Annotated in this window: 107 protein-coding genes and 2 tRNA genes (2 of these 109 running past the window's edge); 73 read left to right on the forward strand and 36 right to left on the reverse strand. The window is 72.5% G+C overall.

The features are described 5' to 3' along the window. A protein-coding gene (locus ASG76_RS01685) for a threonine/serine ThrE exporter family protein (RefSeq protein WP_235529365.1) crosses the window boundary here: on the forward strand, positions 1-864 show its 3' portion. It extends 549 nt beyond the left edge of the window; 864 of the gene's 1,413 nt are visible here — the last part of the coding sequence; the start codon falls outside the window, past its left edge; its stop codon occupies positions 862-864. Here the strand turns inward: ASG76_RS01685 and ASG76_RS01690 are convergent. From ASG76_RS01690 to ASG76_RS01700, 3 genes are read right to left on the reverse strand one after another with little or no spacing between them, the layout of a single operon-like run. Then, positions 842-1,411 (reverse strand): DUF402 domain-containing protein, encoded by a 570-nt coding sequence (locus tag ASG76_RS01690; RefSeq protein WP_056599077.1) that lies wholly within the window; start codon positions 1,409-1,411, stop codon positions 842-844. The two genes, ASG76_RS01685 and ASG76_RS01690, sit on opposite strands and share 23 nt — an antisense overlap. A gap of 41 nt (positions 1,412-1,452) precedes the next feature. Further along, the gene (locus ASG76_RS01695; protein ID WP_056599080.1) at positions 1,453-2,880 is read right to left on the reverse strand and encodes a sensor histidine kinase; all 1,428 of its coding nucleotides are present in this window, start codon (positions 2,878-2,880) and stop codon (positions 1,453-1,455) included. Continuing rightward, positions 2,877-3,599, reverse strand: coding sequence for a response regulator transcription factor (locus ASG76_RS01700; RefSeq protein ID WP_414858309.1), 723 nt, complete (start codon positions 3,597-3,599; stop codon positions 2,877-2,879). Before ASG76_RS01700 ends, ASG76_RS01695 begins: the two co-directional genes overlap by 4 nt. A 142-nt stretch (positions 3,600-3,741) precedes the next feature. On the opposite strand from ASG76_RS01700, the gene ASG76_RS01705 reads away from it, so the two are divergent. From ASG76_RS01705 to ASG76_RS01725, 5 genes are all read left to right on the forward strand, one after another. Further along, a complete protein-coding gene (locus ASG76_RS01705; RefSeq protein ID WP_056599086.1) occupies positions 3,742-4,257 on the forward strand; it encodes a hypothetical protein in 516 nt (171 codons plus the stop codon). 154 nt (positions 4,258-4,411) lie between these two features. Continuing rightward, on the forward strand, positions 4,412-8,209 hold the full coding sequence (gene hrpA / locus ASG76_RS01710; protein ID WP_056599088.1) for an ATP-dependent RNA helicase HrpA: 3,798 nt from the start codon (positions 4,412-4,414) through the stop codon (positions 8,207-8,209). 9 nt (positions 8,210-8,218) lie between these two features. Beyond that, complete coding sequence (locus tag ASG76_RS01715) at positions 8,219-8,815, forward strand: hypothetical protein (RefSeq protein ID WP_056599090.1); 597 nt, start codon at positions 8,219-8,221, stop codon at positions 8,813-8,815. Positions 8,816-8,956: 141 nt separating this feature from the next. Then, on the forward strand, positions 8,957-9,388 hold the full coding sequence (locus tag ASG76_RS01720; RefSeq protein WP_056599093.1) for a type II toxin-antitoxin system PemK/MazF family toxin: 432 nt from the start codon (positions 8,957-8,959) through the stop codon (positions 9,386-9,388). A gap of 9 nt (positions 9,389-9,397) precedes the next feature. Continuing rightward, a complete protein-coding gene (locus ASG76_RS01725; RefSeq protein ID WP_157558885.1) occupies positions 9,398-10,840 on the forward strand; it encodes an extracellular solute-binding protein in 1,443 nt (480 codons plus the stop codon). 10 nt (positions 10,841-10,850) lie between these two features. Here ASG76_RS01725 and ASG76_RS01730 read toward each other — a convergent pair whose 3' ends face one another. Then, entirely contained in the window at positions 10,851-12,143 is a 1,293-nt protein-coding gene (locus ASG76_RS01730) for an HRDC domain-containing protein (RefSeq protein ID WP_056599099.1), read from the reverse strand. A 4-nt stretch (positions 12,144-12,147) separates the two neighbouring features. Next, on the reverse strand, positions 12,148-12,768 hold the full coding sequence (locus ASG76_RS01735; RefSeq protein WP_056599102.1) for a DUF3000 domain-containing protein: 621 nt from the start codon (positions 12,766-12,768) through the stop codon (positions 12,148-12,150). Between the two features lie 72 nt (positions 12,769-12,840). Here ASG76_RS01735 and hemE point away from each other — a divergent pair, with 72 nt between their 5' ends. Continuing rightward, positions 12,841-13,887, forward strand: a complete 1,047-nt coding sequence (gene hemE / locus ASG76_RS01740) for a uroporphyrinogen decarboxylase (protein ID WP_235529366.1) — start codon at positions 12,841-12,843, stop codon at positions 13,885-13,887. Here the strand turns inward: hemE and ASG76_RS01745 are convergent. Then, complete coding sequence (locus ASG76_RS01745; protein WP_056599108.1) at positions 13,848-14,828, reverse strand: LysR family transcriptional regulator; 981 nt, start codon at positions 14,826-14,828, stop codon at positions 13,848-13,850. The two genes, hemE and ASG76_RS01745, sit on opposite strands and share 40 nt — an antisense overlap. Before the next feature lie 122 nt (positions 14,829-14,950). Between ASG76_RS01745 and ASG76_RS01750 the strand changes: the two genes are divergently transcribed. The 5 genes from ASG76_RS01750 (at position 14,951) to ASG76_RS01770 (ending at position 20,189) form a co-directional block, all read left to right on the forward strand. Continuing rightward, positions 14,951-16,321: an acyl-CoA dehydrogenase family protein gene (locus ASG76_RS01750; RefSeq protein WP_082587166.1), complete on the forward strand. Its 1,371-nt coding sequence runs from the start codon at positions 14,951-14,953 to the stop codon at positions 16,319-16,321. 184 nt (positions 16,322-16,505) lie between these two features. Then, the gene (locus tag ASG76_RS01755; protein WP_056599110.1) at positions 16,506-17,648 is read left to right on the forward strand and encodes an LLM class flavin-dependent oxidoreductase; all 1,143 of its coding nucleotides are present in this window, start codon (positions 16,506-16,508) and stop codon (positions 17,646-17,648) included. A gap of 8 nt (positions 17,649-17,656) precedes the next feature. After that, the gene (locus tag ASG76_RS01760) at positions 17,657-18,187 is read left to right on the forward strand and encodes an NADPH-dependent FMN reductase (RefSeq protein ID WP_200948025.1); all 531 of its coding nucleotides are present in this window, start codon (positions 17,657-17,659) and stop codon (positions 18,185-18,187) included. Beyond that, positions 18,184-18,780 (forward strand): flavin reductase family protein, encoded by a 597-nt coding sequence (locus tag ASG76_RS01765; RefSeq protein ID WP_082587167.1) that lies wholly within the window; start codon positions 18,184-18,186, stop codon positions 18,778-18,780. The genes ASG76_RS01760 and ASG76_RS01765 overlap by 4 nt, the downstream gene beginning before the upstream one ends. Then, positions 18,777-20,189 (forward strand): MFS transporter, encoded by a 1,413-nt coding sequence (locus tag ASG76_RS01770; RefSeq protein WP_082587168.1) that lies wholly within the window; start codon positions 18,777-18,779, stop codon positions 20,187-20,189. Before ASG76_RS01765 ends, ASG76_RS01770 begins: the two co-directional genes overlap by 4 nt. Position 20,190: 1 nt before the next feature. Here the strand turns inward: ASG76_RS01770 and ASG76_RS01775 are convergent, their stop codons facing one another. Next, on the reverse strand, positions 20,191-20,982 hold the full coding sequence (locus ASG76_RS01775) for an NYN domain-containing protein (RefSeq protein WP_082587169.1): 792 nt from the start codon (positions 20,980-20,982) through the stop codon (positions 20,191-20,193). Between the two features lie 23 nt (positions 20,983-21,005). Between ASG76_RS01775 and hemG the strand changes: the two genes are divergently transcribed. The 3 genes from hemG (at position 21,006) to ASG76_RS01790 (ending at position 24,023) form a co-directional block, all read left to right on the forward strand. Next, positions 21,006-22,352, forward strand: a complete 1,347-nt coding sequence (gene hemG / locus ASG76_RS01780) for a protoporphyrinogen oxidase (protein WP_056599116.1) — start codon at positions 21,006-21,008, stop codon at positions 22,350-22,352. 4 nt (positions 22,353-22,356) lie between these two features. Next, positions 22,357-23,079, forward strand: a complete 723-nt coding sequence (hemQ, locus tag ASG76_RS01785) for a hydrogen peroxide-dependent heme synthase (RefSeq protein WP_056599119.1) — start codon at positions 22,357-22,359, stop codon at positions 23,077-23,079. Positions 23,080-23,156: 77 nt separating this feature from the next. Beyond that, positions 23,157-24,023 (forward strand): hypothetical protein, encoded by an 867-nt coding sequence (locus tag ASG76_RS01790; RefSeq protein WP_056599122.1) that lies wholly within the window; start codon positions 23,157-23,159, stop codon positions 24,021-24,023. A 3-nt stretch (positions 24,024-24,026) separates the two neighbouring features. Here ASG76_RS01790 and msrB read toward each other — a convergent pair whose 3' ends face one another. Then, on the reverse strand, positions 24,027-24,425 hold the full coding sequence (gene msrB, locus ASG76_RS01795; protein ID WP_056599125.1) for a peptide-methionine (R)-S-oxide reductase MsrB: 399 nt from the start codon (positions 24,423-24,425) through the stop codon (positions 24,027-24,029). A 74-nt stretch (positions 24,426-24,499) separates the two neighbouring features. Between msrB and ASG76_RS01800 the strand changes: the two genes are divergently transcribed. Both ASG76_RS01800 and ASG76_RS01805 read left to right on the forward strand, forming a co-directional pair. Beyond that, a complete protein-coding gene (locus ASG76_RS01800) occupies positions 24,500-25,516 on the forward strand; it encodes an NADP-dependent oxidoreductase (RefSeq protein ID WP_056599129.1) in 1,017 nt (338 codons plus the stop codon). A gap of 20 nt (positions 25,517-25,536) precedes the next feature. Continuing rightward, a complete protein-coding gene (locus ASG76_RS01805; protein WP_056599132.1) occupies positions 25,537-26,619 on the forward strand; it encodes a DNA polymerase domain-containing protein in 1,083 nt (360 codons plus the stop codon). A gap of 111 nt (positions 26,620-26,730) precedes the next feature. Here ASG76_RS01805 and ASG76_RS01810 read toward each other — a convergent pair whose 3' ends face one another. After that, complete coding sequence (locus tag ASG76_RS01810) at positions 26,731-29,499, reverse strand: stealth conserved region 3 domain-containing protein (protein ID WP_056599136.1); 2,769 nt, start codon at positions 29,497-29,499, stop codon at positions 26,731-26,733. A 100-nt stretch (positions 29,500-29,599) separates the two neighbouring features. Here ASG76_RS01810 and ASG76_RS01815 point away from each other — a divergent pair, with 100 nt between their 5' ends. Continuing rightward, positions 29,600-30,700 (forward strand): hypothetical protein, encoded by a 1,101-nt coding sequence (locus ASG76_RS01815; protein ID WP_056599139.1) that lies wholly within the window; start codon positions 29,600-29,602, stop codon positions 30,698-30,700. A gap of 101 nt (positions 30,701-30,801) precedes the next feature. On the opposite strand, the gene ASG76_RS01820 is transcribed toward ASG76_RS01815, so the two are convergent. From ASG76_RS01820 to ASG76_RS01845, 6 genes are read right to left on the reverse strand one after another with little or no spacing between them, the layout of a single operon-like run. After that, positions 30,802-31,407, reverse strand: coding sequence for a hypothetical protein (locus tag ASG76_RS01820; RefSeq protein WP_235529367.1), 606 nt, complete (start codon positions 31,405-31,407; stop codon positions 30,802-30,804). Further along, on the reverse strand, positions 31,404-32,525 hold the full coding sequence (locus ASG76_RS01825; protein WP_056599141.1) for an ATP-dependent DNA ligase: 1,122 nt from the start codon (positions 32,523-32,525) through the stop codon (positions 31,404-31,406). The genes ASG76_RS01820 and ASG76_RS01825 overlap by 4 nt, the downstream gene beginning before the upstream one ends. 36 nt (positions 32,526-32,561) lie before the next feature. After that, the gene (locus tag ASG76_RS01830) at positions 32,562-33,260 is read right to left on the reverse strand and encodes an ABC transporter permease (RefSeq protein ID WP_056599144.1); all 699 of its coding nucleotides are present in this window, start codon (positions 33,258-33,260) and stop codon (positions 32,562-32,564) included. Between the two features lie 16 nt (positions 33,261-33,276). Next, positions 33,277-34,188 (reverse strand): ABC transporter ATP-binding protein, encoded by a 912-nt coding sequence (locus tag ASG76_RS01835; RefSeq protein WP_056599147.1) that lies wholly within the window; start codon positions 34,186-34,188, stop codon positions 33,277-33,279. After that, entirely contained in the window at positions 34,185-35,066 is an 882-nt protein-coding gene (locus ASG76_RS01840) for a hypothetical protein (RefSeq protein WP_056599150.1), read from the reverse strand. The genes ASG76_RS01835 and ASG76_RS01840 overlap by 4 nt, the downstream gene beginning before the upstream one ends. After that, on the reverse strand, positions 35,059-36,015 hold the full coding sequence (locus tag ASG76_RS01845; protein WP_235529368.1) for an ABC transporter ATP-binding protein: 957 nt from the start codon (positions 36,013-36,015) through the stop codon (positions 35,059-35,061). The genes ASG76_RS01840 and ASG76_RS01845 overlap by 8 nt, the downstream gene beginning before the upstream one ends. A 174-nt stretch (positions 36,016-36,189) precedes the next feature. On the opposite strand from ASG76_RS01845, the gene ASG76_RS01850 reads away from it, so the two are divergent. The 6 genes from ASG76_RS01850 (at position 36,190) to ASG76_RS01875 (ending at position 39,598) form a co-directional block, all read left to right on the forward strand. After that, positions 36,190-36,271 (forward strand) — tRNA-Gln (locus tag ASG76_RS01850). A gap of 33 nt (positions 36,272-36,304) precedes the next feature. Then, complete coding sequence (locus tag ASG76_RS19220) at positions 36,305-36,682, forward strand: hypothetical protein (protein ID WP_056599155.1); 378 nt, start codon at positions 36,305-36,307, stop codon at positions 36,680-36,682. Then, on the forward strand, positions 36,679-37,143 hold the full coding sequence (locus ASG76_RS19225) for a TspO/MBR family protein (RefSeq protein WP_056599159.1): 465 nt from the start codon (positions 36,679-36,681) through the stop codon (positions 37,141-37,143). The genes ASG76_RS19220 and ASG76_RS19225 overlap by 4 nt, the downstream gene beginning before the upstream one ends. Before the next feature lie 54 nt (positions 37,144-37,197). After that, positions 37,198-37,788, forward strand: a complete 591-nt coding sequence (locus ASG76_RS01865) for a hypothetical protein (RefSeq protein ID WP_056599162.1) — start codon at positions 37,198-37,200, stop codon at positions 37,786-37,788. Positions 37,789-37,889: 101 nt separating this feature from the next. Then, positions 37,890-38,219: a hypothetical protein gene (locus tag ASG76_RS01870; protein ID WP_056599165.1), complete on the forward strand. Its 330-nt coding sequence runs from the start codon at positions 37,890-37,892 to the stop codon at positions 38,217-38,219. After that, positions 38,216-39,598, forward strand: coding sequence for a glycosyltransferase (locus tag ASG76_RS01875; protein WP_056599168.1), 1,383 nt, complete (start codon positions 38,216-38,218; stop codon positions 39,596-39,598). The genes ASG76_RS01870 and ASG76_RS01875 overlap by 4 nt, the downstream gene beginning before the upstream one ends. Positions 39,599-39,602: 4 nt before the next feature. Here the strand turns inward: ASG76_RS01875 and ASG76_RS01880 are convergent, their stop codons facing one another. The 5 genes from ASG76_RS01880 to ASG76_RS01900 are packed head-to-tail and all read right to left on the reverse strand — an operon-like array spanning position 39,603 to position 45,196. Beyond that, entirely contained in the window at positions 39,603-41,267 is a 1,665-nt protein-coding gene (locus ASG76_RS01880; protein WP_056599171.1) for a SulP family inorganic anion transporter, read from the reverse strand. Between the two features lie 38 nt (positions 41,268-41,305). Further along, positions 41,306-42,196: an alpha/beta fold hydrolase gene (locus tag ASG76_RS01885; RefSeq protein WP_056599174.1), complete on the reverse strand. Its 891-nt coding sequence runs from the start codon at positions 42,194-42,196 to the stop codon at positions 41,306-41,308. After that, a complete protein-coding gene (locus ASG76_RS01890; protein ID WP_056599177.1) occupies positions 42,193-43,032 on the reverse strand; it encodes an SDR family NAD(P)-dependent oxidoreductase in 840 nt (279 codons plus the stop codon). The genes ASG76_RS01885 and ASG76_RS01890 overlap by 4 nt, the downstream gene beginning before the upstream one ends. Next, complete coding sequence (locus tag ASG76_RS01895; protein ID WP_056599479.1) at positions 43,029-44,504, reverse strand: flavin-containing monooxygenase; 1,476 nt, start codon at positions 44,502-44,504, stop codon at positions 43,029-43,031. The genes ASG76_RS01890 and ASG76_RS01895 overlap by 4 nt, the downstream gene beginning before the upstream one ends. 53 nt (positions 44,505-44,557) lie before the next feature. Next, positions 44,558-45,196 (reverse strand): TetR/AcrR family transcriptional regulator, encoded by a 639-nt coding sequence (locus ASG76_RS01900; protein WP_056599180.1) that lies wholly within the window; start codon positions 45,194-45,196, stop codon positions 44,558-44,560. Positions 45,197-45,255: 59 nt separating this feature from the next. Between ASG76_RS01900 and glmU the strand changes: the two genes are divergently transcribed. Further along, entirely contained in the window at positions 45,256-46,701 is a 1,446-nt protein-coding gene (gene glmU, locus ASG76_RS01905; protein WP_056599183.1) for a bifunctional UDP-N-acetylglucosamine diphosphorylase/glucosamine-1-phosphate N-acetyltransferase GlmU, read from the forward strand. A 100-nt stretch (positions 46,702-46,801) separates the two neighbouring features. Then, the gene (locus tag ASG76_RS01910; protein WP_200948026.1) at positions 46,802-47,782 is read left to right on the forward strand and encodes a ribose-phosphate diphosphokinase; all 981 of its coding nucleotides are present in this window, start codon (positions 46,802-46,804) and stop codon (positions 47,780-47,782) included. Positions 47,783-47,917: 135 nt separating this feature from the next. Here ASG76_RS01910 and pepN read toward each other — a convergent pair whose 3' ends face one another. Then, positions 47,918-50,332 carry an aminopeptidase N gene (gene pepN / locus ASG76_RS01915; protein WP_235529376.1) on the reverse strand — a complete coding sequence of 805 codons (2,415 nt, stop codon included), beginning with the start codon at positions 50,330-50,332 and terminating at the stop codon, positions 47,918-47,920. 242 nt (positions 50,333-50,574) lie between these two features. Between pepN and ASG76_RS01920 the strand changes: the two genes are divergently transcribed. The 15 genes from ASG76_RS01920 to ASG76_RS01990 all read left to right on the forward strand — a co-directional run bounded on the left by ASG76_RS01920 (position 50,575) and on the right by ASG76_RS01990 (position 70,362). Then, positions 50,575-51,270, forward strand: a complete 696-nt coding sequence (locus tag ASG76_RS01920) for a 50S ribosomal protein L25/general stress protein Ctc (RefSeq protein WP_056599482.1) — start codon at positions 50,575-50,577, stop codon at positions 51,268-51,270. A 140-nt stretch (positions 51,271-51,410) separates the two neighbouring features. Then, positions 51,411-52,007, forward strand: coding sequence for an aminoacyl-tRNA hydrolase (pth, locus tag ASG76_RS01925; protein ID WP_235529369.1), 597 nt, complete (start codon positions 51,411-51,413; stop codon positions 52,005-52,007). A gap of 247 nt (positions 52,008-52,254) precedes the next feature. Continuing rightward, positions 52,255-53,472: a DegT/DnrJ/EryC1/StrS family aminotransferase gene (locus ASG76_RS01930; protein WP_056599485.1), complete on the forward strand. Its 1,218-nt coding sequence runs from the start codon at positions 52,255-52,257 to the stop codon at positions 53,470-53,472. Continuing rightward, complete coding sequence (locus tag ASG76_RS01935; RefSeq protein WP_082587172.1) at positions 53,469-55,013, forward strand: polysaccharide biosynthesis protein; 1,545 nt, start codon at positions 53,469-53,471, stop codon at positions 55,011-55,013. Before ASG76_RS01930 ends, ASG76_RS01935 begins: the two co-directional genes overlap by 4 nt. 34 nt (positions 55,014-55,047) lie before the next feature. Next, the gene (locus ASG76_RS01940; protein WP_056599195.1) at positions 55,048-56,502 is read left to right on the forward strand and encodes an RtcB family protein; all 1,455 of its coding nucleotides are present in this window, start codon (positions 55,048-55,050) and stop codon (positions 56,500-56,502) included. A gap of 28 nt (positions 56,503-56,530) precedes the next feature. Beyond that, positions 56,531-60,763 carry a right-handed parallel beta-helix repeat-containing protein gene (locus ASG76_RS01945; protein ID WP_056599198.1) on the forward strand — a complete coding sequence of 1,411 codons (4,233 nt, stop codon included), beginning with the start codon at positions 56,531-56,533 and terminating at the stop codon, positions 60,761-60,763. 13 nt (positions 60,764-60,776) lie between these two features. Next, positions 60,777-62,069 (forward strand): hypothetical protein, encoded by a 1,293-nt coding sequence (locus ASG76_RS01950; RefSeq protein ID WP_056599202.1) that lies wholly within the window; start codon positions 60,777-60,779, stop codon positions 62,067-62,069. Then, entirely contained in the window at positions 62,066-63,094 is a 1,029-nt protein-coding gene (locus ASG76_RS01955; RefSeq protein ID WP_056599204.1) for a hypothetical protein, read from the forward strand. Before ASG76_RS01950 ends, ASG76_RS01955 begins: the two co-directional genes overlap by 4 nt. After that, a complete protein-coding gene (locus ASG76_RS01960) occupies positions 63,091-64,257 on the forward strand; it encodes a glycosyltransferase (protein ID WP_056599207.1) in 1,167 nt (388 codons plus the stop codon). Before ASG76_RS01955 ends, ASG76_RS01960 begins: the two co-directional genes overlap by 4 nt. A 3-nt stretch (positions 64,258-64,260) precedes the next feature. Beyond that, positions 64,261-64,800 (forward strand): hypothetical protein, encoded by a 540-nt coding sequence (locus tag ASG76_RS01965; protein WP_056599210.1) that lies wholly within the window; start codon positions 64,261-64,263, stop codon positions 64,798-64,800. Further along, positions 64,797-65,819 carry a phosphotransferase family protein gene (locus tag ASG76_RS18935; protein WP_157558888.1) on the forward strand — a complete coding sequence of 341 codons (1,023 nt, stop codon included), beginning with the start codon at positions 64,797-64,799 and terminating at the stop codon, positions 65,817-65,819. Before ASG76_RS01965 ends, ASG76_RS18935 begins: the two co-directional genes overlap by 4 nt. A gap of 5 nt (positions 65,820-65,824) precedes the next feature. Continuing rightward, positions 65,825-67,144, forward strand: a complete 1,320-nt coding sequence (locus ASG76_RS01975; RefSeq protein ID WP_157558889.1) for an O-antigen ligase family protein — start codon at positions 65,825-65,827, stop codon at positions 67,142-67,144. Between the two features lie 68 nt (positions 67,145-67,212). Beyond that, the gene (locus ASG76_RS01980; protein WP_162254065.1) at positions 67,213-68,505 is read left to right on the forward strand and encodes a lipopolysaccharide biosynthesis protein; all 1,293 of its coding nucleotides are present in this window, start codon (positions 67,213-67,215) and stop codon (positions 68,503-68,505) included. Continuing rightward, positions 68,502-69,575, forward strand: coding sequence for a hypothetical protein (locus ASG76_RS01985; protein WP_056599224.1), 1,074 nt, complete (start codon positions 68,502-68,504; stop codon positions 69,573-69,575). Before ASG76_RS01980 ends, ASG76_RS01985 begins: the two co-directional genes overlap by 4 nt. Positions 69,576-69,639: 64 nt before the next feature. Continuing rightward, positions 69,640-70,362, forward strand: coding sequence for a sugar transferase (locus ASG76_RS01990; RefSeq protein ID WP_056599227.1), 723 nt, complete (start codon positions 69,640-69,642; stop codon positions 70,360-70,362). On the opposite strand, the gene ASG76_RS01995 is transcribed toward ASG76_RS01990, so the two are convergent. The 4 genes from ASG76_RS01995 to ASG76_RS02010 form a co-directional block, all read right to left on the reverse strand. Further along, entirely contained in the window at positions 70,335-71,954 is a 1,620-nt protein-coding gene (locus ASG76_RS01995; protein ID WP_056599490.1) for an MBL fold metallo-hydrolase, read from the reverse strand. The two genes, ASG76_RS01990 and ASG76_RS01995, sit on opposite strands and share 28 nt — an antisense overlap. 70 nt (positions 71,955-72,024) lie before the next feature. After that, on the reverse strand, positions 72,025-72,822 hold the full coding sequence (locus ASG76_RS02000; RefSeq protein WP_157558890.1) for a hypothetical protein: 798 nt from the start codon (positions 72,820-72,822) through the stop codon (positions 72,025-72,027). Between the two features lie 377 nt (positions 72,823-73,199). Continuing rightward, entirely contained in the window at positions 73,200-73,886 is a 687-nt protein-coding gene (locus ASG76_RS02005) for a LuxR C-terminal-related transcriptional regulator (protein WP_056599233.1), read from the reverse strand. Next, the gene (locus ASG76_RS02010) at positions 73,861-74,814 is read right to left on the reverse strand and encodes a sensor histidine kinase (RefSeq protein WP_157558891.1); all 954 of its coding nucleotides are present in this window, start codon (positions 74,812-74,814) and stop codon (positions 73,861-73,863) included. The genes ASG76_RS02005 and ASG76_RS02010 overlap by 26 nt, the downstream gene beginning before the upstream one ends. Before the next feature lie 434 nt (positions 74,815-75,248). Between ASG76_RS02010 and ASG76_RS02015 the strand changes: the two genes are divergently transcribed. The 3 genes from ASG76_RS02015 to ASG76_RS02025 are packed head-to-tail and all read left to right on the forward strand — an operon-like array spanning position 75,249 to position 77,218. After that, positions 75,249-76,025, forward strand: a complete 777-nt coding sequence (locus ASG76_RS02015) for a helix-turn-helix transcriptional regulator (RefSeq protein ID WP_082587175.1) — start codon at positions 75,249-75,251, stop codon at positions 76,023-76,025. A 10-nt stretch (positions 76,026-76,035) separates the two neighbouring features. Further along, positions 76,036-76,806 (forward strand): 3'(2'),5'-bisphosphate nucleotidase CysQ, encoded by a 771-nt coding sequence (locus tag ASG76_RS02020; RefSeq protein ID WP_200948027.1) that lies wholly within the window; start codon positions 76,036-76,038, stop codon positions 76,804-76,806. Between the two features lie 13 nt (positions 76,807-76,819). Beyond that, positions 76,820-77,218 (forward strand): VOC family protein, encoded by a 399-nt coding sequence (locus tag ASG76_RS02025; protein WP_056599243.1) that lies wholly within the window; start codon positions 76,820-76,822, stop codon positions 77,216-77,218. 31 nt (positions 77,219-77,249) lie between these two features. Here the strand turns inward: ASG76_RS02025 and ASG76_RS02030 are convergent, their stop codons facing one another. Beyond that, positions 77,250-77,930, reverse strand: coding sequence for a hypothetical protein (locus tag ASG76_RS02030; RefSeq protein ID WP_056599246.1), 681 nt, complete (start codon positions 77,928-77,930; stop codon positions 77,250-77,252). Positions 77,931-78,022: 92 nt separating this feature from the next. Beyond that, positions 78,023-78,742: a hypothetical protein gene (locus ASG76_RS02035; RefSeq protein ID WP_056599249.1), complete on the reverse strand. Its 720-nt coding sequence runs from the start codon at positions 78,740-78,742 to the stop codon at positions 78,023-78,025. 202 nt (positions 78,743-78,944) lie between these two features. Here ASG76_RS02035 and mfd point away from each other — a divergent pair, with 202 nt between their 5' ends. The 12 genes from mfd to ASG76_RS02095 all read left to right on the forward strand — a co-directional run bounded on the left by mfd (position 78,945) and on the right by ASG76_RS02095 (position 90,196). Continuing rightward, entirely contained in the window at positions 78,945-82,514 is a 3,570-nt protein-coding gene (gene mfd, locus ASG76_RS02040; RefSeq protein ID WP_235529370.1) for a transcription-repair coupling factor, read from the forward strand. Between the two features lie 2 nt (positions 82,515-82,516). Next, positions 82,517-83,197 (forward strand): hypothetical protein, encoded by a 681-nt coding sequence (locus ASG76_RS02045; protein ID WP_056599252.1) that lies wholly within the window; start codon positions 82,517-82,519, stop codon positions 83,195-83,197. After that, positions 83,197-83,601: a MazG nucleotide pyrophosphohydrolase domain-containing protein gene (locus ASG76_RS02050; RefSeq protein WP_056599255.1), complete on the forward strand. Its 405-nt coding sequence runs from the start codon at positions 83,197-83,199 to the stop codon at positions 83,599-83,601. The genes ASG76_RS02045 and ASG76_RS02050 overlap by 1 nt, the downstream gene beginning before the upstream one ends. Positions 83,602-83,755: 154 nt before the next feature. After that, positions 83,756-85,033 (forward strand): phosphopyruvate hydratase, encoded by a 1,278-nt coding sequence (eno, locus tag ASG76_RS02055; protein ID WP_056599259.1) that lies wholly within the window; start codon positions 83,756-83,758, stop codon positions 85,031-85,033. 18 nt (positions 85,034-85,051) lie between these two features. Next, positions 85,052-85,681 (forward strand): FtsB family cell division protein, encoded by a 630-nt coding sequence (locus ASG76_RS02060; RefSeq protein ID WP_056599262.1) that lies wholly within the window; start codon positions 85,052-85,054, stop codon positions 85,679-85,681. Continuing rightward, positions 85,678-86,205 (forward strand): DUF501 domain-containing protein, encoded by a 528-nt coding sequence (locus ASG76_RS02065; RefSeq protein WP_056599265.1) that lies wholly within the window; start codon positions 85,678-85,680, stop codon positions 86,203-86,205. The genes ASG76_RS02060 and ASG76_RS02065 overlap by 4 nt, the downstream gene beginning before the upstream one ends. Positions 86,206-86,210: 5 nt before the next feature. Further along, a complete protein-coding gene (locus ASG76_RS02070) occupies positions 86,211-87,143 on the forward strand; it encodes a Ppx/GppA phosphatase family protein (RefSeq protein ID WP_235529371.1) in 933 nt (310 codons plus the stop codon). Further along, on the forward strand, positions 87,140-87,970 hold the full coding sequence (locus tag ASG76_RS02075; RefSeq protein ID WP_056599268.1) for a uracil-DNA glycosylase: 831 nt from the start codon (positions 87,140-87,142) through the stop codon (positions 87,968-87,970). Before ASG76_RS02070 ends, ASG76_RS02075 begins: the two co-directional genes overlap by 4 nt. Before the next feature lie 4 nt (positions 87,971-87,974). Further along, on the forward strand, positions 87,975-88,493 hold the full coding sequence (locus ASG76_RS02080) for a glycine cleavage system protein R (RefSeq protein ID WP_056599271.1): 519 nt from the start codon (positions 87,975-87,977) through the stop codon (positions 88,491-88,493). Between the two features lie 8 nt (positions 88,494-88,501). Beyond that, positions 88,502-89,059: a peptide deformylase gene (gene def, locus ASG76_RS02085; protein WP_056599274.1), complete on the forward strand. Its 558-nt coding sequence runs from the start codon at positions 88,502-88,504 to the stop codon at positions 89,057-89,059. Positions 89,060-89,078: 19 nt separating this feature from the next. Beyond that, positions 89,079-89,152 (forward strand) — tRNA-Leu (locus tag ASG76_RS02090). Between the two features lie 192 nt (positions 89,153-89,344). Then, positions 89,345-90,196, forward strand: a complete 852-nt coding sequence (locus ASG76_RS02095; protein ID WP_056599277.1) for a Bax inhibitor-1/YccA family membrane protein — start codon at positions 89,345-89,347, stop codon at positions 90,194-90,196. A 111-nt stretch (positions 90,197-90,307) separates the two neighbouring features. On the opposite strand, the gene ASG76_RS02100 is transcribed toward ASG76_RS02095, so the two are convergent. Beyond that, positions 90,308-91,348, reverse strand: a complete 1,041-nt coding sequence (locus ASG76_RS02100; protein WP_056599280.1) for an SGNH/GDSL hydrolase family protein — start codon at positions 91,346-91,348, stop codon at positions 90,308-90,310. Between the two features lie 40 nt (positions 91,349-91,388). On the opposite strand from ASG76_RS02100, the gene ASG76_RS02105 reads away from it, so the two are divergent. The 5 genes from ASG76_RS02105 to ASG76_RS02125 are packed head-to-tail and all read left to right on the forward strand — an operon-like array spanning position 91,389 to position 95,708. After that, a complete protein-coding gene (locus ASG76_RS02105) occupies positions 91,389-92,783 on the forward strand; it encodes a cystathionine beta-synthase (RefSeq protein ID WP_056599283.1) in 1,395 nt (464 codons plus the stop codon). Continuing rightward, positions 92,780-93,202 carry a hypothetical protein gene (locus ASG76_RS02110; protein ID WP_056599286.1) on the forward strand — a complete coding sequence of 141 codons (423 nt, stop codon included), beginning with the start codon at positions 92,780-92,782 and terminating at the stop codon, positions 93,200-93,202. Before ASG76_RS02105 ends, ASG76_RS02110 begins: the two co-directional genes overlap by 4 nt. A gap of 1 nt (position 93,203) precedes the next feature. Next, entirely contained in the window at positions 93,204-93,983 is a 780-nt protein-coding gene (locus ASG76_RS02115; protein WP_056599289.1) for a TSUP family transporter, read from the forward strand. 34 nt (positions 93,984-94,017) lie between these two features. After that, positions 94,018-95,082 carry a YihY/virulence factor BrkB family protein gene (locus tag ASG76_RS02120; protein ID WP_056599292.1) on the forward strand — a complete coding sequence of 355 codons (1,065 nt, stop codon included), beginning with the start codon at positions 94,018-94,020 and terminating at the stop codon, positions 95,080-95,082. Then, on the forward strand, positions 95,079-95,708 hold the full coding sequence (locus ASG76_RS02125; protein WP_056599295.1) for a YigZ family protein: 630 nt from the start codon (positions 95,079-95,081) through the stop codon (positions 95,706-95,708). The genes ASG76_RS02120 and ASG76_RS02125 overlap by 4 nt, the downstream gene beginning before the upstream one ends. Before the next feature lie 4 nt (positions 95,709-95,712). Here ASG76_RS02125 and ASG76_RS02130 read toward each other — a convergent pair whose 3' ends face one another. Continuing rightward, positions 95,713-96,060 carry a YchJ family protein gene (locus ASG76_RS02130; protein ID WP_056599502.1) on the reverse strand — a complete coding sequence of 116 codons (348 nt, stop codon included), beginning with the start codon at positions 96,058-96,060 and terminating at the stop codon, positions 95,713-95,715. A gap of 99 nt (positions 96,061-96,159) precedes the next feature. Between ASG76_RS02130 and ASG76_RS02135 the strand changes: the two genes are divergently transcribed. Then, positions 96,160-96,768 (forward strand): hypothetical protein, encoded by a 609-nt coding sequence (locus ASG76_RS02135; RefSeq protein ID WP_321164071.1) that lies wholly within the window; start codon positions 96,160-96,162, stop codon positions 96,766-96,768. Between the two features lie 114 nt (positions 96,769-96,882). Next, a complete protein-coding gene (locus tag ASG76_RS02140) occupies positions 96,883-97,419 on the forward strand; it encodes a DinB family protein (protein WP_056599297.1) in 537 nt (178 codons plus the stop codon). Positions 97,420-97,429: 10 nt separating this feature from the next. Here ASG76_RS02140 and ASG76_RS02145 read toward each other — a convergent pair whose 3' ends face one another. Further along, on the reverse strand, positions 97,430-97,813 hold the full coding sequence (locus ASG76_RS02145; protein WP_056599300.1) for a VOC family protein: 384 nt from the start codon (positions 97,811-97,813) through the stop codon (positions 97,430-97,432). Positions 97,814-97,924: 111 nt separating this feature from the next. Between ASG76_RS02145 and ASG76_RS02150 the strand changes: the two genes are divergently transcribed. Together ASG76_RS02150 and ASG76_RS02155 are read left to right on the forward strand one after the other, a co-directional pair. Next, entirely contained in the window at positions 97,925-98,578 is a 654-nt protein-coding gene (locus ASG76_RS02150) for a response regulator (protein WP_056599303.1), read from the forward strand. A 110-nt stretch (positions 98,579-98,688) separates the two neighbouring features. After that, on the forward strand, positions 98,689-99,291 hold the full coding sequence (locus tag ASG76_RS02155) for a hypothetical protein (protein ID WP_157558892.1): 603 nt from the start codon (positions 98,689-98,691) through the stop codon (positions 99,289-99,291). 89 nt (positions 99,292-99,380) lie between these two features. Here the strand turns inward: ASG76_RS02155 and ASG76_RS02160 are convergent, their stop codons facing one another. Together ASG76_RS02160 and ASG76_RS02165 are read right to left on the reverse strand one after the other, a co-directional pair. After that, a complete protein-coding gene (locus ASG76_RS02160) occupies positions 99,381-100,952 on the reverse strand; it encodes a GAF domain-containing sensor histidine kinase (RefSeq protein ID WP_056599309.1) in 1,572 nt (523 codons plus the stop codon). A 58-nt stretch (positions 100,953-101,010) separates the two neighbouring features. Then, entirely contained in the window at positions 101,011-101,466 is a 456-nt protein-coding gene (locus ASG76_RS02165; RefSeq protein WP_056599313.1) for a pyridoxamine 5'-phosphate oxidase family protein, read from the reverse strand. Positions 101,467-101,626: 160 nt separating this feature from the next. Between ASG76_RS02165 and ASG76_RS02170 the strand changes: the two genes are divergently transcribed. From ASG76_RS02170 to ASG76_RS02180, 3 genes are read left to right on the forward strand one after another with little or no spacing between them, the layout of a single operon-like run. Next, on the forward strand, positions 101,627-103,036 hold the full coding sequence (locus tag ASG76_RS02170; RefSeq protein ID WP_056599507.1) for a sigma 54-interacting transcriptional regulator: 1,410 nt from the start codon (positions 101,627-101,629) through the stop codon (positions 103,034-103,036). Continuing rightward, on the forward strand, positions 103,029-103,562 hold the full coding sequence (locus ASG76_RS02175; RefSeq protein ID WP_056599315.1) for a GNAT family N-acetyltransferase: 534 nt from the start codon (positions 103,029-103,031) through the stop codon (positions 103,560-103,562). The genes ASG76_RS02170 and ASG76_RS02175 overlap by 8 nt, the downstream gene beginning before the upstream one ends. Continuing rightward, entirely contained in the window at positions 103,562-105,556 is a 1,995-nt protein-coding gene (locus ASG76_RS02180; RefSeq protein ID WP_056599511.1) for a VWA domain-containing protein, read from the forward strand. Before ASG76_RS02175 ends, ASG76_RS02180 begins: the two co-directional genes overlap by 1 nt. A 24-nt stretch (positions 105,557-105,580) precedes the next feature. Here ASG76_RS02180 and ASG76_RS02185 read toward each other — a convergent pair whose 3' ends face one another. Continuing rightward, positions 105,581-105,988 (reverse strand): nuclear transport factor 2 family protein, encoded by a 408-nt coding sequence (locus ASG76_RS02185; protein WP_056599318.1) that lies wholly within the window; start codon positions 105,986-105,988, stop codon positions 105,581-105,583. A gap of 54 nt (positions 105,989-106,042) precedes the next feature. Here ASG76_RS02185 and ASG76_RS02190 point away from each other — a divergent pair, with 54 nt between their 5' ends. Continuing rightward, positions 106,043-107,266: an MFS transporter gene (locus ASG76_RS02190; RefSeq protein ID WP_200948028.1), complete on the forward strand. Its 1,224-nt coding sequence runs from the start codon at positions 106,043-106,045 to the stop codon at positions 107,264-107,266. On the opposite strand, the gene ASG76_RS02195 is transcribed toward ASG76_RS02190, so the two are convergent. Beyond that, positions 107,193-108,548 (reverse strand): ABC1 kinase family protein, encoded by a 1,356-nt coding sequence (locus tag ASG76_RS02195; RefSeq protein ID WP_056599322.1) that lies wholly within the window; start codon positions 108,546-108,548, stop codon positions 107,193-107,195. The two genes, ASG76_RS02190 and ASG76_RS02195, sit on opposite strands and share 74 nt — an antisense overlap. 106 nt (positions 108,549-108,654) lie before the next feature. Between ASG76_RS02195 and ASG76_RS02200 the strand changes: the two genes are divergently transcribed. The 3 genes from ASG76_RS02200 (at position 108,655) to ASG76_RS02210 (ending at position 111,196) form a co-directional block, all read left to right on the forward strand. Further along, on the forward strand, positions 108,655-110,148 hold the full coding sequence (locus tag ASG76_RS02200) for a S8 family serine peptidase (protein WP_235529372.1): 1,494 nt from the start codon (positions 108,655-108,657) through the stop codon (positions 110,146-110,148). A gap of 105 nt (positions 110,149-110,253) precedes the next feature. Then, entirely contained in the window at positions 110,254-110,541 is a 288-nt protein-coding gene (locus tag ASG76_RS02205; protein ID WP_056599325.1) for a DUF1905 domain-containing protein, read from the forward strand. A gap of 109 nt (positions 110,542-110,650) precedes the next feature. Continuing rightward, entirely contained in the window at positions 110,651-111,196 is a 546-nt protein-coding gene (locus ASG76_RS02210; RefSeq protein WP_056599328.1) for a hypothetical protein, read from the forward strand. Between the two features lie 30 nt (positions 111,197-111,226). On the opposite strand, the gene ASG76_RS02215 is transcribed toward ASG76_RS02210, so the two are convergent. Together ASG76_RS02215 and ASG76_RS02220 are read right to left on the reverse strand one after the other, a co-directional pair. Next, complete coding sequence (locus tag ASG76_RS02215; RefSeq protein ID WP_056599331.1) at positions 111,227-111,568, reverse strand: YciI family protein; 342 nt, start codon at positions 111,566-111,568, stop codon at positions 111,227-111,229. Between the two features lie 46 nt (positions 111,569-111,614). Then, the gene (locus tag ASG76_RS02220) at positions 111,615-111,965 is read right to left on the reverse strand and encodes a hypothetical protein (RefSeq protein WP_200948029.1); all 351 of its coding nucleotides are present in this window, start codon (positions 111,963-111,965) and stop codon (positions 111,615-111,617) included. A gap of 138 nt (positions 111,966-112,103) precedes the next feature. On the opposite strand from ASG76_RS02220, the gene ASG76_RS02225 reads away from it, so the two are divergent. Further along, positions 112,104-113,096 carry the 5' portion of a recombinase family protein gene (locus tag ASG76_RS02225; RefSeq protein ID WP_056599337.1) on the forward strand. 519 nt of this gene lie beyond the right edge of the window, so 993 of the gene's 1,512 nt are visible here — the first part of the coding sequence; its start codon is at positions 112,104-112,106; the stop codon falls past the right edge of the window.

Genomic DNA, 113,096 nt, shown 5'->3' on the forward strand with positions numbered 1-113,096 from the left:
GCGCTGGCCCGGCGCCGGCTGCCGTTCTTCTACCTCCAGGTCGCGGGCGGAGCGATCGCCACCCTGCTCGCGGCCGCGGTGGCCGCCAGCCCGGTCGAGGTCGACCCGTCGCTCGTCGTGACCGCCAACATCATCATGCTGCTCGCCGGCATCGGGCTGATGGGTGCCGTGCAGGACGCGCTCACCGGCTTCTACCTCACCGCCAGCGCCCGCCTCATCGAGGCGATGATGGCGACGGCGGGCATCATCGCCGGGGTCGGCCTGGGCATCTCGGTCGCCGACGGGCTGGGCCTCGAGCTCGGCCAGCTGGTGCCCGGCCAGCTCGGCTACTCCGCGCTGCCCACCGTCATCGCGGGGGCGGCGCTCTCGGCGGCCGCCTTCAGCGTCGCGTCGTACGCCCCGCGCCGCGCCGTCGTGCCGGTCGCCGCGATCACGGCCGTCGCCGCGCTGGTCTCGCAGCTGGTCACCGTGGGCGGCTTCGGCCGGGCCGCGGCGGCGGGTGCGGCCGCCTTCTTCATCGGCCTCGTGGCCTACGCCGTGGCCGGGCGGGTGCGGGTGCCGCCGCTGGTGGTGGCGGTCCCGGCGATCGTGCCGTTCCTGCCGGGCCTGTCGATCTATCGCGGCCTGACCTTCCTGGCCGACGGGGGCTACTTCGTGTCCCAGGGGATCTTGGCGCTGATGACCGCGATCTCGACCGCGATCGCGCTGGCCTCCGGGGTGATCCTGGGGGAGTACGTCGCCCAGCCGCTCAAGCGCGAGGCCCGCAGGCTGGAGGGCCGGCTCGCCGGGCCGCGGCTGGTGGGACCGTTCCGGGCGTTGACGCGCGCGGAGCGGCGGGCGCTCAGGAAGCAGACAGACGGCTGAGCTCGGCGAGCCAGCGCGCGTGCGCACCGTCGTACGGCGCCGCGCCGGCGCGCACCGCGGCGAGCACCTCGTCGCAGCTGGCCCGCGCGGTCTCGACGACGTCGGCGGGGTAGCGGTAGGCCACCTGGTGCTCGGCGAACTCGTCCTCGTCGTCGACGAAGACCTCGCCGGGGCCGGCGGGCGCGACCTCCCACGGCGCCGACGCGGCAGGCGGGAGCTCGTCGGGGAGCCGGATCACGTCGAGGTCGAGGTCGACCGCGCGGAGCACGTGCCCGTCCCAGGTGGCGGGCGTGGTGACGTCGACGTAGAGGTCGCACCAGATGCCGGGCGCCTGGAACGTCGGCAGGTGCCACCTGCCGGGCTGGACGAGGGTGACGCAGTCGACCGCGGAGTGGAACTCGTGCCCCGGGCGGTGGTTGTGCGTCCCTCGCGGGTAGCCGAGCCACTCGCCGTGCTCGTCCTCGCCGAGGTAGAGCCCGACGGACTGCCAGTGCGGGCGGTCGCCCCACTTCGTCATCTCGCAGCGGATCAGGGTCCCGGGCTCCATGCCCGACAACCTAGGCGACGAAGTGCCCTCTCACGTGCAGCTCAGCGGGGGAGGGTGACGGTGACCGTGGTGTCGCCCGGCGCGCTGGCCAGGTCGACCCGGCCGCCGTGCGCGGCCACGATCGCCTCGACGAGCGAGAGCCCGAGACCGGCGCCGCCGGCGCGGGTGCGGGCGGTGTCGCCGCGCACGAAGCGCTCGAAGGCGCGCGGGGCGAGGTCGGGCGGGAAGCCGGGGCCGTCGTCGTGGACGCTGAAGCCCACCGGTGTCCCGGTGACGGTGACGGTGCTCCCGGCGGGGGTGTACTTCCGGGCGTTGGTGAGCAGGTTGGTGAGCACCTGGTGCAGCCGCGCGGCGTCGCCGGTCACGGTCAGCGGGGCGTCGGGCAGCGAGAGCCGCCACTGGTGGTCGGCACCGGTGACGCGGGCGTCGTTGACGGCCTCGAGCAGGAGGCGCGACAGGTCGACCGGCTCGCGCTCGAGCGGCCGGCCCGCGTCGAGGCGGGCCAGCAGGAGCAGGTCCTCGACGAGCGCGGTCATCCGCGCCGACTCGGTCTCCACCTTGTCCAGCGCGGTGCCGGTCGTCTCGGGCCGGCGACGGGCGAGCTCGGTGTAGCCGGCGATGGTGGCCAGCGGCGTGCGCAGCTCGTGCGAGGCGTCGGCGACGAACTGGCGCACCTGCTGCTCGCTGCGGTGGCGCTGCTCGAGGGAGCCCTCGACGTGGTCGAGCATGGTGTTGAGCGCCGAGCCGACCTGCCCGATCTCGGTGCGCTCGTCGGTGAGCCGCGCCGGCACCCGCTCGCTGATGTCGATGGCGCCCGAGGCGAGCGGCAGCTCGGCGACGTGGTGGGCCGTGGCCGCGACGTCGCGCAGCGGCGCGAGCTGGCGGCGTACGACCCAGGTGCCCGCACCCGCGGCGGCGAGCACGCCGAGCAGCGTGGCGAGCAGCTCGAGGCGGATGAGGTCCTCGAGGGTCCGGTCGAGCTCGTCGGTGGGGAGCGCGGCGAGGTCGTAGCCCCCGCGCGTGCTGGGCTGGGACAGCACCCGGTAGCTGCCGAGGTCGGCGAGCGTGACGGTGCGCGGCTCGGCCTCGCCGGCCACGTCGATCAGCGGGCGCACCTGGGCGGCGTCGAGGCTGCGCGGGCCGACGTCACCCTCGTCGCCGGCGACCACGCCTGCGTAGCCGGTGCCGTCGGCGGCCACGTGCCCGAGCACCGCGCCGTAGCCCTGGCCGAGGAAGGGACGGTCGTCGCCGTCGTCGTCGAAGTGCTCCGGCGGCAGCTCGCCGCGACGCGGGCCGCCGAAGCCGCGCCCGATGCTGGCCCGCAGCTCGTCGTCGAGCTGCTGGGTCAGCTGCGAGCGCATCGCGAGCGTGGTGGCCGTGCCGATGAGCAGCCCCGCGAGCGCGACCAGGAGCACCGAGACGGCGACGAGCCGAGCGGTCAGGGTGCGCGGGAGCCGGAGAGTGGTCATCCGGCCGGCTTCAGGACGTAGCCCGCGCCGCGCATCGTGTGGATCATCGGCTCGCGGCCGGCGTCGACCTTCTTGCGGAGGTAGGAGATGTAGAGCTCGACGACGTTGGCCTGCCCGCCGAAGTCGTACTGCCAGACGCGGTCGAGGATCTGCGCCTTGCTCAGCACGCGGCGCGGGTTGCGCATCAGGAAGCGCAGCAGCTCGAACTCGGTGGCGGTCAGGGCGATCTCGTCGCCGCCGCGGTGCACCTCGTGGCTGTCCTCGTCGAGGGTCAGGTCGCCGACGACGAGCACGTTGCCGGCGTCGGCCTGCGCCGCGGTGCCGCCGCGCCGGATCAGCCCGCGCAGCCGCGCCACGACCTCCTCGAGCGAGAAGGGCTTGGTGACGTAGTCGTCGCCGCCCGCGGTCAGCCCGGCGATGCGGTCCTCGACCGCGTCCCTGGCGGTGAGGAACAGCACCGGCACGTCGCTGCCGTCGGCGCGCATGCGGCGCAGCACCTCGAGGCCGTCGAAGTCGGGCAGCATGATGTCGAGCACGACCGCGTCGGGGCGGAAGTCGCGGGCGGTGGCGACGGCGTCGGTCCCGGTGTGCGCCACCTGGAGGTCCCAGCCCTCGTAGCGCAGCGCCATGGCCAGCAGCTCGGCGATGTTGACCTCGTCGTCGACGACGAGCACGCGCACGGGGGAGCCGTCGGGGCGGGTGAGCTGCATGGGAGGCATCCTGCCCCGGATTGCTGTGTGGTGGCTGTGCGGATCCTGTCCGCTGCTCCTCAGCCAGGCCCGGCACGGCGCCCCCACGAGTCTGGGCGAGCTCAGGGGTCGCGCACAGGTCGCTCACAGGCCGGGGTCGGAGGCTCGGGCCATGAGCGACGACAAGCCCCGTGACCTCCCCAACGACCACCCCCACGACCACCCCCACGACCACCCTGCCGACCAGACCCAGCCGGTGCGACCCGGCGCCGCACTGCCGCCCGCGCCGGGCGCCGCCCCCGACCCGGCACCTGCAGCGGCGGCATCGGCGTACGAGCCGGGTGTGGCGCATCAGGCTGCGCGCCGTGGCTTCTGCGACCGGTTCCGCTCGCTGCGCAGCACCGACGGGAGCCGTACGTTCGGGCTGGCCGCGCTGGTCGCCTCTGCGCTCGCGGGGGTGATCGTGGGCGGCCTCGGGGGCGCCGTGGTGCACGCGGTCACCGACGGCCACGACCGGGGCGGGTGGATGGAGCAGCGCGGACCGGGCGGGCGGTTCGAGGGGGACCGCGACGGCGACCGGGGTCCCGGGCCGATGTTCGGCGGTCCCGGCGGCCCCGGCGGCCCCGGCGGCCCCGGGCAGGTCCAGCCGACGACGCCGCCGGACGACGACGACAGTTCCGAGGGCTGAGGGGCTCGGTCCGGGGCCCCGGCGGCCGGGTTGTCGGGCCCTCCCTGACGTTGTCAGGCGTTGCAAGGGCCGACAACGTCAGGGATCCCCGGCCGACCGGGGATCCCGCGTTCCGGGACCGCAGGTGCGAAAGCGGTTGTGGCAGTGGGCGAGAATGTCGATCGTTGTGAAGATCACCTACCCGCCGGAGCTCCCGGTCTCCGCGCGCCGCGACGACATCGCCGCGGCCATCCGCGACCACCAGGTCGTGATCGTCGCCGGCGAGACCGGGTCGGGCAAGACCACCCAGCTGCCGAAGATCTGCCTCGAGCTGGGCCGCGGGCAGGGCGCGGCCGACGGCGGCAAGCTGATCGGCCACACCCAGCCCCGGCGGATCGCGGCCCGCTCGGTGGCCGAGCGCATCGCCGAGGAGCTGGACACCGAGCTCGGCGACGTCGTGGGCTACCAGGTGCGCTTCACCGACCGCACCAGCCGCGCGAGCCGGGTCAAGCTGATGACCGACGGCATCCTGCTCGCCGAGCTGCAGCGCGACCGCGACCTGCGCAAGTACGACACGATCATCATCGACGAGGCCCACGAGCGCAGCCTCAACATCGACTTCCTGCTCGGCTACCTGAGGCGGCTCCTGCCGCGCCGCCCCGACCTCAAGGTGATCATCACCAGCGCCACGATCGACGTCGACCGCTTCGCCGCCCACTTCCAGGCGCCCGTCGTCGAGGTGTCGGGGCGCACGTATCCCGTCGAGGTCCGCTACCGCCCGCTCCTCGAGCTGCCGGAGGACGACGAGGAGGGCGAGCCGGTCCAGCGCGACCAGACCGAGGCGATCGTCGACGCGGTGCGCGAGCTGTCGGCCGAGGGGCCGGGCGACGTGCTGGTCTTCCTGCCCGGCGAGCGCGAGATCCGCGACACCGCCGACGCCTTCGAGGCGCTGAAGAGTGACCGCCTCGAGATCGTCCCGCTCTACTCGCGCCTCAGCGCCGCCGACCAGCACAAGGTCTTCTCCTCGCACTCCTCGCTGGTGCGCCGCGTCGTGCTGGCCACCAACGTCGCCGAGACGTCGCTGACCGTGCCCGGCATCAGGTACGTCGTCGACACCGGCGTCGCGCGCATCAGCCGCTACTCGGTGCGCACCAAGGTGCAGCGCCTGCCCATCGAGCCGATCAGCCAGGCCTCCGCCAACCAGCGCTCCGGGCGCTGCGGGCGCGTGTCGGAGGGCATCGCGATCCGGCTCTACTCGCAAGAAGACTTCGAGGGCCGCCCGGAGTTCACCGACCCCGAGATCCTGCGCACCAACCTCGCCAGCGTCATCCTGCAGATGGCCTCGCTGCGCCTCGGCGACATCGCCCGCTTCCCCTTCGTCGAGCCGCCCGACCGGCGCAACGTCAAGGCCGGCACCGACCTGCTCGAGGAGCTCGGCGCGCTCGCGGCGGCGAACGACCGGCCCGGCGTACGCCTCACCGCCGTCGGCAAGCGGCTGGCCCGCCTGCCGATCGACCCGCGCCTGGGCCGGATGATCCTCGAGGCCGAGCGCCTGGGCTGCGTGCGCGACGTGCTCGTCATCGCCGCGGCCCTCTCGATCCAGGACCCGCGCGAGCGCCCCGAGGAGCAGCGCGCGCAGGCCGACCAGCTGCACGCCCGCTTCACCCACGAGACCAGCGACTTCCTCACCTGGCTCAACCTGTGGCGCCACCTCAAGCAGCAGCAGAAGGAGCTGTCGTCGAGCGCGTTCCGCCGCATGTGCAAGCGCGAGCACCTCAACTACCTCCGCATCCGCGAGTGGCAGGACTACGAGTCCCAGCTGCGCCAGGTCGCCAAGGAGATGAAGCTGGAGGTCGGGCACCCCTCCGACACCCCCGACGAGGACGGCATCCACCAGGCGCTGCTGTCCGGCCTGCTGAGCCACATCGGCGCGCTCGAGGAGCGCGAGAAGCCCAGGGCGGGGGAGCGACGCCCGATGCGGGAGTACGTCGGCGCCCGCAACGCGCGCTTCGCGATCTTCCCCGGCAGCGTGCTCAAGCGTCGCAACCCGGCCTTCCTGATGAGCGCCGAGCTCGTCGAGACCTCGCGTCTGTGGGCCCGCCAGAACGCCGCGATCGACCCCGAGTGGGCCGAGCGGCTGGGCGCCCACCTGGTCAAGCGCACCTACTCCGAGCCGCACTGGTCGCGCAAGCGCGCCGCGGTCATGGCCCGCGAGCGGGTCACGCTCTACGGCGTGCCGCTGGTGGCCGACCGGCTCGTGCAGTACGGCAGGATCGACGCGCCCCTGGCTCGCGAGCTGTTCATCCGCCACGCGCTCGTGCAGCGCGAGTGGGACTCCCGCCACAGGTTCCTCGCCGAGAACACCCGCCTGCTCGAGGAGGCCGAGGAGCTCGAGCACCGGGCCCGGCGCCGCGACATCGTGGTCGACGAGGAGACGCTCTTCGAGTTCTACGACCGGCGCGTGGGTGCCGACGTCGTCAGCGGGCAGCACTTCGACCAGTGGTGGAAGCGGGCGCGGCAGAAGAAGCCCGACCTGCTCACCTTCGACCCGGCGATGCTCACCCACGACACCGCGGGGGAGGTGCGGGCCAACGACTTCCCGACCCAGTGGCACGACAGCGACGAGGCCGGGCTCACCTTCCCGATCAGCTATCACTTCGAGCCCGGCGCGGCCGACGACGGCCTCACCATCGACGTACCGGTCGCGACCCTCAACCGCATCGAGGCCGACGACTTCTCCTGGCTGGTCCCGGGCCTGCGCGAGGAGCTCGTCACCGAGCTGATCCGCTCCCTGCCCAAGAACCTGCGGGTCGCGATGGTGCCGGCGCCCAACACCGCACGCGAGTTCCTCGCCGCGACCCCGCCCGGAGCCGAGCCGCTGCTCGACGCGCTCGAGCGCTTCGCGCGCAGCACCCGCAGCCTGGTCATCGACCGCGACGCGTGGGACTGGTCGAAGGTCCCCGCCCACCTGCGCCCGACCTACCGCGTCGTCACCGAGGAGGGCGCGGTCGCCGGTCACGGCAAGGACCTCGACGCCCTCAAGGAGCCGCTGCGGCCCACCTTCGAGCAGGCGATGGCCGACGTCGCCGCCGACTCGGGCGTGACCGCGACGGGGCAGACGACGTGGACCTTCGGCGCCATCGAGGAGTCGTTCGTCCAGCGCCGCGCCGGCCACGAGGTGCGCGGCTTCCCGGCGCTCGTCGACGAGGGCGCCACGGTGGGCCTGCGCGTGCTCGCCACCGCGGACGAGGCCGCGGCCCAGCACCGGCTCGGCGTACGCCGCCTGGTGCTGCTCGCGCTCGGGCCCGCGCGGTCGGCCGACGACGTGCTCGCGACCGCCGGCCTCGACCAGCGGGCCAAGCTCGCGCTCGTCGGCTCGCCCTACGCCTCGGTGGGCGAGCTGCTCGACGACCTGCGCGCAGGCATCGTCGGCGAGGTCGTCGACGCGCGACCGGCCGTCCGTGACGAGGCGGCGTACGACGCAGTGGTCACGGCGGCCCGCCGGGCCGTCGCCGAGCGGACGCCCAGCGCGGTGCACGAGGTGATGCGCGTGCTGGAGGCGTGGCGCGCGTGCGACAAGGCGATCTCCGGCCGCGCCGACCTCGTCACGTTGCCGGCCCTCACCGACATGCGCGCGCAGGTCGGCAGGCTCATGGCGCCGGGCTTCATCGGGGAGGCGGGAGTCGCGCGGCTGCGCGACTACCCGCGCTACCTCGCCGCCGTCGCGCACCGCCGCGAGCGTCTCGACGGACAGGTCGCCCGCGACCGCCAGCTCATGGACCAGCTCGCCGGCCTGCAGGAGGCGTGGCTGCACGCGGTGGCCGCGCTGCCCGACGGCCAGCCCCAGCCGGCGCACCTGCGCGAGGCCAGGTGGCTGCTCGAGGAGTACCGCGTCTCGCTCTTCGCCCAGCAGCTCGGCACCGCGACCAAGGTCAGCGACCAGCGCATCCGCAAGGTCATGGGCACGACCTAGGCTGGGTCGGTGAGCGATCGCACCCACCACCGTCCGATGACCCCCGGCGACGGGTTCTTCGCCGAGATCGCGGGTGGCACCGACCCGGCGATGCTGCGCGAGGCCGGCGACCTGGCCGCGACCGTGCTGGTCCGCGGGGCGCGGGAGTCCGAGGACCCCGCGCTGGCCGAGCGCGTCGTGCACCTCGCCGAGAGCGAGGGCCTCGAGACGCTCGCCGAGGTCTGGTCGGGCGCGCCCGCCGACACCCTCGCCGGCAGCCTGTGGCGGCTGTTCCTGCTGCGCTCGTGGGTGCACGCCGACCCCGAGCGAGTCGCGCGCGAGTACGACGCCGGCCAGCGCCGCGTCGACGTGGCGCGCGTGGTCGCTGGAGTCGCCGACCCGCCAGGCCCCGACGAGCTGCGCCGGATGGTCGACGAGGTGCTGCGCGGGATCGCGCGGGGCGACTTCGCGGTCACCCTGTTCCGCGCCGCGGCCTTCGCCCGGATCGTCGCCGCCGGGCGCGCGGCGCTCGGCCGGTCGTCGCACGACGAGATCACCCGGATGCTCGCGCTGTCGGAGCAGCTGGAGGCGGCCGGTCTGGGGGAAATGCGCGACGCGCTGGGATGAGCCGTTAAAATGGGCCCTGCGAGTGCGTCGGGCTGTGGCAGCCCCGGGTCCCAAAATAAGCCGCTACGAGCGGCCACGCGCCGTGAGGCGCTCCCGGTCCGGCGCACTCGCACATCTCTCCGGGGCCTCTAGGCTCGGGAGATGACGTTGCGCCGCCGGATCGCCGGTCTGTTCTCGGGCTCCACCGCCGGTGAGGTCTCCTCGACCTATGCCCCGGAGGTCGACGGCGAGCCCGACCCGGGCGAGGTCGTGTGGGCCTGGGTGCCCTACGAGGACGACCCGAGCCAGGGCAAGGACCGGCCCGTGCTGGTGCTCGACACCGAGGACGAGGGCTGGACCGGGCTGATGCTGAGCAGCCAGGACCACGACCGAGACGCCGCCGACGAGGCCCGCCACGGACGCCACTGGATGGACGTCGGCTCCGGTGGCTGGGACCCGCAGGGCCGGCCGAGCGAGGTGCGCCTCGACCGGCTGCTCCACCTGCGGCGCGACGGCGTACGCCGTGAGGGTGCGGCGCTGGACCCCCGGATCTTCGAGGAGGTCGTCGCCGCGGTGCGCGGGCTCTCCCGTTAGGGTTTCGGCGTGTCCGGACCCCGTGCTGCCCGCTCCGCCCCCCGCGCGAACCCTCGCGCGACGCTGCGACGCAGCGCTCTCGTCGGCTGCGCGCTGACGATCGGCATGGGGCTCGCGGCGTGCACCGTCGACGGCGAGCCGGAGCCCGGCCCGACCTCGTCGCCGACCCAGGGCCAGACCGGCGGCGCCTCCGACAAGCCGCGCCGGATCACCTTCGGCGCCTACGGCAGCGAGGAGGAGGTCGCGGCCTTCCAGCGCGTCGTCGACTCCTTCAACGCCTCCTCGACGACCCGCCAGGTCACCTTGAAGTCGTGGCCCGACCACGAGTCGGCGCTCGAGGACGTGCTCGCGGGCAACGCGCCCGACGCCTTCCTCACCTCGCGCATCGACCTGGGCCAGCTGGTCGGCGCCGACGCGCTCCAGCCGGTCAGCCTGCTGCTCGACGAGCGCGGCGTCGACTTCGGTGACCGCTTCTCGCGCGACGCCGTCGACGCCTTCGCGATGGACGACGAGCTGCAGTGCATGGCGTACTCGGTGTCGCCGATGGTCGTCTACTACAACACCGACATCGTCGACTTCGACAAGATGGAGCGGCGCGGGCTCGACGTGCCGACGGCCAACGACGAGGGCGTGCGCGAGCGGTGGACGCTCGCCCAGTTCGAGGCGGCGGCGCGGTTCGCGTCGCGGCGCGGCGACCCACGAGGTGTGTGGATCGACCCGACGCTGCAGGGCCTCGCGCCCTTCATCTACTCCGGCGGCGGCCAGGTCTTCGACGACGACCGCGACCCCACGTCGCTGGCCTTCTCCGACGACTCCACCCGCGAGGCGCTCAACCAGACGCTGGCGATCCTGCGCGACCCGACCCTGACGCCGACCAACGCCCAGCTCGCGCGGGCCACGCCCCTGCAGCTCTTCAAGCGCGGCGAGCTGGCGATGATCGCCGGGTTCCGCAACCTCGTCCCCGAGCTGCGCGCCACCGAGGGCCTGGACTTCGACGTGCTCCCGATGCCGGTCATCGAGGACCGTGCCACCGTGGGCGACATCAACGGCCTCTGCATCTCCGCCGACTCCGACTACTCCGGTGACGCAGCGGACTTCATCGCCTACGCCGTCTCCGACGCGGCGATCGCGACCGTCTCCTCCACCGGCTACATCGTGCCGGCCAACACGGAGGTCGCCGCCTCCGACGACTTCCTCGCACCCGGGGAGGAGCCGGCCAACGCGGCGGCGTTCAGCCAGGGCATCCGCTACATGGTCGTGCCGCCGTTCATCGACCAGCGCGTGGAGCTCAACGACGCGGTCACCCCGCTCCTCGAGCGCCTCGTCACCGCGCCGGGCGTGCTGGACCTCGAGCAGGTCACCGACGAGATCGACCAGGTCTCGCGCACGATCCTCTCGCCGGAGGAGACCGAGTCGCCCTCGGAGTCGCCGAGCGAGAGTCCCTCGGAGTAGGGCTCTTCCCCTACCCCGCGTCGGCCGCCAGGATCGCGCCGACGAGCGCGCCGGTGACGAGCTCGGCCTGCCACTGCCGCGCGCCGTAGGACGCGAGCTGGGCGCGTACGGCGTCGGCGAGCTCGGCCGGCTCCCGGGTCTCCGGCGGCGCCCACATCAGGCGGCGGAGGTAGTCGGGGGTGAGGAGGTTCTCCACCGGCAGGTGGTGGACCTCGGCGAGGTTGAGCATCGACTCGCGGGCGGCCTTGAAGCGCCGGTCGGCCACCGGGTCGCGCTCGGCCCAGGTGCGCGGGTGCGGGGGGCCGTCGCCGCGGGGGGCGCGGGAGGGCAGCTCGTCCTCGGACATCTCGCGCACCCGCTGGAGCGCCTCGACCCAGGCGGCGGAGTAGCGGCTGGCGCCGCGGCCGTGGAAGCCCTGCGTCGCGAGCAGGGCGCGGCGGTCGGAGGGCATCGTGGTGGCGGCGACGACGATGGCCGAGTCGGGCAGGATCCGGCCCGGGGTCACGTCGCGCTCGGCGGCGATCGCGTCGCGCGCCTCCCACAGCGCCTTCGCGGCGCCCAGGGACCGGCGTCCGCGTAACCGGTGCACGCCCGACGTACGTCGCCAGGCGTCGACGCGGACGGCGGGCTCGAAGCCCAGCAGGTGCTCGAACTCCTGGCGGGCCCACTCGGCCTTGCCGGCCTTCTCGAGCTCGGTGGCCATGTGCTCGCGCAGCTCGAGGAGCACCTCGACGTCGAGGGCGGCGTAGTCGAGCCAGGCCTCGGGGAGCGGCCGGGTGGACCAGTCGGCCGCGGAGTGCTCCTTGCGCATGCGCTGGCCCAGCACGGTCTCGACGAGGGTGGCGAGACCGACGCGCGGGTAGCCGAGCAGGCGGCCGGCGAGCTCGGTGTCGAAGAGGCTGGTCGGGGTGAGGCCGATCTCGCGCAGGCAGGGGAGGTCCTGCGTGGCGGCGTGCAGGATCCACTCCGAGCCGACCAGGGCGTCCTGCAACGGGGCGAGCGTGGTCAGCGGGATCGGGTCGATCAGCCAGGTGCCGGCGCCCTCGCGACGCAGCTGGATGAGGTAGGCGCGGTTGGAGTAGCGGTAGCCCGACGCCCGTTCGGCGTCGATGGCCACCGGACCGGTCGCGGCGGCCAGCGCGGCGCACGCCTCGAGGAGCCCGGCGTCGGTGTCGACGATCTCGGGCAGGCCGTCGCGCAGCTCGAGCAGCGGCGCCGGGGGAGCCTCGGGCTCCGCCACGGGCTCCTTCACGGGCTCTGCCGGCTCGGCGGGGACCTGTTCGGTCTCGGGGGTGTCGGTCATCAGGTCAGGGGCCGCGCTGTCCGCGTCGGCTCGGGATGGCGATGACGCCCTCGGGCACCGGGGGCAGCCCCACGGCGGTGCACATCAGCTCGCCCCACGCCTCGACGTGGGGGGTCATGTCGAGGCCGTCGGCGTCGTCGACGTCGGGGGTCCACGAGGCGCGGATCTCGACCTGGGCGGTGCCCTCCTCGTCGGCCATGCCGCCGAAGCTCTCGGTGGTCACGCACGTCACGGTGCCGGACGCGGCGTGGAAGGCGGCGCCGTGGGCCTCGAGCGCCTCGGTGAGCCACGACCAGCCGACGGCGGCCAGCATCGGGTCGGCGCCGAGCTCGGGGTCGATGTCGGCGCGGGCGTAGGCCACGCAGCGGTAGGTGCCGTCCCACGCGTCGTTGCCGGCCGGGTCGTGCAGCAGGATCAGCCGGCCGGTGCCGAGGTCGTCGTCGTCGACGGTGACGTCGGCGCTGAGCGCGGACGACCACGGCGCGATGCGCTGCGGCGCCGGCATCTCCTCGCAGAAGACCTCCGGGCGCAGCGAGGCCCGACGCATCGTCTCCACGGCCGCGCGGAACTCCGCGGGTCCAGCCGCGGCAGCACTGCCCGGGTGGGTCTCGTGACGGGCCACCATGGGGCCAGAGTAGGCCAGTGCCGGCATCCGGCGATGTGCCGCCACGCCGCCTGACCTGCGAAGATTCGGGGCGTGACCGACGCCTCCGCCGCCCCGCACCCCGGACTGTCCCGGAGCCCGTTCCTCCGGGCCGCCCGCGGCGAGCAGCCGTCGCACACGCCGGTGTGGTTCATGCGGCAGGCCGGGCGCTCCCTCCCGGAGTACCTCGAGGTGCGCGAGGGCATCGGCATGCTCGAGTCCTGCATGGACGCCGACCTCGTCACCGAGATCACCCTCCAGCCCGTACGCCGCTACGGCGTGGACGCTGCGATCTTCTTCTCCGACATCGTGCTGCCGCTGAAGGCCGTCGGCGTCGACCTCGACATCTTGCCCGGTGTCGGGCCGGTCGTGGCCTCCCCGGTGCGCACCCTCGCCGACGTCGAGGCGATCCCCGACCTCACCGCCGAGCACGTGCCCTACATCAGCCGGGCGGTGCGCCAGCTGGTCACCGAGCTCGGCGCGACCCCGCTCATCGGCTTCGCCGGGGCGCCGTTCACGGTCGCCTCCTACCTCGTCGAGGGCGGTCCCTCCAAGGAGCACGCGAAGACCAAGGCGATGATGTTCGGCGCCCCCGACGTGTGGGACGCGCTGATGCGCAAGATCGCCGGCATCGCCGCGACGTACCTCCGCATCCAGGTCGAGGCCGGCGCCTCCGCCGTCCAGCTCTTCGACTCCTGGGCCGGCGCGCTCACCCCGGCCGACTACCGCGCGTCCGTCATGCCCCACTCCCAGCGGGTGCTCGCCGCGGCCGGCGAGCTCGGCGTGCCGCGGATCCACTTCGGGGTCGGCACCACCAACCTGCTCGGCCTGATGGGCGAGGCCGGCGCCGACGTGGTCGGCGTCGACTGGCGTACGCCGCTGGAGCTGGCGATCCCGCTCGTGGGCGACCGCGCGGTGCAGGGCAACCTCGACCCCACGCTGGTCTTCGCCCCCACCGAGGTGATGACCGCCCGTGCGGCCGAGGTCATCGAGGCCGGTCGCGCCGCCAGGGGCCACATCTTCAACCTCGGTCACGGGGTCATCCCCTCGACCGACCCCGGTCAGCTGAAGGCGCTCACGGAGTTCGTGCAGGCGTACTGACCAGCGCCCAGCGCGGTGACCACAGGCTCTGCTGAGGCGAGGTAGGACCGTGCCTGGCGCACCAGCGCGGTCTGCAGGTCGCGCAGCGGCTCGGGCACGCGCTCGGCGTGGCGGCGCACCATCAGCAGCGTGACCGTCGTCAGCCCCTGGCCGGTCAGGATCGGCCGGGTGGTGAGCACCCCGGCGCGCACCAGCGGGTCGGCGGCGATGGAGAAGTCGGGCAGGATCGAGATCCCCAGCCCGGCCGCCACCATGGCCTTGCCCATCTCGGCGCCGTCGGTGGCGTACGTCGTCGGCGGCAGCGCGCCGCCGAAGACCCGGTGGGCGTAGCGGTGCATCACGAATCCCGGGCGCATCAGCACGTGGGGCTCCGCGCGGAGGTCGTCGACGCTGAGCCGCACCTTGGCCGCCAGCGGGTGGTCGGCACGCAGGCAGGCGACCGGCGTGCCCTCGATGAGCCGGTCGGCGACCAGCGTGGACGGCACCTCGTCGCCCGGGAGCACGTTGACCAGCCCCAGGTCGAGCGAGCCCTCGCCGAGCCCCTGCTGGATGTCGGCCTGCCGACCCGTGACGACCTCGACGCCGCCGGACCCGTGCCGGGCGTGCAGGTCGCGCAGCGCCGGGGCCAGCAGGCTGGAGGAGGCGGTGCTGACCGTGCCGATGCGCAGGACGCGACGGCGTACGGACTGCTGGCCCGCCGCGCGGCGCAGCCGGTCGACGGCCTCGAGCACCTCGGTCATGTTCTGCAGCAGGTCGAGCCCCTGCCGGCTGATGCGCGATCCCGTGCGGCGCCGGTCGAGCAGGGTCGCGCCGAGCTCCTTCTCGAGCTTGGTCACCGCCTCGCTCAGGGCGGGTTGCGAGATGTGCATGGCCTCGCTCGCCCGTCGCAGCGAGCCGTGCTCGGTCACCGCCGCGAGGTACTCCAGCTGTTCGATCCGCACCCGTTGCTCCTGGTCTCGTGTCGCGGGGTGGTCGGCAAAACCTGCTGCCGCCCTGTCGTGGTCCGGCGCCCCGACTGCTTAAAGTCTACTAAGTAACTATACAAAACGGGAGGAACCCACCCATGACCACCCTGCGTGTCCGACCCACCCCCAGTCGCACCAGCCGCAGCGGCCGCACTCCCGACCGCCACGCCGCCACCCCCGGCGGGACCGGGGCGCACGCCCACCGCCCCGGGGCCGACGACCTCCTGGCCGAGTGGGCGCCCGTCCTGGCCGCCGTCGGCGAGGGGGCGCTCGAGCGCGAGCTCGCCGGCGAGCTGCCGGTCGAGGCGGTCCGCCTGCTCAAGGCCGAGGGGTTCGGTGCGCTGCGCGTGCCCGCGGCCCTCGGCGGCGGTGGTGTCGACGTCGTCGGGCTCACGCGGCTGTGGGTCGAGCTCGCCGCGGTGGACGCCAACCTGCCGCAGGTGTTCCGGGGCCACTTCGCCCTCGTCGAGGACCGGCTCTGGCACCACGCGCGCTCGAGCGACCAGCGGGTGTGGTTCGACCGGTTCGTCGCCGGGGAGATCGCCGGCAACGCGTGGTCGGAGGTGGGCTCCGACATCGACCTGCCCCGCACCGTCCTGCGCCCGCGCGCCGACGGGTCCTACCGCCTCGACGGCACGAAGTACTACACGACCGGCACCATCTTCGCCGAGTGGGCCGACGTCCACGCCCGCGTCGCCCGTCCCGGTCACCCCGACGAGGTGGAGGAGCCGACCGCGATCGCGCTCGTCGACACCCGGGACGCCGGCGTGCGGGTCACCGACGACTGGAACGGCTTCGGGCAGAGGGGCACCGGCAGCGGCACCACGACCTTCGACAACGTCGGCGTGCCCGCCGACCACGTGCTGGCCTTCGAGGACCGCTTCCCCCACCAGACGGCGTTCTACCAGCTCAACCTCCTCGCCACCCTGACCGGCATCGCGAGGGCGGCCCTCGCCGACGTGGTCGAGGCGGCGCGGAAGCGCACCCGCAACTTCTCCCACGCCAACGCGCCACGGGTCCGCGACGACGCCCAGGTGCTGGCCCGCGTCGGCGAGATCGCTGCCGCGGTCTACGCCGCGGAGGCCGCCACCCTGCGCGCCGCCGCCAGCGTGCAGGCGGTCGCAGACGCCGCCACCGCGACGCCCGACGTGGTGGCCGCGCTGGTCGAGGCCGCCGAGGTGGAGGCGTCGACCGCGCAGGTGGTCGTCTCCGAGCTCGTCCTGCGTGCCACCTCCGACCTCTTCGACGTGCTCGGCGCCTCGGCGACCGCGCGACCGCTCGCCCTCGACCGCCACTGGCGCAACGCGCGCACGGTCGCCTCGCACAACCCGCGGATGCTCAAGGCGCGCGTCGTGGGGGCGTACGCCGTCAACGGCACGCCGCCGCCCTATGCCTGGTCGATCGGCGGCACCCGCCGTCGCCAGGAGTGGGTCGACCCCCGGGCGCCGCACGAGGGTGCCACCAGCTGACCGGTCACGCACCGGCTCCGGGAAGGGGGTGGCGGGCAGTGCCCCGCCCTGCCTGCAAGGCACTGCCTGCCACCCCCTCGACATCCCCGCGTCACGTCGTGCCCGGGTCGGGCGCCAGGCGCTGCTAGGTTTGTCTACAAGATCGATAGAGATTAAGAACCTTGGGAAAGGACTCACCACCGACATGAAGTTCCACTGGTTCCTGCCCACCAACGGCGGCGACGGCCGCCAGGTCGTCAGCGGAGGCCACGGCGTCTCGCACGGCGCCGGCGGCCGGCCGGCGAGCGTCCCCTACCTCGGCCAGGTCGCGCGCAGCGCCGAGCAGCTCGGCTTCGAGGCTGCGCTGACCCCCACGGGGGCCTGGTGCGAGGACGCCTGGCTGACGACCGCGATGCTCGCCCCGCTGTCGGAGCGGCTCAAGTTCCTGGTGGCGTTCCGTCCCGGCATGACCTCGCCGACCCTCGCCGCGCAGATGGCCGCCACCTTCCAGAACCTCTCGGGCGGGCGGCTCCTGCTCAACGTCGTGACCGGAGGGGAGTCGCACGAGCAGCGGGCCTACGGCGACTTCCTCGACAAGGACGCGCGCTACCAGCGCTGCGACGAGTTCCTCGACATCGTGCGCCGGCTCTGGGCGGGGGAGCAGGTCACCCACGCCGGGCGCCACCTGCGCGTCGAGCAGGCCCAGCTCCAGCAGCTGCCCGACCCGGTGCCGGAGATCTACTTCGGCGGCTCCTCGCCCGCAGCAGGGGAGGTGGCGGCCAGGCACGCCGACGTCTACCTCACCTGGGGCGAGCCACCGGCGGCCGTCGCGCGCAAGATCGCGTGGATCCGCGAGCTCGCCGAGACCCAGGGCCGCGAGGTCCGCTTCGGCATCCGCATGCACACCATCAACCGGGACACCTCCGAGGAGGCCTGGCGTGAGGCGGACCGCCTGTTGGAGGGCATCGACGACGCCGAGATCCGGCGCGTGCAGGAGGGCCTGCGGCGCTCGGAGTCGGTGGGCCAGCAGAACATGCTCGCCCTCAACAACGGCTCGCGCGAGGGCCTGGAGATCCACCCCAACGTCTGGGCCGGCGTCGGCCTCGTGCGCGGCGGGGCCGGCACCGCGCTGGTCGGCAGCCACGAGGAGGTCGCCGACCGCGTCGAGGAGTACGCCGCGCTCGGCATCGAGGAGTTCGTGCTCTCGGCCTACCCCCACCTCGAGGGTGCCTACCACTTCGGCGAGGGCGTGCTGCCGCTGCTGGAGAAGCGCGGGCTGTGGACCAACCCGGCTCCCGTCGGCGCCCGCGCGTCGGTGCCCTTCGGCGGCCAGCGGGCCGCCTCATGAACACCCCCGTGAGTGCCCGTGTCGCCGTGGTGGTCGGCAACCCCAAGCCCCGCTCCCGGACGTACGACTCCGCGCTGGCGCTCGCCGACCGGCTCGGCGGGGCCGACCTGGTGGTCGACCTGGCCGACCACGCCGCCGACCTCTTCGACCACGAGGCCGCGAGCGTCGACGACCTCGTCGAGCAGGTCTGCGGCAGCCTCGTCGTGATCGTCGCCAGCCCGACCTACAAGGCGACCTACACGGGCCTGCTCAAGGCGTTCCTCGACCGCTTCCCGCACCAGGGCCTGGGCGGGGTGACCGCCGTGCCGCTGATGCTCGGCGGCGCCGAGACCCACGCGCTCGCGGTGGAGCACGCGCTGCGCCCGCTGCTCGTCGAGCTCGGCGCCTCGGTGCCGACCCCAGGGCTGTTCGTCCTCGACTCCGCACACGCCGACCCGGCGCCGTACGACGCGTGGTTCACCACCGCGCAGCAGCTCCTGCCCGCGCTCCCGGCCCCGGCCGCGAGCACCCCCGAGACCCCCCAGGCGGTGTCCGCATGACCTCCCACCCCGTCCTCCAGCAGCCCGCGCTCGACCAGCGCACGCTGCGCGACGCCTTCGGTGCCTTCCCGTCCGGCGTCGTCGCCGTGGCCGCGTCGGTCAAGGGCCAGCTCACCGGCATCGCTGCGTCGTCGTTCACCTCGGTGAGCATCGACCCGCCGCTGGTGTCGTTCTCCGTCGCGACCACGAGCTCGACGTGGCCCCTGCTGCGCGAGGCCGACCGCCTCGGCCTCAGCGTGCTCGCCGACCACCACGACGTGGTGTGCCGCCAGCTCGCCGGCCCGCGCGAGGAGCGTTTCGCCGGCCTGCCCTTCAAGGTCACCGGCAACGGAGCGGTCCTGCTCGACGAGGCGGTCGCGACCTATGACTGCTCGATCCACGAGGAGGTCGTCGCCGGCGACCACGTCATCGTGCTGCTGGAGGTGCACGAGGTCGGCAGCGGCGACGGCGAGCACCCGCTGGTCTTCCACCGCTCCGCCTTCGCCAAGCTGCACCGCGACGACCTCGACCCGGCCCGCCTCGACGGGCGGATCAACGGCGCCGACGTGGACCGCGGCAGCGACCACTCCGAGAGCAAGGAGGACGCAGCATGAACCTCACCCCACGACGTTCTTCGACTCCCCCGCTTCGCTCCTCCGCCGAACAACGCCGCGGGGACCCCGAGAACAGCGAGCACCTCACCCAGGCCGCACCCTCCCCGCGCCGGGTCGCCCTGGCCTCGGCGGTCGGCGCCACCATCGAGTGGTACGACTTCTTCCTCTACGGCACGGCCGCGGCCGTCGTCTTCGACAAGCTCTACTTCAACGGCCTCGACGGCCCCGCCGCGCAGTTCGCGGCCTTCGCCACCTTCGCCGTCGGCTTCTTCGCCCGCCCCGTCGGTGGCCTCATCTTCGGTCACTTCGGCGACCGCATCGGGCGCAAGCAGATGCTGTTGCTGACGCTGGTCATCATGGGCGTCGGCACGGCCCTGATCGGCCTGCTCCCGACCTACGACTCGATCGGTGTCTGGGCGCCCATCGCCCTGGTGGTGCTGCGGGTGCTGCAGGGCATCGGCGTCGGAGGGGAGTACGGCGGCGCCGTGCTGCTGGCCGTCGAGTACGCCCCGCCCGGGCGCCGCGGCTTCTACGGCAGCTTCGCGCACATCGGCGTGCCCGGTGGGCTCGTGCTGGCCGCCGGCGCGTTCTCGCTCGCCGGGCTGCTGCCGGAGGAGGCGTTCCTGGCGTGGGGATGGCGCGCGTGCTTCCTGGTGAGCATCATCCTGCTCGGCATCGGCGCCTACATCCGCCTCTCGGTGATGGAGACGCCCGAGTTCGCCAAGGTGCAGGAGCGCAAGGAGATCTCGCGGCTGCCGCTGCGCGACCTGCTCCGCGAGCAGAGGCGTCCGCTCCTGCTCGGGATGGGCACCCGCTTCATCGAGGGCTTCACCTTCAACCTGTTCTCGGTCTACCTGCTGGCCTACGTCGCGACCAACCTCGAGCTGCCGCGCGCCTGGGCGCTCGACGCGATCATCGTCGGCGCGGCGCTCGGTGTCGTGCTGGTGCCGGTCGCGGGTGCGTTGTCGGACAAGGTCGGCCGCAAGCCGGTCTACCGCGTCGGCGCCTGGGTCGGCCTGCTGTTCGCCTTCCCTGCGGCCTGGCTGGTGCAGACGGAGAGCAGGTGGGCGATCTCGCTCGTCTTCGTGGTGGGCCTGGGCGTCGTCTACGGCACGGTCTACGGACCCCTGGCCGCGTTCTGGTCCGAGCTGTTCGACACCCGCTACCGCTACACCGCGCTCAGCACGCTCTACCAGGTGTCCGGGATCCTCGCCTCCGGCCTGACGCCGCTGATCGCGGCGTGGCTGGTCACGAAGGGGGACGGCACCCTGTGGTGGGTCGCGGGATACAACGTGCTGGTCGCGGCGATCTCGCTGGTGAGCGCCCGCTTCCTGCCCGAGACCCGGGGCCGCGGGCTCGACCGCGTGGACGCGGCCGCCCGCGCGGACCGGGAGCCCGTCACGGTCTGATCTACGTGGTCTTCTTGGCGGCCCGCTTGCGCGTCGTCGTCTTGACGGCCGGCTTGCTCGCCCCCTGGCCCTTCACCCGGAACCGCATCAGCCCGTCGTCGGTGCTGGTCTCGAGGTAGGGCTGGGCGGCGAGCAGGCCCTGGAGGCCGCGGTGCTCGTAGTTGCGGGGGTCGAGCGAGGGGTGCGTGCGGCTGAGGTGCTGGCCGATCGCCCCCGGCGCAGCCCAGCCGTCGTCGCCGGCCACCGCGTTGACCGCCTTGGTCAGCGCGCTCGGCAGGTTGATCTCCGGCACGGGGTCGGCCTCGGCCGAGGCCGTCTCGGCGTCGGGGTCGTCGCTGCCGGTCGCGGGGTCACCGAGCGACTCGAGGCGGATGAACTTGTCGCACGCGTTCTGCAGCGACGCCGGCGTCTTCTTCTCGCCGAGGCCGTAGACGACCTTGCCCGACTCGCGCAGCCGCAGCGCCAGGCTGGTGAAGTCGCTGTCGCTCGTGACGAGCGCGAAGGCCTCGACGTTGCCGGCGTAGAGCAGGTCCATCGCGTCGATGATCATCGCGGAGTCGGTGGAGTTCTTGCCGCGGGTGAAGGCGCCCTGGTGCATGCCGCGGATGGCGCGGACGTTGAGCTCGTTGCTCCAGCCCTTGAGCCGGTCCGACGACCAGTCGCCGTAGGCGCGCTTGATGGTCGGGTTGCCGAACTTGGCGACCTCGTCGAGCAGCGCCTCGGCGTAGGAGTAGGAGGTGTTGTCGGCGTCGATCAGCACGGCGATGCGGTCAGAGCTCACGTTGGCGTCCACACCCAGCAGCCTAGGGTGGTGGCGTGCGGGACGTGGTGGTGATCGGTGGTGGCGTGGCCGGCCTGGTCGCCGCCCGCGACCTCGCCGCAGCCGGACGCGACGTGCTGCTGCTCGAGGCGTCGCCGGAGGTCGGTGGCAAGCTGCGCCGCGACGAGGTCGCCGGGCTCACCGTCGACGTCGGCGCCGAGGCGATGCTGGCGCGACGGCCCGAGGGCGTCGACCTGGCCGCCGAGCTCGGCGCCGAGCTGGTGCACCCGACCTCCGCCGCCTCCGCGGTGTGGTCGCGCGGCGCGCTCCGCACGATGCCGCGCTCGCTGATGGGCGTGCCCTTCGACCTCGACCAGCTCGCCGCGAGCGGGGTGCTCAGCGCCCAGGGCCTCGACCGTGCGCGGCACGAGAGCGTGACCGACGTCGGTGACGACGTCTCGGTGGGCGACCTCGTGGCCGCCCGGCTCGGCGACGAGCTCGTCGACCGGCTCGTCGAGCCGCTGCTCGGCGGGGTGTACGCCGGCCACGCCCGGCGCCTCTCCGCGGCCGCGGCCGTGCCCCAGCTGCTCGCGATGGCGCGCCGCGGGAGCCTGCTCGAGCAGGCCGCCGCCGTCCCCGTCTCCTCCACCCCGGTGTTCGCCTCCCTGCCCGGCGGGATGGGGCGCCTGCCCGGCCTGCTCCGCGACGGCGGCGGCTTCGAGGTGCGCACCTCGGCGACCGTCCGCGCGCTGCGGCGTACGGCGTCGGGCTGGTCGCTCACCGTCGGCCCCACCACCCACCCCGAGACCATCGAGGCGGCCGCGGTCGTGCTGGCCACGCCGGCCGCGCCGGCCGCCCGCCTGCTGGCGGACGTCGCGCCGGAGGCAGCCTCCGACCTCGCCACCATCGAGACCGCCAGCGTCGCCGTCGTGACGCTGGCCTTCCGGGCCCAGGACGTGCCCGACGCGCTGTTCGAGCGCTCGGGCTTCCTCGTGCCGCCGGTGGAGCAGCGCGCGATCAAGGCCTCGACCTTCTCCTTCGCCAAGTGGGCGTGGGTGCGCGACCTCGACCCCGACGTCATCGTCCTGCGCACCTCGCTCGGCCGCCAGGGCGAGGAGGCGACGCTGCAGGCCGCCGACGAGGGCCTGGTGCGGGTCTCGCTCGCCGACCTGTCGTCGCTGGCCGGCATCACCGCCCGGCCCCTCGACTCGCACGTGCAGCGGTGGGGCGGCGGGCTCCCGCAGTACGCCGTGGGCCACGTCGACCGGGTCGCGCGCATCCGTGCCGCCGTCGACCGGCACCCGGGGCTCGCGGTCTGCGGGGCGGCGTACGACGGCGTGGGCATCCCCGCGGTCATCGGCTCGGCCCGCCGCGCTGTGGCCTCGGTCACCCGGGCAGAATGAGGTCATGAGCACGGACTCCGACCAGGCGACGAAGACCAACGCCGCGCGCACGCGCGAGCTCAACGACACGATCCGCTACACCATGTGGTCGGTCTTCCGGCTGCGCGACGTCCTCGGCGACGCCGACCGCGACGCCGAGGCCGCCGACCTCGAAGCGCTCCTCGAGGTGCTCGCCGAGCAGGACGTCAAGGTCCGCGGGATCTACGACGTCAGCGGCCTGCGCGCCGACGCCGACCTGATGGTGTGGTGGCACGCCGCCGACTCCGAGCAGCTCCAGGGCGCCTACAACGCGCTGCGCCGCACCGCCTTCGGCCGACGGCTCGAGCCGGTCTGGTCGCAGATGGCGCTGCACCGCCCCGCCGAGTTCAACAAGTCGCACATCCCGGCCTTCCTCGCCGACGAGGAGCCGCGCGCCCACGTGTGCGTCTACCCGTTCGTGCGGTCCTACGAGTGGTACCTCCTCGAGGACGCCGAGCGCCGCGCGATGCTCGCCGAGCACGGCAAGATGGCCCGCGGCTACGCCGACGTGCGCGCCAACACCGTGGCGTCGTTCGCCCTCGGTGACTACGAGTGGATGCTGGCCTTCGAGGCCGACGAGCTGCACCGCATCGTCGACCTCATGCGCGACCTGCGCGCCTCGACCGCGCGCCGCCACGTGCGCGAGGAGGTGCCGTTCTACACCGGCTCCCGCGTGACGCCGGCCGAGCTCCTGGCCCGCCTGCCCTGACCCGGCAGCCCTGACCCGCCTGCCCTGACCCGCAAGGGTCGGGGGAACGCGGCACCGGCCCACGGCGTCCCACCACCATGAGCACCGCCACGAGACTGCGACCCCTCCGCGCCGCCCTCGCCGCCCTTGCCCTGACCCTGCCTCTCGCCGCCTGCTCCACCGAGGCCGAGATGCGTGCCGTGGACCCCGCGGCCGCCGGCGACCCGGCGGCGGCTGTGTCGAGCGACGCCGCGCCCCGGCCGGTCCCGGAGGGCAGGGTCACGACCAACGGGCTGGTGACCTTGCTCGACGACGGCGGCGGCCCGGAGCTCTGCCTCGGCCCCGTCGCGGAGTCCTACCCGCCCCAGTGCGGCGGCCCGGCGGTCGACGGCTTCGACTTCGGCGACGTCGGCGCCGAGCGCGCCTCGGGGGTCACGTGGGGCTCGTACGCCCTCATCGGGACCTACGACGGCACCACCTTCACCGTCACCGACTCGACCCCCGCCGCGCTCTACGACCCCATGGCCGCGCCGCCGGTCGACGGGCTGGACGCCGCCTGCTCCACCCCGGGCGGCTCGGGGGCCGGCCGGACCTCGCCCGAGGACCTCGACGCCACCCTGGCCGCCGCCTCCGCGCTGCCAGGCTACGCCACGTCCTGGCTGAGCGGCGACACCATCAACGTCGCCGTCACGGAGGACGCCGCGGGCGCCGAGGCCACGCTGCGCCAGACCTGGGACGGCGGGTTGTGCGTCACCACGGTCGAGCGGACCGACGCCGACCTCACCGCCATCAACACCGAGCTGCAGGCCGCGCTCGGCGACCAGCTGCTGACCAGCGGGTCGACCGCGCCGGACACCCTCGACGCCCATGTCGTGTTCGACGACGGATCGATCCAGGACTGGGCCGACGCGACGTACGGCGCCGGGCTGGTGCGCGTCACCTCGGCGCTCGTCCCCGCCGGGTGAGGGCTACTTCTTCTCGCTGAGCGTGATGCTGATCGAGTTGATGCAGTAGCGGTCGCCGGTGGGCGTGCCGAAGCCGTCGGGGAAGACGTGCCCGAGGTGGGAGCCGCACTTCGCGCAGCGCACCTCAACGCGCTTCATGCCGTGCGAGGTGTCCTCGATGTACTCCACCGTGTCGGTCATCGGCTGGTAGAAGCTCGGCCAGCCGCAGCCCGAGTGGAACTTGGTGTCGCTGGTGAACAGCTCCGAGCCGCACGCCTTGCACGAGTAGGTGCCCTCGGTCTCGGTGTCGGTGTACTCACCGGTGAACGCGCGCTCGGTGCCGGCCTGGCGGAGCACGGCGTACTCCTCGGGGCTCAGCTCCTCGCGCCACTGCTCGTCGGTCTTCTGCACGTCGTAGGCCATGGGCCCGAGTTTAGTGGGGCGGTGGCTGCCGCCCGGCGTCCGGTGGGCACCGGGCGGCTGGCACTGTGGTCGGCATGGAGACCACCCAGATCCGCCTCGCCCGCCGGCCCGAGGGCGAGCCCGACGACACGACGTTCACGACCGCCACCGAGACGCTGCCCGAGCTGCAGGACGGCCAGGTCGCGCTCGCGATCCGCTACCTCTCCCTCGACCCCTACATGCGCGGTCGCCTCAGCACCGCCAAGTCCTACGCCGACCCGGTGGAGATCGGCGACGTCATGGTCGGCGGCACTGTCGGCGAGGTCGTCGAGTCGCGCTTCGAGGGCCTGGCTCCCGGCGACTTCGTGCTCTCCTACTCCGGCTGGCAGAGCGCCGCGGTCGTCGACGGGCGGCAGGTCCGCAAGCTCGACCCGTCGCTCGCCCCGGTGACCACCGCGCTCGGCCTGCTGGGCATGCCCGGCTTCACGGCGTACGCCGGCCTGCTCGAGATCGGGCGCCCCCAGGAGGGCGAGACCGTGGTCGTCGCCGCCGCCACCGGTCCGGTCGGCAGCGCGGTCGGGCAGATCGCGCAGATCAAGGGCGCCCGCGCCGTCGGCATCGCGGGCGGGCCCGACAAGGTGCGCGCGCTCACCGAGGAGTTCGGCTTCGACGCCGCCCTCGACCACCGTGCGCCGGACTTCGCCGAGCAGCTCGCCGCGGCCACGCCGGACGGCGTCGACGTCTACTTCGAGAACGTCGGCGGCAAGGTCTTCGACGCCGTGCGCCGGCGCTTCAACACCTACGCCCGCATCCCCGTGTGCGGTCTGGTCGCCAACTACAACCTCACGGGCCAGCCTGAGGGCCCCGACCGGATGCCGGGGCTGATGGGCCAGGTGCTCACCCAGAGCCTCACCGTGCGCGGCTTCATCCAGAGCGAGTTCACGCAGAGCCACGGTCGCGACTTCGTGCGCGACATGGGGGAGTGGGTCGCCAGCGGCCGCGTGCGCTACCGCGAGGACGTCGTCGACGGGCTGGAGAACGCGCCCGCCGCCTTCGCCGGGATGCTGCGCGGGGAGAACTTCGGCAAGCTCGTCGTCCGCGTCAGCGGCTGACCCCCGGCTAGGGTCGCGTCATGGCGAAGGCGTCGGAGGCGTACGTCCGCGCGGGGGAGCGCGAGGTCAGGATCTCCTCCCCCGAGCGGGTCATCTACGAGGCGACCGAGCGGACCCCCGAGGTCACCAAGCTCATGGTCGCGGAGTACTTCACGAGCGTCGAGGAGGGCCTGATGCGTGCGCTGCGCGACCGGCCCACGGCGCTCGAGCGGTGGACCTCCGGCGTACGGCCGGGGATGAAGCTCGCGACCGGACCGCAGGACCGCAACGCCGACGCGTTCTACCAGAAGCGCGTGCCGAAGGGCGCTCCCGACTACCTCGAGTCCGTCGAGATCACCTTCCCGTCGGGACGCACGGCCGAGGAGATCTGCCCCACCGAGATCGCAGTGCCGGTGTGGTGCGCGCAGATGGGCGCGCTGACGTTCCACCCCTGGCCGGTGCGGCGCGACGATGTCGACCACCCCGACGAGCTGCGCATCGACCTCGACCCGCAGCCGGGCACGTCGTTCGCCGACGCGGTGCGGGTCGCGGGCGTGGCGCGCGAGCTGCTGGCGGACCTCGGCATGACCGGTTTCGCCAAGACCTCGGGCAACCGTGGCATCCACGTCTACGTCCGCATCGAGCCGCGGTGGGACTTCGGCGACGTACGCCACGCGGCGATCGCGTTCGGCCGCGAGCTGGAGAAGCGCGACGACGGCGTGACGACCGCGTGGTGGAAGGAGGAGCGCGGGGAGCGGATCTTCGTCGACTTCAACCAGAACACCCGCGACCGCACGATCGCCTCGGCGTACTCCCTGCGCCCCATCCCCGGCGCCCCGGTGTCCACGCCGGTGACCTGGGACGAGCTGGCCACGCTCGAGTCGCCCACGGACCTCAACCTCTTCGCCGTGCCGTCCCGGCTTGCCGTCGACGGCGACCCCTGGGCGACGATCGACGACGTGCACCACTCGCTCCAGCCCCTGATCGACCTGTGGGAGGAGCACCCCGTCGAGCTCAACTACCCGCCCGACCACCCCAAGATGCCCGGCGAGCCGCCGCGCGTGCAGCCGAGCAAGAAGGTCGAGGCGCACTGGGACGCCGAGGGCAACCGGATCCCCGACTGAGCGGCGCGTGAGGCGGGTTTCGCCGGCTCGGAAGTCGCCTCACGCACCGCTCGATCGGGCAGCGGTGCGTGAGGCGGGTTTCGCCGGCTCGGAACTCGCCTCACGCACCGCTCAGCCGAGCTCCCAGGGCGCGGCGACCGGGTAGTACTCCTGCAGGAAGTCCATCAGCAGGGCGTCCGCGCTCTCGGAGTCGAAGGCCGAGACCAGGTTGTCGGCGACGCAGAAGAAGTCGCGGTCGCGCTTGAGCATCTGCCGCAGCTGGACGGGCAGCTGCTGGTGGCCGAGGTCGACGTAGCCGTGGTGGGCGCCCGCGCGGAACGCCTGGCCGGTGACGAGGCCATAGCTCTGCGCGAACGACGACAGCAGCGACAGGTCGGTCGACGACCGGAACGGTGCGTGGGTGGTGCGCTCGACCTCGGCGGGGAACCGGGCCGCGATCTCCTCCAGGGTCGTACGCCGCTGCGGGTGCGGGCTGTGCATCATCGTGTGGGTCAGCGTCACGCCGAACGCCTCGGCCAGCGCGCGGCGGTTGTTGTGCGCCGCGGTGAGGTAGGGGCGGTCGTCGGTGCCGGGCAGGCCCACGGCGCGGTGGTCGGCGACGAACGCGGCGAACTGACCGCCCGGGGCGAAGAAGTGCTCCGGGCGACGCGGCCGGCCGAGGAAGACGTCGTCGTTGACGTAGACGAAGTGCTCGGCCAGGTCGGGCACGACGTGGAGCCGGGTCTCGATGGCGTGCGAGCTGAAGGTCGGCAGCGCCGAGGCCGGGAGGATGTCGCGGTGGTCGACGACGCGCACCCGGTCGTGGGTGGTGTCGAGCCACGACGGCACCTGGCCGGCGGTGACGAGGTGGATGCGGCGCACCCACGGCGCGAAGAGGTGGATGCTGCGCATGGAGTAGCGGAGCTCGTCGCGGCTGCGGTAGCGCGAGGCACCCCCGGCGCGGGCGCTGGGCGTGCCGCCGAGGTCGGTGGTGCGGGCGTCGCGAGCGGCGAGCCAGTCCTCGTCGTCGCCGTCTACCCAGGTGTAGACGACGTCGACGTCGAAGCGGACGTCGTCGACCGTCGGCAGCGCCATCGCCTCGAGGGTGGGGACGGAGACGCCCTCGACGTCGATCGTGGTGCGCGGCGAGCCGGCCGGCACCCGGTCGCCGAAGCGGTTGTGCGACGGCGCGAGCAGGTCGCCGTCGGGCGACTCCTCCCAGAACTGCACACCGATCTCACAGCCCTCGGTGAGGAGGCCGCCGTGCCCGCCGCGCATCGGCCAGGGCTCGAGGAAGAGCGAGGCGGTGCGGGTGCGGGCGAGGTCGTCGGTCATCGCCGCGACCGTGCCGCGCCGCTCGTGCCAGCCGCGCTCGGCCGGGTCGCGCACCGAGAGCCAGTCGGGCACCGGGGCCGCGGCCAGCGCGGCGAGGAATTCGCCGCGGCGTGAGGACGGCACGACCACGACCGGGTGCGGGTCGCGGCCGCGGGCGGGCATGACGAACCACCCGTCCCCGGTCGCCGCCGCGGCGGTGGTCAGCACCTCGAGCGCGGTCGTACGCGCCTGGGCGGGCGTGGTGCCGGCGGCACCGTCGGTCTCGGGCAGGTCGCCGAGCGGCCCGGGGCGCAGCCCGTGCAGCACGCGGCGCGGCGCCAGCGGGTCGGCGCGGCGGGCCACGGCGTCGCGGAAGACCGAGACCCACTGGCGAGCCAGCGCAGCGCCGTCCCACCGCCGCGAGCGCTCGAGCGCGGCCGCACCGAGGCGGGCGCGCAGCTCGTCGTCGGTCGCCACGCGCAGCATCGCGGCGGCCAGCGCGGCCTTCGAGGCCGGCGGCACGAGGAGGCCGTCGACGTCGTGGGTGATGATCTCGCGCGGCCCCGACGGGCAGTCGTACGACACCGGCGGGACGCCGGCCGACATCGCCTCCTGGAGCACGAGGGGGTAGCCCTCGCCGCGCGAGGCCAGCACGGCGACGCTCGTGCGCGCCCACTCGGCGGCCAGGTCGTCGGTCGAGCCGGGCAGCCGCACGCGGTCCTCGAGGCCGAGCTTGCGCACCTGCGCGGCGAGGTTGTCGGCGCGCGGGCCGTCGCCCCAGATCGTGAGCGTCCAGCCCGGCAGCTGCTCGTGGATGCGCCAGAAGGCGTCGACGACGTGCTCGAACTGCTTCTCCGGCGCGAGCCGGCCGGCGGTGACGAAGGTCTTCTGGTCGAGCGGCGAGCGCTCCTGCGGGTGCGAGGGCAGCGGGTTGGGGATGACGAGCAGCTCGGGCGCGGCGCCGCCGAGCCGCCCGGCCAGCCAGCGCGACATCGACTCGGTCAGCGACACCACGATGTCGGCGCGTGGCGCGAACTCCAGCAGCGCGCCCATGTCGTTGACCCGGCTCGAGGAGGCGCGGTGCTCCTGGTGGACCAGCGCGACGTCGGCGGGCGCGAGCTGGGCCACCACGGCGAGCAGCTCGGGGGTGGTGGTGACGAGCACGTCGGCGTCGACGCGCGGCAGCGCCTCGCGCAGGGCCGCGTCGGTGAGCCCGTTGTAGAGCGCGTCCCAGCTGCGCGGCACGATGACCGACTCGCGCTCGGCGAGCTCGGCCGGGTGCGTGCCGCCGATCGCGGCGGGTCGCTCACCGCGTACGTCGACGAGGTAGTCGACCTCGATCCCGTCGGCCAGCGGGTAGTGGGTCGTGGCGCCGCTGCGCGTCACGCTCAGGATGCGGACCCGGTGGCCCTCGCCGAGCCCGACCAGCGCGTTGGCCTGCTCGATCCCCGACCGCGCGGTGCCGCCCATGCCGTCGGCGTTGAAGAGGACGAAGACGATGTCGAGCGGGCCGTCGAGCGGGCCGTCGCGGCGGGTGCGGCGCACGGCCGCGCGCACCTTCCCCCCGAGCTTGTCGGTGAGTGCCACGTGTCGAGGGTCCTGTCCGGTGGAGGTCGCGGGAGCTGGTGTCTGGAGATGGGGTCGGCACGATCCTAGGGCCCGGCGCGTGGCCGATAGGGTGACCCGCATGCCGACGCCCCCCACCCCGCTGGTCCTGGTCTCCGGTTCCGGACGCAGTGGCACCAGCTCGCTGGCGGGCACGCTCAAGCGGCTCGGCCTGCACGTGCCGCAGCCGGAGGTCGAGGCGTCGGAGACCAACCCGCGCGGGTTCTACGAGCCGCAGTGGGTCATCGACTTCCACAAGCGCCACCTCAAGGAGCTCGCGCTGTTCAACATCGACAGCCGCCCGGCGGCCGTCGACCTGGTCGCTCACTACGTCGAGTCAGGCGTCCCCACGGTCGAGCTGCACGAGTGGCTGTCGGACCAGCTCACGGCGCAGCGGCTCGCCGGGGAGCAGGTCGTGATCAAGGACCCGCACGCGTTCTGGTTCGCGCAGGTCTGGGAGCAGGTGACCGCCGAGCTCGACGTCGACCTGCGCTGGCTCACCGCGCTGCGCCACCCCGCCGAGGTGGTCGGCTCGCGCGACATCGCCTACCTCTCCAGCCAGTCCGACGACCTGCGCCTGACCAAGGAGACCTCCAACGTCGCCGGCTGGGTGCACGCCGCGCTGCTGACCGAGCGGGCCGGCCGGGGTGGCAAGCGCTCCTTCGTGAAGTACGTCGACCTGCTCGCCGACTGGCGCTCCGCGCTGGTGCCGGTCCAGCAGCAGCTCGGGCTCGACTTCAACACTGATCTCACGTCGCGCGACCACCACGACGTCGACGACTTCATCGAGCCCTCGATGCGCAAGTCGCAGCTCACCTGGGACGACGTGCGCACCCCCGCCTGGCTGCAGGAGGTGGCCGAGGAGGTCTGGCAGCTGCTCGGTGTGCTCACCACCTCCCCGCACGACGAGGCCACGCAGGCGCGCCTCGACGCCATCCACGACGACTACACCGCGCGCTACGCCGACGCGGTGGCGCTCACCTTCGACCACACCCGCGCCGAGTCGGTGCTCGCCGCCCGCGAGGCGCGCGACGCCCAGCGCGCCACCGTCCAGCAGCTGCGCCGCGACCTCGAGGAGGCCCGCCGTGCCCGCTCGGGCGACGCCCCCGCCGTCGGCGGCCGCGAGGCGGCCCGCATCCTGCAGCGCGCTGTCGTACGCCGCGTGCGTCACCCGCGCGGCTGAGCACTCGTTGGTCGAGGAAGGCGCCCCGGCGCCTGTCACGAGACCTGGATCCGGTTTCGTGACGGTCGCTGCGCGACCTCCTCAACCAGCGGTGGTGGCGCTCAGAGGCCGGTGACGCCCTCGCCGCCGGAGCCGGCCTGCTCGTCGAAGTTCTCGTGCTCGATCAGGTGCAGCACCGGTACGCCGATCTTGCGCCGCGCGCGGGAGGTCCAGTCGACGTGGAAGAACTCGGCCACCACGTGGGGCCGGGTGAGGATGATCGCCTCGCGGGCATCGACGGCGGCGACGAGCGCGGCTAGCGCGTCGACGGGCGGCTCGGAGGTCACCTTGCCCGTCGCGGTGCCACCGGCGGCGCGGATGGCGGCCAGGGTCTGCTGGAGCTCCGACGACGAGCTCTCCTCGCACTCGCGGCGCAGCGCCTCGATGTCGACGTCGTTCATCGCCAGCGCGGGCGCGGCCATCAGGTCGCCCGCGCCGAGGGTGCCGAGCGAGGCCTCGACCCGGGCCGCGGCGTCCTCGAGCGGCAGCAGGACGTGGTAGACGACCGGGTCCTCGATCTCGGCGTGCAGCGAGCGCACCTGGGCCGCGTCGGCGGCGGTGAGGGCCTGCTCGACGAGCAGCACGACGTCGTAGGTGCCCTGGCCGTCGTGGATGGTCTCGTCGCCGTCGGGATCAGGGACGGACGCGTGGGGGGTGTTGTCGGTCATCGGGTGCCTCCGGTGTCGGTGCTGAGGATGTGGGCGAGGTCGTAGCCCGCGGGCTCGTCGAGCTGGTCGTAGCCGCAGCTCTGCGGGTCGCGGTCGGTGCGCCATCTCTTGAAGTGCGCAGTGTGCCGGAAGCGCCGGCCCTCCATGTGGTCGTACTTCACCTCCAGCACCCGCTCGGGGCGCAGCGCGGTGAAGCCGAGGTCCTTCCCGGCGCTCCAGCGGCTCTGGGTGCCGGGCACGCGGTCGGGGTTGGCGGTGAGGAACTCCTGCCAGCGCCCCCACGGGTGCTCCGCGACGTCGCAGACCAGCGGCTGCAGCTCCTGCCACAGCGACGCCCGCTTGGCGGCGGTGAAGCTGGCCGAGACCCCGATGTGCTGCAGCTCGCCGGCGTCGTCGTAGAGCCCGAGGAGCAGCGAGCCGATCAACGGCTCGTCGGGGGTGGAGGTCTTGTGCTCGCGGTAGCCGGCGAGCACGACGTCGGCGGTGCGCTCGTGCTTGATCTTGAGCATGGTGCGCTTGTTGGGCTCGTAGGGCGCACCCAGCGGCTTCGCGACCACCCCGTCGAGCCCGGCGCCCTCGAACTCCTCGAACCACCGCTCGGCCTCGGCCGGGTCCTCGGTGGTGCGGGTGAGGAAGCACGGCCCGGTGCCGTCGAGGTGCCCCAGCGCGTCGACGAGGGCGGCACGGCGCTCGGACAGCGGGCGGTCCATGAAGGACTCCTCGCCCAGCGCCAGCAGGTCGAAGGCGACGAAGCCGGCGGGCGTCTCGGCGGCGAGCTTGTCGACGCGGCTCGCGGCGGGGTGGATGCGCTCCTGCAGCGTCTCGAACTCCAGCCGCCACCCGTCGGGCCCCTGCAGGCCGACGAAGATCTCGCCGTCGAGCACGACGCGGTCGGGCAGCTGTGCGCGACAGGCCTCGACGACCTCGGGGAAGTAGCGGGTGAGCGGCTTGGTGTTGCGGCTGGCGAGCTCGACCTCGTCGCCGTCCTTGAAGACCAGGCAGCGGAAGCCGTCCCACTTCGGCTCGAAGCTCAGACCACCGTGCTTGCCCGGGTCCGGCACGCCGCTGACGCTCTTGGCGAGCATCGGCTGCACGGGCGGCATCACGGGGAGGTCCACGAGATCGAGCCTAGTGCGCCGTCGCCGGTCGGGCGCTCAGTCCTCGCCGCGGAGGGTGAACGACCGCAGCCGGTCACCGGCGAACCACACGCCGACCACCGTCACCACGAGGCTGGCGCCGATCGCCCACGGCAGGCTGGCCGGGTCGGGGAGCTGGTCGGAGAGCTCGTGGCCGACCCGCAGGCCCCACTGGCCGATGCTCAGCCAGGCGATGCCGGTGAAGAGGTTGCCGAGCAGGCTCTCCCAGATCAGCACGAACATCAGCGAGGCGATGACCGCGTGGCGGGTGACCGCCGAGATGGCCAGGAACAGCGCGGAGTACGCCGTCCCGGCCACGACCGCGCCCACGAAGAGCGCCCACGCCCGGCCGGCGTCCCCGGTGAGGAGGGCGGCCAGGAGGATCGGCAGCGACCCCGCAGCCAGCGTGGCGGCCAGCGCGACCAGCCACTTGCTGAACGCCACCGCGTAGCGGTTCACCGGCTTGGCGAGCAGGTAGACGATCGAGCCGTCGTCGACCTCGGGGCCGAGCACGGACGAGGCGGCGAGGATGGCGACCAGCGGCAGCACGAGCGGGTAGCCGAGGCCGGGCAGGAGCTCGAAGGCCGCCTCGCCGTCGGTGAGCGCGGTGACCAGCGCGACCAGCCCGACCAGGAGCACCGGGAAGGCGAGCAGCAGGAAGAAGCGCCGGCGTCCCAGCAGGGCCTGGAGGGCGAGCTTGGCAATGGTCGCGTTCATCAGGAGGCTCCCGTGGTCATCGGGCCACCAGGTAGGCGAACACGCTCTCCAGCGACTCGTCGCTGGGGGAGAGCTCGAAGATGGTCAGGTCGTGACGTCGGGCCAGCTCGGGCAGCCCGACGGCGAAGCTGCCCAGGTCGTCGACCTGGACGTCGAGGTGGTCGCCGCGCAGGGCCACCGCGCGCACCGACACCTGCTCCATGAGCAGCGCGGCCAGGGTGCGGTTGTCGCTGGACTGCACGGCGTACTGCACCGGGCGGTCGGTCATCAGCTGCCGGATCGCGCCGAAGTCGCCCGAGGCCGCGTGGCGCCCGGAGACGACCACCTCGATGTGGCGGGCCAGGCGCTCGACCTCCTCGAGGATGTGCGAGCTGAAGAGCACCGTGCGGCCCTCGTCGCCGAGGCGGCGGAGCAGGTCCATCAGGTGCATGCGCTGGCGCGGGTCGACGCCGTTGAAGGGCTCGTCGAGCAGCAGCACCGACGGGTCGTGGACCAGCGCGGCGGCGATCTTGACCCGCTGCCGCATGCCCTTGGAGTAGGTGTCGAGGCGCCGCCCGGCGGGCTCGACCATGTCGACGACGCCGAGGATGCGCTCGGTCGCGGCGGCCGCGTCGGGCAGGCGGTGCAGGTCGGCGTTGGCGCGGACGAACTGTCGACCGGTGAGGTAGCCGAAGCTGAGCTCGCGCTCGGGCACCAGCCCGATCCGGCGGTAGATCTCGGTGTTGCGCCACACCGGGCGGCCGTCGAGCGTGACGTGTCCCGACGACGGGGCGAGGAAGCCCGACATCATCGCCAGCAGCGTGGTCTTGCCCGCGCCGTTCGGGCCGAGCAGGCCGGTGACGCCGGGGCCGATCGTCAGCGAGACGTCGTTGACCGCGACGACGTTGCCGAACCAGCGCGACGCGGAGTCGAGGACCAGGGTGCTCATCGCGTGCCCACCTTCCGGAAGCGGGCCACCAGCCCGAGCAGGCAGCCGCCGATGAGCAGCAGCGCCACCAGGACGTACGCCGGCACCCACGCGCCGTCGACCGGGGCCGGGGTGTCGAGGCCTGCGCCCCACGCGTTGGCGAGCCCGTTGTGCAGCGACCAGGGGGAGACCAGGCCGACGCCGACGGACGCCGGGTCCTCGCCCTCGGCGGACGCGATGTTCTGGACCGCCGTGACCACCCCGGAGAGCACGATCAGCGCCATCACCGAGCCGACGACCGCGAAGCCGCGGCGCAGGGAGACCGACGAGATCAGCCCGGTCACGCCGGCGATCAGTGCGGCCAGGCCGGCCTGCAGGACCAGGGCCTTGAGCGCGTCGGTGGTCTGGTCGCTCTTGTCGAGCCCTGCCAGCATCGCGCCGAGGTAGAGCAGCACCGTGGGAAGCGCCGTGAACAGCCACATCGCGACGGCCAGCGAGGCCCAGCGCACCAGCGCGAAGACGGTCGCGGGGAGCGGGCGGGCCAGGTAGAGCACGATCGAGCGGTGGCGCAGGTCGCGCGAGAACAGCACCGGGGCCTGCGAGGCCGCGAAGAGGCTGACCAGGAGCTGGGTCTGGTTGGTGTAGGCGGCGTACGACACCGGCAGCGAGCGCAGGCCGGTGAGGACGACGAAGCCCACCACGACCGCGGCCGGCAGCAGCGACATGCCGAGCAGGAGGAACGGCATGACCTTCGACCTGCCCGAGCGGCCCAGGCCGTAGGCGTGGCGCAGGCCGGTGACGAAGAGCGTGCGGGCGATCGTCGCGGTGCCGTCGCGCGGGCCGTCGTAGCGGCGGTAGCCGAGGTCGTGGATGACCCCGGAGCGGGGAGCCTCAGGCACGGGCGCCTCCTTCCAGGAAGACGTCCTCGAGGTGGCGGCGGTCGGGCTGCAGGCGCATCAGCCCCAGGCCGAGCTCGGCGGCGACGTCGCGGATGAGGTCGTGCGCGACCCCCTCGGCGGCGAGCTCGGGCGGGGGCGGGTCGATGGCGACCATCGCCCCGCGCGGGCGGCAGGTGAGCCCGCGGCGGGCGAGCGCCTCGCCGAGCAGGTCGCGCTCGGTCTCGGTGCCGACGACCTCGACCAGCAGGCTGCCGGTGCGCTGGAGGAAGTCGCCGGTCGCGCTCGAGCGCAGCAGGTGGCCGCCGTCCAGGACGATCACGTGGTCGCTGACCTGCTCGAGCTCGCCGAGCAGGTGCGAGGTGACGAGGACGGCGATGCCGAAGTCGCTGCCGATGCGCTGCACCAGCCGCAGCATGTCGGTGCGCGCGGCCGGGTCGAGGCCGTTGGTGGGCTCGTCGAGGAAGACCAGCTGCGGGTCGTGGGCCAGCGCCTGGGCGAGCTTGGCGCGCTGCTTCATGCCGGTGGAGTAGCCACCCATCGGCCGGTAGCGCTCCTCGTCGAGCCCCACGTGGCGCAGCACGTCGGCCGAGCGCTCACGAGCGGCGCTGGCGCCGAGGCCCGACATCCGCGCCATGTGCACCACGAAGTCGCTGGCGCTGACGTCGGGCGGCAGGCAGTCGTGCTCGGGCATGTAGCCCACGACGCGCCGGATCTCCTGCCCTCCGTGGTCGATGTCGTGGCCGAGCACCGTGGCGTGGCCGGCAGTCGGCTCGAGCAGCCCGAGCAGGATCTTGATCAGGGTCGACTTGCCGGCGCCGTTGGCGCCCACGAGGCCCGTGACGCCCGCGCCGACGTCGACCGTGAGGTCGGTCAGCGCATGGACCGTCCCGTAGTGCTTGGTGAGGCCCGCGGTCGCGATGACCGGCGGGCCGGTGTGTTCCCCCGTCACGGTCGTCACGCTAGCGGTCGCGGCCATGCCAGGGCATCAGGGATCGCCCGGACCTGCGTGGAGGTCCTGTGGAGGTCCGTCCGTCACACCTGAGGGGGATCCGTCATCCGGTGCCGACGTCATGGGTGCGCGTTCGTATGACGGATCGCGCAGACCCTAGGCTGTTCCGCACATTCCCCGGTTGGTCTGCCGGCAGGGCCCGCCTGACTTTGAATCAGGACTAGCGACGTAGGTTCGACTCCTACCCGGGGAGCCAGTCCGTCGAGGTGTGTCCCGATAGCGTCGCGGTATGCCCGTCATCGAGATCGTCGGCGTCTACGACGCGGACGCCGGCCTGCTCGGGGAGGCGGCGTACGTCTGGGGGAAGCTGCGCGGCACCCACCACTGCGGGCTCTGCGACATCACGCACGGGACCGTACGGCGCAAGCCGGCGTGGGACGCGATGGCGGCGAGCCTGCCGGTGCCGGTGCGGCTGCTCCACCTCAACGAGCTCGACGACGAGCTGCGGTCGGTCGTCGCGGTCGCCGGGGCACCGGTCGTGCTCGCACGCGACGACGAGGGGTGGCGTGCGCTGGTCGGAGGGGGCGAGCTCGACGCGATGGCGGGCTCGGTCGATGCCCTCGAGGCCGTCCTCGTCCGGCACCTCGGCGAGGTCGGCACCCCGTGACGACGTGGGCCCCGACGCTCGCCTGGTGCGCGCTGGTGGTCGTCTTCGCCGCGCTCGCCAACGTGTGGAACGGCCACGACCCGGGCTGGTACGACGCGCTGCGCCGCCCGTCGTTCCAGCCGCCCGACGTGGTCTTCGGCCTGATGTGGCCGCTCAGCTTCGCGCTGCTGCTGGTCGTCGGCCTGACGGCCGTCCGCACCGCGCCCACCGACGCGGCGTGGACCGCGACCGGCGTGCTCGCGGCCTCGGTCGTGCTGGCGCTCGGCTGGGCGTGGCTGTTCTACGTGCCCCACCACCTGGCCGGCGCCGCGGCCTGCCTGGCCGGAGCGGCGGCGCTGACGTGGGCGCTGCTCGTCGTGGTGGCGCGGCTCGAGCCGTGGGCCGGCCTCGCGCTCGCGCCGTACGCGCTGTGGTTGACCGTGGCGACCGCGCTGTCGGTGTCCTACGCGAAGCTCGGCTGACGTCAGCCCAATTCGCTGGCGCACCTCCCCTGCCGACCACCACGATGGCGCGTGATGGCCACCACGACGACGAACGACGACCTGCTGTCGCGCGTGCGCACCCTCGCCACGACCGGTGACCGGGTGCCGGTCGTCGGCATCAGCGGGCACGGAGGGGCCGGCAAGTCGACGCTGGCGGAGAGGCTCGCACAGGACCTGGGGCTCACGCCGGAGCAGGTCGTCGGCACCGACTCCTGCTACGCCACGACCTGCGGCCCCGGCGCCGGGATGTGGGAGCAGCACGACTGGGCGCTCGTCGAGGCCGTCGTCGCTCGGGCGAGGGCCGGTGCGGACCGGCTGTCCTACGACTACCGCTGGTGGCTCGGCGAGACCGGCGTGAGCGACGAGCCGATGCCGTCGGTGCTGATCGTGGAGGGGATCCGGCTGTTCCACGAGCGCAGCGACGGGTGGTTCGACCTGTCGGTGTGGATCGACCTGGACGCCGGCGCGGCCGGCGCCCGGGCCAAGGCGCGCAACGTGCTGCAGGGCGACGACCGGTCCGAGCTCGACCTCTGGGACACCAAGTGGATCCCCGAGGGCCACCTCTACGAGCAGCTCGCCCGTCCGCGCGAGCGCGCCGACCTCGTGCTCGCCGCCGAGGGCTGAGCCCCGCAGGGGTGGTCCCGGCTCGGGGCCGGGACCAACGACCCTGTGCGGACGGGCGGGTCGCGATGAGACTCGACGGTGAGACCTCGAGGAGATCACCGATGCACCCTGGCCCCACCCACGCCTCCACCTCTTCTGCCCGTGCCTCCGCCCAGCACTCTGCCGCCCGCCCGAGCGACCCCGTCCGGGTCCTGGTCGACGACGTGCCCGAGCTCGGCGAGCGCGTGCGGGAGGCCGCGCGACGCGCCCGCGAGACCGACCGCGCCGTCGAGCTCGTCGAGCCCGACCTGGCCGTGGACGACCACGAGGGGCGGGCGCGGCGGTGCCGGCGGATGGACGAGGCGCTCGCGGCGGTGCGGGACGCGGCGCCCGGCGTCGAGGTGAGGGTGGCGGTCGCGGTCGACCTGCCCCGACCGCGGAGCCCGCGATGACCCGGCAGACGACCGAGCTGGCGCCAGGGGTGTTCGACGTCGACGTCGTGCCGGTGGCGCTGGAGCGCCTCGCGCCCCTGCTCAGCCCCGAGCGCGTCGCCCGCATGCGGGCCTACGCCGCGGCCGGCAACGAGCTGCTGGGCGGCCGGACGGTGTGGTGCGTGAACTCGACGGCGCGCGGCGGCGGGGTCGCGGAGATGCTGCACACCCTGGTCGCCTACGCCGCGGGGACCGGCGTCGACATCCGGTGGCTGGTGCTGGGCGGCGACCCGGAGTTCTTCGCGGTGACCAAGCGCCTGCACAACCGGCTGCACGGCGTCGCCGGCGACGCGGGGCCGCTCGACGCCGGCGCGCGGGCGACGTACGACGCCACACTGGCGCGGCACCGCGACGAGGTGGCCGCGCGGGTGCGGGCCGGCGACATCGTGCTGCTGCACGACCCGCAGACCGCCGGGCTCGTCGAGTGCCTGCGCGAGCGCGGCGCCCTCGTGGTGTGGCGCTGCCACATCGGCCTCGACGAGCGCAACGCCCACACCTCGGAGGGCTGGGCGTTCCTGCGACCGATGCTCGAGCCGGCAGCCGCGTTCATCTTCTCGCGGACGCAGTTCGCCCCCGAGTGGGTCGGCCGCGACCGGTTGTGGATCATCCCGCCGTCGCTGGACCCCTTCAGCCAGAAGAACGTCGACCTGTCCGCGCACGACGTCGACGACCTCGTGCACCGCGACGGCCTCGTGGTCGAGGGCGGCCCGCTGCCGCGCGAGGGCCGCGCGGTGCTGCAGGTGAGCCGGTGGGACCGCCTCAAGGACATGGCCGGCGTGCAGGCGGCGTTCGCCGAGCACCTGGGCGAGCTGCCCGCCGACGTCCACCTGGTCCTCGCCGGCCCGGAGGCCGACGGCGTGGCCGACGACCCGGAGGCTGCGGAGGTGCTCGGCGAGTGCCGCCGGCAGTGGGCGTCGCTGCCTGCGCCCGCCCGCGACCGGATCCACCTCGTGTCGGTGCCGATGGACGACCTCGACCACAACGCCCGCACCGTCAACGCCCTGCAGCGCTGGGCGACCATCGTGGTGCAGAAGAGCCTGGCGGAGGGCTTCGGCCTCACCGTCACCGAGCCGATGTGGAAGTCGCGACCCGTGGTCGCCTCCGCGGTGGGCGGGATCCGCGACCAGGTCGAGCACGGCGTCAGCGGGTTGCTGCTCGACGACCCGCACGACGGGGCGAAGCTCGTCGAAGCGCTCGCCTGGCTGCTGGCCGACCCCGGGCGCTGCGCGGAGATGGGCCGGCAGGCCCATCTGCGGGTGCAGGACCGCTACCTCGCCGACCGCCACCTCATCCAGTACGTCGACCTCTTCGCGCAGCTCATCGCGAAGGGGGACGCGTAGCGGCTCAGGCGCCGCCGGTGGCGGCGCGGTAGCCCTCGAGCGCGGTCGGCAGGGTCGGGAAGACGTGCTCGTCGCCGATGCGCTCCAGCAGCCCGCTCGGCTGGAGCACCTCGCGCGGCTCCTGCTTGAGCCGGGCGAGCGCCAGCACGACGCCGCGGTCGGCGAGCTCGGCGCGCAGCGTCTCGAGCGCGTCGGCGCCAGTGAGGTCGACCTCGCCGATCGCCTCGGCGTTGAGCAGCACCCACACCGGGTCGTAGCGCTCGACCGCCTCGCGCACGCGGGAGAGGAAGTTGTCGGCGTTGGCGAAGAACAGCGGCGCGTCGTAGCGGTAGACGAGCAGGCCGGGCACGACCACGGCGGCGTCGTAGTCGTCGACGTCGTGCATGCCGGCGAGGTCGGGCACGAGGCCCTCGATCGCGTCGTGCGGGCGCGCCACCCGGCGGATCACGTCGACCAGGGACAGGCTGATCGCGACCAGCACGCCCTCGAGCACCCCGAGCACGAGCACGCCGGTGGTGGTGGCGAGCGCGATGAGCAGCTCGGTGCGCCGGTAGCGCGCGATGCGCACGAACTCGCCGACGTCGACCAGCCGCAGCCCGGCGTAGACGACGACGGCGGCGAGCGCCGGGTCGGGGAACCGCGCGAGCACCGGTCGCAGCGCCACCACCAGCACCAGCGCCGCCCCGAGCGTGGCCAGGCCCGACCAGCGTGACCGGCCGCCGACCGCGTCGACGATGGCCGTGCGGCTTCCGGAGCTGCTGACGGGGAAGCCGTGGACCACCCCGGCGGCGACGTTGGCGGCGCCGAGGGCCAGCAGCTCGCGCCGCGCGTCGACGCGGTGCCCGTGGCGGTCACCGAAGGCCCGCGCGGTCAGCACGTTGTCGGTGAAGCCGACCACGGCGATCGCGAGCGCCGTGGTAAGCAGCGCGCCCGTCCCCAGCGACGACACGGCCGAGGCGAAGGAGGGCAGGCCGAACGACGGCAGCGCGAAGGGCAGCTCGCCGACGACGGCGACCCCGTCGTCGGGCAGTCGCGCCAGGGCCACGGCGACCGTCGCGACGAGGATGCCGAGCAGCGGCACCGGGCCGGTGGGCCACAGCCGGGCACCCACCAGCAGCAGGGCGAGCGTGCCGAGGCACACCGCCAGCGTCGGCACGTGCACCGCCGACGGGTGCTGCGCCAGCCACCACGCCTCGCCCAGCACGCTGCCGTCGGGGATGTCGGCGCCACTGCCGCGGGCCGCCTGGGAGACGACCATGAGCCCGGCGATCCCTGCCATGTAGCCCACCAGCACCGGCTTGGACAGCAGGTCGGCGAGGAACCCGAGCCCGCCGGCCCACGCGAGCAGGCACACGGCGCCGACCGCGAGGGCCAGCGCCGCCGCAGCGTCCTCGGCGGGTCCGCCGGTGACGGCGGTGGCCAGCGCGGCGCCGGTCATCAGGGCCGTGGTCGACTCGGGCCCCACCGAGAGCTGGGGCGACGACCCCAGCAGGAAGTAGACCGCCAGCGAGACGAAGGCGGCCCACAGGCCGGCCTCCGGTGGCATCCGCGCCAGGCCGGAGTAGGCCAGCACCTGCGGCACCAGGTAGGCAGCGACCGTGACACCGGCGACCACGTCGCGCCGCAGGGCCGGTCGCGCCGGCGGTCGCAGGGTGCCGGACCACGTCATCCCCGCAAGTTAGCCGCGATCCGGCGCGGGGGAGAGGGTCATTGGTCCTGACGGCCGACGCGGGCGAGGAAGGCGCGGTAGTCCGCCGCGGTGCGGGCGGGCGCCTCCAGCATCGGCATGTGCCCGAGGTCGGGATAGCTCACGGTGCGGGCCCCGTCGACGCCCTGCGCCCACACCCCGGCGGTGCTGGGGTGGACCAGCCGGTCCTGCTCGCCCCACATGACGAGGGTGGGGGCGCCCACCTCGTGGAGCCGGTCGTCCAGGGTGGCCACGCCGTGGAAGTCGGTGAAGATCTCCGCGAGCTGCTCGCGCCGTGCGACGTAGTCGTGGGCGACGGCCGCGCGCAGGAAGCCGGGCAGGAACGGCGGACGCGCCATCGTCATGGCGTAGAACGCCGGGAAGTCGGCGACGCTGTCGAGCAGGAACGGGTTGCGGCCCTCGCGGATCAGCACCTCGGCCTCGCTCGGCTCGGGCGAGGCCACGCCGACCGCGTCGCTGAGCATCAGCGACCGCACGCGGTGGGGGTGCTCGACGGCCAGGGTGGCGGCGACGAAGCCGCCCATCGAGTTGCCGGCGACGTGGGCCTCGTCGATGCCGAGCCCATCGAGGAGGGCGGCCACGCGGGCAGCCTGCTCCGGGGCGGAGTGGCCCGCACCGCTGGTGAAGCCCGACGCCCCGTGCCCCGCGAGCTCCGGCACCACGACCCGGTGGTCGCGCAGCAGGTGGCGCGCGAAGCGCACCCACACCACCCGGTCGGCGGAGTAGCCGTGCAGCAGCACGACGGCCGGCGCGTCGTCGGGACCGCCCTCGAGGAGTGCCAGTGAGCCGTCGCCGACGTCGACGCGGCGCTCGCGCAGGCCGTACGCCTTCGCCTCGGCAGCGGTCGCCCTCGCGTAGAGCCGCCCCGCCAGGGCCGTACGCCGCTTCACTTGCCGCCCCGCGACCGCACGACGCCGGTGATGAGGCGCTGGTAGCCGGTGGGGGCCACGCGGACCATCGCGTCGAAGACCCGGGCGTCGGGGCCTACCAGGACCCGCCGCTTGTTCTTCTGCACCGCACCCACGATGACCTCGGCCGCCTTGGCGGGGGAGGTGATGAACGACTTCTCGAACTCCCTCGACGACACCTCCGCCGACTTGCCGGTGGCGTCGGCGACGCTGGCGTCGACCCGCGCGGCCCGGGCGATGTTGGTCTTGATGCCGCCGGGGTGCACGCAGGTGGCGCTCACGCAGGAGCGGGTCAGCTCGAGGTCCTGGCGCAGCGACTCGGTGAACCCGCGCACGGCGTACTTGCTGGCGTTGTAGCCGCTCATCAGCGGCTGGGCGGTGAGGCCGAAGACGCTGGAGATGTTGACGACGTGCCCCTCGCCGGACGCCTCGAGGTGGGGCAGGAACGCCTTGGTGCCGTGGACGACGCCCCAGAAGTTCACGCCCATGATCCAGCGGTAGTCGTCGGTCGACAGCGCAGCGACGGTGCCCGACAGGGCGACGCCGGCGTTGTTGATGACGAGGTTGGCGCGCCCGTGGTCGGCGACGACCTGGTCGGCCCACGCGAGCACCGCTGCCTCGTCGGCGACGTCGACGGTCGCCGTGGTCACCGCCCGGGCCCGGCCGGCGAGCAGGCGCTCGGTCTCGGCGAGGCCGGCGGCGTCGACGTCGGACAGCGCCAGGCGGCAGCCGCGGTCGGCGAGGTGGAGGGCGAGGGCCCGGCCGATGCCGGACCCCGCTCCGGTGACGGCGGCGACCTTGTCGTCGAGGTGCTTCATGCGGGGATCCTCTCGCGGGCGGGCGTGATCACGTGGTGCTCGGGACGGAAGCGGCGCGCGAGGCGCCGGAAGGAGAAGGAGAAGCCGGGGAACATCGCGACGACCTTGCCCGAGCGCGACTGGTACCACGACGTGCAGCCTCCGTCGTGCCACACGGTCCGCTCCATCTCGCGGTGGATCATCGAGGTGTAGGCCTCCTCGGCCTCGGGGGTGACCTCGATGCTGGCCGCCCCGGCGTCGAGCACGGTCCCGATCGCGCGGAGCAGGTAGTGCATCTGCGACTCGATGACGAAGATCGCGCTGGTGTGCCCGATCCCGGTGTTGGGGCCGGTGACGACGAAGAAGTTGGGGAAGCCCGGCACGCTCGTGCCGAGGTAGGCGCGGGGGAAGTCGTGCCACACGTCGGCCAGCCGGGCGCCGTCACGTCCGCGCACGTCGTGGGAGATCAGGCCGTCGGTGGCGTCGTAGCCGGTGGAGAAGACGACCACGTCGAGGTCGAGGTGCTCGCCCGAGGCGGTGACGACGCCGGTCGCGTCGAAGCGCTCGATGCCGTCGTGGCGGTCGTGCAGCGTGCTGTTGGGCGCGGAGAGCGCGGGGTAGAGCGTGTCGGACAGGATGATCCGCTTGCAGCCGATCGTGTAGTCCGGCGTGACCTTCGCACGCAGCTGCGGGTCGGGCACCTGGGCCTCGATGTGACGCAGCGCCTCGCGCTGGGCGAGCACCTTCAGCAGCCGTCGGCTGTGCTTGAAGCCGACGACGCGGGTCTCGAGCTTCCAGTAGATCGCGGTGCGCAGCGCCCTCTGCGCCGGGCGCAGCCGCAGCACGCGCCGTTGGAGGGGGGAGAAGACCCGGTCGGGGCGGGGGAGCACCCAGTGGCGGCTGCGCTGGAAGACATGGAGGTGCGCGACCTCGGGCTGGATCGCCGGGATCACCTGCGCGGCGCTGGCGCCCGAGCCGACCACCGCGACGCGTTTGCCGGCGAGGTCGACGTCGTGGTCCCAGCCGTTGGTGTGGAAGCGGGCTCCCGTGAAGTCGTCGAGCCCGGGGAAGTCCGGCACGACCGGGGTGCTGAGCGGGCCGGTGGCGTTGACGAGGAACCGGCCCCGGTGGAGCGTCCCGTCGGCGGTGCGCACGCACCACGCCTCGCCGTCCCAGTCCGCGCCCACGACCTCCGCGCCGAGGACGGTGCGCTCGCGCAGGCGGTGCTTGTCGACGACGTGGTCGGTGTAGGCGCGCAGCTCGGCCTGCTCGGCGTACATCCGGGTCCAGGGGTAGGGCTCGGAGGCGATCGAGTAGAGCGGCGACGGCACGTCGACCGCGGCACCGGGGTAGGAGTTCTGGCACCACGTGCCGCCCATGAAGTCGCGCCGCTCGAGGATGCGGAAGTCGGTGATGCCGCGGCGCAGCAGGTTGATCGCCGTCACCTGGCCGCCGAAGCCGCTGCCGATGATCAGCACGGTCGTGGTCTCCACGTGCGTCACACTAAAGTGAGGACGCTCGATTCCGCATCAGCGGGTGACGCAGGTCACGTCGTCCGTGGGTCGGCCAGCATCGCCGTCGCGGCGCCGGCCAGGAAGTCCGACAGCGACGAGGTGACGACCTCGCGGTCGGTCGCGAAGCCGGTGCTGGCCCACGTCACCACGGCGTGGCTCACCGCACCCACCGCGGCGCTCGCCATCAGCTCGTGGGCCTGCTCCGGCAGGGCCGCGGCACCGTCGCGCTCGCTCAGCACGCCGATCATCAGGTGCCCGAAGGCCTGCATGCGGGCGAGGTACGTCGACTCGACGCGCGTGCTGATGCCCAGCACCTCGAACCACACCACCCGCGCCACCCGCGGGTCGTCCTCGACGAGGGCGAGGAAGGCGTCGAGCCCGCGCCGGGCCAGGGCGCCGACCTCGTCGTCACGGTCACCCAGGGCGGCGAGCGCGGCCTGCTCGAGCCGGGCGGTGCACTCGTCGTAGACCGCGAGCAGCAGGTCCTCGGTGGAGTCGAACTGCTCGTAGAAGTAGCGGTCGCTCACCTTCGCCTCGCGGCACAGCCGGCGCACGGTGGTGGCGCGGTAGCCCGCCGTGCCGAAGAGCTCGAGCCCGGCGTCCAGCAGCTGGCGCCGCCGGCGCTCGTCGCGGTCGCTGGCCGACTCCCCGGCATAGGTCCGCCCGCTCACGGGGTCATTCGACCACAGCCCCGGCAGCCCGTCCCCGGGCGCGGTGACAGACTGCGGCCATGGAGAACCTCACCGTCATCGTCCTGGCCGCAGGTGGCGGCACCCGCATGAAGTCCAAGACGATGAAGGTGCTGCACCCCGTCGCCGGACGCTCCATGATCGGCCACGTCCTGCGCGCCGTGCAGGCCGTCGAGCCGACCCGGGTGGTGGCGGTCGTGGGCCACCAGCGCGAGCAGGTGGGCCCGCACATCACCGAGCTCCTGCCCAGCGCGGTGCTGGCGGTCCAGGAGACGCAGCAGGGCACCGGGCACGCCGTACGCGTCGCCATGGAGGCCGCCGGCACGACGACCGGCACGGTGATCGTCGCCGCCGGTGACACCCCGCTGCTGGAGGGCGAGTCGTTGCGCGTGTTCGCCGAGGAGCACGAGGCCGCGCAGCGCGCGGTGAGCATCCTCAGCGGCCGCGTGCCGCGCCCCTTCGGCTACGGCCGGGTCGTGCGCAACGCCGAGGGCGACGTCGAGGCGGTCGTGGAGGAGAAGGACGCCACCCCCGAGCAGCGTGAGATCGACGAGATCAACTCCGGGATCCTCGCCTTTGACGCCGAGTTCCTCGTCGGAGCGCTGCCGCGCATCACCAACGACAACGCCAAGGGCGAGTACTACCTCACCGACGCCGTCGGCCTGGCCCGCGAGGACGGCCTGACCGTCGGCGCGCACCTCATCGACGACGTCGCCCAGACCGAGGGCGCCAACGACCGCGCCCAGCTCGCCGAGCTCGGCAAGGAGCTCAACCGGCGCATCGTGACCCGCTGGATGAAGGACGGCGTCACGGTCATGGACCCCGCCACGACCTGGATCGAGGCCGACGTGGTCATCGAGCCCGACGTGACGATCCTCCCCGGCACCCAGCTCCTCGGCGCGACCGTCGTGCGCGAGGACGCGGTGGTCGGCCCCGACACCACGCTCAAGGACTGCGAGATCGGCGCCGGCGCCCGCGTCGTACGCACCCACGGCGAGCTCGCCGTCATCGGCGACCGCGCCAACGTCGGCCCCTTCGCCTACCTCCGTCCCGGCACCCGGCTCGGCGTCGGCGGCAAGATCGGCACCTTCGTGGAGACCAAGAACTCCACGATCGGCGACGGCGCCAAGGTGCCGCACCTGTCCTACGTCGGCGACGCCGAGATCGGCGAGGGCGCCAACATCGGCGCCGGCACGATCTTCGCCAACTACGACGGGGTGGCCAAGCACCGCACGGTCATCGGGCGCCATGCCAAGACCGGGTCCAACAACACGTTCGTCGCGCCGGTCACGGTCGGCGACGGCGCGGGCACCGCGGGCGGGTCCGTCGTACGCCGCAACGTGCCGGCCGGCGCGCTCGCCGTCAGCAGTGCGCCCCAGCGCAACCTCGAGGGCTGGACCGAGTCCAGGCGGGCCGGGACGGCGCAGGCCGAGGCAGCGGCGGCGGCGCGAACGGCCGGTGAACGTGAGGCATCCCACGAGGACTGACCCGGGGTTGGTCGCGCGGCCCGCCGTGGTGAAGAATCCAAGGCAGCACCTCCGTACCTAGCCACCCCCGAGGCTGACCACACAGCGAGGAGTCGCCGGCGTGACCGGAATGAAGCGGACCACCGAGAAGAACCTGATGGTCTTCAGTGGCCGGGCACACCCCGACCTCTCCCACGAGGTCGTCGACCTCCTCGAGTGCGGGCTCGTTCCGCAGAGCGCCTACGAGTTCGCCAACGGCGAGCTCTACGTCCGCTACGAGGAGTCCGTGCGCGGCTGTGACGCCTTCGTGATCCAGAGCCACACGGCTCCGATCAACGAGTGGATCATGGAGCACCTGATCATGGTCGACGCCCTCAAGCGGGCCTCGGCCAAGCGGATCACCGTGGTCATGCCGTTCTACGGCTACGCCCGCCAGGACAAGAAGCACCGCGGCCGCGAGCCGATCTCGGCCCGCCTGATGGCCGACCTGTTCAAGACCGCCGGTGCCGACCGGCTGATCACCGTCGACCTGCACGCCGACCAGATCCAGGGCTTCTTCGACGGCCCCGTCGACCACCTGATGGCGCTGCCGATCCTCACCGACTACGTCAAGGCCAAGTACGGCGACCAGCAGCTCGCCGTGGTCTCGCCCGACGCCGGCCGGATCAAGGTCGCCGAGCGCTGGTCGGCCCGCCTCGACGGCGCGCCGCTGGCCTTCATCCACAAGAGCCGTCGCACCGACGTCGCCAACGAGGTCGTCGCCAACCGCGTCGTCGGCGAGGTCGCCGGCAAGATCTGCATCCTCACCGACGACATGATCGACACCGGCGGCACGATCGTGAAGGCCGCCGAGGCGTGCATGAACGACGGCGCGGCCGGCGTGGTCATCGCCGCGACCCACCCGATCCTCTCCGACCCCGCGGTCGACCGCCTCAAGAACTCCTCCGCCATCGAGGTCGTGGTCACCAACACGCTCCCGATCGCGCCGGAGAACCACTTCGACAAGCTCACGGTGCTCTCGATCGCCCCGCTGATCGCCCGCGCGATCCGCGAGGTGTTCGAGGACGGGTCCGTCACCTCGATGTTCGACGGCCACGCCTGATCAGAGCCGCCCGAGACGCACGCTGGCTGCGTTGTCGTCGGTCGACGGCCCGCTTCGCTCAAAGGCCGCCTTCCCTCCTCCGCCTTGCCATCGCACGCCCCGGACGACTCTGATACGGCGTGATCCAGGCGGGGGTCAGAGCGTCTGGTCGAGGTCGTCGAGCGCGTCGTTCCACGCCCTGGCCAGGACCGTGGGCACCTCGCCGGCCGCGAGGGCGGAGGCGACAGCGGCGCGCAGCTCGCGGCGTACGTCGGGGGTGAGCGGCAGTCGCGGGAAGGCGTCGCCGATGCTGTCGGCCATGGCCTGGCCCGAGCGCAGGGCGAGCGCGAGCCCGTCGGTGACGTAGCGAGTGAGGTAGGGGCGGACCAGGTCGGCCTGCTCCCAGCCCCAGAAGCCCGCGCCCACGGCGTCGAACTCGTGGCTCCCGAGGTCGCCGCCCATGAGCTGCGACCAGGCCTCCGCCTTGGCCTCCGCCGTCGGCACGAGCGCCCGCGCGGTGAGGGCGGCGTGGTGCCCGGAGACCGACTTGTCGCGCTCGGCCTCGGGCTCGACGTGCGAGGCGTCGCCGAGCTCGGCGAGCCGCTGGACCGCCGCCCACCGCACGCTCTGGTCGACGTCGTCGCGGCCCAGCCACCCGACGAGCAGGTCGTGGTCGGCGCTGAGCCGGGCCAGCACCCGCGAGGCGCCGGGCACCAGTGCGGGGGTGGGGCCCCCGACCGCGCCGCGGGCGATGTCGGCCACGCTCCCGAGCAGCGCCGCCACCTGGTCGGGCTCGGCGTAGCGGCGCACGACGAGCTGCAGCGAGCGCAGCACGCCCTCGAGGACGAGCGGGTGGGTCTCCGGGCGCAGGTGGCGATCGGCCAGGGCGACGAGCTCGCCCACCGTGATGACCTGCGACTCGGCGAGGTCGACCGCGGTCCACCAGAGCATCGCGCGCGTCAGCTGCGACTCGACCGACGACAGGTGCTCGGTGATCGCCGCCCACGACTGCTCGTCGGGCCGGATCACGGCGAAGGTCTCGTCGCCGGAGTTGGGCACCACGACCCGTCCGGCGAACTCGTCCAGGCGCACCGGCTCGTCGCCGAGGTGCACGTCGCGGGAGTCCACCAGCCGCATCGTGTCGTCGTACGCCGACACGGTGAGGCGGTGCGGCCGGGAGCCCTCACGGGTCAGCACTGGCACGCCGGAGTCGTCGCGCGTGACGACCAGGGTGTCGAAGCCGGTGGTGCGCAGCCACGCCGCGGCCCACGCGCGGACGTCCTTGTCGCTGGCGGCGTCGAGGGAGTCGAGGAAGTCGGCGAGGTCGGCGTTGCCGAAGGCGTGGGTGGTCAGGTGCTTGTTCACCCCGGCGAGGAAGTCGTCGTCGCCGAGCCAGTGCCCGAGCTGGGCGAGGGTGGCGTTGCCCTTGGCGTAGGTGATCATGTCGAAGTTGGCGAACGCGGTGTCGACGTCGACGATCTTGTCGGTGTCCTCGGCGATCGGGTGCGTCGAGCGGCGCCGGTCGGCGCGGTAGCCAGTGGGCTTGCGGGTGATCGCGGCCGACGTCCACGCGTCGGTGTAGCCCGCCGCGACGCCCGCGACCTCGAAGCCCATGAAGTCGGCGAACGACTCGTTGAGCCACGAGTCCTCCCACCACCGCATCGTCACCAGGTCGCCGAACCACATGTGCGCCATCTCGTGCGCGATCGTGGACGCGACCCACTCCCGCTCGAGCTCGGTCGGGGTGCCCTGGGTGAGGTAGGAGTCGCGGAAGACCACGCAGCCGGGGAACTCCATCGCGCCCCAGTTGAGCCCGGGCGCGAAGACCTGCTGGTAGTCGGCGTAGGGGTAGTCGGGCTCGAAGACGCTCGTGTAGTGCTGGAAGCACGTGCTCGTGATGCGGCGCAGCTCGTCGGCGTCGCGGCGCAGCTCGCGCTCCTGCGAGGCGCGCGCGTGCCAGCCGAACGGAAGCGTGCCGCCCGGCGCCTTGGCGTAGGGCTCGTCCCACGTCACCGAGACCCACGGGCCACCGACGAGGGTGAAGAGGTAGGAGGAGAACGGCGGGGTCTGCTCGAAGGTCCAGGTGTCGCCGTCCTGGCCGGACTCGCGAGACCTCAGCGCGCCGTTGGCCAGCACGGTCCAGTGCGACGGTGCGGTGACGGTCAGCGCGAAGGTCGACTTGAGGTCGGGCTGGTCGAAGCAGGGGATCACCTTCTGGGTGATGTCCATCGAGGTGTGCGCGCAGACGTAGCGCTCGCCGTCGGCGGGGTCGATGGTGACCGTCATCCCGTCGCCGTCGGTGACGTAGGGCATCCGCGCGGTGACGCGGACCGTGTTGGTCTCGGCGAGGTCGTCGAGCGCGATCCGCCCGTCGGCGTACGGCGCCGGGCGGCCGTCGAGGGTCACGTCGGTGGCACCGGTGAGCTCGAGGAACGACGAGGCTCCCGGCTTGGTGCAGCCGAAGGTGATCGTCGCCTCGACGTCGAAGGCCTCGGTGGAGGTCAGGTCGAGGTGGAGCTCGGTGTGGACGTCGGTCAGCAGCAGGGCGCGCTCGCGCGCCTCGGGGAGCATCAGGGGCACCGGGCCACCCTAGTGGCGCGGATTCGACCCACCCCCGGGGGCGGGACTAGAGTTCCCGGGTTGCCTCGGCGAGGGAGCCCGTTCGAACGACTGGGACTCCGTGATCGACTGGGCCGGCCCGCACCGCTGCGCCGCGCTCACGATCCGGAGCGCGGCGTTCGTCGTCTCCGGCCCGCCGAGCCCCACGAGCCAGGGCCCTCCCGGGCCCGACCACCCGACTGATGGAGAACGCCATGTCTGCCCCCGAGAAGATCACCACCGAGGCCCGCACCGAGTTCGGCAAGGGTGCCGCGCGCCGCATCCGTCGCGAGGACAAGATCCCCGCCGTCATCTACGGCCACGGCAACGACCCGGTCCACGTGATCCTGCCCGGCCACCAGACGATGATGGCCCTCAAGCACGGTGGCGCCAACGCGCTGCTCGCCCTCGACATCGACGGCAAGGAGCAGCTCGCGCTGACCAAGGACGTGCAGGTCGACCCGATCCGCCGCGTCATCGAGCACCTCGACTTCGTCGCCGTGACCCGCGGCGAGAAGGTCACCGTCGACGTCCCGATCCACGTCGTGGGCGAGGCCGGTCCCGACACGCTGGTCGTCACCGAGAACGCCGTCGTCTCCGTCGAGGCCGAGGCCACCCACATCCCCGAGGCCTTCGAGGTCTCCGTGGAGGGCGCCCCCGCCGGCACCCAGATCCTGGCCAAGGACCTCAACCTCCCGTCGGGCACGACGCTGCTCGCCGACGAGGAGCTCCTCATCGTCAACGTGACCGAGCAGATCTCCGCCGAGGCCCTCGAGGCCGAGCTGGCCGAGGCCGAGGCCGAGGCCGGCATCGAGCACGAGCCCTCCACCGAGGAGATCGCCGAGGCGCAGGAGGAGGCCCAGGCCGAGGACGCCGCGCAGGAGTCCGGCGAGGCCACCGACTCCGAGTGACCCGAGCGGGTACTTCGTGCCCGTCCTGACCGCCGACCGGGCGGTTCGTGCCCACACACGGGCACGAACCGCCCGGTCGATGCACGTGACGGGCACGAAGTGCCCGGTCACCGATGGAACCCGATGGAAGGATGTACGACGTGAGCGACCCCGCCCCTGCCTCCGACGTGTGGCTCGTGGTGGGCCTCGGCAACCCCGGGCCGGCCTACGCCGGGCACCGCCACAACATCGGCTACATGGTCACCGACGAGCTGGCCTCGCGGATGGGCTCGCCGTTCCGTTCCCACAAGTCGGGTCGCGCCGACGTCGTCGAGGGCCGGCTGTCGATCGGCGGCCCGCGGGTCGTGCTCGCCCGCCCCCGCGGCTACATGAACGAGTGCGGCGGCTCGGTGAAGGCGCTCGCGACGTTCTACAAGGTCGCGCCCGACCACGTCGTGGCGATCCACGACGAGCTCGACATCGCCTTCGGCACGCTGCGCACCAAGCTCGGCGGCGGCGACAACGGCCACAACGGGCTCAAGTCGATGCGCTCCTCGCTCGGCACCGGCGACTTCTACCGCGTGCGCGCCGGCATCGGGCGCCCGCCAGGTCGCCAGGACGTCGCCGACTTCGTGCTGTCCAACTACTCCACGGTCGAGCGCAAGGAGCTGCCGTTCCAGGTCTCCGACGCCGCCGACGCGGTCGAGTCGCTGATCACCGAGGGCCTCGAGAAGACCCAGCAGCGCTTCAACTCCTGAGCGTCGGCCACGGCGTGGACGGGCCTCGCGCGCGTCTGCCCGAGGCGCTGACGCCGGGAGGTACGCCGGTTGCTCCGGGACGCCTCTCGGTGGCTCGTGCCCTCGGTCGAGTCGGCTGCTCCCTCTGCTCACCACTAATGGGGAAAGTCGGGCCTCCCGGCGCGTGCAGGTGTGCCTTCTCATCAGGCTCCACCCAGAGGTGACGTGGGCCGACGGGGGCCGCGCGCGTGGCAGAGAGAGGTACCCGATGACGACGATCGTGTCGCCCCCAGTGATCACTCGCACCGACGGCGTACCCGTGCCGTTCGCGCACTGCGAGATCGTCGTCGAGGCCCGCGAGGCGGCCGCCAAGGTGCTGCAGTCGGGCTGGTTGACCACGGGGCCGGAGGTGCTGGCCTTCGAGTCGGACTTCGCAGCCCACGTGAATGCCTCGCACGCGATCGCAGTCTCGTCCTGCACGGCAGCGATCGAGCTGGCGCTCCGGTCCCTGGGGCTGCCGCCGGGTGCCCCGGTGTTGACGTCCGCCAACACGTTCTGTGGCGCTGTGCACGCCATCCTCCATGCCGGACTGCGCCCTGTGCTCGTCGACGTGGACCACCTGACCGGCATGCCGACGGAGGCCACCACCCGGGATGCCGCCAGCTCGTGCGGAGGCCCGGCAGCCATGGTCGTCACGCACTGGGCCGGCGACCCGGCCGACGTGGCGATGCTCGCCCGGGCGGCGGGGCTTCCCCTCGACAGCGTGGTCGAGGACGCCGCGCACGCCATCGGGAGCCAGCACGGCGGCCTGGCGGTGGGCCAGGGCACGACGGTCTGCTTCAGCTTCTACGCCACCAAGAACCTTCCGCTCGGGGAAGGGGGGATGGTGACCACCAGCAACGATGCGCGTGCGGACTGGATCCGACGCGCTCGACTGCACGGCATGTCGTCTGACGCCTGGCGTCGCTACCTGCCGGGTGGGCGGTGGCGCTACGACGTCGCCCAGGAAGGCTTCAAGGCGAACATGACCGACCTGCAGGCAGCGATGGGCCGCGCGCAGCTCAGGTACCTCGACGGATGGCAGCGCCGGCGCTCGGAGCTGGCTTCCCGATACGACGAACGGCTCGGGTTGCTCGAGGGCGTCGTCCTCCCACACCGCCCGAGTGCACCGGGCAGCAAGCACGCCTGGCACCTGTACGCGATCCAGCTGCTCCCCGGCGCGACACCCGGCCGTGACGCGGTCGCCGACGCCCTTGCGGACCGATGCATCGGCACGTCCGTCCACTTCATTCCCATCCATCACCTGAGCTGGCTGAGCACCTCGGTCGACATCTCGCCGGGCGGACTCCCCGGAGCAGACCGGATGTTCTCCCGCGTGCTCTCGCTCCCCCTCTACCCGCAGCTCAGCGACCAGCAGGTCGACGCCGTCTGCGACGCCATCAGCACATGTCTCACCCGCAGCACCACGACAGGATCGACACAATGACCGAGCTCATCTCCCCACTCCAGACCATCACGCCGCTGGTCGCGCAGGAGCGGCCCTCCGCGACGTCGATACCCAGGCAGCGCAGGGCGAATCCGTCGTTGCGTGCCCTGATCATCGGCGCGGGGTCCGCCGGACTCGCGCTCGCCCGGGACCTCCAACGAGTCGACTCCTTCGGGCTCGCGCCCATCGGATTCCTCGACGACGACGAACGCAAGTTGGGCACGTGCCTGCGGGGACAACCGGTCCTCGGCCGCCTCGACGACCTCGAGACCGTGCTCGACCAGACCAAGGCGGATGCCGTGGTCGTCGCCATTCCTTCGATGTCGCACGCCGACATCCAGCGACTCGGCCTGCGTGCTGCGGCGTACGGGGTGACAGTCAGGCACCTTCCGCCCTTCTTGGCCGCTCTCCAGCGTGACATCGCCGGCACCGACATGCGGAGCCTGCAGGTCGGCTCGCTCATCGGACGCCAGGAGATGCACGTGGTGAGCCGCGGTGCCTCGGAGGTCATCACGGGCAAGCGGGTCCTGGTGACGGGTGCCGGTGGATCGATCGGCAGCGAGCTCTGCCGCCAGGTGCGGGGCTTCGAGCCGGCCGAGCTGATCATGCTCGACCACGACGAGTCGAACCTCCACCGGCTCCAGCTCGACCTCTGGGGAGAGGCGCTCCTCGACACGGACAGCATCGTGGTCGCGGACATCCGGGACACCAAGCGGATCCGCCAGGTCTTCCGCGACCACCAGCCCGACGTCGTGTTCCACGCAGCAGCGCTCAAGCACCTCCCCGTGCTCGAACGTCACCCCTGCGAGGGCGTGAAGTCGAACGTCAAGGGCACCCAGAACCTCGTCGAGGCCGCCATCGCACACGGCGTCGAGCGGTTCGTCCTGATCTCCACCGACAAGGCGGCCAACCCTGCCTCCGTCCTGGGCGCCACCAAGCGGCTCGCGGAGCTGGTGCTCGAGGGCTACCAGTCCACCCCGACCAAGTTGTGCGCCGTCCGGTTCGGCAACGTCCTGGGCAGTCGCGGGTCCCTCCTCCACGTGATCCGGGAGCAGCTCGCGTCCGGGTCGGACGTCACCGTGACCCATCCCGACGTGACCCGCTTCTTCATGACGATCGAGGAGGCGGTCGGCCTCGTCCTCGAGGCGGCCCGGATGGTGGATGACTCCGCCACCTACATCCTCGACATGGGCGAGCCGGTCAGGATCGTCGACCTCGTGCAGAACTTCGCGGACCTGCTCAACGTCCGGGACGTCACGTTCCGGTTCACCGGCCTCAGGCCGGGCGAGAAGCTGGACGAGGAGCTCTTCGGGATCGGCGAGGAGGAGCTGCCCACCGATCACCCGAGGATCTCGAAGGTGAACGCCTTGATGCCGCTCCACGGGTTCCGCGCGCAGCTCCACGAGCTCTACGAGGCGGCCTCGCACAACCGGCCGGACGAGGTGCTGGACCACCTGCGCCGGCTGGTGCCCGAGTACCACCCCACTCCGCGCCTCGTCCCTCCGCTGGTCTCGACCGCTCCCTACCCGGACGACTACTGAGCCGACCTCTCCCGACTGCCGACAGGAACCAGACATGACCGCTGAATTCGTGCCCCCAGACGTCCGCGTCTTCGCCAGCACCGCGTCCTCTGCCACGGTGTTCGACGACTCCAGCCTGCTGCCGGCAGACCGTGCCTCGTTGACGGAGCTGGAGCGGCTGGTCGCAGGCGCCGACCTCGCGGCGCCTCCGGTCGTCCTCCCTGACTTCCACCACAAGTCGAAGATGGAGCTGCCTTCGAGCGTCACCGTGGCCACCCATCGCTCGGTGCGTCCCGACCTGACCGGGTCCTCGGTGAACTGCGGGATGGCGCTGATCGCCCTCGAGTCGGAGGTGCCGGACGACCGGGCCGTGGACACGTTCATGCGCTCCGTCCGCGAGCGCTACCCCTATCCGACGCGCGGCCAGAAGGAGCTGACCGCTCGCGAGGTGGTTCGTGCCGCGGACGAGGGCGCGGAGTTCGCGGTGGAGCGATGGGGTGCACCCCCGGACGACCTCGAGCGGGTCGAGGAAGGTGGACGCCTGGACCTGGACCGCTACGGCGGCATCGACCGCCTGACCCGGGAGCTGCCGGGTTTCGCGATCCAGCTGGCCAGGTTCAGGTTCGGGACCGTCGGGCCCTCCAACCACTTCGTCGAGCTGCAGCGCGTGGAGGAGGTGTACGACGAGGAGCGCGCGGCACTCCTCGGCGTCCGAGAGGGGCAGCTGACCATCCAGTACCACGGCGGTGGCGGCGTCCTGGCCGGGGAGCTCGGCCGGCTGTTCTTCCGCAGGAAGGACTACCCGCGCCAGATCAAGGCCGTCAACGCGGCCCTCAAGCCGTGGTTCCACCTCCGCTCGGCGCGGTCCATGCAGCAGCTGCGTGAGCGGCTCAACCTCTACTTCGCAGACGGCTGCACGCCGGTGCCGATCGACAGCGCGGAAGGGCAGCGCCTCATGCTCGCCAACGCGGCGGCCATGAACTACGGCTTCGCGTTCCGGACCTCCACCTACGCGTCGCTGCGCCGGCTGGCGGCTGAGGCGTTCGGTGGGGCCACCGGGCGGCTGGTCGTGGACTCGCCACACAACAGCATCTACGAGGAGCCCGTCGGTGACACGACGGGCGTGGTGCACCGCCACAATTCCTGCCGGGCCTTCTCGGCCGACATGATGACGCCGGGAACGACGTTCGCGCAGACGGGTCAGGCGGTCCTCGTCCCCGGCACGCACCGAACGTCGAGCTACCTCGGAGTCGCAGGCGACGACGCGGCCGACAGCCTCTACTCAGCCTGCCACGGCTCCGGGAGCGTCGTGTCCGACCTCGTGGGCCGCGGGCTGTCGGCCGAGCACGCCGACCGTCACTCGACCCGTCGCTTCCGCTACTCCGACGCCGAACCCACCGACGTGGCGCACTACGACGACAACGGCGTCAACGCAGCCATGGACGTCCTGGTCCGCAACAGGCTCGTGCGCCCAGTCGCGCGCATGCGCCCCATCGCAGTCCTGCATTAGCAGCCCAACACCCTTCAGGAAGCTCGACATGAAGACACTCCCGCGCACCTCGCTGGGCCTGGCCCTGCTGCTCGTCAGCTCCGTGCTGCTCGCCCTCAACGCGGCCCCCGCGTCGGCGGCTGGGACGACGTACTGGGTCGACGCCGCCTCGGCACAGTGCACGGACGCGGGAACAGGACTCGAGACTGCCCCGTTCTGCACGATCTCGGCTGCCGCGAAGAAGGCCCTGGTCCCCGGGGACACCGTGCGGATCCGACCGGGGACCTACCGCGAGCAGGTCACGCTGGCGGGTTCCGGGACGACGGGCGCCCCCATCAGCATCCTGGGGGACGGACCGGGCGTCGTCGTGCTGGGAACCCGTGCCCTCGGGACAGCGGGACTGTGGTCATCCACGGGCACCACGGCGTGGAGCACGCCGTACGCACCGCCCTCCAACCCCCGTCAGGTCCTCCTGGACGGTCAGCGGCTCAGCCAGGCGGCCTCCGCCAGCACCACCACGGCCGGGAGCTGGTTCTACGACACCACGGCTCGGGTGCTCTACGTGGACATCGGCGGCGCGAACCCGGGAGACGGGCACGCCGTCGAAGCCGGTGCACAGTCCTACGGCGTCCACGTGAGCGGCCGCCACGACGTGGTCGTGAGCGGGCTCCTCACCCGCGACCAGAACTTCGCAGGCGTCCGCCTGCTCTCCTCCTCCGCGGTGACCGTCGAGCAGGTCAGGGCCACGGGGTCGGCCGCCAACGGCGTCCTCGTCGAGTCCAGTCCCGGCTCCGGCGTGATGGTGCGCGACGTGGACGTCTCCGACTCCCTCGCTGTGGGCATCCGACTGACAGGGTCCTCCGGCGTCACCGTCCGGGCATCCCGCAGCCACGGCAACCAGCTCCACGGGATCGCCCTGGCCACGTCGAGCAACAACGTGATCTCGGGCAACCAGACGTTCGACAACGCCTCGCTCCGGGCGGACGTGACCGCTGCCGGGATCGACGTGAACTCCAGCTCGACGGACAACGTCGTGGCTAACAACGTGACCCATGGGAACCAGGACTCCGGCATCCAGGTCTACAACGGTTCCCACCGCGCCCTCCTCCTGCGCAACGTCTCCTACGGCAACGGGGACCACGGGCTCGACACGCTCGGCTCCACGCAGGTGCGTCTGGTCAACAACACCGTCCACGGCAACCGGCACGATGGCATCTCGGTCGAGGGCTCGGCGACCGGCGCGACGCTGACGAACAACATCATGGTCGACAACGGCCGGGTGGACAGGGGGAGTGACGTCCCGCACTTCGACCTCTTCGTGGACTCCGCGTCCACGGTTGGTTTCTCCTCCGACTACAGCATCGCCTACAAGGGATCGGCCGCTGCGGTGGTGATGTTCGGCGGAACCCAGTACAAGAAGCTCAACCTGTTCGCGTCAGCCACGGGCAACGAGGCGCACGGGCTCGCACTGGACCCGGACCTCGTCGACGTCGCAGCCGGCGACTTCAGGCCCACACCCGGCTCTCCCGCCGTCGACTCGGCGAATGCAGGCGCCAACGGATTCAGCGCCACGGACGCCGCAGGGAACGCCCTCGCGGACGACTCCATCGTCCCGGACACCGGCGTCGGCTCACCGTCGTACGCCGACCGCGGCGCCCTGGAGATGCAGCCCGGTCAAGGCGCCGGAAACTACGCGCCGCACGCCGCACTCTTCCTCAGCCCGTCGTCGGTCAGCCGCCCGCCGTCGACGCCGGTGACGGCAGACGCGACCGGCTCCTCCGACGGCGACGTCTCCGGCATCGCCGGCTACACCTTCGACTTCGGCGACGGCACGGTCGTCGGCCCGCAGCCCGAGCCGACGGCGGCGCACTCCTACGGGCGAGCCGGGACCTTCACCGTCACGGTCACCGTGACCGACAACGCCGGCCTCGACGATGTCGCCACGGCGCTGGAGTCGGTGACCGACCGTCCCTTGCAGACCTACCGGGTCGCGGGCTCCGACCCGACGTGCAGCGATGCTGCGAGCGGCACGGCCGCGGCACCACTGTGCACGATCTCGGCGGCCACGACGCGTGCGCTCGCCGGGGACACCATCCTGGTCGGCGACGGGACCTACCGAGAGCAAGTCAGGGTGCCGAACAGCGGCGAGGCGGGTGCGCCCCTGACCGTGCGTGCGACGAGCGGCAACGCCGTCATCCTGGGCTCGAACGACGTCACGGACCCCGCCGCCTGGACCGGTACGGCGACCTCCGCGTGGAAGCGTCAGTACCTGCCGACCGCCCCTCCCACCCAGGTCTGGCTGGACGGCACCCGGCTGGCGCGCGCCTCGAGCGCGACGACGACCACCGCCGGTAGCTGGTTCTACGACAGCGCGACCGGCCTGCTGTTCGTCGACATCGGCGGCGGCAATCCCGGCCTCGGCCACGCAGTGGCCGCAGGTGCGCGCAACTTCGGGATGCTGCTGCGGGCGGTCGACCACATCGACGTCGACGGGTTCACGATCCTCCAGACGAACCTCGCCGGCCTGTTCCTCGATACCGTCCGCGACGTCGACGTGAGCAACCTGCGCGTGGAGGAAGCCGGGACCCACGGCGTCACGGCCGACGGATCGACGCGCGTCCAGCTCAGCAACCTGGTATCCAGGAAGAACCTGTCCATGGGGGTGCGCTTCTTCCAGTCATCTGACAGCGTCCTGCGCAGTGCCACCACCGACCACAACCAGTTCCACGGCGTGAGCGTGCAGGGGAGCCGAGGCGTGCGCGTGGCCGACGTGACGTCGTTCAGCAACGACCGCCCTGATGCGCGGGTCGCCGCAGGGATCGATGTCAGCTCCTCCTCCGTGGACACGATCATCGAGCGGACGACGACCTACGGCAACGACGACTCCGGGATCGAGGCCTACACGGGGTCCACCGGCACCGTGATCCGCCGGAACCTCAGCTACGACAACGGCGACCACGGCATCGACAACTCCGGTGCACCGGGCTCCGTCGTCGTCTCGAACACCGTGGTCGGCAACGAGACGGCCGGTATCAACTTCGAAGGAGGGTCGCGCGACGCGTTCGTCCGCGACAACGTGACCGCCGACAACGCCGTGGGCAGCACCCGCACGATCGGCGAGATCCGGGTCGACGAGTCGTCGGCGCCGGGAACCAGCCTCAACCGTGACCTCGTGTTCCAGTCGTCGGGCGGACCCCTCTTCGAGTGGGCCTCGCAGGCCCACACCACGCTGACGAGCTTCCAGGCGGCCAGTGGGCAGGAGCAGGACGGACTGGCTGGTGACCCGAGGTTCCTCGACCTCGCGGGGCGTGACCTCCGCCTGACGGGATCGTCGCCCGGAGTCGACGCGGCATTCACCGAGTTCGCCGCCTGGCTCCCGGTCGACCTCGCCGGGAAGCCGGTGGTGGACGACCCGGCCGTGCGCGACACGGGCAACGGGACGCAGCCGTTCGGTGACCTCGGCGCCTACGAGTTCTCCGGCCCGGTCGCCATCGGCACGGTGTCCCCCACGAGCGGTGCCACACCTCTGGCCGTCTCGGTGGACGCCAGCGCGAGCCGCGGGCTCGGCTCCCCGATCGTCACCTGGCGGTGGGACTGCGGGAACGGCACCTCGGTGGACCAGGCCGTCGGAACCTGCACGTACACGGTCGCGGGGAGCTACACGCTCACTCTCGTCGTCACCGATGGCACCGGCCTGTCGGACACCTGGCGCGGTGGCGTGTCAGCGTCCAACGAGTTCGCGCCGGTGGCCTCCCTCACCGCCTCGCCGGGCTCGGCCTACACCCCTCAGGCCGTCGTGCTGGACGCCTCCGGCTCGCGGGACTCCGGGGACACCTCGCCGATAGCGGACTACCGGTTCGACTGCGGCAACGGCACGGTCACGGCGTGGCAGACCTCCTCGAGGACCACGTGCACCTACACGAAGGCGCAGAGCTACACACCGTCGGTGGAGGTCCGCGACACCGGCGGTCGCATCGGATCGGCACGCACGACCGTCACCATCCTGGCCGACGTCCCGCCCACGGCCTCGCTCACGCTGCCCGCCAAGGGCGTGGTCGGCAAGGCCGTCACCGCCGACGCGTCCAAGTCCAGCAGTGGCGTCGACAAGAGCCCGATCGCCACCTACCGCTTCGACTGCGGCAACGGCCAGGTGACCGTCGAGCAGACCGCGCCGACGACGAGCTGCACCTACCGGAGCAGGGGCACATTCACCGTGACAGTGAGGGTGACCGACACCGTTGGGCTCTTCGCCGTCGCATCGAAGAAGATCAAGATCGGATAGGGACGAGCAGCAGATGACCATCGAGGAGATCTTCCGGCGCATCGTCAGGGGACACGTCGTCCTGATCCTGCTCTGCTGCGTGCTGCCCGTGGGCGCCGCGCTCGTCGTGAACGCCACCCGGCCCACGGAGTACGTCGCTCGCGTGCGGCTCCAGGTCACCTCGTCCGCCCCGGCATCCACCACTGAGGCGGAGGCGCTCAGCTCCCGCGTCCTGGCCCTGGCCAGCACCCCGAGCCTGGTCCGCCAGGCCCTCAAGTCCGAGGGCCTGGACGGGGATGCGGAGAAGATCGCCGCGGAGGACGTCACCGCGGAGCGCCTGGGGGAGTCGCCCGTGGTGCAGCTCGCCGTGAGGCAGCCGACATCGGCGAGCGCAGCTGACCTCGTCGGCGCACTCGCCACCCAGGTGACCGAGTTCATGAACCAGGCCACCCGCAGCAGGTACGACGCACTGCTGACCGACACCGAGCGTCGGCTCACGGCAGCCGGATTCCGCAGGGACACGCTCACCGGACAGCTGCAGGAGACGACCGGCCCACAGGCGCGCGAGCTCCTCCGGATCGAGCTCGCGTCGAACCAGCAGACCGTCGAGCAGCTCTCCCAGCAGCGTCTCTCCCTCCTGCTCGCGGACGCCGAGCGCGACGACGTCGTCCTCATCGACGCGGACGCTCCCGACGTCGACGTCGTGGCGTCAGGACTCGTGCCACGCGCCGCTCTCGCGCTGCTGTTCGGGCTGGTCCTGGGGCTCAGCCTGGCTGTGCTGGTGGAGACACTGCGTCCGCGTATCGCCGGCGTTCGCGCGCTGGCCCGTTCGCTCGACGCTCCTGTCCTGGGCACGGTGACCGACGGGAGCGCACCGCTCTCCGCCGCGATGACCGTTGCCGCACGGCGGCAGGGCGTCGAGACCCTCGTCCTGGTCGGGATGGACGATCGGGACGACAAGGCCGTGCGCGAGCTCCTCGAGGAGATGCCGAAGGGACGGCTCTCCCACTCGTCCGCATCCGCGGCGCTCAGCCGCGAGCTCGCCACCATGGAGCAGGAGGGCGGAGGCGGACGGGCCGGCAAGGCGGGCCCTGCGCCGCGCCCGCCGTCCCAGTCGGCCCCCGTGCTGTCCCACCAGGTGCGCTTCACGGACGTGCACGGCCTCACCGACAGCGAGGAGCCCACGGCGGGCGTCGTCGTCGTGACCCACGGCACGGCCCTCCAGCGCGAGATGGACTCCCTCGACGACCTCCGCCAGGCGCGGCGGTGGCCCGTCGTCGGGATCGTCGAGGTCCCCCGACGACCCATCCGAGGGGACCGGCAATGAGCACCGACGGCATCCTCCTGGAGAGCGCAGGGCAGCGGCTGGTCGTGTGCGACCCCCGGGGCAGGCTCGCGGCCGCCATGACGTCTGCGGCAGGAACGACGTTCGCGGAGGCGCACCCGAGGACAGGCCTCCCCGACATCGTCGAGCACGTCGAGACGGGCCGACGTGGCTTCTCCACCGCCGAGATGAGCCCCGTGACTCGGGGAGTGTGGGCCGACGACGCCGGCGACACGGTCGTCGAGAGTGTCGGCGGGTCGGGTTTCACCCAGCACTGGTCGGTGGACGACGACCGTCTCCGGATCCGCACGCGATGGGCGCCGTCCCCCGCGGAGTCTGCGGCCGCCTCGCTCCTCCGTCCGCGGTTCGACGCCCTCCGGGCCCAGGTGCTGCTCCACTACCCGGTGCTGTGGTGGGCCGTCGTGAAGGGCATGGCGCCGCTCCACGTCTCGCTCCTCGAGGTGGACGGCATCAACGTCCTGATGGCCGGACCCGGCGGGGTGGGCAAGTCGAGCCTCGTCGCCCGAGAGCTCGCTGCGGGCGCCAGCGCCGTGTGCGACAACCTGGCCGCCTCCGACGGGTGGACCGTCCACGGCGTGAGGGAGTCCCTCCGGTTGCCGGCCGAAATGGCGTCTGGCGCCGGCGGCAGGAGGACCACCCACGGACGCCGGGAAGAGCGATGGCACGGACGGGTGGACTCCCTGCGCCCTGACGTCGTCGTGGTGGTCAGTCGCGGGCAGGCGCCGTCGGCGACGGTCCGGCCGATCGCCCCGGAGGAGGCCCGTCACGCGCTCGTCGCCGGCACGTTCGGCGCTGGGGAGCTGCGTCGGTTCTGGTCGCTGGCAGCGATGCTGTCGCTCGGCACGCGACGCGGCCCGGCGGTCGCGCCGGTCGAGGCGGTCGCAGGGACGTTGACGCAGCGCCTCCCGTGCTTCCGCCTCGACCTGGGCGCCCGCCCCGGACCCCCGCTGCGCGTCCTGCTCGCCGACCAGCTCCTCCAGCTCGGCAGCGAAGGGGTCGGCCGATGACCACGGACACGCGTATCCACGTCGCCCAGGTCGTGACCCGGTTCATCGCAGGAGCGGGCGGAGTGGCGTTGCGGGGCGCCATGCACCTCGATCCCGACCGATACCGCGTCACGATCGTCACGGGAGAGGGCGGGCGCCTGACTGAGATGGCCGCGCTCGCGGGGATGAAGGTGATCATCGAGCCGTCCATGGTGGCACCCATCAATCCCCGGGAGGACGCGACCGCCCTGCGCAGGCTCGTCCGGATCTGCCGTGACGAGCAGTTCGACGTCGTTCACACGCACAGCGCCAAGGCCGGTGCCCTCGGGCGGCTGGCAGCGCACCGGGCGGGCGTGCCGGTGATCGTGCACACCTATCACGGTTTCCCGTTCCATGACTTCCAGGACGCGGTCCATCACGCTGTCTACGTCGGCATCGAGCGTCGGCTCGCCCGGATAACGGACGTCGTCCTGGCCATCGGCACGGGTGTCGCGACCGAGGCCTTGCGGCGGGGCCTGGCCCGTCCGTCAGCCCTGCGGACCGTGCCGCCCGTCGTGGACGGCCGTACGGTCCTGAAGGACGCGACGACCACCGCGGCCGCCCGTGTCGCGCTCGGGTTGTCGCCCGATGCCACGGTGGTCGGCACGGTGGGCCGCGTCGACTACCAGAAGGCCCCCGAGCACTTCGTCGCCGCCATCAAGTCGATGCAGCACCGCGAGGCGGTCGGGCTGTGGATCGGCTCGGGGCCCGAGGTGGACGGGATGCGTCGACTCGTCGGCGAGCTGGGGCTGCGCGAGCGCATGCTTTTCGTCGGCGAACGGGACGACGTGGCGGCGCTCCTGCCAGCGTTCGACGTCTTCGCCATGGCGAGTCGCTACGAGGGACTGCCCTGCGCCATGGTCGAGGCCATGCGCTGCGGCCTCCCGGTGGTGGCCACGGCCGTCAACTCGGTCCCCGACCTGGTGGTCCCCGGAGAGAGTGGCGTGCTGGTGCCAGCGGGGCGCCCGCATGCGCTCGCGCGAGCACTGGACGACCTCCTCGACCACCGGCCGACGGCCGATCGGCTGGCGTTGGAGGGCCAGGTGCGCGCCGGTGCGCCCTTCGACGCACAGCGGCTCTCAGACGTGCTCGACGAGGTCTACTCCGAGGCCCTTGCCGCAAGCCTCCTCGCGGCGGTGGGATGACCGATGAACCGCCGTCAGCTCGACCGAGTGACCAGGACCGTCCGCGTCGTGCGACGGGCGGGCGCCCAGGAGCAGCCTGAGGGCCCCTTCACAGGCGAGCCGGCGCGGGCGGTGGGACCCCGGGGTCGTGCCACCCGGGCTCGGTGGGCGGGGGCGCCCTGGCTGGCGCTGTGCGACGAGGACGCTGTCGAGATCCGCGACCCGAGGGTCGAAGACATTCGGAGGGTCGCCCCCGGCACCACCGTGGTGCTGGTCTGCGACGAGCCGTTGAGCCGGTGGCGCCTGCGTCGGCTCGCGGCTCGAGCCGGCATGGCGATCGAGCGCGAGCTGATCGCCGTGCCCCACACCCGCAGTCCTGTCGTGCTGCTCGACGAGACGGAGTCCGCTGTCACCCACTTCTGGAGCGACGTGATCACAGTGCCGCCCGGCCTCACGCTCGCCCTGGTTCCCGCATCGGTGGTGCTGCGACTGGCCCGGATGCTGCCGTGGCGTTGGACGGGAGCGCTGGCCCCGGGGCGCGTCGTGATCGGGAGGCGTTCATGACCGCGTGGCCAGATCCAGCCGCGCGTGGCGGACGCCGACTCGAGGACCTGCTCGCGCGGCCGGACATGTGCGGCGTGCTGATGACCGCCTCGAAGGACCCCGACGCCAAGCTCACCTACATCACGACCACGAACACGGGAGCCGAGAGGGTCGCCGTGAAGATCCCGACCACCTCGCGGGCGGGGCTCGCCGTCGAACGCGAGGGTCGGATGCTCGTGGACCTGAGACGTCTGGGACTCGGCCGGATCAGCAGCACCGTGCCGAGGTACGTGAGTTCGCTGCACGTCCAGGGACGACCCGTGCTCGTGTCCTCCGCCGTGGCAGGCACGCCGATGAGCGTGGCGTACCACCGTGGGCTGCACACCGCACGACCCGGCCTCGTCCGTGCGGACCTCGATCTCGCGCTGGGCTGGCTGCGAGAGCTCTGGGACGTCTCGCAACGCGGCGACGCCGCGCTCACCTGGGCGCGGGACACGGCCGCCGGGCTCTGCGGGAGGTGGGACGGCCATCCCTCCCTGGAAGCGGCGCTCAGCCGGCTGGAGATGGTCGAAGGGAGGATGTCCGGCCTGCACTGCACCCAGACCGCCGTGCACGGCGACTTCTGGTTCGGCAACGTCCTCGTCGACCACGGCACGGTGACCGGAGTCGTCGACTGGGAGGCCGGATCGACGGTGGGGTGCCCGCTGCGCGACCTGGCTCGGTTCGCCATCAGCTACAGCCTGTACCTCGACCGCCACACGCGCCCCGGCGCCAGGGTCCTCGGGCATCGCGGGTTGCGGCGTGACGGTGCAGCCCCCGGCGTGACCTACGCGCTCGAGGGCGACGGATGGTTCTCCGGCGCCGTCCGGTCCTTCCTCGCCGACGGGCTCACCGCCCTCCGGCTGCCCCGTTCGCTGTGGTACGACGTCGCGTTGGTCGGTGTCGCCGAGGTGGCCGCGTCGGCGAACGACGACGGCTTCGGAGAACGGCACCTCGAGCTGCTCTCCGGGCTCGCCCTCCGGCCGCGTCGGCGCCGGTGAGCGACATGACCTCCCCCCTGCACGAGACGGTTGCGCGGCCGGCGGCTCTCGGCCCCGGTGGCCGTCCGGCGCGGCAGGCGCAGGACGTGCTGCCCGCCCTGGTGGGAGGAACGGTGTGCCTCCTGCCGATCCTGACCCCGGCGGGACCCGGGAACACGGCACTGGCCGACGTCGGCATGGCCGCATCCGTGGTCGTGGCCCTCATGTGGGCGACCCGGGAGCGGTTCCAGCTCAAGTTCCCCTACATCCTGGGCACCCTCCTCCTCGTGCTCGGTGGTGGGCTGGCGGCCCTGACGGCCTCTGCGCCACCCTCGGTGGCGCTCGTCCTGGTCCAGGACGCCGTCCTGTTCCTCTGGGCGGCCACCCTCGCGCTGGGACGGCACAACGTCGCGATCATCACCGCGGCCACCCACGCGTGGTGCCGGACCGCCCCGGTGTTCGCCGGGGTGATGGTCGTCGCCTACCTGATCGGTCTCGACGCGCTGACCGGCGTCTCGGCGCGTGACGGGGTTCGAGCCTCCTACACCCTGGGCGACCCGAACCTGGCCGCCAACTACCTGGTCGTCTCGCTGGTCCTGATGGCTGCCTGCCGACGTCCGCGGTCTGCAGGGGTGCGTCACACCGGATACGCGCTGGTCCTCCTCGCCATCGTGTTCACCGGCTCCAACGGAGCGATGTTCACGCTGCTGATCGCGGTCGTGCTCTGCCTCGCGCTCAGCCAGCTTCGTCGGCGTGGCGCGCTCGCTGGAGCTCTCGTCCTGATGGTCACTGCGCTGTTCGCAGCGGTCCTGGTCCTCGTGGTCATGCCTCGCGTGGACATGCAGTCGCTCCGGGAGCAAGCTGCAGGCAGCATCCCGCTCCTGCGCGACTCCTTCGGCCGGAGCGCGGGGTCGACGAGCCAGCGGGCCACGATCCTGTCCGAGGGAACGCAGCTCTTCCTCGACGGCAACGCCACGGGTGTCGGTCCGGCCCGTGTCAAGGCCACGCTCGAAGCGACCCAGGCTCCCTACACGAAGGAGGCCCACAACGACTACCTCGCGACTCTCCTCGAGCGAGGGGTGATCGGGGCGATCGGCCTGATCGCGCTCGTGGCCGCCATAGGTGTCCGTTGCGTGCGACTGGTCATCGGGACGGTGCCAGCGCCGTACTCGGACGCGGTGCCACGCGCGTGGCTGCTGGCGGTCCTGGCTCCGGTGATGGCCACGGCGGCCACGTTCTACGAGGTGCTGCACTTCCGGCACATGTGGACCTGGCTGGGCATCGTGGCGGCGCTGGTGCTCGCGCTGCAGGACCAGCACCGGGCGGGCGGGGAGGACGTGCCATGACCGCGCGGACGACAGGTCTGGTGACACGCGCGCGCTCTGTCCTCAAGGGGGACCTCGCGGGCAGTGTCGTGAGAAACACCTCCGCCCGGGGCATCGCCATCGTCGGACTCACCCTCGCGACGGTCGTCGTCGCCCGTGTCGGAGGGCCTGACGACGTGGGGGCATACGCCCTGCTCCGCATGCTGCCCGGTCTCGTCGGCGTGATGGCCGTCGCCGGTCTCCCCGGCGCCATGGCGTTCTTCCTGGCCGAACCGCGTCGGCACCGCACCGCGTTGTGGCCCAGCGTGTTCGTGGTGCTGGCGGCCGGTGCTGCGCTCGGCACCCTCGCCTGGGTGCTGATCAGTCCGCTCCTCAAGCACGCCTTGTTCCCGCACGACTCGTTGCTCGTGGTGGCCGCGGCGGGGCTCACTGTCGCCACGCAGCTGGTGCTCACCGTGGGCAAGACGTCCTTGCAGGGGCTGCAGGACCGGCGTGGCGGCGACATCGTGATCGCCGCCGAGGAGATCGCCTTCCTGCCCTGCTACCTCCTACCGCTGCTGCTGGGGGTGCAGGGCACGACCGCCATCATCGTCGGCCTGCTCCTGGCCGACGTGGTCGTCGCCGTCGAGGCCTGGCGCCGCGTCGCCCACCGGCTCGGATGGCGGCGGCTTCGCGCCGCGCGTTCGGCCCGTCGGAGGGCGGGGCCGGACCGGCAGTTGGTGGGTCAGCTGGTGGTGTACGGCTTGCGGGGCCAGGTCGGGGGCATCATCACCCTGCTGAACCTACGGGTCGACTTCGTCATCCTCGGCGCGGTGGCGGGGCCGGCCGTGCTCGGCATCTACGCTGTCGCCTCCAAGTACGCCGAGCTGCTCCGCATGCCCGGGACCGCCCTCACGTGGGTCTGCTACCCCAGGCTCGCCGCCACCGACGAGGAGACGGCCGCCAGGATCGCTCGCCGCCTGGTGGCCCCGACGCTCGCGACCATCGGGCTGGCCGCGGTTCCCCTGTGGCTGGTCGCCGGACCCGTCACGCGGCTGCTGTACGGCACGGAGTTCGACTCCGCCGTGGCGCCGGCCAGGGTCCTGCTCGCCGGGATGCTGCTCGCAGGCACGGCAGGCGTCGCCAGCGGATACCTCTACGGCCGCGGCCGTCCCGGCCTCAACTCCGTGGCGATGGCCTTCGGGCTGGTGACGACCGTCGGTCTCGACCTCGTCCTCATCCCGAGGTTCCAGGCCATGGGCGCCGCTGTCGCGTCCACGGCTTCCTACCTGCTCGTCGACGCGATCCTGGTGCTCCTGCTGCTGCGGCTGACCTCGCGCCGTGCGCGCCGCGACGTCCACGCCGACGACGCCCCCCGTGCCGCAGTGGGGGCCTCGCCGTGAGCCGCGTGGTCCACGTCCTGGTCCTGGCCTGCATGCTGTCGGGTTGCTCGACGCTGGCCTCCTCCTCGTCCTCCTCCCCGTCCGCGGGGGACGGAGCGACCCGGGAGCCCACCGTTGCGGCGACGCCGACCGACACCCGGTCGCGCGACCCGCACCCCGCGTCGGCGCCCCCGTCCGGCGACCCGTACGTCGACCTGGCGCGGCTGCTCCACTCGCGCGGGGTCGAGGTGTGGTTCGAGGCCGACCTCGTCCGGAGCTGGCTCGAGGGCCCGAAGGCCTTCGCCGAGACGGTGGACCGACTGGCCGTCCTCGCTCGCGTGGAGGGGGTCGCGGGGTTCAAGGTCGCCGACGAGCTGGGTTACGGCGACGGGCTCGAGACGAGCGCGCAGGTCCGCCGGTTCCTGCAGGCGGCCGACGCCGCGCTGCACCGGGTGGCTCCAGGCAAGGAGCTCCTGGTGGACGTGGTGGTGCCTGACCTGGGCTGCCTCCCCTGGCAGGGTGAGTCGGGGCGGGCGTGCGCGGCCGAGGCGCGGGCGCAGTACCCGGCAGCCACCATGGTCGCCGTGTCCGGCTACCTCCGGTCAGGCACCATCGACCGCCTGGACCTGAGCACCGGGTTGTTGGATCCCGGCGCGTACCGGAGCCGGGACCTCACGCCGACGGAGGCGCAGCAGGCGGCGTGGGCCCATGTCGAGGCCCTGGGGTGGGAGGACGACACCGTCCTGCAGTCGCGCAAGGCGCTCGCTGATCGCGGCGGCTACCGAGGGTCCCCGGACGACGCCGCCGCCGACGTGGCGACGTACGTCGACACACCGGTAGCGGGCGGTGCCGGGGCCGTCGACATCTGGACGTGGAGACAGCCTTACGACGGCGCCACCGTCAGCCTGCTCGACGAGCGGCTGCGTCCGAACCCGCTGTGGGACTTGCTCCGGGACCGCGCGGCGACGGTCGGCCTGATCACCCACATGACACCCAGCGCGATGCCGACCGACGCCACGGCCCTCGAGGGCGAGGTCGACCTGGCCAGCACGGTGTTCGACGCGGTATTCGTGGCGGCGGGCACCGGCTGATGAGGACCGAGGACGTGGAGGGACCATGACTGCACCAGCGCACCGCCTGCCGACGACACGCTCGATGACCAGGCGCCGCGACGTCGCGCCGCGCGAGGCCGCGTCCCCCGACATCGTGGTGCGCGTCTCCACCGCGCGGCGGGTCCTCGACCTGCTCGTCGCCAGCGCGATGCTGGTGCTGAGCCTGCCGGTCCTGGCACTGGCCGCGCTGCTGATCCTCCTCGAGGACGGAGGCCCGGTCATCTTCAGGCAGATCCGGCTCGGCGAGGGAGCCCGGCCGTTCACGGTGTACAAGCTCCGGACGATGCGCTCGTCCGAGCGTGGGCCCGCGGTGACCGCCACCGACGACCCCAGGATCACGCGGGTGGGCACCTGGCTGCGGCGTCTGTCGATCGACGAGCTGCCGCAGCTGTGGCAGGTGCTGCGCGGCCAGATGACCCTGGTGGGGCCACGCCCCGAGAGCCAGGAGCTCGCTTCTCGATACGTGCAGCCGTTCCGGACCGTGCTGCTGGCACGTCCTGGCCTGACCGGACCGGCGCAGCTGTTCTACCGCGAGGCATCAGCCGTCCCGCCGCCCGGCTGGACCGACACCGACGCGTGGTACCTCTCGGTGCTGGTGCCGCTGCGCAGTCAGGCCGACCTCGACTACCTGGCCGACCCGACGCTGGCTCGCACCCTGCGATACCTGGCCCTCACGGGCCTCTTCGTGACGGGCCTCGCTGATCTGCAACGATCCGTGGACGCTCCCGGGGCCACCGCTCAGGGACAGGCGGGCTCGGGCACCTGAGCGTCGGCGCGCGCGGCGTGCGGGTGGACCTCGATCGGGTCGCAACGAGCATTGACGCAGGCACCGGTCGCGAGGTCGAACTCGAAGTTGTGGCCGAGGCAGCGCAGGACGCCGCCGTCGATCACGCCCGTCTCGGCGAGGTCCTCGCCGGCGTGGGGGCAGTACCTGCTGACCTGGAGTCCCGTGCCCTCGACCTCGATGCTGAAGGTCTCCTGCGGGTCACGGGCTGCCTCGAAGGCTTCCACGGCTCGGAGCGCGGCAAGGTCGGCATGCTTGAGCAGGCCGACCAGGTAGTCGTTGTAGTGGTCAGGCTCGCGACGAGCGCTGAACCTCAGCGACAGCAGGAGCTCCTCCCAGCGAGTCCTGCCCGTCACGACGCCCTCGAGCCAGCGGGCATCCACGGTGATGTGGTAGTTCGCAGACACGTCGCCACCGTCGAGGTCCACCTCGATGGTGTGGGGGCCGATGTGGGCATCCCAGGTCCCGCCGGCGGGACCGAGCACCTCGAAGCGCAGGACCAGCCCGATCCGGGCGAGGAAGTATTCCGACAACGTGGCGAGCGACTCGAAGTGCTGCTTGAACCGCTCTGCGAGGCGCGAGTCGGCGCCCGGTTCGGGGTTGTCGTCCCAGATCTTGCCGACGTGCTGCCGTCGACGGGCGGAGTACGCCTCGAGGTAGTGGCGCCGGTCCTCGGTCGAGCCGTCGAGGGAGAACCCCCGCCAGTGCGCGTCCCGAACGATCGACAGGTCCTCGAGCACGACCCGGTCGCCGGGAAGCAGGTAGTCCGCCGTCTGGGCCGGCAACCGCTCGCGCAGCCACCTCAGCGCCTCGGCCTGGTCGGGGAAGATCCCCGGTCCGTGGAGCCGGCCGTTGTGCTCGAACAGCTCCGGGTCGAGGAAGCACGGGGGACCGGCGTACGGCACCGCCATCCGCGGCTGGGCGGCGCGCAGGAGACGCGTGACGGCCTTGAACTTGCCCACCCGCTTCAAGGTGCTGATCCGGTCGAGCTCCTCCCGGTCGTACTCGTAGCAGACAGGGTGCCAGCTCGCTCCGGACATCTGCACACCCATCAGGTCCATCGGACGTCCCGCCTCCGCGACAGCCCTCCGGACCTGGGCCAGCGAGACCCGGGCGTCGTTGGTGTGCATCACGGCACGGCCGTCCACGTAGATCAGGACGGCTGCGTCATGGCTCATCGGGCACTGCTCGGGGATCACGGTCAACCAGTCCCTGCCGGAGTCCCCCAGGGGGTGCCGAACCCACGGATCCAGGACCACCACACGCCTCCTCCCCGCCTCGCGGAGCCGGCGCTGGATGATCGTCGACGGGTAGCGGGGAACGACGATCGTCACGTCGGCGGGCAGTCCGGCCAGGAACGCCAGGTCCAGGTGGTCCAGGTGCTCGTGGGACACGACCACGGTGTCCACGTCGGAGAGCTCCGGGGTGAGGAGGTGGGAGTTGTCGGGGAAGGGGAACCACGAGCCGAGGAAGGCGCCCGACGGCGAGACCCAGGGGTCGGCCAGCAGCCTCACCCCCGGCGAGTCGATGCGCAGGCCGGCATGGCCCAGGGCGGTGACGGTCGCGCTGCTCATGGTGTTCACCATGATGTGCTGGCAGAGCCCGGGGGACGTGGGCGTCCTGGTTTCCCCAAGAGGGGTGACGTCAGCCTGCGAAGAACCGGGCGAGAACTTCCTGCAGGCGCGGGGAGTCCACGAGGGTCGGGTTCGCCGAGCCCTGGTGCCCCCACCCGTAGGTGTAGTCCATCGGGGGATCGGGCACCAGCGTGGCCCACCGACGCAGCATGCGCTGCAGCTGACGCGGGCTGGGCAGCTGGTAGTAGCGGGAGTCGGTGCGGGACTGGCCGAACGCTTGGTAGACGGGCACGATCTTGTGGGCTGGAATGCCGCGCCGGCGCGCAGCGCCGACGGCCTGGTCGATCTTCGCCAGGTCGCAGCGGGGGTGTGCCACGGAGCAGGGGTAGGGGTCGAGGCCCACCATGCTCACTCCCGTGACTGCCGGACGGAACGCTCGGTAGTCCTCGCGATCGGAGAGCACGATGAACGAGAGCTGCCGATCGCTGCTGGCTTCCCGGATGTAGCGGGCGCGGCTGGCGAGGGCTTGCGGACCTCCCGGACAGTCCGCGAGGTGGGGCTCGTCGGAGAGGTAGTACCCGAAGACGTCCCGACGGCCGGCGAGGCGGTCCACCGTGCGTCGGAAGGCCGCGTCCAGCGGCGTCGGACACTTCTCGCCCAGCCAGACGAGGGCATCGACCCCCGCGGGGATGCGCCGGATCTCGGCCGTGCTGGACCCGGTGTCGAAGACGTTGAACCCGAGGCGTTGAGGTGCGCTCGAACCGTCGCGGTTGGTGATGAAGTGGTGCTTGGTCGTGGCGGCCGGAGCGGGCGCAGGACCTCCCGCCAACACCAGGACGGTCGCCATGGCGACTAGCAGTGGAGTCATGCACAACCTCTTCTGGCCTGGACGAGCGGAGCGGGGCGAGAAGAGTCTCTGGCCGGGCACGAACCTGCGGCTCGCGTCGATGGTACCCGAGGATGGACACTTCTCCCGGCCCTGGTGGCGGCAGATTGGACGGCGCGAATCCCCGGCTCGGGGAGTTACCCAGTCCGAGGGATGGGCGACCAGCAGGAGTGGTTCTACCGTGAAGAGCGCGCACCCACCGCTGGTTTCGCCACTTCCGTCCTTGTTGCCGGTGCCCCCACCATGCGAGGACCCCCACGCCTCGTTGGCCGAGGGCGGGGCGACCAGTGGGCGGCGACCGAGGTCCCCCCACCTCGGTCGCCGCAAGCGCGGCCTGGTCCGGCGACGGCCGACCTGGCTCACGCGCCCTGTCGCCAACCGATCTGGTTGGCCATGCCGACTGCCGCCAGCTGCGACGACACCTCGAGCTTGTTGAGGATCGACTTCACCTGCGTGCGCACGGTGGCCTCGGAGACCACGCTGTCCTGGGAGATGTCGCGCACCGTGTGACCCTCGATGAGCGAGCCCAGCACCTGGCGCTCTCGGGGCGTCAGCCGGTCGAGGCGGCGACGGATGTCGTCGTCGACCCGGCTCTGGTTCGACCAGGCGTCGAGCAGGGCCTCCAGCTCCTCGCGGGTCACCACCGGGAGTCCCTGGTGCAGCCGCCGGACCGTCGACAGCGCCTGCTGGAGGGCGCCGCTCTTGGTGAGCACCTTGCGCGCCCCGAGCCGCATGCACTCGCCCCAGCGCCCGATGTCCTGGGACGCGGTCACCACCACGACGTTGATCCGCGCCCGCGCGAGCGGGGCGATGAGGTTGACGCCGTCGCCGAAGCGCCCGAGGTCGAGGTCGAGGATGACGGTGCGCGGGTTGGCCCGCAGCGCCATGGACCGCAGCGTCGCCATCGAGCCGCCCTCCTGCGGCAGCTCGAGACGGCGTACGTCGTAGCCCTCGAGGGAGAGGGCGAGCTCGAGGGCCTCGGCGAAGAGCACGTGGTCGTCGAGGATCAGGACCCGGTGCTCAGCTCGAGAGGCGCCATGCGACATGGGAGTCCTCGCCGGTGGTGTCGTCCTCGGGGGAGCAGCGGGGGGCAGGCAGCGAGATGACGAACGAGGAGCCCGGACCGCGGGCCTCGGCCAGCCTCAGCGACCCGCCGTCCTCGGTCATCAGGCGCCGGGCCACGTGCAGGCCGATGCCCTGGCCGGGGGAGTCCGCACCCCGGTGCCCCCACTCGAAGATCCGCTCGCGCTGCTCCTCGGCGATGCCGCGTCCGTCGTCGGAGACCGTGATGTCCACCGTGCCGCCGTCGCGGTGGACGACGTCGACGCGGCTCGTGCGGCAGCCCCCGTGGGTGACCGCGTTGTCCATGAGGATGTTGACCGCCTCGGCGAGCGCGTCGTAGCGCGCCCGCACGGTCCCGCCGTCGGTGTGCAGCTCGACGTGGCGTCCCTTGAGGCGCTGCAGCTCGAGGACCATCTGCAGCGCCTGGTCCACGTCGATGTCGGCGGTGGTCTGGTGCTCGCCGGTCAGCAGGCGCTGCATGCGCTCCAGCTCGCGGTGCACCGACTCGCACAGGTGCCGGCGGATGTCGTCGCCCAGCGCCGGGTTGTCGAGCAGCGCCGCGCCGTTGACCAGCCCGGCGATCGTGCTGCGCAGCTCGTGCAGGCGCTCGCGCTCCTCGCGCCTGGACGCCTCGAGGACCAGGTCGACCTCGGCCCTCACCTGGGCGTCGCCGTCGACGAGGTCGTGCTCGCGGGTCGCCCCGGCGGTGGCCAGCCAGGCGGCTCCGACGACGCTCTGGGCGACGACGACCAGGGCCAGTGCGGCCGCGTCTGTCCACCCGAGGGCGTGCGCCAGCTCGCCCGTGCCGAGGACGGCCGCGGTGGTGGCCAGCAACCAGACGGCAGGCTGCGAGCGGGCCGGCGACCCTGGCCAGCGACCCGGCGGCGCCCACCCTCCAGCGACCTGTGCCACGAACCGATGATGTGTGTCTCCCCCGAACGGCCTCATGGCCATCCCCCCTGATGCTGACGTGCGGTGTCTTCCCCTGACATGGACCGGTGCTCTCCCGTGCGACCGGTCAGGACCCCGCTGTGCGAGCAGGTACCCGAGATCAGTGAAGCCACGTCCCCCCGGGCCTGCAACGAGTCTGCGACCCATACCGCAAATGGGGCAAAGCCGGTCTGGTCCGCCCTGTTCAGGCCTCACTCATTCTTGGTCAAGCAGCACCTGAGGCTCCTGCCACGCAGCCGCCACCGACGCACAAGAGCGTGCCGCAAGACGTACGACGGCGCCCGGGCGCCGACGGGGCCGCCGCGTCCCCAATTCGGTGCACCTTGGGCCGTGTCGGCACCGGACGGCCTCCTCGGCGGCAATGGTCTGTCGCATCTCGGACCGGAGGAGGAGGGATGGGTGGTGCAGCAGTTCTTGGTGGTGCCCCGGCAGCGGTGAGGCCGCCCGGGGCCGTCACTGCGTGGATCGTCTCCCCCCACCTGCTGGTCGCGCAGGCGGTGGCCGCAGCGCTCGCCTCGGCGGGCAGGGACGTGGAGGTGCACGCCTGGGAGACGGTCGCGCAGGAGGCGCGCGCGAGCCGCGACGCCGGCGGCACGACCTTCGTGGTGGCCATCTTCGACGGCGAGGACAGCTTCACCGTGGTCGAGGAGGTCAGCAGGCTGGTGGAGGCCGGCGACGTGCGGGTCGCCGTCGTGGCACCGGGCTCGACCGCCGTGTGGTGGGGCGGGCTCCTGGAGGGCAGCGCCGTCGACGTGGTCACGAGCACCACCTCGATCAGCCAGCTCCTCGAGGTGGTCGACCGCCTCCTGACGGGCAGCACCCTGATGGACCCCGACCGCCGGCTCGCCGTCAGGGCGGCCTGGGTGCAGGCCCTTGACAGCCGCCGACAGCTGATCGCGCTGATGCGGACGCTGTCACCCCAGCAGATGCGGGTCCTCGAGCTCCTCGCATCAGGGCACCGGGTCGTTGCGGTGGCCGACGCGATGGGGGTCACGGTCGGGACGGTCCGCAGCCACGTCAAGGCGCTGCGCGCCAAGCTCGGTGCCCGCACCCAGCTCGAGGCCGTGGCGATGCTGCGCCGGGTCTACCAGTCCGGCGACCCCGCCGACGACCTGGTGCCCCGTCCGCGTGCGGCACCGGTGGGCGAGTCGCGGAGGCAGTGGCGTCGATAGGGTGACGCCCATGATGGATCCCACCACGCTCGACGACCACGCCTTCGCCGTCTGGGCGGCCGAACGTGCCGGCAGCGTGCTCCTCGACGTACGCGCCGGCGCCGAGGCCGAGCGGCTGGAGGGCAAGGCCCTCAAGGACGCCGGGGACGCCGCCGCCCAGGCCGAGCTCGTCCGGGTCCTGGCCGAGCACCGCCCCGGCGACGCGGTGCTGTCGGAGGAGGCGGCCGACGACAAGTCCCGTCTGACGGCGGACCGGGTGTGGATCATCGACCCGCTCGACGGCACCCGCGAGTTCTCCGAGCCGCCGCGCGACGACTGGGCCGTCCACGTCGCGCTCTGGCAGGACGGCGACCTGGTGGCCGGTGCGGTCGCGCAGCCGGCGCTGGGGGAGACCTTCAGCACCGGTCGCCCGAGCGTGGTGCCGCCGCGCACCTCGTCCCGCCCGCGCATCGCCGTCTCCCGCAGCCGCCCGCCGGCCTTCGTCGAGGCGCTGGCCGCCGAGCTCGACGCCGAGCTCGTGCCGATGGGCAGCGCGGGCGTGAAGGTGATGAGCGTGGTCCGCGACGTCGCGGACGCCTACGTCCACGCCGGTGGCCAGTACCAGTGGGACAACGCCGCGCCCGTCGCGGTCGCCCGGGCCGCGGGCCTGCACTGCAGCCGCGTCGACGGCTCACCCCTGGTCTACAACGAGGACGACACCTCCCTGCCCGACCTCATCGTGTGCCGTCCGGAGCTGGCCGAGGCGATCGTCGACTTCGTACGCCGCCACGGCACCGACTGAGCAGGGGTTGGCCATGACCTCCTTCGTCTCGCACACGACCGTCGACTGCCGCAACGCCTTCGAGCTCTCGGAGTGGTGGAAGGCGCTGCTCGGCTACGTCGACGTGGAGGGTGACCCCAACGAGCCCGGTCACGAGGAGTGCATGATCCTCGACCCCGGGTCCGGGCACGCCATCTTGTTCATCGAGGTGCCCGACGTCGAGCTCCCGGCCAAGCGGATCCACTTCGACCTGCGTCCGCGCGAGGGCAGCCGCGACGAGGAGGTCGAGCGCGTGCTCGCGCTGGGCGCGACGCAGGTCGCCGACCAGCGCGGCCAGTACGGCCCCGGCACCGGCTGGGTGGTCTTCGCCGACCCCGAGGGCAACCAGTTCTGCGTCCTGCGCTCGCAGGCCGAGGTCGACGCGGGCCCGTGAGGCCCGGGCGCTCGCCCGAGGTCGGGGCGCCTCAGAAGACGTTGGTCTGGTAGGCGAAGGCGTTGCCGCGATAGCTGGCGTCGCCCTTGACCCGGAGGATCCAGTACCACGTGCCGCGCTGCTTGGGCAGCACGTAGGAGTAGCGGCCGCGGCCGTCGGTGCGGACCGTCCTCACCACGGTGTAACCCCGTGCCTTGTCCCGGCTCGCGCGCACCACGACGACCTTGCGGCCGTAGCGGGGGGTGACCCGCCCGCCCAGGTCGAAACCGGTGGTGGGGTGCACGATGCGGCGCTTGACCCCGATGGTGAACGGCTCGGACTCGCTGGCGGCCCAGGTGTCGCCGTTGCCGGTGTCGGACGACCCGGAGTAGGCCACCTTGTAGGTCGTGTTCATCCACGGTCGGACGTCGAGGAAGTCGGCGCCCGGGGAGGTGCTGGTGGCCACCTCGACCCACTCGGTGCTGCCGGACTCCAGGGCCAGGAGCGTGGAGGTGCCGGCGGTGGGGGCGAGGCCGCTCGGGCTGTCGACGCTCACCTCGACGTCGACGGTGCCGCCGAACACGACGACGCCCGCCCCTGGCGAGGCGAGCGTCGTGGTCGTGCGTGTGTCCGACGCGGTCGAGCCGGGTGCCGAGACGAGGGAGACCGCGCCGACCGCGACGGCGCAGGCCACCGCGACGAACGTGCGCGCGGCCGGTCGGCTGCTGGTCATCGTGGCGGTTCCTCCCGACGCGTCATAGACGCTGCGACCGGCCCCGCCAGCAGTGCTGGCGGAGCCGGTCGGGAGGTGCGTGACCGGTGTCGTCAGCCCAGCGCGGCGACGCGCGGAGAAGCGGTGGTGCGGTAGCTGTAGGTGTACCAGACCTCGCTGTACTGGACGAACTGCGCGTTGCCCGGGACGGTGATCTTGAAGTAGAGCTTGCCGCCGCGACGGGGCGCGGGCAGGCGCACCTGGAAGGTGCTGCGACTGGTCGTCTTCACCGTCTTGAACTTGACGTAGCGCTTGCCCTTCTTGATCTGGACCTTGACCTTCTTGCGCTTGTAGTCAGGCTTGATCTTGCCCTTGATGGTGAGGCGGGCCTTGGCGTTGTCGATCTTCACGTTGCGCTGCACGGCGACGGTGAACGGGAGCGACTCGCTCGGCGTGTAGTTGTCGCTGTAGGCGGTCTGGACGGGCTCGGTCCAGCCGTTGAAGACGACCTTGTAGGTGGTCGTCATGCGCGGCTTGACCGGGTAGAAGTCGGAGCCCGGGTAGGCGCCGGTGGCCACCGGGACCCAGGCCGAGGAGCCGGCCTCCATCGCGTAGAGCGTCGAGGTGCCCGAGCTCGGGCCGAGGCCGTCGGAGCCGGCGACGTCGACGTTGACGTAGAGCTCGTCGCCGTAGGTCACGACGGCGTCGTCGGGCGTGGCGGTGGTGGTGGTGGACCAGGTGTCGGCGGCCTGGCTGGGCGCGGCGACGGCGATCGGCGTGAGGCCGAGCAGGCCGGCAGTGACGGTGCCGGCCACGAGACGAGTGATGTGCATTCCCCGTGTGTTCCTTTTCTGTGGACGTGCTGCGTCGGCCCGTGCGTGGACGCGAGCCGTTGAGGTGGTTGCTACCCCTGCGACGCGTGGGACAAACCCCTCGTCCCCCGCGTGCCCGTGTCGGGCAGCGCCCGTAGACTTTCACCCTCCCCCCACCTCCGTCGTCGTGGGGGCTCGTCCGCGTGCTCTCGAAGGGATCCCGGTGCCGTCCACGCCCCTGCTTGCCGTCGCCCGGCGCATCGTCTCCGCGCCCACCCTGGGCACCGCGCTCGCCGACGCCGCGGTGATGTCGGCGCTCGACCTCACCGGCCCGGCCGCCATGCGACCGTTCGTCGTCCACGGCCTGGTCGAGCGTGGCCGCACCGTGCTGGCCGTGACCGCCACCTCCCGCGAGGCCGAGGACCTGGTCGAGGAGCTCGGCGACCTGGTGGACCCCGACACCGTGGCCTACTACCCGAGCTGGGAGACCCTGCCGCACGAGCGGCTCAGCCCCCGCAGCGACACGGTCGGTCGGCGCCTCGCCGTGCTGCGCCGGCTGCGCCACCCCGGCACTGACGCCGCCAACGGGCCGCTCAAGGTGGTGGTGGCGCCCATCCGCAGCCTGCTCCAGCCGCAGGTCCCCGGTCTGGCCGACATCGACCCCGTCGAGCTGGTGCCCGGCGACGCGCGCGCCATGGAGGACGTCGTGCGCGGCCTCGCCGAGGCGGCGTACACGCGGGTCGACATGGTCGAGCGTCGCGGCGAGTTCGCCGTGCGCGGTGGCATCGTCGACGTCTTCCCGCCCACCGAGGAGCACCCGCTGCGCGTGGAGTTCTGGGGCGACGACGTCGAGGAGATCCGCGCGTTCTCCGTCGCCGACCAGCGCACGCTCGAGACCGTGCCGCGCCTGTGGGCGCCCCCGTGCCGCGAGCTGCTGCTCACCGACGACGTACGCCGTCGCGCCGCCGACCTCGGCCGCACCCACCCCCAGCTGCTCGAGCTCACCGACAAGATGGCCGCCGGCATCGCGGTGGAGGGCATGGAGTCACTGGCCCCGGTGCTCGTCGACGGCATGGAGCTGCTGGTCGACCTGATGCCGACCGACACGACCGTGCTGGTGCTCGACCCCGAGCGCGCCCGCGCCCGCGCGCACGACCTGGTCGCGACGAGCGAGGAGTTCCTCGGCGCGTCGTGGGCGGCCGCGGCGGGCGGCGGCACGTCGCCGATCGACCTGGGCGCGGCGTCCTACCGCGAGATGGCCGAGGTGCGCGAGCACGCGATCGGCCTGGGCCACGCGTGGTGGTCGGTCAGCCCGTTCGGCATCGACACCGACGACGTCCCCGACGCCGAGACGGCCGGGGTCCCGAGCCGGACGCTGCCCACGCACCCGGCCGAGGCCTACCGCGGCGACCTCGAGCAGGCGATCACCGACATCCGCGCCTGGCTCGACGAGAGCATGGAGGTCGTCGTGGTCCACGCCGGCCACGGACCGGCCCAGCGCTTCGTCGAGCTGCTGGGCGAGCACGAGGTCGCGGCCCGTCTGGTCGAGGAGGGCGAGGCCGCCGGCCCGGGCGTCGTCACGGTCACGTGCGGCCACGTCGTGCACGGGCTCGTCGACGACGAGGCCAAGGTCGCGGTCGTCACCGGTGACGACCTGTCGGGCCAGAAGGCCTCGACCCGCGACATGCGGAAGATGCCGGCGCGCCGCAAGAAGCAGATCGACCCGCTCGAGCTCAAGGCCGGCGACTACGTCGTCCACGAGCAGCACGGCGTCGGCCGCTTCGTGGAGATGAAGCAGCGCGAGATCGGCGGCGCGGTGAGGGAGTACCTCGTCCTGGAGTACGGGCCCAGCAAGCGCGGCGGCCCCCACGACATGCTCTACGTGCCGGCCGACACCCTCGACCAGGTCACCCGCTACGTCGGCGGCGAGAACCCCAGCCTCGACCGCCTCGGTGGCGGCGACTGGACCAAGCGCAAGAACAAGGCGCGCCGCGCCGTGCGCGAGATCGCGGCCGAGCTCATCAAGCTCTACGCCGCGCGCCAGGCGACCAAGGGCTACGCCTACGGCCCCGACACCCCGTGGCAGCGCGAGCTCGAGGACGCCTTCCCGTTCACCGAGACCGTCGACCAGTTGACCACGGTCGACGAGGTCAAGGCCGACATGCGCCAGGTCGTCCCGATGGACCGCCTCGTGTGCGGCGACGTCGGCTACGGCAAGACCGAGATCGCGGTGCGGGCGGCGTTCAAGGCCGTGCAGGACGGCAAGCAGGTCGCGGTGCTGGTGCCGACGACGCTGCTGGTCACCCAGCACATGTCCACCTTCTCCGAGCGGATGTCGGGCTTCCCGGTCGTCATCAAGGGCCTCTCGCGCTTCCAGACCGACAAGGAGGCCAAGGAGGTCATCGCCGGCCTCACCGACGGCTCGGTCGACATCGTGGTCGGCACCCACCGCCTGCTCAACCCCGAGATCAAGATGAAGGACCTCGGCCTGATCATCGTCGACGAGGAGCAGCGCTTCGGGGTCGAGCACAAGGAGCAGATGAAGCGGATGCGCACGTCGGTCGACGTGCTGTCGATGAGCGCCACACCGATCCCGCGCACCCTCGAGATGGCGGTCACCGGCATCCGCGAGATGTCGACGATCACCACGCCGCCCGAGGAGCGCCACCCGGTGCTGACCTACGTCGGCGCCTACGAGGACCGCCAGGTCGTCGCGGCCGTGCGCCGCGAGCTGCTGCGCGAGGGCCAGGTCTTCTACATCCACAACCGGGTGCAGTCGATCGAGAAGGCCGCGGCCCGCATCAAGGAGCTCGTGCCAGAGGCGCGGGTGGCCACCGCCCACGGCCAGATGGGCGAGCACGCGCTCGAGCAGGTCATGCTCGACTTCTGGGAGAAGCGCTTCGACGTGCTGGTCTGCACGACGATCGTCGAGAGCGGCCTCGACGTGTCCAACGCCAACACGATGATCATCGAGCGGTCCGACACCCTGGGCCTCTCGCAGCTGCACCAGCTGCGCGGTCGTGTCGGGCGCTCGCGCGAGCGGGCCTACGCCTACTTCCTCTACCCGGCCGAGAAGCCGCTGACCGAGACCGCCCACGAGCGGCTCGCCACGCTGGCCCAGCACTCCGACCTCGGCGGCGGCATGGCGATCGCGATGAAGGACCTCGAGATCCGCGGCGCCGGCAACCTGCTCGGTGGCGAGCAGTCGGGCCACATCGCCGACGTGGGCTTCGACCTCTACGTCCGCCTCGTCGGGGAGGCCGTCGCCGACTTCAAGGGCGGCGGTGAGGAGGAGGCGGCCGAGGTGCGCATCGAGCTGCCGGTCGACGCCCACCTCCCGCACGACTACATCCCCAGCGAGCGCCTGCGCCTGGAGATCTACAAGCGCCTCGCCGAGGTGCGCACCGACGCCGACGTCGACGAGGTCAACGCCGAGCTGCTCGACCGCTACGGCAACCCGCCCCAGGTCGTGCAGTCCCTGCTGGCCGTGGCGCGGTTCCGCGCCCGGTGCCGCCAGACGGGGGTGGGAGAGGTGACGGTGGCCGGCAAGTACGTCCGGTTCGCGCCGGTCGACCTGCCGGAGTCGCGCGTCGTACGCCTCCAGCGGCTGCACCCGCGCAGCATCGTCAAGGCACCGGTCAGCACCATCCTGGTGCCGCGGCCGCAGTCGTCCGGGTTCCCCGTGCAGCCGCTGGCGGGAGTCGCCCTGCTTGAATGGGCCCGCAGCGTGATCGACGACATCATCGACGTGCCGGCCCCGGCCGCAGCGCCCGCCACCTCGACCAAGGAGTGACCGTGAGCAAGACCCGCCTGATGACAGCCGCGACGACGGGTCTGTGCGCCCTGCTGCTGTCGAGCTGCGGCAGCGCGGCGCCGGGTGTCGCGGTGAAGGTCGGCGACCAGGAGCTGACGGTGCGCGACGTCGACGCGGCCGCGAGCCGGATGTGCACGGCCCTCGGCGACCAGTTCGCGTCGCAGAACACGGTGCTGCCGATGAGCTTCGTGCGCCAGGGCACCGTGCAGCTGATGACGCTGCGTGCCCAGGCGATGGAGATCGCCGACGACTACGGCATCGAGCCGGGCTCGAGCTATCGCAACGACGTGGCGCAGCGTCGTCGTACGGCCGCCACCATGCCGGCCGAGGTGCAGGACACCTATGTCGAGCTCACCTCCGCCAACGCGCTGGCCACCGACATCGTCAACCAGATCGGCAAGATCGTCCTCGACGAGCGCGGCGTCACCGACCCCTCGACCGAGCAGGTCACGCAGGCCGGCGTCGACGTCTTCAACCAGTGGCCCGACGCCAACGGCATCGACATCGACCCGCGCTACGGGCTCGAGAGCGTCGACGGCGTGCTGAAGCCCATCGACACCAACACCTCGGTGGCCGTCGGCGAGACCGCGAAGGCGGGCCTCGCGACCGAGCCAGACTCCGCCTTCGCGCGCTCCCTGCCGCTCACCCACCGCTGCGGCTGATGCCCGAGGGCTCGCCGCTGGAGGCCTTCGCGGAGCAGATGCGCCTGCTGCGCCGCGAGTGCGCCTGGAAGCGCGAGCAGACCCACACCTCGCTGATCCCCTTCGTGCGCGAGGAGGCCGAGGAGGTCGTCGAGGCCATCGAGTCGGGCGACCCCGCGGCGCTGTGCGACGAGCTCGGCGACCTGCTGCTCCAGGTCGTCATCCACGCGGTCATCGCCGAGGAGGCCGGCGACTTCACGCTCGACGACGTCGCGCGCGGGGTGATCGCGAAGATGGAGCGGCGCAACCCCCACGTCTTCGGCGACGCCGTCGCGCACGACGCCGCCGAGGTGCTCACGCTCTGGAACGCCGCCAAGGCCGCCGAGAAGGCTGAGGCGACAGGCGATCGCTCCGCGCGGGGATAGTCCGCATCAATCGACTTGTGCCTGCCTCTTCGGAGAAGCCATTTGATGCGGACTACCGGGCAGGGTGTGGAAGAGCGCCGGACACCCGGCGACGCCGGGGTCGTACGTCGCTAGGCTGGCGGCTGTCCCACGTCGCCTGCACCAGGAGCCTTCCATGTCGATCATCGCCGCAGTCGGCGCCCGCGAGATCCTCGACTCGCGCGGCAACCCCACCGTCGAGGTGGAGGTACTTCTCGAGGACGGGGCGTTCGGTCGCGCGGCGGTGCCCAGCGGGGCGTCCACCGGCGCGTTCGAGGCCGTCGAGCTGCGCGACGGCGGCAAGCGCTACCTCGGCAAGGGCGTGCAGAAGGCCGTCGCCGGCGTCATCGACACGATCTCGGGTGCGGTGATCGGCCTCGACGCCGACGACCAGCGCCTCGTCGACCAGGTGATGCTCGACCTCGACGGCACCGACAACAAGGCCAAGCTCGGCGCCAACGCCATCCTCGGCGTCTCGCTGGCCACCGCGAAGGCCGCGGCGGAGTCGGCCGGCCTGCCGCTGTTCCGCTACGTCGGGGGCCCCAACGCCCACCTGCTGCCCGTGCCGATGATGAACATCCTCAACGGCGGGTCCCACGCCGACTCCAACGTCGACGTGCAGGAGTTCATGATCGCGCCGATCGGCGCGCCGACCTTCCGTGAGGCGCTCCAGCAGGGCGCCGAGGTCTACCACGCGCTCAAGTCGGTGCTGAAGAAGAAGGGCCTGTCCACCGGCCTGGGCGACGAGGGCGGCTTCGCCCCCGACCTCGAGAGCAACCGTGCGGCGCTCGACCTGATCGCCGAGGCGGTCAAGGCCGCCGGCCTCACGCTGGGCAAGGACATCGCGCTCGCGATGGACGTCGCGGCCAGTGAGTTCTTCGACAAGAAGAAGTACACCTTCGAGGGCAAGAAGCAGGGCACCGACGAGATGGTCGCCTACTACGCCGACCTCGTCTCGTCCTACCCGATCGTCTCCATCGAGGACCCGCTCGACGAGGAGGACTGGGCCGGCTGGAAGGCGATCACCGACGAGCTCGGCGACAAGACCCAGATCGTCGGCGACGACCTGTTCGTCACCAACGTCCAGCGCCTGCAGCGCGGCATCGACGGCGGCCAGGCCAACGCGATGCTGGTCAAGGTCAACCAGATCGGCTCGCTGTCGGAGACGCTCGACGCCGTCGAGCTCGCCCACCGCAACGGCTTCCGCAACATGATGAGCCACCGCTCCGGCGAGACCGAGGACACCACGATCGCCGACCTCGCCGTGGCCACCAACTGCGGCCAGATCAAGACCGGCGCACCCGCCCGCTCCGACCGCGTCGCGAAGTACAACCAGCTGCTGCGCATCGAGGACGAGCTCGGTGACGCGGCTCGCTACGCCGGCCGGGGTGCCTTCCCGCGATTCGGCGGCTGAGCAGGCAGACTGGGCCGCATGGGTTCCCAGCGACGTACGCCTCGCAGCGGGCCCGGCGGCAGCGGGCCTCGCGGCCCCCGGCAGAGCAGCTCGACGCACCCCGGCAGCCGTGGTCCACGACCGCGCGCGGCCGGGGCGCGTACGCCGTCGCCCCGCCCCGGTGACACCTCGACCGGGGAGCGTCCGGTCGCACGCGCGACCGCGCGCCGACCGAGGTTCACCGGCCGCGCGGCCGTGCTCGTGCTCGTGCTCGCGGTGCTGACGGTGTCCTACGCCTCGTCGCTGCGCGCCTACCTCCAGCAGCGCTCGCACATCGGCGACCTCAAGGCCCAGATCGCCGAGCGCGAGTCCAGCATCGACGCCCTCGAGCGCGAGAAGCGACGCTGGGACGACCCGGCCTTCGTGAAGGCGCAGGCCCGGGCCCGCTTCGGCTACCTGATGCCCGGCGAGTCCGGCTTCGAGGTGATCGGCCCCGACGGCAAGCCGCTCGAGGCGCAGGCCTCGCTCAACGACCCCGACGAGGTGATCAGGACCGTGCCCAAGGCATGGTGGAGCGCCGCGTGGGAGTCGATGGAGCTCGCCGGCAACCCACCCCCGCCGGAGCAGCAGCCGGCCGACCTCATCGACGGGACGAAGACCCAGCAGTGACCGACACCCCCTCCCGGATCGACCCGGCCGACGAGGCCGCGATCCGTGCCCAGCTCAAGCGCCGCCCGCGCGGCATCGACTCGGTCGGCCATCGCTGCCCGTGCGGCAACCCCGACGTCGTGACGACCGAGCCGCGCCTGCCCGACGGCACGCCGTTCCCCACGACCTTCTACCTCACCTGCCCGCGTGCTGCCTCGCGCATCGGCACGCTCGAGGGCACCCACGTGATGAAGCAGATGCAGGAGCGCCTCGGCACCGACGAGGAGCTGGCCGCGGCGTACCGCGCGGCGCACGAGCGCTACCTCGAGCACCGCGCCGAGGTCGGCGCGCGGGCCGGCCTCGAGGTCCCCGAGATCGAGGGCATCTCCGCCGGCGGCATGCCCGACCGCGTCAAGTGCCTGCACGTCCTGGCCGGGCAGTCGCTGGCCATGGGGCGGGGCGTCAACCCGCTCGGCGACGAGGTCCTCGACCTGATCGGCGAGTGGTGGGCCTCCGGCCCGTGCGTCACCGTCGAGCAGGAGTGATCCCGGTGGACGCCTCCTCCGCGCTCGTCGCGGCCGTCGACTGCGGCACCAACTCGATCAAGGTGCTCGTCGGCCGCGTCCGTGACGACGGCACGCTCGACGTCGTGCTGCGCGACTCCGAGGTCGTCCGGCTCGGGCAGGGCGTCGACGCGACCGGCGTGCTCGCCGAGGAGGCCCTCGAGCGCACCTTCGCCGCAGTCGACGACATCGCGAGCACGATCCGCGAGCACGGCGTGCCGCCGGAGCGGGTGAGGTTCTGCGCCACGTCGGCCACCCGCGACGCCGGCAACGCCGCGGTGTTCCGCGAGGGCGTACGACGACGCCTCGGCGTGGAGCCCGAGGTGCTGTCGGGCGAGGAGGAGGCGGCGCTCGTCTTCGCCGGCGCGATCGCCGCGCAGCACCCCGCGCCGCCCGAGCCCGTGCTGGTCGTCGACATCGGCGGCGGCTCGACCGAGCTGGTGCTGGGGGAGGGCGCCGACCGGCGCGCCACGTCGATGGACATCGGCTCGGTGCGCCTGCACGAGCGCCACCTCCTCGGCGACCCGCCCACCCGCGCCGAGGTCGCGGCGTGCGTCGCCGACATCGACCGGCACCTCGACGACTCCCGGATCCCGCTCGACCGCACCCGCACGGTGATCGGCACCTCGGGCACCATCAAGACGCTCGCCTGCGGGGTGCTCGCGCTGGGCTCCTACGACCGCGAGGCCTTCGACCACGCGGTGCTGTCCAACGACCGCACGATGTCCTTCGTCGACCGCCTGCTGGCGATGACGGCCGAGCAGCGCCGGGCGTTGCCCTACATGCACCCGGGCCGGGCCGACGTGATCGGCGCCGGTGGCCTCATCTGGAGCCGCATCCTGGCGCGGGTGCCGGTGCCCGACCACGTCGTCTCCGAGGCCGACATCCTCCACGGCATCGCCGGCGCCATCGGGCGATGACGGCCGAGGAGCGTGGGGCGCTGCCGCACCCGGTGACGGGCCGGGAGTTCCCGAGCCCGGTGCCCGCCGGGACCGGCTGGCCCGACGACCCCGCGAGGGCCGAGACGCCCGTCGCGCGCGACCCCGACGACGTACGCCGTCTCGCCGCCGACGTCGGCCTGGCCGAGCTGGACGCCCGGGTGAGCGTGTGCTCGGCGTGCCCGCGGCTGGTGGCGTGGCGCGAGGGCGTGGCGGTCGAGAAGCGCGCGTCGTTCGCCGACCAGCCCTACTGGGGGCGCCCGATCCCCGGCTGGGGCGACCCCGACCCGTCGCTGCTCATCGTCGGCCTCGCGCCCGCCGCCAACGGCGGCAACCGGACGGGCCGGATCTTCACCGGCGACCCGAGCGCCGACTGGCTGTTCGCGAGCCTGCACCGCACCGGGTGGGCCGCGCAGGCCGCCAGCCACCACGCGGGCGACGGCCAGCGGCTGCTCGACGCGCGGATGGTCGCCACGGTGCGGTGCGCACCGCCCGACAACAAGCCGACCCCGGCGGAGCGCGACACGTGCGCCCCCTGGATCGCCGCCGAGCTCGCGCTGCTGCCGAGCGTGCGTGCGGTGGTCGCGCTGGGGTCCTTCGGCTGGGACGGCGCGGTGCGCTCCCTGGTGGCGGCCGGCGCCGAGGCGCCGTCGCGCAAGCCGAAGTTCGCCCACGGCGTCGAGCTCTCGCTCGGCGCGGTCACCCTCATCGGGTGCTACCACCCCTCGCCGCACAACACCTACACCCGGCGGCTCACCGCCGAGATGACGGACGAGGTCTTCGCCCGCGCCCGCGCGCTGACACAATGAGGCCGTGACCCTCCACGCCATCACCGTCCTCGGCCACGACCGTCCCGGCATCATCGCCGAGACCACCGACCGGCTCGCGGGCCTGGGCCTCAACCTCGAGGACTCCACGATGACGCTGCTGCGCGGTCACTTCGCGATGACGCTGATCTGCGCGGGCACCGCGAGCGACGACGAGATCGAGACGGCGCTCGCGCCCCTCGCCGCCGACGGCACGCTGACCGTGACGGTGCGCGAGGTGCCCGCCGAGGAGGCCCCGGCGCCCGCCGGCACGTCGTGGATCCTGTCGGTCCACGGCGGCGACCGTCCCGGCATCGTGTCGGCCGTCGTCAAGGTCATCGCCGGGGTGGGCGGCAACATCACCGACCTCACCACCCGCCTGGCCGGCGAGCTCTACCTGCTCGTCGCCGAGGTGGACCTGCCGGCGGGCGCGGACTCGTCCGCGGTGGAGCGCGACCTGGCCGCGGTCGCCGCCGACCTGGGCGTCGGCGTGACGCTGCGCGCGGCCGAGACCGACGAGCTCTGAGCCGCGCGATGACGACGAACCCCCGGGTCCGCGACTGGACCGAGGCCGAGCTCGGCGTGCCCGGCGCGCTGCGCGAGGTCGTACGCGCTCCCGCCCCCGTGCTGTCGGCCCGCGGCTCCGACGTCGACCCGACCGACCCCGCGGTCGTCGCGCTCGCCGCCGACCTCGTCGCCACGATGCGCGTCTCGCCCGGCTGCGTCGGGCTCGCCGCGCCGCAGGTCGGTGTGGGCGTGAAGGTCTTCTGCGTCGACGTCTCCGAGCACCCCAAGACCCGCGAGCACCACGGCACGTTCGTGCTCTGCAACGCCGAGGTCGTGTCGGGCAGCCGCAACGAGAAGGCCCGCGAGGGCTGCATGTCGGTGCCCGACTTCACCGGTGACGTCAAGCGCCCCAGCCGTGTCGTCGTACGCGGTCAGCTGCCCGGCACCGGCGAGGAGGTCGAGCTCGAGGCGGAGGCATTCGAGGCGCGGGCGCTCCAGCACGAGATCGACCACTGCGACGGCCTGCTCTTCCTGGACCGCGCCGCCGGCGCGCACGCCGTCTACGCTCGCAAGACCTACCTCTGACCTGCTCCGCAGGTCGCCCGCCCCGGTATCCCAATCGGTAGAGGAAGCGGTCTTAAAAACCGCGCAGTCTGGGTTCGAGCCCCAGCCGGGGCACTCCTGTCCGCCAGCGCGCGTCTCCACCTTTGGTAGCAACCAACCTGAGAAGTTGCTGTGACGGGAACAGGCCCCTCTCCGCGCACGTTTGAACAGGTGTCACCCCGGCTAGAGTGGTGTGACGCGACAGGCGCCGTCACCGCGACGGCGTCGGAGCCCCGGAGACCCCGGGGCGGCCTCCAAGGAGAGACCATGAAGAGCAACAACCCCGTGTTCACCCGTTCCGAGGAGTTCAACCGCGCCTCGTCGAACGCCTACGGCAACCAGACCTACTCCGGTGGCGGCGCTGCCTACCCCGGCTACGGCGACACCGGCTCCGACCCCGCCACCTGGGGCACCGGCACGCCCGGCCAGCTCGACCAGGGCCGGATGACGGTCGACTCGGTCGTCCAGAAGACGGCCGTCTCGATCCTCCTCGTCTTCGCCGCCGCCTTCGTCACCTGGTGGTACGTCGGCGACGTCACCGAGACCGCCGACCTGGGCCGGATCGGCGCACTGGCGACGGTCGGTGCGGGCGGTGCGTTCATCCTCTCGCTCGTCAACTCGTTCAAGCGCGTCATCAGCCCTGCCCTGGTGATGGCGTTCGCGGTCGCCGAGGGTGTCGCGCTCGGCGCGATCAGCGCGCTGTTCGAGGCGCAGTACCCCGGCATCGTGATGAGCGCCGTCCTCGGCACGTTCGCGGCCTTCGCGGGCACGCTGGCCGCCTACAAGTTCCTCGACATCAAGGTGGGTGACAAGTTCCGCCGCGGCGTCATCGCGGGCATGTTCGGCATGGTGGGCCTGGGACTGCTGTCGCTGGTGCTGAGCCTCTTCGGCGTCCAGTCGCCGCTCTACGGCAACGGCCCGATCGGCTTCCTCTTCGCCGTCGCCGGCCTCGTCCTCGGCATCTTCATGCTGATCCTCGACTTCGACTTCGTGGAGCAGGGCGTCGCCGCCGGCCTCCCCGAGCGTGAGTCGTGGCGCGCGGCCTTCGCCCTGACCGTCAGCCTGGTCTGGATCTACACCAACCTGCTGCGCATCCTCGCCATCATCCGTGGCGACTGACCAGCACGCCTGAACGCCTCCGCCGGCCCGCTCGAGCTCAGCTCGGGCGGGCCGGCGTCATGTCCGGGACCGGCGGTGCGTGAGGCGGGTTTTCCGCCGGTAGAACTCGCCTCACGCACCGCTCGCGGCGGGGTCGGCCCCCGCCTCGGAGTCCTCGTGCTCGTCGGGCGACTCGGCCTCGGTCGAGGGACGGCGGCGACGGTGGCGCAGCTCGACCCAGCGCCCGCGCAGGCCGCGCTGGTTGCCGCCGACCTCGGTGCCGTCGACCTCGGTGCCCGGCACGCGCGCGGCGCGCACCGCCGCAGCGGCCACGGGGAGGATGCCCTCGCGCCGCAGCGGCTCGGGGCGCGCCTCGTCCTCGGGGAGCAGGTCGAGCGCGGCCAGGCACGACGGGATCAGCACCGACGCGAGCTGGCGGTAGCCGTCGGCCGAGGGATGGAAGCGGTCGGGGCCGAAGAGGAGCGCGGGTGCCGCGTCGAACTCGGGGCCGAGGATGTCGCCCAGCGAGACCGACCGCCCGCCGTTCTCCACCACCGTGATCGTCTGCGCGGCGGCGAGCCGACGCGACCACTCGCGCGCCACCTGCTTGAGCGGCGGCGGGATGGGCCGGATGGTGCCGAGGTCGGGGCACGTGCCGACGACGACGGCGATGCCGGCCTCGCGCAGGCGGCGTACGCCCTCGGCCAGGTGACGCACCGACGCCGAGGGCAGGACGGTGTGGGTGACGTCGTTGGCACCGATGAGCACGACGGCGAGGTCGGGGTGGGTGCCGATGACGGCGTCGACCTGGTCGGCGAGCTGGCTGGACTGGGCACCGACGACGGCGAAGGAGCGCAGGTGCACCCGCCGGTCGGCCTGGGCGGCCATGCCCGTCGCGAGGTGGGCGCCGGTGGTGTCCTCGACGCGCTGCACGCCGTAGCCGGCGGCGCTGGAGTCGCCGAGCAGGGCGATGCGGATGGCCGGGCCCGGACGACCGCGGCCGTACCACCCGGTGGCGTCGGGGGGTGAGTCGGTGGCGTTGCCGATGACGCGCCGCGCGATCCGCGCCTCGGCGACCAGCACGCCGTAGAGCCCGGCGCCGAGCACGGAGAGTCCGCCGCCGCCCAGCGCTGCGGCCGATGCCAGCTTGCGTGCTGCTCCAGTTGCCCCCACAACTTCATGTTACGGACTGGTAGACAGCTAGATTGACCGGGTGCAGTACGTGAACTCCGTCCTCGACCTCATCGGCAACACCCCGCTCGTCCGGCTCGGCCGGACCCTGGACCTCCCGGAGACCGCAGCCGACGGTCCGCTGGTCCTGGCGAAGGTGGAGTACCTCAACCCCGGCGGGTCGGTGAAGGACCGCATCGCCACGCGCATGATCGAGGCCGCCGAGGCCTCCGGCGAGCTCCAGCCGGGCGGCACGATCGTGGAGCCCACGTCGGGCAACACCGGCGTCGGCCTGGCGATGGTGGCGCAGGAGAAGGGCTACAAGTGCGTCTTCGTGTGCCCTGACAAGGTCAGCGTGGACAAGCGCAACGTGCTCAAGGCCTACGGCGCCGAGGTCGTGGTCTGCCCGACCGCCGTCGCGCCGGAGCACCCCGACTCCTACTACAACGTCAGCGACCGTCTCGCCGCGCAGCCCGGCGCGTGGAAGCCCGACCAGTACTCCAACCCGCACAACCCGCGCTCGCACTACGAGACCACCGGTCCGGAGATCTGGGAGCAGACCGAGGGCAGGATCACTCACTTCGTGTGCGGCATGGGCACCGGCGGCACGATCAGCGGCGTCGGTCGCTACCTCAAGGAGCAGAACCCCGACATCCAGGTCATCGGCGCCGACCCGGCCGGCTCGGTCTACTCCGGCGGCACCGGCCGCCCCTACCTCGTCGAGGGCGTCGGTGAGGACTTCTGGCCCGAGACCTACGACCGCTCGGTCGCCGACCGCGTCATCGAGGTCTCCGACGCCGACTCCTTCGCCTTCACCCGCCGCCTGGCCCGCGAGGAGGCGCTGCTCGTCGGCGGGTCCTGCGGCATGGCCGCCTGGGCTGCCCGGCAGGTGGCCCAGGAGCTGGTCGCCGAGGGCCGCACCGACGCCGTCGTGGTGGTGCTGCTGCCCGACTCCGGCCGTGGCTACCTCACCAAGATCTTCAACGACGAGTGGCTCGCCCAGTACGGCTTCGCCACCGGTTCGCAGGCCGACCACCGCACCGTCGGCGAGGTGCTGCGCGCCAAGACCGGCGGACTGCCGGACCTGGTCCACACCCACCCCGGCGAAACCATCGCCGAAGCGGTGCACATCCTGCAGGAGTACGGCGTCAGCCAGATGCCGGTCGTGCGTGCCGAGCCGCCGATCGTCGCGGCGGAGGTCGCGGGGTCGGTGTCGGAGCGCACGCTGCTCGACGCGCTGTTCACCGGCACCGCCAAGCTCACCGACCGGGTGGAGGACCACATGTCCGCCGCCCTTCCGACAGTGGGCTCGACCGAGGCTGCCGCCGACGCGGTGAGCCTGCTCGAGAAGGCCGACGCCGTGCTGGTGCACGAGGACGGCAAGCCCGTCGGCGTGCTCACCCGACAGGACCTGCTGACCTTCGTGGCCGCGTCGTGAGGCGGCCGGCCCGGGGCCTGGTCGCCCTCGCCTGCCTCCCCGTCCTCCTCGGGGCGCTCGCTGCGTGCGGCGACGAGGCCGCGAGCACCGATCCCGTCGAGGTGGAGGTCGGCAAGGCCTTCGAGTGGAACGGCTTCTCCGTCGACAAGGGCTGGACGCTCACCGGCGTCAAGCGCTCCGCCGGCGCCGAGGAGGTGACGACCCCCGACGTCAGGGGGACGATCACCAACGACCTCGACGAGGAGCGCGCAGCGCTGTTCCAGATGGTGTTCTCCTCCGACGGCGACCCGGTCGCGACGGTCAACTGCTCGGCCGGGAAGATGCAGCGCGACAAGTCCGAGCAGTTCGAGTGCCCCGGTCTCGGCGCGGTCATGCCGACCGACTACGACGCCGTCGTCGTGCAGGAGTTCGTCCGCTGACGTGGGGGACCTCTCGCTCGAGGTCGTCCTCTTCCTCGTCGGCGCGGCCATGGTGGCCGGGTTCGTCGACGCGGTGGTCGGGGGCGGGGGACTGGTGCAGCTGCCCGCCCTCCTCGTCGGCCTGCCCGGCGCGTCGGTCGTGCAGATCGCGGCGACCAACAAGCTCGCCTCCTTCTGCGGCACGTCCATCAGCGCGGCGACGTACGTCCGTCGCATCCGGCCCGACCCCCGGACGTTCCTGCCGCTGATGGCGGCGGCGTTCACCGGCTCGGTCGGTGGCGCCCTGGTCGCATCCCTGCTGCCGCGCAGCGCGTTCGACCCGATCATCCTGATGGTGCTGGTGGTGGTCGGCGGCTACGTCTGGGCCCGGCCCAGCGTCGGCGAGCTGACCCGGCTGCGCTTCCAGGGCGGGCAGCACCTGACCGCGGTGGTGCTCACGGGCGTGACGATCGGCTTCTACGACGGCGCGATCGGGCCCGGCACCGGCTCGTTCCTGGTCTTCGCCCTCGTCGGGCTGCTGGGCTACAACTTCCTCGAGGCCTCCGCCAAGGCCAAGCTGGCCAACTGGGCCACCAACCTCGCCGCGCTGGTCGTCTTCGTCCCGCAGGGCGCGGTGCTGTGGCACCTGGCCCTGCCGATGGCGGCGGCCAACATCACGGGGGGCTACCTCGGCGCCCGGCTGGCCATGGCACGCGGCGCGCGGTTCGTCCGGATCTTCTTCCTCGTGGTGGTCGCCGGCTTCGTCGTACGACTCGGTGGGCAGCTGCTCGGCTGGTGGTGAGCCGGGCGAGGGGCGGGGCGGTAGCCTCCACCCCGTGGGAGCGGTGTCGAGGGTCGATGAGTTCCAGCGACGTCACTCCGTCCTGGGCTTCCCCCTCGCCGTCGTCTACAAGTACTTCGACGACCAAGGCCCCTACCTCGCCTCGGCGATGACCTACTACGCCTTCATCGCGATCTTCCCCCTGATGCTGCTCGGCACCTCGATCCTGGGCCTGTTCCTGCGGGGCGAGCCGCACTGGCAGGAGCAGATCCTCAACTCCGCGCTCTCGCAGTTCCCGATCATCGGCGACGAGCTCGGTCGCCCCCAGGGCCTCCAGGGCTCGGTCACCGGTGTGGTCGTCGGTGCGCTCGCCGCCCTCTACGGCGCGATGGGCCTGGGGCAGGCGCTCCAGAACACCCAGCACGTGGCGTGGTCCGTGCCGCGCAACAGCCGCCCCAACCCGTTCTACGCGCGCGTCAAGACCCTGCTGCTCCTCCTCACCGCCGGGCTCTCGCTCCTGGCCGTGACCGTCGTGTCCACCATCGCCAGCACCACCGACGTGTTCGTCGGGGTGATCGGCAGCGGCGTCAAGGGGGTGCTGCCCGCGGTGACGGTGCTGGTGGTCGGCACCGGCCTGACCTACCTCTTCCGCTTCGCCGCCACCGGGCGGCACTCGTTCTGGCAGGCCGCGCCGGGCGGCTTCGTGCTCGCGGTGATGTGGCAGCTGCTGCAGATCGGCGGCGCGGCCTACGTCGACCGCACCCTGGTCAACACCTCGTCGATGACCAAGACCTTCGGGCTGGTCCTCGGCCTCATCGGCTTCCTGTGGATCGGCGCGGTGATGGCGGTGCTCGCCACCGAGGTCAACGTGGTGCTCGCCCGCCACCTCTGGCCGCGCGCGCTGCTCACCCCCTTCACCGACAACGTCCGGCTGACCGACGCCGACCGCGAGGCCTACGCGCTCTACGCCGGGATGCAGCGGCACAAGGGCTTCGAGAAGGTCCAGGTGCTGTGGGACCCCGGCCCGGCCGAGCGCCCCGCCGGTGAGGGCGACCCGGAGCCGGAGCCGGAGCCGGAGCCGGACCCCGCACCCGAGCGGTCGTCGAGCCCGTCGACGTGACGATCTACCTCACCGTCGCCCGCGACGCCACCGGTGAGGTCGAGGACCGCGGCTCGCGCTTCCTCTGCACGCTGCGCCGCGTCGACGACGAGGAGGAGGCCCGCTCGCTCGTGGCCGCGCTGCGGCGCGAGCACTGGGACGCGCGCCACCACTGCTCGGCGTTCGTCGTCGGCCCGGACGCCGCGCTGCAGCGATCCTCCGACGACGGGGAGCCGGCCGGCACCGCGGGCGCGCCCATGCTCGACGTGCTCCGCGGCGCGGGGGTCAGCGACGTGGCGGCCGTCGTCACGCGGTGGTTCGGCGGGACGCTGCTCGGGGCGGGCGGGCTGGTGCGGGCCTACGGCGACGCCGTGCGAGCCGCGCTCGCGGAGGCCGGCACGCTCCGCCGCTCGCTGCTCGCCGAGCTGGCGCTCGAGCTCGACCACGCCGACGCCGGACGGGTCGAGGGAGAGCTGCGGGCGCGGGGCGTGAGCGTGCTCGAGACGTCGTACGACGCCCGCGTGCGGCTGCTGCTCGCGGCACCCGCCGACGAGGTGGCGCGCGTCGAGGCCGCGGTCGCCGCCGCCACGGCGGGTCGTGTCGAGCCCGTGGTGAGCGGCGAGCGCTGGGTCGACCTGCCCGGCTGACCCTCTAGCTGACGTCACCGTCGACGTAGACCCACCGGCCGGCGCGCTGCTCGAACCGGCTCACCTCGTGCATCGAGCCACCGTCCCACGACGCGACGAACTCGACCGTGTCGCCCTCGGCGGCCACGATCCGCAGGCCCGTCCACCGGGTGGCCGGGTCGGGGGTGACGTCGTCGGGGCGGGTGCGGGGGTGCCAGGTGCGGAACAGGTGGTCGGCGTCGCCGACGACGTGCGCGGTGTAGCGCGAGCGCATCAGCTGCTCGGGCGTGGTGGCCTGGGAGGTGTGGGCGAGCAGGGGCCCGTAGCAGGCGTCGTACGTCGCCCCGGTGCCGCACGGACAGGTCTGCTGCAGCGATCGCACGACCTCACCCTAGGGCCCCGGGAACAAAGTGCTGGCGTAGTGAGTTGTAAGGGTGTAATCATGTAAGCACTGCAAGAAGGAGATAGAGACATGATGACCCGAGATGACAACGAGACCGGCCGCGGACGCGGCCGACGCGGCGAGGGCCGCGAAGCGCGGGGCGGCGAGCGCGGCGGCCGCCGCGGGGGCTGGCAGGTCGCCGACCTGCCGTCGGCCGCCGACGCCGCCGACTGGTTCCGCGGGCGCCTGCCCGAGGGCTGGTTCAGCGAGATCGAGGTGCGCACCGACCGCGAGGAGATCACGGTGATGGGCACGCTCGCCGACAGCCACGGCGCCGGGGCCGACGGCGCGGAGGCGGAGGGCCGGATCGGTCGCTTCCGCTCCGAGACCAAGGCCGAGCGCATCGAGATCGCGCTCGAGGCGCAGGCCCGCTACGGGCGCAAGGTGTCGTGGGGGGTGCGCCTGGGCACGACCGAGGCGCTCTTCACCCACGTCGCCGCGCCGGTGATGACCCGGCTGCGCCAGCCCGAGCGGCAGGTGCTCGACACCCTCGTCGACGCGGGCGTCGCCCGGTCGCGCTCCGACGCGCTCGCGTGGTCGGTGCGGCTGGTCGGCGAGCACGCCGAGGAGTGGCTGGGCCAGCTGCGCGAGGCCATGGCCGAGGTCGACAAGCTGCGCGGCGAGGGCCCGACCCTCTGACGCCCACCGCGTGGACGCGCGGATCGAACTCCTGGCCGCCCCGCTGCGTCGAGCGGGGCGGCCACCGCAATCTCGGTGTTCGGTCCGCGCGTCTGCGCACTACGGTGCGATGTCATGACGATCGAGCGGACGAATCCGCCCTACAGCAGCGACGAGGTCGGCATGCTCCGCGCCTTCCTCAACCACTACCGCGCGACCATCCGGCTGCAAGCATCCGGCCTGACCGACGCCCAGCTCGACCAGGCGCTGGCCCCCAGTGACCTGACGCTGGGCGGGATGCTCAAGCACCTCGCCTTCGTGGAGGACTACTGGTTCTCCTACAACCTCCTCGCCCACGAGCCGGCCCCGCCGTGGGACGCCGCGCCGTGGGACGACGACCCCGACTGGGACTGGCACAGCGCTGCCGGCGCCACGCACGCCGAGCTCGACGCGCTCCTCGCCGACGCGATCTCGCGCTCCGACGAGTGCCTCGACGGGGTGCTGGCGGCCGACCCCGACCTCGACCGGCCCGTCGCCCGGCCGCGGCCGCCCGGCAAGGGCGAGACCGCGACCGTGCGCTGGGTGCTGGTCCACATGGTCGAGGAGTACTGCCGTCACGCCGGCCACGCCGACCTGATCCGCCAGTCGATCGACGGCGCGACCGACGTCTGAGCCGGGCGCGTCAGTTCTGCTCGTGCAGGCAGAGCACGTTGCCGGTGGGGTCCTTGAACCACGCGGCCTTCTCGGAGCCGAGCACGCAGACGTGGTCGACGGTGTGCAGGTCGGGCAGGTCGTAGTCCTCGAAGACGACGCCGCGACGCTCGAGGTCGGTGACCTCGCTGGTGATGTCGTCGACCTCGAAGCTCATCGCGGTGCTCTCGGACGGGGTGCTGTCGGGGCGGGGGAGCAGGACGAGCGTCGACCCGCCGTCGAGCGCGTAGAGCGCGCTCCCCTCGTCGTTGGTGCCGGTGTAGTCGAGACCGAGGGTCTCGGAGTAGAACGTGCGGGCGCGCTCGACGTCGGTGACCGGGATCATCATCGAGACCGTGCGGTGCGTGAGTGACATGGCGGACCTCCGGGTTCCGCAGGAGTGTTCCGAGATCGATCTGTCCAGTGTGCGCCTGCCGGGGCGGCACGGGGAGACCCATCCAGACCGCTGATCTGGTGGAATGCATCCATGGCCGACCCGATCCGCGTCTATCTCCTCGACGACCACGACGTCGTCCGACAGGGGCTGAGGTTCCTGCTCGAGCAGCAGGACGACATCGTCGTGGTCGGCGAGTCCGCCACCGCGACCGAGGCCGCGGCCCGCATCCCCGCGCTCCGGCCGCACGTCGCGGTGCTCGACGCCCGCCTGCCCGACGGCTCGGGCATCGAGGTGTGCCGCTCGATCCGGGCCGTGGACCCGACGATCAACGCCCTCATCCTGACGTCGTACGACGACGACGAGGCGTTGTTCGCTGCCATCATGGCCGGCGCCGCGGGCTACGTGCTCAAGGAGATCCGCAGCTCCGACCTGGTCGCCGCCGTGCGCCACGTCGCCGCCGGCAAGTCGCTCATCGACCCGGCGATGACGGCGACCGTCCTCGAGCGCATCCGCAACGGCCCCGGCACCCCCGACGAGCTGGCCTCGCTGACCGACCAGGAGCGGATCCTGCTGGGCCACATCGCCGAAGGCCTGACCAACCGGCAGATCGCCGACAAGATGTTCCTCGCGGAGAAGACGGTCAAGAACTACGTCTCCAGCATCCTGGCCAAGCTGGGCCTGGAGCGCCGCACGCAGGCGGCCGTGCTGGCCTCCAAGCTGCTCGGCGACCGTCCCGCGCACTGAGCGGGACCTTCGTCCCCCGCGTGGGGGACGGGCGGCCCTGATGCCGCAGGCGTGGCGGGGCGACTCTGGTGGTGACCCGGAAACACTCACCATCGAAGGAGGGGATGACGATGAGCGTCATCCATCGCCACCGCCACGAGGCGCACACGGCTGCCGAGGGCTACGTGTCGCACACCGAGAACGAAGACCGGGGACCCTGGTTCGACCGGGCCCTGGCCACACTGAGGATCGCCTACGGAGTCACCTTCCTGTGGGCCTTCTTCGACAAGACCTTCGCCCTGGGCTTCCACACCGGCTACAACCAGGACGGCGTCCTGGACCGGTTCGGGGACGCGGCGTGGATCAACGGCGGCAGTCCCACGGAGGGTTTCCTCTCCTTCGGTGTCCCCGCTGACAACCCCTTCCACGGGTTCTTCACCTCACTGGCCGGTCAGGCCTGGGTGGACTGGCTGTTCATGGCCGGCATGCTCGGCATCGGCGTGACCCTCCTGCTCGGCGCGGGGGTGCGGATCGGCGCGGCGGCAGGCGCACTGATGTACGCCTTCATGTACGCCGCTTCGCTCCCGCTGGAGAACAACCCGGTCGTCGACGACCACCTCGTCGGCATCATCGTGATGGCGGTCCTCGCCCTCGGCGCGGCCGGCACCACGTGGGGGCTGGGTCACTGGTGGAACCGCACGGAGGTAGTCGAGCGCTACCCCGCTCTGCGGTGACACCAGGCCCCCTGGACCCGGCGCCGTCCCCCGGCGCCGGGTCTTCTGGCGTGTGGACCCCGACCCTGACCCGGTCGCGCGCGACCGGGTCAGGCCAGCGGCACGCGCCACACCAGCAGGGTCCCGCGGCTGCCGACGGGTGAGACCTCGAGGGTCCCGCCGAGGTCGTCGGCGCGTCGTCGTGCGTTGCGCAACCCGCTCTCGGACACCTCGGCAGGCAGCCCGACCCCGTCGTCGGCCACGCGCAGCTCGAGCCGCTCCGGCGTCACGGAGACGTCGACCTGGGCGCTGTCGGCCAGGGCGTGCCGCGCGACGTTGGAGATCGCCTCGCGCAGCACCGCGAGCAGCTGCGTGCCGAGCGCGGGCGGCACCGCGGTGTCCACGGGGCCGGAGGTCCGGACCACGGGCGTGAACCCGAGCACCGGGACGTACTCCTTGACCAGGCGTCGCACGCCCGCGCGCAACGAGTCGCCGCGGCGGTCCTGGAGCTCGAAGATGGTGCCCCGGATGGCCCGGATGGTGTCGTCGAGGTCGGCCACGGCCGTGTCCAGCCGGTCGCTGACGGCGCCGTCGGCGGCCATCGCGGCGACGCCCTGGAGCTGCAGCCCGGTGGCGAAGAGCCGCTGGATGACGATGTCGTGCAGGTCGCGGGCGATGCGCTCGCGGTCGGAGATCAGGGCCAGCTCCTGTCGGTCGGCGAGCGCCTGGGTGCGGTCGAGGGAGAGCGCGACCTGGTCGGCGAAGCCGGCGAACAGCTCGCGGTCCTGCACGTCGACGAGCCAGGAGTCGGCCTCGGTCACCGCCACCAGCGCCGTGACCGGCGCGAGGTGGGACCGCAGCGGCACCACCATGACGGCCACCCCGTCGACGTGGGTGGTGTGCACCGGGCTGCTCGGGTCGGGCGTCTCCAGGGCCCGCACGTGCGCGAGGAGCTCGTCGACGTGGTCGGCATCGCCGTCCGGTGCGATGCTCACGGTGTCGTGCTCGGGCCCCAGCGACGACCACAGGGCGACGGCCCCCGCGCGCGAGACCTGGCGGGCGGTCGAGACGATCTGGTGCAGCGCGAGCGGCAGGTCGACCGGCGGCTGGAGCATCTCGGCGAGCTCGGAGGAGGCCTCGAGCCACTGGCGCCGGCGCTCGCTGAGCGCGAAGGAGCGCGCGTTGCTGATGACGAAGCCCGCGGTGCGCGCGAGCTCCTCGACCAGGCGCTCGTCGGCGTCGGTGAACGGTCCGCCGCCGGCCTTCTCGGTGAGGTAGAGGTTGCCGAAGACGGTGCCGCGGATGCGCACCGGCATCCCGAGGAACGACGTCATCGGCGGGTGGTTGGGCGGGAACCCCACCGACGAGGGGTGGGCCTTGAGGTCGGCCAGGCGCAGGCCCGACGGGTCGTCGATGATGACGCCGAGGATGCCGCGGCCGCGTGGGAGGTCGCCGATGAGCCGGCGGGTGCGCTCGTCGATGCCGGTCGTGAGGAACTCGACCAGCTCGCCGCTGTTGCCGATCACCCCGAGCGCCCCGTAGCGCGCGCCGGTCAGCGCTGTGGCCGCCTCGACGATGCGGGTCAGCACGCTCGCGAGGTCGAGGTCGCTGCTGATCGCCGCGACCGCCTCGAGCAGGGAGCGGGCGTCGGCGCCGAGGTCGGGGGAGGAGGTGTCGCTCACGCGCTCATCATGCCGTCCGGCAGTCGGTCGTGCCGAGGGACGCCGCGTGGAGCGTGGCTCAGGCGAGGCGTCGCACCGGCAGGTGCTGCCACGGGTCCCAACCGCCGCCGAGCTGGCGCCCGGTGATCTCGGTCCACGGGATGCGTACGACGAGGTGGCGCTGGCCCGACGCCCACGGGCGTGGCTCCCACGTGTGGGCGATCTCGGCGAGCTCGTCCTGGTCGCCGACGAACGACGCCCGGCCGCGGACCACGACGCTCCAGCCGCGCTTGAGCTCGTAGTCGAACTGGTCGACCTCGAAGCACAGCAGCGCGTCGCGCCCGTAGGTGCCGAGCAGGCTGTAGGCCGTGGTGCGGATCAGGATCGACTCCTGCCCCGGTCGCGGGTCGACGGCGTAGTTGACCGGCACGATGTGCGGTCCGGTCGGTGTCCCCAGCGCGACGCGGCCCGCCACTCCGGCGCTCAGCAGCCGGGCACAGTCCTCGCGGGACAGGTCGAACGTGTCGGTCGGCATCGGTCCTCCTCAGGCTCCACCCCAGCCTCGTCGCGAGCGCGGGGAGCGGGGAGGGTCGAAGGTCCCGAAGGTCGGGGGCCGGAGTTCGTGATGAGTCCGCCGGTCGGCGTACGGACTTCGAGCACGCTCGACGTTGACCCGCCGGTCTAGCGTGGAGGACGTGACTGCACCCACCACGACGTCGACCCGGCACCCCGAGGCCAGCACCCTGGGCCAGCTCCGCGCGAGCGGCCACGAGCTCAAGCCGCTGCGCCAGGAGATCCGCGACAACCTGCTGGCGCGGCTGCGTGCCGGCGAGGACCCGTGGCCGGGCCTGCACGGCTTCGCCGACTCGGTGATCCCGCAGGTCGAGCGGGCGCTGCTGGCGGGCCACGACATCGTGCTGCTCGGCGAGCGCGGCCAGGGCAAGACGCGGCTGCTGCGCTCGCTGGTCGGCCTGCTCGACGAGTGGACCCCGGTGATCTCCGGGTCCGAGCTCGGCGAGCACCCCTACGACCCGATCTCGGTGACCTCGCAGCAGGCGCTCGCGACCTACGGCGACGACCTGCGCATCTCGTGGCGCCACCGCGACGAGAGGTACGCCGAGAAGCTCGCGACGCCCGACACCTCGGTCGCCGACCTGATCGGCGACGTCGACCCGATGAAGGTCGCGGAGGGCCGCCACCTCGGCGACCCGGAGACCATCCACTTCGGCCTGATCCCGCGCAGCCACCGCGGCATCGTGGCGATCAACGAGCTGCCCGACCTCGCCGAGCGCATCCAGGTCGCGATGCTCAACGTGATGGAGGAGCGCGACATCCAGATCCGCGGCTACGTGCTGCGCCTGCCCCTCGACGTGCTGGTGGTGGCCAGCGCCAACCCCGAGGACTACACCAACCGCGGTCGCATCATCACCCCTCTCAAGGACCGCTTCGGCGCCGAGATCCGCACCCACTACCCCCGCGAGGTGGCCCAGGAGATCGCGGTGGTCCGGCAGGAGGCCGACCTCGTCGCCGAGGTCCCGGCCTACCTGCTGGAGGTGCTGGCCCGCTTCACCCGCCACCTGCGCGACTCCCAGTCCGTCGACCAGCGCTCGGGCGTCAGCGCCCGCTTCGCGATCGCGGGCGCGGAGACGATCGCGGCCGCCGCGCTGCACCGGGCGACCACGCAGGGCGAGGACGAGGCCGTGGCCCGCGTCGTCGACCTCGAGACGGCCGTCGACGTGCTCGGCGGCAAGATCGAGTTCGAGACCGGCGAGGAGGGCCGGGAGACCGAGATCCTCACCCACCTGCTGCGCACCGCGGTCGCCGAGACCGTGCGCGCGCACCTCGCCGGCATCGACCTGCGCCTGCTCGTCGAGGCCATCGAGGAGGGCGCGATGGTCAGCACGGGTGCCCGCGTCGGCGCCCGCGACTTCCTCGCCGGCCTGCCCGTGCTGGGTGAGTCCGACCTCTACGACGAGGTGTGCGAGCGGCTCGACGCGACCAACGACGGGGAGCGGGCGGCGGCGATCGAGCTCGCGCTCGAGGGGCTCTACCTCGCCCGCCGGATCGGCAAGGACACCGAGGCCGGCGAGACCGTCTATGGCTAGGTCTCCGTCCGGGGCCGCCCTCGTCACCCTCCGCACCGGCACCCTCGACGACGTCCCGGCCCTCGTGGCGCTCGGCCACGCCGTCGTGCCGCCGACCTACGGCCCGATCGACGCTGCGTACGCCCGCCGGATGCTCGACGAGTGGTGGGTCCCGGCACGGTTCGAGGCCTCCCTGGCGGTCAACGCCCACCTCGTGGCTGAGGTCGGGGCAGAGGTCGTGGCGATGGCGTCCTTCGGCCGGCTCTCCCGGTCCCACCGCGACTTCCCCCACGTCACCGGCGACCGCGAGGTGATGTGGAAGCTCTACGTCCACCCCGACCACCAGGGCATCGGCATCGGCAGCCGACTGCTCAGCGAGGTGGAGGCGATGGTCGAGGGCGACCAGCTGTGGCTCGAGGTCGTCGACGGCAACGAGCAGGCCTTTGCGTTCTACCGCGCGCACGGCTTCGCCGAGGTCGAGCGGGTCACCGACCGCGAGTGGCCCGACGACGTGTGGCTCCGCAAGCCGCTGGCGAAGGGCCTGTGATGAGCCGCTTCAAGAAGTACGACGGCGGCGACCCGCTCGCGCCGCCGGTCGACCTCGCCGAGGCGCTCGAGGCGATCGGCCAGGACGTGATGGCCGGCTACTCGCCCGAGCGCGCGATGCGCGAGTTCCTGCGCCGTGGCGGCACCGACCAGGCCGGGCTCGACGAGCTCGCGCGCCGGGTCGCGGAGAAGCGTCGCGAGATCCTCCAGCGCAACAACCTCGACGGCACCATGCGCGAGGTGCGCGAGCTGCTCGACAAGGCCGTGCTCGCCGAGCGGGGCCAGCTGGCGCGCGACATCACGATGGACGACGGGGACCGCGCCTTCCGCGAGCTGATGCTGGACAACCTGCCGACCTCGACCCCGGCCGCGGTGGGCGAGCTGGCGTCGTACGACTGGCAGTCGAGCGAGGCGCGCCAGGCCTACGAGGACATCAAGGACCTGCTCGGGCGCGAGCTGCTCGACCAGCGCTTCGCCGGGATGAAGCAGGCGCTCGAGGGTGCGACCGAGGAGGACCGGCAGGCCGTCAGCGAGATGCTGTCCGACCTCAACGACCTGCTCGAGAAGCACGCCGGCGAGGGGGTCAGCGACGAGGAGTTCGCCGACTTCATGGACAAGCACGGCGACTTCTTCCCCGAGCAACCGAAGGACATGGACGAGCTGCTCGACTCCCTCGCGCAGCGCGCGGCCGCCGCGCAACGGATGCTCAACTCGATGACGCCCGAGCAGCGCCAGGAGCTGATGGAGCTCTCCCAGCAGGCCTTCGGCTCACCCCAGCTGATGGAGCAGCTGGCGCGGATGGACGCCAACCTCCAGGCGCTGCGACCCGGTGAGGACTGGTCGGGGTCGGAGGGCTTCGAGGGAGAACAGGGCATGGGTCTCGGCGACGGCACCGGCGCGCTGCAGGACCTCGCCCAGCTCGACGCGCTCGCCGACCAGCTCGCGCAGTCGCACCACGGTGCCCGCATGGACGACGTCGACCTCGACGCGCTGGCGGGCCAGCTGGGTCCGGAGGCGGCGGTCGCGGCGAAGACGCTCCAGGACCTCGAGCGTGCGCTGCGCGACAGCGGCTACCTGAAGCGCGGCTCCGACGGCGAGCTGCGGCTCTCGCCGAAGGCGATGCGTCAGCTCGGCAGGGCGCTGCTGCGCGACGTGGCCGAGCGGATGAGCGGCCGCTCCGGCGCCCGCGAGACGCGTACGACGGGCCACGCCGGCGAGGCGACGGGCTCGAGCCGCCGCTGGGAGTTCGGCGACACCGAGGCGTGGGACGTACCGCGCACGATCACCAACGCCGTCCTGCGCGACGGCGGCGCCTCGCCGGTGCGCATCCAGGTCGACGACATCGAGGTCGTCGAGACCGAGTCGCGCACGCAGGCGGCCGTCGCGCTTCTGGTCGACACGTCGTTCTCGATGGCGATGGACGGCCGCTGGGTGCCGATGAAGCGCACCGCCCTGGCGCTGCACCAGCTCGTGCGGTCGCGCTTCCGCGGCGACGACCTCCAGCTGATCGCCTTCGGCCGGCACGCGCAGGTGATGGAGATCGAGGAGCTCACCGCGCTCGACGCCCGCTGGGACAAGGGCACCAACCTGCACCACGGGCTGCTGCTCGCCAACCGCTTCTTCCGCAAGCACCCCAACGCGCAGCCGGTGCTGCTGGTCGTCACCGACGGGGAGCCGACCGCCCACCTCGAGCCCGATGGCGAGGTGTGGTTCTCCTACCCGCCGCACCCGCTCACCATCGCCCACTCGGTGCGCGAGCTGGACGCAGCCGCCCGGCTGGGGGCGCAGGTCACCTTCTTCCGCCTCGGGGAGGACCCCGGCCTGGCCCGCTTCATCGACTCGATGGCCCGCCGTGTCGACGGCCGGATGGTCAGCCCCGAGCTCGACGACCTCGGCGCCGCGGTCGTCGGGTCCTACCTGGGCTCGCGGAGCCCGGCGTCGTCGTACCGCGAGCACTTCGGCGACTGGCACGGTGGGCGGGGCTTCTGGGTCTAGGTGCGCTCGCCCCGTGCTGAGGCATCACCGCGGAGGAGCCGCCTCCAGCATCCGCAGCAGCTCAGCGCCCATGTGCTCGATCACGGCCTGCAGCGCCTTGGCGGGTCGCACCATCACGGTGAAGTCGACGATCTGCCCGTCGTCGTCCCACGTGATCATGTCGATCCCCGACACGTCGAGGCCACCGACCTCGGTGCGGAACTGGAGCACGGCCGAGTCCTCGCCGAGCCACTCCCGCTCGTAGGACAGGTGCGGGCCGAGCACGGTGAAGGCGGCGGTGAGGTAGCCGACGACCGTGTCGCGCCCCACCTGCGGCGTGTGCACCGCCGGGCTGCGGAAGACCGCGTCCTCGGCGACCATGGCCTGGAGCCCGCCCGGGTCGCGGCTCTCGACCACGGCGTGCCAGCGGGCCAGTGCTGCGGCTGCATCCATGGCGCCATCGTGCCACCGGGGACGGGCGATGAGGGGATCTGGCAGGGTCGCCCCGTGCACCTGCGAGACCTGCCCCGCGTCGTCTGGGCGCTGGCGGCGGCGCGGTTCGTCACCTCGGCGGCGTCGTTCACGATGCTGTTCCTCACCCTCTACCTCACCGGGCCGCGCGACGTCGGCACGGCCGGCGCCGGCCTCCTCGCCGGCAGCGTGGGTGTCGGCGCGCTGGCGGGCAACTTCACCGGCGGCCGCTGGGGCGACCGGCTCGGCCACCGTCGGGTGCTCCTCGTGGCGTCGGGCTCGGGCGGGCTGCTGCTGGCGGGGGTCCCGCTGCTGCCGGTCTGGGCGCTGGCGGTGGCGCTGCCCGTGGCGGCGTACCTCCTCGCGACCGGTTCGCTCTCCGCAGGCGCGCTCGCGGCCTCCGCGATGCCGCGCGGCGAGCGTCGTACGGCGGTGGCGGTGCACCGCGCCGCGTCCAACACCGGCTTCGTCGTCGGGCCGCCGCTCGGCGCGCTGCTGGTGACGTGGAGCTTTGACGCCCTCTTCGTCGTCGACGGGCTGTCGGTCGTGCTCGTGCGGCTCGTCCTCAGCAGGGTCCTGCCCGCCGACGCGGTCGCCACCGCCGAGCGGCCGACGGGCCCAGGGCTGTGGCGCTCGGTCCGTGCCGACCGCGCGCTGCTCGTGCTGCTGGTCGGTGTGGTGCTGGTCGACCTCGCCTACCGCCAGCTCTACTCCACGCTGCCGCTGCACCTGCGCGACTCCGGGCAGCCGGTGTGGCTCTACGCGAGCGTCATCGCCGCCGGCTCGGGGCTGATCCTGCTCCTCGAGATCCCGGTGACCCAGTGGCTGCACGGTCGCGACGCCCTCGGCATCGTCGCGACGGGCTACGCCCTGGTCGGCCTCGGCACGGCGATGTTCGCGCTGCCGGTGACGGTGGTGTCGGTGCTCGCGGCGATGCTGGTGCTGACCGTGGGCGAGATCCTCTACAAGACCACCGCCACCGCCCACGTGCTCGACCAGGCCCCCGACCACCTGGTCGGCCAGTACCAGGGCCTCTACACCGGCGCCGCCACCAGCGGCACGCTGCTCGCCGCGCCCGTCGGGACCGCGGTGTACGCCGCCGCGCCGGGGCTGCTGTGGCCGCTGATGGCCGCGATGGCGCTGGCCGCCGCAGCAGTCGTGCTGCTGGCCCGCCGGCTCGGGGAGGTCAGCCCTCCGCGAACCCCGGCAGCGACTCCTCGAGGATCTCGCGGAACGGCACCGTCCCGCCGAGCTGGCTGAGCAGGCCGAGGGCGCCGAGCCAGGTGCGGTGGATCAGCAGGTAGGACGTGGGCAGGTTGAGCTTGGTGGCCAGCGTGAACGTCTCTGCCCGGGGGTCGTTGATCCGCTCGAACTGCTCGCGCATCCACTCCCGCGTGAAGGTGAAGCGGTCCTGCGCGGCCGGCTCGACGAAGGGGGCGAGGTAGGCGAGCAGCATCGCGGGGTCGACCTCGATGCGGTCCTTGATGAAGCCCTCCGCGCGCAGGCCCGCGACCAGGGACTCCTCGTCGGAGTCGATCGCGATCCGGATCAGGCGGCCCATCGCCTCGGGCAGCTGCCCGTCCGACAGGCGCGCGACCGCACCGAAGTCGAGGACGCCGAGCCGGCCGAGGCCGCCGTCGGCCGCGGGGATGACGCGGAAGTTGCCGGGGTGCGGGTCGGCGTGGAGCATCCCGGTGAGGCGCGGGCCCTCGAAGAGGAAGCGCACGAACAGCTCGCCGTAGTGGTCGCGCTCGGCCTGGGTGCCCTCGCGGATGACGTGGGCGAGCGAGTGGGCGGAGTCCATCCACTCGGTGATCAGCACCTCGTTGCCGACCGCGACGACGCCCGGCACGACGATGTCGGGGTGGTCGGCGAATGCCTCGGCGTACGCCGCCTGCGCCTCGGCCTCGAGGTGGTAGTCGAGCTCCTCGGCGGCACGGGCCTGGAGCTCGGCGACCAGCGGCTTGATGTCGATGCCCGGGAAGACGGGAGCGACGCCGCGGGCCACGCGCGCGATCTGGCGCAGGTCGGACATGAGCGCCTCGCCGGCACCGGGGTACTGCACCTTGACGGCGACGTCGCGCTCGCCGGCGTCGGCCACCGCGTGGTCCACCCAGCGGCCGCGGTGCACCTGGCCGATCGACGCGGCGGCGGTCGGCGCGCCGTCGAGCCAGACCAGCCGCTCCGACCAGTCGGCGCCGAGGTGGGTGGTCAGCTGCTCGCGGACGGTCGCCGTGGGCATCGGCGGTGCGGAGTCCTGCAGGGCTGTGAGGTGCTCGCGGTAGGGCGCGGCGACGTCCTCGGGCAGCGCCGACTCGAGCACGCTGAGCGCCTGACCGAACTTCATCGCCCCGCCCTTGAGCTCGCCGAGCGTGCGGAAGAGCTGCTCGGCGGTGCGCTGCTGCACCTCGGTCATCACGGCCTCGGCGTTCCTCCCGCCCAGGCGCTTGCCGAGCCCCATGGCCTGACGTCCGGCATAGCCCAGCGGGAGGGCGGCGAGACGGGCCGTGCGGGCGGCGGCCTTGCGGGGGAGCTCGGTCATGGGCCCCATTGTCGCCTCCCTGCCAAACACCTGCCCCGATCGGCGTGACCTGGCCCACGGTGCGTCGTTGACGGGGCAACCTCACACTCCACACTCGGGAGGACCCGTGCGTCTCAAGCCCCTGCTCGCCTGCACCGCGAGCGTCCTTGCTGCCTCGGCGACGTTCGCCGTCACCGGCACCGCACCTGCCGCCGGCCAGTCCGCGGAGCGGGCTGACGTCTCCGCATTCCTCGCGCGTCAGCTCATCACCCTGACCGGCAGCACGACCGTCATGGTGCACGGCTCGTCGCTCGCGGCGGCCCGCGACGCCGTGGCGGCCTCCGGCATGGACAAGACGGGCGAGTTCAGCCGCATCGGCGTGGTCATCGCCAACGCGACCGCGAGCGAGATCGCCGCGGTCCGCAGCGCGCCGGGAGTGACGTACGTCGAGGGCGGCGCGCAGCCGATCGAGTTCTTCGCCGAGCCGGCCGAGACGTCCAACATCGCCACCCGGGGTGCCGAGGCGGCGGCGACGCTGACCGGCGCCGACGGCTCGAGGCTGACCGGCAAGGGCGTCAGCGTCGCGGTCATCGACTCCGGCGTCGACCCGACGCACCCCTACTTCAAGGAGGCCGACGGCTCGAGCGCCGTCGTCGCCAACCTCAAGGCGCTGTGCGAGCCGCTCACCGAGACCTGCTCGGTGCAGCGCGTGCCGGCCTCCGTCGACACCGACACCCTGTCGGTCGGCGGGCACGGCACCCACGTCAACGGCATCGTCGCCGGCCGCCCGACCACGCTGAGCGACGGGAGGACGCTGCAGGGCGCGGCCCCGGGCGCCAAGCTCGTGTCGATCTCGACCGGTGCCGGCATCGTGATCCTCGGTGCCGACTCCGCGCTCAACTGGGTGCTGGAGAACCACGACGCCCCGTGCGGTGCGGGCGTCCCGGCCAGCACCTGCCCGCCGATCAAGGTCACCAACAACTCCTACGGCCCCACCGGCGGCGGGGAGCTCGACCCCCAGTCCGCCACCGTGAAGCTGCAGCGTGCGCTCGCCGCGGACGGCGTCGTGACGGTGTGGGCGGCGGGCAACGACGGTGGCGACGGCTCGACCAGCCTGACCAACCCGCCGGGGCAGGACCCGACCGGCGGCATCCTGTCGGTCGCGAGCTTCTACGACCAGGACACCGGCACCCGCGACGGCACGGTCTCCGACTACAGCTCGCGCGGCCTGGCCACCGACACCTCGACGTGGCCCGACATCTCCGCGCCCGGCGAGAACATCACCTCCTCGTGCCGGCTCTACCTCGCCATCTGCTCGACCGGCCTCGACCCGCAGGACGGCCCCGGCCTGCTCGACATCGGCACCTTCAACACCATCAGCGGCACCTCGATGGCGGCCCCGCACATCGCCGGCATCGTGGCGCAGCTGTTCCAGGCCGCCCCCGCCGCGACCCCGGCGGAGATCGAGCAGGCACTGAAGGCCTCCGCCTACCCGTACGCCGACGGGGCCGCCTACGTCGGCGGGACGTCGTACGACAAGGGCCACGGCCTCGTCGACGTCGTCGCCGCGGTCGCAGCGCTGGCGCCGAAGCAGACCGCGCTGCGCCAGAAGCGACGCTGAGTCGCACAGGACCCTCCAGGGGGAGCCGCCGCGCAACAGGGGCGCGGTGGAAGGGACGGGTGGGAGCTGGGGCTCCCACCCGTCTTCTCTGGTTGCATGGGGGTCATGGAGATCGAGTTCAGCGGTGAGCTGGTCGAGTGGCGCGGCCCCGCGCCCTACCACTTCGTCCCGCTCCCGCTCGACGCCGCCGACCTCGTCGACGAGGTCAAGGCCGAGGTCGTCTACTGGGGCGTCGTGCCGGTGCGGGCGCGCATCGGCGGCACCGACTTCACCACCTCGATGTTTCCCCGCGAGGAGACGTGGTTCCTGCCCGTGAAGGACGCCGTACGTCGCGCGGAGCGGGTCGAGCTCGGTGACGTCGTCGAGGTCCGGCTGCACGTGGGGCGAGACTGACGCCGGTCCAGACCGGGTGCCCCGTCGGAAGCAACCTCGAGGCGAGCAGTGGCGTCCTGTTGTTGCACCCCGACGACGGGGCGCACGACACGAGAACGGAACACGCACCATGCGCACCACGATCCTCGGCGCCGCCACCCTGGCGCTCGCCTCGCTCACCCTGACCCACCTCGCGCCGGCCACGGCCGACGCCATCGGCGTCACCGACCCGCGCGACCTCGACCACGGCGTCGACCTGCGCTCGGTGGTCGTGGCCCACAACGCGGACAACGTCGTGGTGACCACCACCCACACCAACCTGCGACCGTCGTGGCGCACCGGGTCGGGCGGCGCGGTCTTCCTCGACACCGACGAGACCGACCCCGGCCCGGAGTACGTCTTCGCGGGCGGCTACTTCGACGGCACCGACTACCAGCTGCTGCACACCGAAGGCTTCGCCACCAGCTCCTGGGGCCAGCCGGTCGAGGGCTCCTACCGGATGCGCATCGGCTACGACCGCGACCAGGTGCGGATGCGGATCTCCCGCGACGCGATCGGGTCGCCGGCGCAGGTGCGCGTCGCCGTGCGCGTGGCCGGCACCTACCCCGACGGCTCGAGCACGGCGAAGGACTGGCTCGGCGAGCCGCGCAGCCTCACCGAGTGGGTGGCCCAGTAGGCCCGTCGGGGCGCAGGGGTCCGCGAGGCGCTACTTGACCTCGCGGACCTCCTGCGGCCAGCCGCACCCCTCGGCCACCCGTGCGGCCCACATCTTCGCGGTCTCGATGTCGGGGACCTCGATGATCGTGATGCCGCCGAGGTATTCGGTCACCTCGGTGTAGGGGCCGTCGGTGACGGACATCGTGCCGCTCGTGCCGTCCGCGCTGAACGCCAGCTCCATGTCCTCCACGAGACCGCCGGCGAAGACCAGGACCCCGGCCTCCTCCATGTCGCGGACCACCGCCCTCGACGGCTCCGCCCGTCCCATGAACCACTCGGCGTCGTGGTCGCCCACCCACTGCTGCATGAAGTAAATCGCGTAGCGCGTCATGTCGCTCGTCCGTCCTGTCCTGTGCGGAGCCGCCCCGTGCGGCCCGTCACCACTGTGACGGACGAGGGTGCCGCAGATCGACAGGCGGGGGCTCGAGGAACCTCACCGCCACCCCGAGGGCGCGTGCGTGCTCGATCTCGCGGCGGGTGCTCTCCCCGACGTAGCCGCCGACGTTGACGACGAGGACCACGTCGGCCATGGCCACCTTCTGCAGGTGGACGCGACCGAGCCGCGCGCGATCCTCGGCGTCGAGCTCCCGCGACCGGTCCAGCGCGGCCGGGCCCAGCACCACGTGCCCGGCGAGGGTCAGCTCGGCGTCGAGGCGCTCGAAGTCGTCCCGGAACCGCATGGAACCGCACAGCGTGACGACGCGGAACTCACCTGTCGTCTCCGGCACCGGGCGAGAGTAGCAACGCGAGACCTCAGGCGGTCTCGGGGAACTTCACTCCGGTGTTGGCGTGGCAGCGATAGCCGAACGGGTTCTTCGCGAGGTACTGCTGACAGTAGTAACTGTGACACGTAGTAGAGTTCCCTCGTGCCGCTGCCCAAGAAGGTCTTGCTCTACGCCCGCCTCAGCGTGACAACGGAAGAGTCCGTCTCGATCGAGCGCCAACTGGAGTCTGCGCGCAAGACGGCCGAAGCGCGGGGATGGGAAGTGGTGGGAGAGCACGTCGATGATGGAGTCTCCGCCTCTCGCGTCAAGCCGGAGGACCGCGTTGGTTGGCGCGCCGTGCTCGCACATGAGGGCCGACTGGATGCGGTGATCGTCTGGAAGATCGATCGGCTTGCGCGGCGGGTCCTCGACTTCCTCCATGCCGACGAAGCACTTCAGGCGCGGGGCGCGGGCATCGTCGCCGTCGAGGATCCCATCGACATGACGACGCCCCAGGGCCGCGCGTTCGCAGTGATGCTCTCGGTGTTCGCAGAGTTGGAGGCCGCAACCATCAGCGCGCGAGTGACGGCAGCACGTGAGGCCATCCTCAGAGCGGGCCGCCGTGCTGGTGGGCGGCCACCGTTCGGCTTCATGAACGTGGAGAACCCGGCAGGTCCGGGAATGGTCCTGGCACACGACCCGGAGCGCATCGACCTGGTCAGAGAGATGGCCGCGCGAGCGGCGGCAGGGGACTCGCTCTACTCGATCAGTCGCTGGTTGGAGACCGACGGCGTCGCGCCGCGGGCCCGCGTCGGAAAGGTGGACGCCGACCATTGGCACGACGCATCGGTGGAGGCAGTCCTGCGATCGCCCGCTCTGGCTGGGATGACCGCGTTCCGAGGTGATCTGATTCGCGGCGGTGACGGCCTGCCGGTTGTCGATGAGTCGGTCGCGATCATGTCGCCATCCGAACGCCGGCAGATGCTCGCAACCCTTGACGCAGCCAAGCGTCCTGGCTCGCGGTCAACGTCAAACAAAGAACCCGCCCTGCTGTACGGGATCGTCCGTTGTGGCTCATGCGACAGCCTCATGTATCGCGCGACGGCTGCTGGGAAGTATCGGCAGTATCGGTGTCAGCAGAAGGCGTGCACGCAG

Source organism: Nocardioides sp. Soil774, from assembly GCF_001428125.1.
GTDB lineage: Bacteria > Actinomycetota > Actinomycetes > Propionibacteriales > Nocardioidaceae > Nocardioides.

What these genes read in the sequence shown, in the direction of transcription:
- ASG76_RS01940 (WP_056599195.1), top strand. Translation starts at nt 55,048, where the DNA reads ATGACCGCTGAATTCGTGCCCCCAGACGTCCGCGTCTTCGCCAGCACC.
- ASG76_RS02155 (WP_157558892.1), top strand. Translation starts at nt 98,689, where the DNA reads ATGAGCGTCATCCATCGCCACCGCCACGAGGCGCACACGGCTGCCGAG.
- ASG76_RS02000 (WP_157558890.1), bottom strand. Translation starts at nt 72,822, where the DNA reads ATGACTCCACTGCTAGTCGCCATGGCGACCGTCCTGGTGTTGGCGGGA.
- ASG76_RS02020 (WP_200948027.1), top strand. Translation starts at nt 76,036, where the DNA reads ATGATGGATCCCACCACGCTCGACGACCACGCCTTCGCCGTCTGGGCG.
- hrpA (WP_056599088.1), top strand. Translation starts at nt 4,412, where the DNA reads ATGTCGATCGTTGTGAAGATCACCTACCCGCCGGAGCTCCCGGTCTCC.
- ASG76_RS01735 (WP_056599102.1), bottom strand. Translation starts at nt 12,768, where the DNA reads ATGGTGGCCCGTCACGAGACCCACCCGGGCAGTGCTGCCGCGGCTGGA.
- ASG76_RS01755 (WP_056599110.1), top strand. Translation starts at nt 16,506, where the DNA reads ATGAAGTTCCACTGGTTCCTGCCCACCAACGGCGGCGACGGCCGCCAG.
- ASG76_RS01690 (WP_056599077.1), bottom strand. Translation starts at nt 1,411, where the DNA reads ATGGAGCCCGGGACCCTGATCCGCTGCGAGATGACGAAGTGGGGCGAC.
- ASG76_RS02135 (WP_321164071.1), top strand. Translation starts at nt 96,160, where the DNA reads ATGATGACCCGAGATGACAACGAGACCGGCCGCGGACGCGGCCGACGC.
- ASG76_RS02210 (WP_056599328.1), top strand. Translation starts at nt 110,651, where the DNA reads ATGCGCACCACGATCCTCGGCGCCGCCACCCTGGCGCTCGCCTCGCTC.
- ASG76_RS01920 (WP_056599482.1), top strand. Translation starts at nt 50,575, where the DNA reads ATGTCTGCCCCCGAGAAGATCACCACCGAGGCCCGCACCGAGTTCGGC.
- ASG76_RS01835 (WP_056599147.1), bottom strand. Translation starts at nt 34,188, where the DNA reads ATGAGCACCCTGGTCCTCGACTCCGCGTCGCGCTGGTTCGGCAACGTC.
- ASG76_RS02145 (WP_056599300.1), bottom strand. Translation starts at nt 97,813, where the DNA reads ATGTCACTCACGCACCGCACGGTCTCGATGATGATCCCGGTCACCGAC.
- ASG76_RS02140 (WP_056599297.1), top strand. Translation starts at nt 96,883, where the DNA reads ATGACGATCGAGCGGACGAATCCGCCCTACAGCAGCGACGAGGTCGGC.
- ASG76_RS01930 (WP_056599485.1), top strand. Translation starts at nt 52,255, where the DNA reads ATGACGACGATCGTGTCGCCCCCAGTGATCACTCGCACCGACGGCGTA.
- ASG76_RS01875 (WP_056599168.1), top strand. Translation starts at nt 38,216, where the DNA reads ATGACCCGGCAGACGACCGAGCTGGCGCCAGGGGTGTTCGACGTCGAC.
- ASG76_RS02060 (WP_056599262.1), top strand. Translation starts at nt 85,052, where the DNA reads ATGGGTTCCCAGCGACGTACGCCTCGCAGCGGGCCCGGCGGCAGCGGG.
- ASG76_RS01820 (WP_235529367.1), bottom strand. Translation starts at nt 31,407, where the DNA reads ATGACCGACAACACCCCCCACGCGTCCGTCCCTGATCCCGACGGCGAC.
- ASG76_RS01955 (WP_056599204.1), top strand. Translation starts at nt 62,066, where the DNA reads ATGAGCACCGACGGCATCCTCCTGGAGAGCGCAGGGCAGCGGCTGGTC.
- ASG76_RS02180 (WP_056599511.1), top strand. Translation starts at nt 103,562, where the DNA reads ATGAGCCGCTTCAAGAAGTACGACGGCGGCGACCCGCTCGCGCCGCCG.
- ASG76_RS01815 (WP_056599139.1), top strand. Translation starts at nt 29,600, where the DNA reads ATGCCGACGCCCCCCACCCCGCTGGTCCTGGTCTCCGGTTCCGGACGC.
- ASG76_RS02215 (WP_056599331.1), bottom strand. Translation starts at nt 111,568, where the DNA reads ATGACGCGCTACGCGATTTACTTCATGCAGCAGTGGGTGGGCGACCAC.
- ASG76_RS01950 (WP_056599202.1), top strand. Translation starts at nt 60,777, where the DNA reads ATGACCATCGAGGAGATCTTCCGGCGCATCGTCAGGGGACACGTCGTC.
- ASG76_RS02195 (WP_056599322.1), bottom strand. Translation starts at nt 108,548, where the DNA reads ATGACCGAGCTCCCCCGCAAGGCCGCCGCCCGCACGGCCCGTCTCGCC.
- ASG76_RS01730 (WP_056599099.1), bottom strand. Translation starts at nt 12,143, where the DNA reads ATGACCGACACCCCCGAGACCGAACAGGTCCCCGCCGAGCCGGCAGAG.
- ASG76_RS02025 (WP_056599243.1), top strand. Translation starts at nt 76,820, where the DNA reads ATGACCTCCTTCGTCTCGCACACGACCGTCGACTGCCGCAACGCCTTC.
- ASG76_RS01975 (WP_157558889.1), top strand. Translation starts at nt 65,825, where the DNA reads ATGACCTCCCCCCTGCACGAGACGGTTGCGCGGCCGGCGGCTCTCGGC.
- ASG76_RS01700 (WP_414858309.1), bottom strand. Translation starts at nt 3,599, where the DNA reads ATGCCTCCCATGCAGCTCACCCGCCCCGACGGCTCCCCCGTGCGCGTG.
- ASG76_RS01865 (WP_056599162.1), top strand. Translation starts at nt 37,198, where the DNA reads ATGGCCACCACGACGACGAACGACGACCTGCTGTCGCGCGTGCGCACC.
- ASG76_RS01720 (WP_056599093.1), top strand. Translation starts at nt 8,957, where the DNA reads ATGACGTTGCGCCGCCGGATCGCCGGTCTGTTCTCGGGCTCCACCGCC.
- msrB (WP_056599125.1), bottom strand. Translation starts at nt 24,425, where the DNA reads ATGGCCTACGACGTGCAGAAGACCGACGAGCAGTGGCGCGAGGAGCTG.
- ASG76_RS18935 (WP_157558888.1), top strand. Translation starts at nt 64,797, where the DNA reads ATGACCGCGTGGCCAGATCCAGCCGCGCGTGGCGGACGCCGACTCGAG.
- ASG76_RS02150 (WP_056599303.1), top strand. Translation starts at nt 97,925, where the DNA reads ATGGCCGACCCGATCCGCGTCTATCTCCTCGACGACCACGACGTCGTC.
- ASG76_RS01935 (WP_082587172.1), top strand. Translation starts at nt 53,469, where the DNA reads ATGACCGAGCTCATCTCCCCACTCCAGACCATCACGCCGCTGGTCGCG.
- glmU (WP_056599183.1), top strand. Translation starts at nt 45,256, where the DNA reads ATGGAGAACCTCACCGTCATCGTCCTGGCCGCAGGTGGCGGCACCCGC.
- hemQ (WP_056599119.1), top strand. Translation starts at nt 22,357, where the DNA reads ATGAGCACGGACTCCGACCAGGCGACGAAGACCAACGCCGCGCGCACG.
- ASG76_RS02015 (WP_082587175.1), top strand. Translation starts at nt 75,249, where the DNA reads ATGGGTGGTGCAGCAGTTCTTGGTGGTGCCCCGGCAGCGGTGAGGCCG.
- ASG76_RS02075 (WP_056599268.1), top strand. Translation starts at nt 87,140, where the DNA reads ATGACGGCCGAGGAGCGTGGGGCGCTGCCGCACCCGGTGACGGGCCGG.
- ASG76_RS01770 (WP_082587168.1), top strand. Translation starts at nt 18,777, where the DNA reads ATGAACCTCACCCCACGACGTTCTTCGACTCCCCCGCTTCGCTCCTCC.
- ASG76_RS02005 (WP_056599233.1), bottom strand. Translation starts at nt 73,886, where the DNA reads ATGTCGCATGGCGCCTCTCGAGCTGAGCACCGGGTCCTGATCCTCGAC.
- ASG76_RS01830 (WP_056599144.1), bottom strand. Translation starts at nt 33,260, where the DNA reads ATGAACGCGACCATTGCCAAGCTCGCCCTCCAGGCCCTGCTGGGACGC.
- ASG76_RS01960 (WP_056599207.1), top strand. Translation starts at nt 63,091, where the DNA reads ATGACCACGGACACGCGTATCCACGTCGCCCAGGTCGTGACCCGGTTC.
- ASG76_RS01750 (WP_082587166.1), top strand. Translation starts at nt 14,951, where the DNA reads ATGACCACCCTGCGTGTCCGACCCACCCCCAGTCGCACCAGCCGCAGC.
- ASG76_RS19220 (WP_056599155.1), top strand. Translation starts at nt 36,305, where the DNA reads ATGCCCGTCATCGAGATCGTCGGCGTCTACGACGCGGACGCCGGCCTG.
- ASG76_RS01880 (WP_056599171.1), bottom strand. Translation starts at nt 41,267, where the DNA reads ATGACGTGGTCCGGCACCCTGCGACCGCCGGCGCGACCGGCCCTGCGG.
- def (WP_056599274.1), top strand. Translation starts at nt 88,502, where the DNA reads ATGACGACGAACCCCCGGGTCCGCGACTGGACCGAGGCCGAGCTCGGC.
- ASG76_RS01705 (WP_056599086.1), top strand. Translation starts at nt 3,742, where the DNA reads ATGAGCGACGACAAGCCCCGTGACCTCCCCAACGACCACCCCCACGAC.
- ASG76_RS01765 (WP_082587167.1), top strand. Translation starts at nt 18,184, where the DNA reads ATGACCTCCCACCCCGTCCTCCAGCAGCCCGCGCTCGACCAGCGCACG.
- ASG76_RS01695 (WP_056599080.1), bottom strand. Translation starts at nt 2,880, where the DNA reads ATGACCACTCTCCGGCTCCCGCGCACCCTGACCGCTCGGCTCGTCGCC.
- ASG76_RS01965 (WP_056599210.1), top strand. Translation starts at nt 64,261, where the DNA reads ATGAACCGCCGTCAGCTCGACCGAGTGACCAGGACCGTCCGCGTCGTG.
- ASG76_RS02205 (WP_056599325.1), top strand. Translation starts at nt 110,254, where the DNA reads ATGGAGATCGAGTTCAGCGGTGAGCTGGTCGAGTGGCGCGGCCCCGCG.
- ASG76_RS02035 (WP_056599249.1), bottom strand. Translation starts at nt 78,742, where the DNA reads ATGCACATCACTCGTCTCGTGGCCGGCACCGTCACTGCCGGCCTGCTC.
- ASG76_RS01945 (WP_056599198.1), top strand. Translation starts at nt 56,531, where the DNA reads ATGAAGACACTCCCGCGCACCTCGCTGGGCCTGGCCCTGCTGCTCGTC.
- ASG76_RS01995 (WP_056599490.1), bottom strand. Translation starts at nt 71,954, where the DNA reads ATGAGCAGCGCGACCGTCACCGCCCTGGGCCATGCCGGCCTGCGCATC.
- pepN (WP_235529376.1), bottom strand. Translation starts at nt 50,332, where the DNA reads ATGCTCCCCGAGGCGCGCGAGCGCGCCCTGCTGCTGACCGACGTCCAC.
- ASG76_RS02185 (WP_056599318.1), bottom strand. Translation starts at nt 105,988, where the DNA reads ATGGATGCAGCCGCAGCACTGGCCCGCTGGCACGCCGTGGTCGAGAGC.
- ASG76_RS02095 (WP_056599277.1), top strand. Translation starts at nt 89,345, where the DNA reads ATGAAGAGCAACAACCCCGTGTTCACCCGTTCCGAGGAGTTCAACCGC.
- ASG76_RS01790 (WP_056599122.1), top strand. Translation starts at nt 23,157, where the DNA reads ATGAGCACCGCCACGAGACTGCGACCCCTCCGCGCCGCCCTCGCCGCC.
- ASG76_RS01870 (WP_056599165.1), top strand. Translation starts at nt 37,890, where the DNA reads ATGCACCCTGGCCCCACCCACGCCTCCACCTCTTCTGCCCGTGCCTCC.
- ASG76_RS02030 (WP_056599246.1), bottom strand. Translation starts at nt 77,930, where the DNA reads ATGACCAGCAGCCGACCGGCCGCGCGCACGTTCGTCGCGGTGGCCTGC.
- ASG76_RS01800 (WP_056599129.1), top strand. Translation starts at nt 24,500, where the DNA reads ATGGAGACCACCCAGATCCGCCTCGCCCGCCGGCCCGAGGGCGAGCCC.
- eno (WP_056599259.1), top strand. Translation starts at nt 83,756, where the DNA reads ATGTCGATCATCGCCGCAGTCGGCGCCCGCGAGATCCTCGACTCGCGC.
- ASG76_RS02175 (WP_056599315.1), top strand. Translation starts at nt 103,029, where the DNA reads ATGGCTAGGTCTCCGTCCGGGGCCGCCCTCGTCACCCTCCGCACCGGC.
- ASG76_RS02165 (WP_056599313.1), bottom strand. Translation starts at nt 101,466, where the DNA reads ATGCCGACCGACACGTTCGACCTGTCCCGCGAGGACTGTGCCCGGCTG.
- ASG76_RS01990 (WP_056599227.1), top strand. Translation starts at nt 69,640, where the DNA reads ATGACCAGGCGCCGCGACGTCGCGCCGCGCGAGGCCGCGTCCCCCGAC.
- ASG76_RS01890 (WP_056599177.1), bottom strand. Translation starts at nt 43,032, where the DNA reads ATGAAGCACCTCGACGACAAGGTCGCCGCCGTCACCGGAGCGGGGTCC.
- ASG76_RS02050 (WP_056599255.1), top strand. Translation starts at nt 83,197, where the DNA reads ATGCCCGAGGGCTCGCCGCTGGAGGCCTTCGCGGAGCAGATGCGCCTG.
- ASG76_RS01805 (WP_056599132.1), top strand. Translation starts at nt 25,537, where the DNA reads ATGGCGAAGGCGTCGGAGGCGTACGTCCGCGCGGGGGAGCGCGAGGTC.